Source organism: Actinoplanes rectilineatus, from assembly GCF_000962825.1.
Classification (GTDB): domain Bacteria; phylum Actinomycetota; class Actinomycetes; order Mycobacteriales; family Micromonosporaceae; genus Actinoplanes; species Actinoplanes rectilineatus.
Window position 1 is genome coordinate 1 of sequence record NZ_JZKF01000032.1, and the last position, 97,803, is coordinate 97,803.

76 protein-coding genes and 1 pseudogene are annotated in these 97,803 nt (G+C 71.9%); 39 read left to right on the forward strand and 38 right to left on the reverse strand.

The window, feature by feature from the left end:
* Window positions 1-574: 574 nt before the first annotated feature.
* A complete protein-coding gene (locus WH85_RS53775) occupies window positions 575-2,443 on the reverse strand; it encodes a phosphatase PAP2 family protein (RefSeq protein ID WP_045744142.1) in 1,869 nt (622 codons plus the stop codon).
* A gap of 166 nt (window positions 2,444-2,609) precedes the next feature.
* Between WH85_RS53775 and WH85_RS23520 the strand changes: the two genes are divergently transcribed.
* Both WH85_RS23520 and WH85_RS23525 read left to right on the forward strand, forming a co-directional pair.
* Complete coding sequence (locus tag WH85_RS23520; protein WP_045744143.1) at window positions 2,610-3,932, forward strand: jacalin-like lectin; 1,323 nt, start codon at window positions 2,610-2,612, stop codon at window positions 3,930-3,932.
* A gap of 177 nt (window positions 3,933-4,109) precedes the next feature.
* Window positions 4,110-5,453, forward strand: a complete 1,344-nt coding sequence (locus WH85_RS23525) for an alpha/beta hydrolase (RefSeq protein WP_052720741.1) — start codon at window positions 4,110-4,112, stop codon at window positions 5,451-5,453.
* Window positions 5,454-5,512: 59 nt separating this feature from the next.
* On the opposite strand, the gene WH85_RS23530 is transcribed toward WH85_RS23525, so the two are convergent.
* Window positions 5,513-6,406: a LysR family transcriptional regulator gene (locus WH85_RS23530; protein ID WP_045744204.1), complete on the reverse strand. Its 894-nt coding sequence runs from the start codon at window positions 6,404-6,406 to the stop codon at window positions 5,513-5,515.
* A 104-nt stretch (window positions 6,407-6,510) separates the two neighbouring features.
* Between WH85_RS23530 and WH85_RS23535 the strand changes: the two genes are divergently transcribed.
* Complete coding sequence (locus WH85_RS23535; protein ID WP_045744145.1) at window positions 6,511-9,954, forward strand: bifunctional proline dehydrogenase/L-glutamate gamma-semialdehyde dehydrogenase; 3,444 nt, start codon at window positions 6,511-6,513, stop codon at window positions 9,952-9,954.
* Window positions 9,955-9,961: 7 nt separating this feature from the next.
* On the opposite strand, the gene WH85_RS23540 is transcribed toward WH85_RS23535, so the two are convergent.
* Window positions 9,962-10,588: a maleylpyruvate isomerase N-terminal domain-containing protein gene (locus WH85_RS23540; protein ID WP_045744146.1), complete on the reverse strand. Its 627-nt coding sequence runs from the start codon at window positions 10,586-10,588 to the stop codon at window positions 9,962-9,964.
* 101 nt (window positions 10,589-10,689) lie between these two features.
* Between WH85_RS23540 and WH85_RS23545 the strand changes: the two genes are divergently transcribed.
* The 5 genes from WH85_RS23545 to WH85_RS23565 all read left to right on the forward strand — a co-directional run bounded on the left by WH85_RS23545 (window position 10,690) and on the right by WH85_RS23565 (window position 15,277).
* Window positions 10,690-11,145: a hypothetical protein gene (locus WH85_RS23545; protein ID WP_045744147.1), complete on the forward strand. Its 456-nt coding sequence runs from the start codon at window positions 10,690-10,692 to the stop codon at window positions 11,143-11,145.
* 252 nt (window positions 11,146-11,397) lie between these two features.
* Entirely contained in the window at window positions 11,398-12,858 is a 1,461-nt protein-coding gene (locus WH85_RS23550; protein ID WP_045744148.1) for an aldehyde dehydrogenase family protein, read from the forward strand.
* Between the two features lie 322 nt (window positions 12,859-13,180).
* Entirely contained in the window at window positions 13,181-13,456 is a 276-nt protein-coding gene (locus tag WH85_RS23555) for a hypothetical protein (protein WP_045744149.1), read from the forward strand.
* A 646-nt stretch (window positions 13,457-14,102) separates the two neighbouring features.
* Window positions 14,103-14,927 carry an aldo/keto reductase gene (locus WH85_RS23560; RefSeq protein ID WP_045744150.1) on the forward strand — a complete coding sequence of 275 codons (825 nt, stop codon included), beginning with the start codon at window positions 14,103-14,105 and terminating at the stop codon, window positions 14,925-14,927.
* 83 nt (window positions 14,928-15,010) lie between these two features.
* Entirely contained in the window at window positions 15,011-15,277 is a 267-nt protein-coding gene (locus WH85_RS23565) for a YggT family protein (RefSeq protein WP_045744151.1), read from the forward strand.
* A gap of 43 nt (window positions 15,278-15,320) precedes the next feature.
* Here the strand turns inward: WH85_RS23565 and WH85_RS23570 are convergent, their stop codons facing one another.
* A complete protein-coding gene (locus WH85_RS23570; protein WP_045744152.1) occupies window positions 15,321-16,295 on the reverse strand; it encodes an acetylxylan esterase in 975 nt (324 codons plus the stop codon).
* Window positions 16,296-16,354: 59 nt separating this feature from the next.
* Between WH85_RS23570 and recD2 the strand changes: the two genes are divergently transcribed.
* The 4 genes from recD2 (at window position 16,355) to bla (ending at window position 22,067) form a co-directional block, all read left to right on the forward strand.
* The gene (gene recD2, locus WH85_RS23575; protein ID WP_045744153.1) at window positions 16,355-18,535 is read left to right on the forward strand and encodes an SF1B family DNA helicase RecD2; all 2,181 of its coding nucleotides are present in this window, start codon (window positions 16,355-16,357) and stop codon (window positions 18,533-18,535) included.
* 165 nt (window positions 18,536-18,700) lie between these two features.
* Window positions 18,701-19,366 carry a cutinase family protein gene (locus WH85_RS47335; protein WP_052720742.1) on the forward strand — a complete coding sequence of 222 codons (666 nt, stop codon included), beginning with the start codon at window positions 18,701-18,703 and terminating at the stop codon, window positions 19,364-19,366.
* Between the two features lie 198 nt (window positions 19,367-19,564).
* Window positions 19,565-20,203, forward strand: coding sequence for a DUF4360 domain-containing protein (locus tag WH85_RS23585; protein ID WP_045744154.1), 639 nt, complete (start codon window positions 19,565-19,567; stop codon window positions 20,201-20,203).
* 895 nt (window positions 20,204-21,098) lie between these two features.
* Complete coding sequence (bla, locus tag WH85_RS23590) at window positions 21,099-22,067, forward strand: class A beta-lactamase (RefSeq protein ID WP_045744155.1); 969 nt, start codon at window positions 21,099-21,101, stop codon at window positions 22,065-22,067.
* 322 nt (window positions 22,068-22,389) lie between these two features.
* On the opposite strand, the gene WH85_RS23595 is transcribed toward bla, so the two are convergent.
* From WH85_RS23595 to dhaK, 5 genes are all read right to left on the reverse strand, one after another.
* Window positions 22,390-23,721, reverse strand: coding sequence for a YibE/F family protein (locus tag WH85_RS23595; protein WP_045744156.1), 1,332 nt, complete (start codon window positions 23,719-23,721; stop codon window positions 22,390-22,392).
* A gap of 61 nt (window positions 23,722-23,782) precedes the next feature.
* Window positions 23,783-24,445: an acetoacetate decarboxylase family protein gene (locus WH85_RS23600; protein ID WP_045744157.1), complete on the reverse strand. Its 663-nt coding sequence runs from the start codon at window positions 24,443-24,445 to the stop codon at window positions 23,783-23,785.
* 39 nt (window positions 24,446-24,484) lie between these two features.
* Window positions 24,485-26,053: a methyl-accepting chemotaxis protein gene (locus WH85_RS23605; RefSeq protein WP_045744158.1), complete on the reverse strand. Its 1,569-nt coding sequence runs from the start codon at window positions 26,051-26,053 to the stop codon at window positions 24,485-24,487.
* A 63-nt stretch (window positions 26,054-26,116) separates the two neighbouring features.
* Window positions 26,117-26,743 (reverse strand): dihydroxyacetone kinase subunit DhaL, encoded by a 627-nt coding sequence (gene dhaL, locus WH85_RS23610; protein WP_045744159.1) that lies wholly within the window; start codon window positions 26,741-26,743, stop codon window positions 26,117-26,119.
* Window positions 26,743-27,735 carry a dihydroxyacetone kinase subunit DhaK gene (gene dhaK, locus WH85_RS23615; protein WP_045744160.1) on the reverse strand — a complete coding sequence of 331 codons (993 nt, stop codon included), beginning with the start codon at window positions 27,733-27,735 and terminating at the stop codon, window positions 26,743-26,745. The genes dhaL and dhaK overlap by 1 nt, the downstream gene beginning before the upstream one ends.
* A gap of 83 nt (window positions 27,736-27,818) precedes the next feature.
* Between dhaK and dhaM the strand changes: the two genes are divergently transcribed.
* From dhaM to WH85_RS23630, 3 genes are all read left to right on the forward strand, one after another.
* Window positions 27,819-28,205, forward strand: a complete 387-nt coding sequence (gene dhaM / locus WH85_RS23620) for a dihydroxyacetone kinase phosphoryl donor subunit DhaM (protein ID WP_045744161.1) — start codon at window positions 27,819-27,821, stop codon at window positions 28,203-28,205.
* Window positions 28,189-28,449, forward strand: a complete 261-nt coding sequence (locus WH85_RS23625; RefSeq protein WP_045744162.1) for an HPr family phosphocarrier protein — start codon at window positions 28,189-28,191, stop codon at window positions 28,447-28,449. Before dhaM ends, WH85_RS23625 begins: the two co-directional genes overlap by 17 nt.
* Before the next feature lie 137 nt (window positions 28,450-28,586).
* Window positions 28,587-29,951, forward strand: a complete 1,365-nt coding sequence (locus WH85_RS23630; RefSeq protein ID WP_045744163.1) for a glycoside hydrolase family 10 protein — start codon at window positions 28,587-28,589, stop codon at window positions 29,949-29,951.
* Between the two features lie 215 nt (window positions 29,952-30,166).
* On the opposite strand, the gene WH85_RS23635 is transcribed toward WH85_RS23630, so the two are convergent.
* Window positions 30,167-30,541, reverse strand: coding sequence for a hypothetical protein (locus WH85_RS23635; protein WP_157411188.1), 375 nt, complete (start codon window positions 30,539-30,541; stop codon window positions 30,167-30,169).
* 142 nt (window positions 30,542-30,683) lie between these two features.
* On the opposite strand from WH85_RS23635, the gene WH85_RS23640 reads away from it, so the two are divergent.
* Genes WH85_RS23640 through WH85_RS48965 form a run of 6 tightly spaced genes read left to right on the forward strand, consistent with a single transcriptional unit; the run spans window position 30,684 to window position 36,746 of the window.
* Entirely contained in the window at window positions 30,684-31,391 is a 708-nt protein-coding gene (locus tag WH85_RS23640) for a vWA domain-containing protein (protein WP_045744165.1), read from the forward strand.
* On the forward strand, window positions 31,391-32,515 hold the full coding sequence (locus WH85_RS23645; protein ID WP_045744166.1) for a protein phosphatase 2C domain-containing protein: 1,125 nt from the start codon (window positions 31,391-31,393) through the stop codon (window positions 32,513-32,515). The genes WH85_RS23640 and WH85_RS23645 overlap by 1 nt, the downstream gene beginning before the upstream one ends.
* Window positions 32,512-33,486: a protein kinase family protein gene (locus tag WH85_RS23650; RefSeq protein ID WP_045744167.1), complete on the forward strand. Its 975-nt coding sequence runs from the start codon at window positions 32,512-32,514 to the stop codon at window positions 33,484-33,486. The genes WH85_RS23645 and WH85_RS23650 overlap by 4 nt, the downstream gene beginning before the upstream one ends.
* Complete coding sequence (locus WH85_RS53780; RefSeq protein ID WP_045744168.1) at window positions 33,467-33,988, forward strand: hypothetical protein; 522 nt, start codon at window positions 33,467-33,469, stop codon at window positions 33,986-33,988. The genes WH85_RS23650 and WH85_RS53780 overlap by 20 nt, the downstream gene beginning before the upstream one ends.
* Window positions 33,985-35,403: a hypothetical protein gene (locus WH85_RS51680; RefSeq protein ID WP_045744169.1), complete on the forward strand. Its 1,419-nt coding sequence runs from the start codon at window positions 33,985-33,987 to the stop codon at window positions 35,401-35,403. Before WH85_RS53780 ends, WH85_RS51680 begins: the two co-directional genes overlap by 4 nt.
* The gene (locus tag WH85_RS48965) at window positions 35,400-36,746 is read left to right on the forward strand and encodes a DUF4407 domain-containing protein (RefSeq protein ID WP_045744170.1); all 1,347 of its coding nucleotides are present in this window, start codon (window positions 35,400-35,402) and stop codon (window positions 36,744-36,746) included. Before WH85_RS51680 ends, WH85_RS48965 begins: the two co-directional genes overlap by 4 nt.
* On the opposite strand, the gene WH85_RS23670 is transcribed toward WH85_RS48965, so the two are convergent.
* Window positions 36,747-38,024 (reverse strand): acetyl-CoA C-acetyltransferase, encoded by a 1,278-nt coding sequence (locus WH85_RS23670; protein WP_045744206.1) that lies wholly within the window; start codon window positions 38,022-38,024, stop codon window positions 36,747-36,749. It abuts the gene before it with no gap.
* Window positions 38,025-38,089: 65 nt separating this feature from the next.
* Here WH85_RS23670 and WH85_RS23675 point away from each other — a divergent pair, with 65 nt between their 5' ends.
* The 6 genes from WH85_RS23675 to WH85_RS23700 all read left to right on the forward strand — a co-directional run bounded on the left by WH85_RS23675 (window position 38,090) and on the right by WH85_RS23700 (window position 43,607).
* A complete protein-coding gene (locus tag WH85_RS23675; RefSeq protein ID WP_045744171.1) occupies window positions 38,090-39,430 on the forward strand; it encodes a 3-oxoacyl-ACP reductase in 1,341 nt (446 codons plus the stop codon).
* Between the two features lies 1 nt (window position 39,431).
* Window positions 39,432-40,250 (forward strand): MaoC family dehydratase, encoded by an 819-nt coding sequence (locus WH85_RS23680; protein ID WP_045744172.1) that lies wholly within the window; start codon window positions 39,432-39,434, stop codon window positions 40,248-40,250.
* 65 nt (window positions 40,251-40,315) lie between these two features.
* Window positions 40,316-41,242, forward strand: coding sequence for a transporter substrate-binding domain-containing protein (locus WH85_RS47340; protein WP_052720743.1), 927 nt, complete (start codon window positions 40,316-40,318; stop codon window positions 41,240-41,242).
* A gap of 3 nt (window positions 41,243-41,245) precedes the next feature.
* Window positions 41,246-42,193, forward strand: coding sequence for a transporter substrate-binding domain-containing protein (locus WH85_RS23690; protein WP_045744173.1), 948 nt, complete (start codon window positions 41,246-41,248; stop codon window positions 42,191-42,193).
* 266 nt (window positions 42,194-42,459) lie between these two features.
* On the forward strand, window positions 42,460-43,350 hold the full coding sequence (locus tag WH85_RS23695) for a hypothetical protein (RefSeq protein WP_157411190.1): 891 nt from the start codon (window positions 42,460-42,462) through the stop codon (window positions 43,348-43,350).
* A gap of 59 nt (window positions 43,351-43,409) precedes the next feature.
* Window positions 43,410-43,607, forward strand: a complete 198-nt coding sequence (locus WH85_RS23700) for a hypothetical protein (RefSeq protein ID WP_045744175.1) — start codon at window positions 43,410-43,412, stop codon at window positions 43,605-43,607.
* A 1,028-nt stretch (window positions 43,608-44,635) separates the two neighbouring features.
* Here the strand turns inward: WH85_RS23700 and WH85_RS23705 are convergent.
* On the reverse strand, window positions 44,636-45,571 hold the full coding sequence (locus WH85_RS23705; RefSeq protein WP_045744176.1) for a hypothetical protein: 936 nt from the start codon (window positions 45,569-45,571) through the stop codon (window positions 44,636-44,638).
* A 92-nt stretch (window positions 45,572-45,663) separates the two neighbouring features.
* Here WH85_RS23705 and WH85_RS23710 point away from each other — a divergent pair.
* The 3 genes and pseudogenes from WH85_RS23710 (at window position 45,664) to WH85_RS23720 (ending at window position 49,045) form a co-directional block, all read left to right on the forward strand.
* A pseudogene (locus WH85_RS23710) lies at window positions 45,664-46,874 on the forward strand (acyl-CoA dehydrogenase family protein).
* A 32-nt stretch (window positions 46,875-46,906) separates the two neighbouring features.
* The gene (locus WH85_RS23715; protein WP_045744177.1) at window positions 46,907-48,451 is read left to right on the forward strand and encodes an AMP-binding protein; all 1,545 of its coding nucleotides are present in this window, start codon (window positions 46,907-46,909) and stop codon (window positions 48,449-48,451) included.
* 75 nt (window positions 48,452-48,526) lie between these two features.
* Entirely contained in the window at window positions 48,527-49,045 is a 519-nt protein-coding gene (locus WH85_RS23720) for a DUF6879 family protein (protein WP_045744178.1), read from the forward strand.
* Window positions 49,046-49,082: 37 nt separating this feature from the next.
* Here WH85_RS23720 and WH85_RS23725 read toward each other — a convergent pair whose 3' ends face one another.
* The gene (locus WH85_RS23725) at window positions 49,083-54,545 is read right to left on the reverse strand and encodes a DUF3320 domain-containing protein (RefSeq protein ID WP_045744179.1); all 5,463 of its coding nucleotides are present in this window, start codon (window positions 54,543-54,545) and stop codon (window positions 49,083-49,085) included.
* A 59-nt stretch (window positions 54,546-54,604) separates the two neighbouring features.
* Window positions 54,605-56,182 carry an FAD-dependent oxidoreductase gene (locus WH85_RS23730; RefSeq protein ID WP_045744180.1) on the reverse strand — a complete coding sequence of 526 codons (1,578 nt, stop codon included), beginning with the start codon at window positions 56,180-56,182 and terminating at the stop codon, window positions 54,605-54,607.
* A gap of 71 nt (window positions 56,183-56,253) precedes the next feature.
* Here WH85_RS23730 and WH85_RS23735 point away from each other — a divergent pair, with 71 nt between their 5' ends.
* Window positions 56,254-56,838 carry a helix-turn-helix domain-containing protein gene (locus WH85_RS23735; protein ID WP_045744181.1) on the forward strand — a complete coding sequence of 195 codons (585 nt, stop codon included), beginning with the start codon at window positions 56,254-56,256 and terminating at the stop codon, window positions 56,836-56,838.
* Between the two features lie 5 nt (window positions 56,839-56,843).
* Here WH85_RS23735 and WH85_RS23740 read toward each other — a convergent pair whose 3' ends face one another.
* The 3 genes from WH85_RS23740 to WH85_RS23755 all read right to left on the reverse strand — a co-directional run bounded on the left by WH85_RS23740 (window position 56,844) and on the right by WH85_RS23755 (window position 60,154).
* Window positions 56,844-57,785 carry an NAD(P)-dependent oxidoreductase gene (locus tag WH85_RS23740; protein ID WP_045744182.1) on the reverse strand — a complete coding sequence of 314 codons (942 nt, stop codon included), beginning with the start codon at window positions 57,783-57,785 and terminating at the stop codon, window positions 56,844-56,846.
* 15 nt (window positions 57,786-57,800) lie between these two features.
* Window positions 57,801-59,357, reverse strand: a complete 1,557-nt coding sequence (locus WH85_RS23745; RefSeq protein ID WP_157411191.1) for a glycosyltransferase family 39 protein — start codon at window positions 59,355-59,357, stop codon at window positions 57,801-57,803.
* A gap of 458 nt (window positions 59,358-59,815) precedes the next feature.
* Window positions 59,816-60,154, reverse strand: coding sequence for an L-rhamnose mutarotase (locus WH85_RS23755; RefSeq protein ID WP_045744185.1), 339 nt, complete (start codon window positions 60,152-60,154; stop codon window positions 59,816-59,818).
* Between the two features lie 81 nt (window positions 60,155-60,235).
* On the opposite strand from WH85_RS23755, the gene WH85_RS23760 reads away from it, so the two are divergent.
* Both WH85_RS23760 and WH85_RS23765 read left to right on the forward strand, forming a co-directional pair.
* Entirely contained in the window at window positions 60,236-61,108 is an 873-nt protein-coding gene (locus WH85_RS23760) for an alpha/beta hydrolase family protein (protein ID WP_045744186.1), read from the forward strand.
* The gene (locus tag WH85_RS23765) at window positions 61,105-61,524 is read left to right on the forward strand and encodes a MarR family winged helix-turn-helix transcriptional regulator (RefSeq protein WP_045744187.1); all 420 of its coding nucleotides are present in this window, start codon (window positions 61,105-61,107) and stop codon (window positions 61,522-61,524) included. Before WH85_RS23760 ends, WH85_RS23765 begins: the two co-directional genes overlap by 4 nt.
* On the opposite strand, the gene WH85_RS23770 is transcribed toward WH85_RS23765, so the two are convergent.
* From WH85_RS23770 to WH85_RS53785, 16 genes are all read right to left on the reverse strand, one after another.
* The gene (locus WH85_RS23770) at window positions 61,521-62,045 is read right to left on the reverse strand and encodes a GAF domain-containing protein (RefSeq protein WP_045744188.1); all 525 of its coding nucleotides are present in this window, start codon (window positions 62,043-62,045) and stop codon (window positions 61,521-61,523) included. The genes WH85_RS23765 and WH85_RS23770 overlap by 4 nt on opposite strands.
* Window positions 62,046-62,143: 98 nt before the next feature.
* Window positions 62,144-63,064 carry a sensor histidine kinase gene (locus WH85_RS23775; protein WP_169792481.1) on the reverse strand — a complete coding sequence of 307 codons (921 nt, stop codon included), beginning with the start codon at window positions 63,062-63,064 and terminating at the stop codon, window positions 62,144-62,146.
* Between the two features lie 13 nt (window positions 63,065-63,077).
* Window positions 63,078-65,363: an ATP-binding protein gene (locus tag WH85_RS23780; RefSeq protein ID WP_045744189.1), complete on the reverse strand. Its 2,286-nt coding sequence runs from the start codon at window positions 65,361-65,363 to the stop codon at window positions 63,078-63,080.
* Window positions 65,327-67,144 carry a hypothetical protein gene (locus WH85_RS23785; protein WP_045744190.1) on the reverse strand — a complete coding sequence of 606 codons (1,818 nt, stop codon included), beginning with the start codon at window positions 67,142-67,144 and terminating at the stop codon, window positions 65,327-65,329. The genes WH85_RS23780 and WH85_RS23785 overlap by 37 nt, the downstream gene beginning before the upstream one ends.
* Window positions 67,141-68,367 (reverse strand): hypothetical protein, encoded by a 1,227-nt coding sequence (locus tag WH85_RS23790; protein ID WP_157411192.1) that lies wholly within the window; start codon window positions 68,365-68,367, stop codon window positions 67,141-67,143. Before WH85_RS23790 ends, WH85_RS23785 begins: the two co-directional genes overlap by 4 nt.
* A 56-nt stretch (window positions 68,368-68,423) precedes the next feature.
* On the reverse strand, window positions 68,424-71,876 hold the full coding sequence (locus WH85_RS50680) for a hypothetical protein (protein ID WP_052720745.1): 3,453 nt from the start codon (window positions 71,874-71,876) through the stop codon (window positions 68,424-68,426).
* Window positions 71,873-72,817 carry an endonuclease/exonuclease/phosphatase family protein gene (locus WH85_RS23800; protein ID WP_045744192.1) on the reverse strand — a complete coding sequence of 315 codons (945 nt, stop codon included), beginning with the start codon at window positions 72,815-72,817 and terminating at the stop codon, window positions 71,873-71,875. The genes WH85_RS50680 and WH85_RS23800 overlap by 4 nt, the downstream gene beginning before the upstream one ends.
* Window positions 72,818-72,911: 94 nt before the next feature.
* Window positions 72,912-75,212: a fibronectin type III domain-containing protein gene (locus WH85_RS23805; RefSeq protein ID WP_045744193.1), complete on the reverse strand. Its 2,301-nt coding sequence runs from the start codon at window positions 75,210-75,212 to the stop codon at window positions 72,912-72,914.
* Between the two features lie 93 nt (window positions 75,213-75,305).
* On the reverse strand, window positions 75,306-75,677 hold the full coding sequence (locus tag WH85_RS47350) for a response regulator (RefSeq protein WP_245674062.1): 372 nt from the start codon (window positions 75,675-75,677) through the stop codon (window positions 75,306-75,308).
* Between the two features lie 14 nt (window positions 75,678-75,691).
* Window positions 75,692-76,021 carry an STAS domain-containing protein gene (locus WH85_RS23815; RefSeq protein WP_045744194.1) on the reverse strand — a complete coding sequence of 110 codons (330 nt, stop codon included), beginning with the start codon at window positions 76,019-76,021 and terminating at the stop codon, window positions 75,692-75,694.
* 10 nt (window positions 76,022-76,031) lie between these two features.
* Window positions 76,032-76,460 (reverse strand): ATP-binding protein, encoded by a 429-nt coding sequence (locus WH85_RS47355; RefSeq protein WP_052720747.1) that lies wholly within the window; start codon window positions 76,458-76,460, stop codon window positions 76,032-76,034.
* Window positions 76,460-77,848: a PP2C family protein-serine/threonine phosphatase gene (locus tag WH85_RS23825; RefSeq protein WP_045744195.1), complete on the reverse strand. Its 1,389-nt coding sequence runs from the start codon at window positions 77,846-77,848 to the stop codon at window positions 76,460-76,462. Before WH85_RS23825 ends, WH85_RS47355 begins: the two co-directional genes overlap by 1 nt.
* Window positions 77,848-78,186 carry an STAS domain-containing protein gene (locus tag WH85_RS23830; RefSeq protein ID WP_052720748.1) on the reverse strand — a complete coding sequence of 113 codons (339 nt, stop codon included), beginning with the start codon at window positions 78,184-78,186 and terminating at the stop codon, window positions 77,848-77,850. The genes WH85_RS23825 and WH85_RS23830 overlap by 1 nt, the downstream gene beginning before the upstream one ends.
* 19 nt (window positions 78,187-78,205) lie before the next feature.
* Window positions 78,206-79,021, reverse strand: a complete 816-nt coding sequence (locus WH85_RS23835; RefSeq protein WP_045744196.1) for a dolichyl-phosphate beta-glucosyltransferase — start codon at window positions 79,019-79,021, stop codon at window positions 78,206-78,208.
* Entirely contained in the window at window positions 79,018-80,307 is a 1,290-nt protein-coding gene (locus WH85_RS23840; RefSeq protein ID WP_045744197.1) for an oligosaccharide flippase family protein, read from the reverse strand. The genes WH85_RS23835 and WH85_RS23840 overlap by 4 nt, the downstream gene beginning before the upstream one ends.
* A complete protein-coding gene (locus WH85_RS53785) occupies window positions 80,304-81,563 on the reverse strand; it encodes a glycosyltransferase (RefSeq protein ID WP_052720749.1) in 1,260 nt (419 codons plus the stop codon). Before WH85_RS53785 ends, WH85_RS23840 begins: the two co-directional genes overlap by 4 nt.
* Before the next feature lie 177 nt (window positions 81,564-81,740).
* Between WH85_RS53785 and WH85_RS23850 the strand changes: the two genes are divergently transcribed.
* Complete coding sequence (locus tag WH85_RS23850) at window positions 81,741-83,069, forward strand: NAD(P)/FAD-dependent oxidoreductase (RefSeq protein WP_052720750.1); 1,329 nt, start codon at window positions 81,741-81,743, stop codon at window positions 83,067-83,069.
* 172 nt (window positions 83,070-83,241) lie between these two features.
* On the forward strand, window positions 83,242-83,847 hold the full coding sequence (locus WH85_RS23855; protein WP_045744199.1) for a thymidine kinase: 606 nt from the start codon (window positions 83,242-83,244) through the stop codon (window positions 83,845-83,847).
* Here the strand turns inward: WH85_RS23855 and WH85_RS23860 are convergent.
* Both WH85_RS23860 and WH85_RS23865 read right to left on the reverse strand, forming a co-directional pair.
* Complete coding sequence (locus tag WH85_RS23860; RefSeq protein WP_045744200.1) at window positions 83,844-84,809, reverse strand: lamin tail domain-containing protein; 966 nt, start codon at window positions 84,807-84,809, stop codon at window positions 83,844-83,846. The two genes, WH85_RS23855 and WH85_RS23860, sit on opposite strands and share 4 nt — an antisense overlap.
* Entirely contained in the window at window positions 84,779-86,425 is a 1,647-nt protein-coding gene (locus WH85_RS23865) for a GGDEF domain-containing protein (RefSeq protein ID WP_157411194.1), read from the reverse strand. The genes WH85_RS23860 and WH85_RS23865 overlap by 31 nt, the downstream gene beginning before the upstream one ends.
* A 160-nt stretch (window positions 86,426-86,585) precedes the next feature.
* On the opposite strand from WH85_RS23865, the gene WH85_RS23870 reads away from it, so the two are divergent.
* Both WH85_RS23870 and WH85_RS23875 read left to right on the forward strand, forming a co-directional pair.
* A complete protein-coding gene (locus tag WH85_RS23870) occupies window positions 86,586-88,352 on the forward strand; it encodes an ABC transporter ATP-binding protein (protein WP_052720753.1) in 1,767 nt (588 codons plus the stop codon).
* Between the two features lie 2 nt (window positions 88,353-88,354).
* The gene (locus WH85_RS23875) at window positions 88,355-90,286 is read left to right on the forward strand and encodes an ABC transporter ATP-binding protein (protein ID WP_245674065.1); all 1,932 of its coding nucleotides are present in this window, start codon (window positions 88,355-88,357) and stop codon (window positions 90,284-90,286) included.
* 139 nt (window positions 90,287-90,425) lie between these two features.
* Here the strand turns inward: WH85_RS23875 and WH85_RS23880 are convergent, their stop codons facing one another.
* On the reverse strand, window positions 90,426-92,954 hold the full coding sequence (locus WH85_RS23880; RefSeq protein WP_045744202.1) for a M14 family zinc carboxypeptidase: 2,529 nt from the start codon (window positions 92,952-92,954) through the stop codon (window positions 90,426-90,428).
* 203 nt (window positions 92,955-93,157) lie between these two features.
* Between WH85_RS23880 and WH85_RS23885 the strand changes: the two genes are divergently transcribed.
* Complete coding sequence (locus WH85_RS23885; RefSeq protein ID WP_045744216.1) at window positions 93,158-94,054, forward strand: isocitrate lyase/PEP mutase family protein; 897 nt, start codon at window positions 93,158-93,160, stop codon at window positions 94,052-94,054.
* Between the two features lie 32 nt (window positions 94,055-94,086).
* Here WH85_RS23885 and WH85_RS23890 read toward each other — a convergent pair whose 3' ends face one another.
* Window positions 94,087-96,030 carry an acyl-CoA dehydrogenase family protein gene (locus tag WH85_RS23890; RefSeq protein WP_045744203.1) on the reverse strand — a complete coding sequence of 648 codons (1,944 nt, stop codon included), beginning with the start codon at window positions 96,028-96,030 and terminating at the stop codon, window positions 94,087-94,089.
* 56 nt (window positions 96,031-96,086) lie between these two features.
* Window positions 96,087-96,359 carry a hypothetical protein gene (locus tag WH85_RS23895; protein ID WP_045744217.1) on the reverse strand — a complete coding sequence of 91 codons (273 nt, stop codon included), beginning with the start codon at window positions 96,357-96,359 and terminating at the stop codon, window positions 96,087-96,089.
* A 601-nt stretch (window positions 96,360-96,960) separates the two neighbouring features.
* On the opposite strand from WH85_RS23895, the gene WH85_RS23900 reads away from it, so the two are divergent.
* Window positions 96,961-97,803: glycosyltransferase family protein (locus WH85_RS23900; protein ID WP_045744218.1), on the forward strand; the 843-nt coding region annotated here is incomplete at its 3' end.

Here is a 97,803-nt window from a genome sequence, read left to right on the forward strand (position 1 = left end):
GCCCGAAATCACCACGCTGTTGTGGGTGTGGTGAATACGGGCGCGCTGGACGCCCGAAATCACCACGCTGTTGTGGGTGTGGTGAATACGGGCGCGCTGAGCGCCCGAAATCACCACAGAGGCAGACCCTGACTGCGAAGGTGTCTAGCGAATCTCCAGAGGCGCAGACCGCCGTGCATGGGCTGAGGCCTGGGAGCACGTAGGGCATAGGTTTGGGCTGGTCGCGGTGGCGCGGACCGCGGCCTTGCGGGTGCGGCCGCAGATGCCGCACTGTCGCATGGGGCTTCGGTAACACTTCCGCAGCTTCCGGCGCCGTCCTCGCGCCGGGAGATCACCATGGCTCTGGCGCCGCAGGCGGCGTTCCAGTTCTCGGCGTAGGTACAGCAACACGCGAGAGCCTCGGCCGATGGCGGCCGGGCGGTGACGCGAATCGGACCACTCGCGTCACCGCCCGGCGCGACAGCCTCGCGGCCGAGATCGACGCGGTCGGGACGGACGCGATCGCACAGGGTGTGCAGAAGGGCTCCGTCATCAACCGCTGAACGCCGGCCGGCCCGGCCCGGCCCGGAAAGGGTCAACCGGCGATGCGGGCGTACAGGGTGCCGCCGGACAGGAACAGGGACGCGCGGTAGCCCGGCGTCGTCACGGCCACCCGGGGCAGGCCGCCCTTGATCCGGCGGGCCTTGAGCAGCGGGACGGCCGCGCGGTAGCCCCGCTTCGACGGCTCCACCGTGAGCTCCACGGTCGCGCCCGCACCCAGCGTCGCCTCCTCGTCCACCGTAAGGGCGGCGGCGGACTCCGCGCGTACCCCCAGAGAGAGCCTGCCGGACGTCTGGCGGAACCGGCCGCCGACCCGGACCGCCGCGGACGCCAGGCGCAGCGTGCCGCCGGTGACCGTGACGTCGCCGTCGCCGAGCGCGTGCCGGCCGTCCGCGACCAGGGTGCCGGCCGCGACGGTGGTGCCGCCGCGGTACGTGTTGTCGCCGCTCAGGGTCAGCGTGCCGGTGCCCAGCTTGACCAGCCCGCCCCGGCCGTCGATGTCGTTGCGCCAGCTGTCCGCGGCGTGGAAACCGCCGGCGGCGCCGTCCATCGTCACCGCCACGGTCGCGTCGAACGTGCCGTAGCCGTCCGCCGCGGTGAACAGGTCGAGCCGCCCCCACTGCTCGGGGCCGTCCAGGAGCGGGTTGCCCGCGGCCAGGCCGGTGGTCCGGAGCACCTCACGGCGCTGGGCGGCGTCCAGATAGGGCAGACGGGTCTCGAGCAGCACCTCGGCACCCTTCGGCACGCTCACCTTCGCCGTCGACCGGCGACCGGGCAGGCCGTACGTCTGCTTCGCCCGGACGCTCGCGGCGTTGACCGTGCGGTCCGCGTACCCGTCGAGGGCTCTGCTCTGGGAGTGCGCGAAGGCGAAGACGTCGCCACCCACCTTGGCCTGGAAGTACGCGGCGGCCTGGGCGCGCGCCTCGGCCTTGAGGGTCGCGTTGTCCGCGTCGCCCAGGATGGCGGCGGCCAGTGCGGTGCCCAGGATCCGCCCGCCGATCACGTCGGCCGGTGAGTGCATGCCCGCGATGATCCGGGTCTCGGCCAGGTCGTAGGCGGCGGCGACCATCTCCTGGAAACGTTCCGGCACCGCGTACGCGAATGCCAGCGAGGCCAGGAACAGCGCGTTGGTGTGGCCGCTGACGTAGCCGCCGTCCTCGGCCGGGGTGTTGCTGCGCTGACGCAGCAGGGTGGGTACGACCACGGTGTCAGCGTCGTAGACCGGGTAGCCGAACGCGTCCACCGTGCCGGTGTCCACGACCCGGCTGTCCGCGGTCATCCGCCACGGGCGCGGGTACTGGAAGGAGAACTTGCTCGGGTTGCCGGACGACCAGTTGCCGCGCAGCGTGTTCACCAGGGTGACCACCTTGCCCAGCTCGGACGTGGCGGAGCCGGCGCCGAGCGCGGAACCGGCCGGGGCGTCGGCGGGCACCGCGTCGCTGACCGTGGTCGCCGGGGTGGTGGACGGCGCCGAGGTGATGCCGGTGACGGCGAGCGCGCCGGCCTTGTAGACGTCGGCGAGCGGGCCCAGGCCGGCGATCACCGAGTAGCTCTGGTGCTGGCGGTCCACGACGAACGCGCGGTCGGCCTGCGCGGCGGTCCGGTGCGTGGTGGTCTGCACGCAGTAGCGGACGTTGGCGCGCAGGAAGGCGCGGTCCAGGGCGGTGCCGGTGTTCCAGGCCGTGCCGGTGGTCCACACCTGCTGCATGCCGGAGAGGATCCGGACCGCGGCGTTGGTGTCCACGGTCAGGTTGGCCGTGGTGTTCGTCCGATAGGCATCGACGAAGGCCGTGGCCGTCGTCGACGTCGTCGCAGCGGACGCGGCGGCCGGGGCGCCACCGATGGCGATCAGGCCGGCGGATCCGGCGGAGACTTTCAGGAGGGACCGGCGGCTCAATGCCATCGTGAGAACTCTTTTCAGGGGGGTGAGATCGCGGCCCAGCTTCGGTGCGGCCTGCGACAACCCGGCCAACTGACCGTGCTGTGCACGTGAACACTCCTCGAACGGGCCTTCTCTTCGGACCGGCCGAGTCCTACTGTCCAGTAACCCCCGATGGAGGAGCACCCCCATGCTTCGATCTCTTGTCGCGGCCTCGGTCGCCGCGGTGGCCGTCCTGGCCGTCCCCACTCCCGCCTCGGCCGCCCCCAGCGGCACCTTCCGCCTGCTCACCTACAACGTCGCCGGGCTGCCGGACATCATCTCCAGCGCCGAGACCGACCGGCAGAGCGCGCACACCGCGATCGGCCAGCGGATCTCGTCCTACGACGTGGTCCAGGTGCAGGAGGACTTCAACTACCACGCCTATCTGTACGCGTCCGACACGAGTCATGCGTACCGCACCCCGACCAGCGGTGGCGCGGGCATCGGCGACGGGCTCAACACGCTGTCCAAACCGGCGTACGACACCGACGACTTCGAACGGGTCCGCTGGAACTCCTGCCAGTGGGACTCCGGCGACTGTCTCACCCCGAAAGGCTTCACGTTCGCCCGGCACCGGCTGGCCGACGGTGTCTACGTCGACTTCTACAACCTGCACACCAACGCGGGCACCAGCGACGGCGACCAGACCTCCCGCGCCGACAACCTCGCCCAGCTGACCACCTTCATCGCGTCCCACTCGCGGGGCAACGCGGTGATCGTGATGGGTGACACCAACACCCGCTACACCCGGGCGGCCGACACGATCCGCACCTTCGTCAGCGCCAACGGCCTCACCGACGCCTGGGTCGAGCTGGAACGCGGCGGCAGCGCCCCGGCGGCCGGCTCGGACGCGCTGCTCTGCGACGCGGCGGCGATCACCGACACCTGCGAGGTCGTCGACAAGATCCTGTACCGGAGCAGCCGGTTCGTCACCCTGACCGCCACCGACTACCACAACGAACACGCCGGGTTCATCACCAGCGACGGCCTGATGCTCTCCGACCACTTCCCGATCAGCACCGCGATGAGCTGGACGGCCAACTCGTCGTACCAGCTCAGCGAACAGTTCGGCGGCCCGCACGGCGACTACTTCACCGACATCGACGCGGTCCCGGCCGCCGGTCGGCTGACCGCGATCGGCCTGCGGGCCGGCTCACGGGTCGACCAGATCTCGGCGACGTCGGCCACCGGCACCCTCACCCACGGCGGCACCGGCGGCACGGCCCAGTCGCTCACGCTCTCCTCGTCGGAGTACGTGACCGCGGGCACCCTGTGCCGCGGACAGTACGACTCGCACACCCGGATCTTCTACACGAAGTTCACCACCAACCTGGGACGCAGCATCGCCGGCGGCACCACCACATCGGACTGTGTCACGCGGACGGCACCCAGCGGCTGGCAGATCGCCGGCTTCCATGGCCGCGCGGGTGACGAGGTGGACAAGGTCGGATTCATCTACACCAGTCGCTGAGTCCCGCTCCGGGGCGCACATGAGCGTGCGCCCGGCGACGGCCCGGTGTGGCAGCCGGGCCGTCCGCCGCGGGTCCGGGGACTCCCGGCTTGCTCGTACCCGATGAGGAAGAGCGACCCGCTGCCCGCCTTGACATGGACGTGGGTAAATCATTGGATGTTACCGGGAGGTAACGCCATGATCGTTCGTCGTGCCGCAGTGGTGGCGCTGATGGTCCTCGGCTCGCTGAGCCCGGTGGGTGCCGCGCAGGCCGCGCCCACCTGCGGCGCGCCGACGCCGAGCGTGTCCCAGCCCGGTTACCTGATCGGCGACCCGGACTGCGAGGCGGACGGCTCGGACTTCACCGCCCTGCCCGGCGCGACGGTCCGGACCGGCATCCTGCGCGACGCCGCCTACCGGGTCGAGATCCCTCGCCAATGGAACGGCAAGCTCGTGCTGTGGGCGCACGGCTACCGCGGCAGCGGCACGACGGTGCTGGTCGACTCCCCTGACCTGCGCGAACACTACGTCCGCAACGGCTTCGCGTGGGCCGCCTCCAGCTATGCGACGAACGGCTACGACGTCGGGCAGGGCGTCCGGGACTCGCACGCGCTGATCGGCCTGTTCCGCGACCTGACCGGGCGGGCGGCACGCCAGGTGTTCATGACCGGCGAGTCGATGGGCGGGCACATCACCGCGGTGGCGATCGAGGAGTTCCCCCGCTCGTTCGCCGGGGCGATGCCGACCTGCGGGGTGCTCGGCGACGTCGAGCTGTTCGACTACTTTCTGGACGCGAACGTGAGCGCCGCCACACTGGCCGATGTGGACATCGAGTTCCCGCTGCGGCCCGATGCGGACTATCCGGACCGGTGGGCGGCCCAGGTCCAGCAGATCATGACCGGTCTCGACGAGGGCACCTGGTCGGACGTGCTGGAACGCCGCACCGGTGGTGAACGTCCCGGCTTCGACGCCGCGTTCGCCTTCTGGAGCGCGGTGACCTCCGACGGGCTGCCGTTCCTGCAGAGCCTCTGGCCGGGGCTGAGCGGCGGCACCGCCGGGATCGCCCCCGGCAACCTGACCGACAACCGGCACACCGTCTACCGGATCGGCGACTCGCGCCGCCTCACCGCCGCCGAGAAGCGGCTCAACGCGGACGTCCTGCGCGTGGCCCGCACCGCGACGGCCGACCCGGGCCTCGGCGGCGTTCCGCGCGTCGACGGCCGGCCGTCGATCCCGGTCCTGTCCCTGCACGGCATCGGCGACCTGTTCGTCCCGTTCTCGATGGAACAGCAGTACGCCCGCGAGGCCCAGCACAACGGCCGCTCCCACCTGTTCGTCTCCCGAGCCGTCCGGGACGTGACCCACTGCGGTTTCACGCAGGCCGAACTGCAGCGCGGCTTCGACGACCTGGTCCGCTGGACGCAGACGGGCAGGCGCCCGGCCGGCGACGCGATCCTGGACCGCCGGGCCGTGGCCGCCCCCGGTTTCGGTTGCCGCTTCACCGTCGGCGCCCGATCGGAATTCCCCGCCTGCCCCGCTTGATCGTGGTCGCCCGGCGGGATGAGCCGCTCCCATGGTCAGCGCACCCTCCGAGCGGGCGGCTATGAGGCGGCCGCCCGGGACAGGATCTCGCGGAACGCCCGGGCGGCCGGTGACGCCGCCCCCGCCGTCCGCTGCGCCGTGAAGATCGTGCGGCGGGGCAGTTCGTCCAGGTCCAGGAGGCGGCAGGAGGTCGGGCGGCCCGCCCACACCAGGTCCGGGATCAGGGCGACCGCGTTGCCGGACTCGACCAGGCGCATGTGGGCCTGCAGGTCGGCCGTCTCGTAGCGGACGTCCGGTTCGAAACCGGCCCGGCGGCACGCCTGTTCGGCGAAGTGGCGGGAGGCGGCGCCGCGCGGCTCCATCACCCACGGCATGTGCCGGGCCGTGTCGAGGGAGTCGACGGGGTGCAGGGACAGCGACGTCGGGGGCAGGGCGAGCCGGATCGCGTCGGTGGTCAGGTCGCGGCGGTCGAGTCCGGGATGGTGTGGTGCGGCGTGTGCCGGGTACTGCTCGGCGATGACCATGTCGAAGTCGCGCGCCCAGGTCTCGCGGAGCGCTTCCTCGGGCTCGCGCTGCACCATCTCGACGCGTACGTCGGGGTGGGCCGAGGCCATGGATCGCAGGGTGGCCGGCATGAAGGCGAGCGCCGCCGACTGGAACACGGCCACCCGGACCCGGCCGGTGACGCGGGTGGCGGCCGCCTGCAGCCGGGCTTCGGCGCGTTCGAGGGTGTCGAGGACTTCGCCGACGGAGTCGACCAGGACCAGAGCCTGCGGGGTGAGCTGGACGCGGCGGCCGGACTTGCGCAGCAGCTGCGTGCCGGTCTCCTTCTCCAGCAGGCTGAGCTGCTGGCTGACCGCGGACGGGGTGAAGTTGAGGGCCTCGGCGACGGCGGCGAGTGTGCCCCGGACGGCGAGTTCGCGGAGCAGGATCAGACGGCGGATCTCCAGCACGCGCACACGTTAGCTGAACTGAAGATTACCGGTCACAAAGCATTGCTTTTCCTAACCGGATTCGGGACCACAGACTGTGGCCGTATACGGAAGGAGTACCCCTGATGTCCGAGATCGCTGACGAGACGATCGCCCTCGTCCGGAGGTGGCTGCACGAGGCGTCGACCGTCAAGGTCGGTGGTTCCGCCGCGCAGCTCGCCGGTGTGCTGCGCGACCCGAAGGGGCTCGCCTTCGCCGTCGGCTTCGTGGACGGCGTGGTCCGTCCCGAGGACCCGCGGGTCAGCGCCCGCGCCCTGAAGGACCTCTCCGCCGACGTGCCCGGCTTCCTGCCCGTGCACCTGCGCGCGGCTGTCAAGCTCGGTGGCACGCTCGCGCCGATGATGCCCGGTGTGGTCGTCCCGATCGCCCGCCGCGCCCTGCGCCAGATGGTCGGCCACCTGATCGTGGACGCCTCCGACGCCCGCCTGGGCCGGGCGATCACCCGGATCCGGCAGCGCGGCGTCCGCCTGAACGTCAACCTGCTCGGCGAGGCCGTCCTGGGCCGCGGCGAGGCCGCCAAGCGCCTGACCAGCACCGAGAAGCTGCTGGCCCGGCCGGACGTCGACTACGTGTCGATCAAGGTGTCGTCGACGGTCGCCCCGCACAACCCGTGGGCGTTCGACGAGGCCGTCGACGACATCGTCGCCGAGCTCACTCCCCTGTTCACGCTGGCCGCCGACACCGGCAAGTTCGTGAACCTGGACATGGAGGAGTACAAGGACCTCGACCTGACGATCGCGGTCTTCACCCGGCTGCTGGACCGGCCCGAGATGCTCAAGCTCGAGGCCGGCATCGTGCTGCAGGCGTACCTCCCGGACGCGCTGAGCGCCATGATGCGGCTGCAGATCTGGTCGGCGTCGCGGCGCGAACGCGGCGGCGCGGGCATCAAGGTGCGCCTGGTCAAGGGCGCGAACCTGCCGATGGAGCAGGTCGAGGCGGAGCTGCACGGCTGGCCGGTGGCCACCTGCGACAGCAAGCAGGCGACCGACACCAACTACAAGCGGGTGCTGGACTACGCGCTGCACCCGGACCGGATCGGCAACGTACGGCTGGGCGTCGCCGGGCACAACCTGTTCGACGTCGCGTACGCCTGGCTGCTGGCCGGCCGGCGCGGCGTCCGTGCGGGTGTCGAGTTCGAGATGCTGCTGGGCATGGCCGAGGGCCAGGCGGAGGCGGTCCGGCGCGAGGTCGGCGGCCTGTTGCTCTACACCCCGGTGGTACGCCCCGAGCAGTTCGACGTGGCGATCGCGTACCTGATCCGCCGCCTCGAGGAGGGTGCCAGCTCGGACAACTTCATGTCCGCCGTCTTCGAGCTGCACACGAGCGAGGCGCTGTTCGAGCGGGAGAAGGCGCGTTTCCTGGCGTCGCTGGCCGACCTGGACGACACCGTCCCGGGCACGCACCGGGTGGCCGACCGGTTCGCCGCCGTGGAGCGTCCCGAGCCCGGCCGGTTCGTCAACACCCCGGACACCGATCCGGCCGTGGCCGTCAACCGGGCCGCCCTGCGCGCCGTGATCGCCGAGGGGAGCGAGCTCGGCGTCGCCGCGATCGACGCGGCCCGGATCACCGAGCCGTCCGTGCTCGACGCGACCCTGTCCCGGGCCGCCGCGGCCGCCGCCGCCTGGCAGGCGCTGCCGGCCACCGAGCGGGGCCGGGTGCTGCACCGGGTCGGCGAGAGGCTGGAGTCGCACCGGACCACCCTGCTCGAGGTGATGGCGGCGGAGGCCGGCAAGACGCTGGACCAGGCCGACCCGGAGGTCTCCGAGGCGATCGACTTCGCCCACTACTACGGCGAGCTGGCCACCGAGGAGGTGGACGGCGCCATCCGGGTGCCGGCCACGCTGACCCTGGTCACGCCGCCGTGGAACTTCCCGGTGGCGATCCCGGCCGGTTCGATGCTGGCCGCCCTGGCCGCCGGTTCCGCCGTCGCGATCAAGCCGGCCGGTCCCGCGGAGCGCTGCGGTGCGGTGCTCGCCGGTGTCGTCCGGGACGCGCTGGCGGCCGAGGACGTGGACCCGGACCTGGTCACGCTGGTGCAGGTGGACGAGGCCGGCCTGGGCCGGGAACTGATCGCGCACCGGTCGGTGGACCGGGTGATCCTGACCGGCGCCTACGAGACGGCCGAGCTGTTCCGGTCGTTCCGCGCCGACCTGCCGCTGCTCGCCGAGACCAGCGGCAAGAACGCGATCATCGTGACCCCGAGCGCGGACCTGGACCTGGCCGTCAAGGACGTGGTGTCCTCGGCGTTCGGGCACGCCGGCCAGAAGTGCTCGGCGGCGTCGCTGGTGGTACTGGTCGGCAGCGTCGCCCGGTCGCAGCGGTTCCGTACCCAGCTGCTGGACGCGGTGTCGTCGCTCGAGGTCGGGTACCCGTCGGATCCGCGTACCCAGGTGGGCCCGCTGGTCGAGCCGGCGTCCGGCAAGCTGCTCGACGGCCTGACCACTCTCGGCCCCGGCGAGCGCTGGCTGCTGGAACCCTCGCAGCGTGACGAGTCCGGCAGATCGTGGACGCCGGGCATCCGGGACGGAGTGCGGCGCGGGTCGGCGTACCACCTCACCGAGTACTTCGGACCGATCCTCGGCATCATGACCGCGGACACCCTGGACGAGGCGATCGACCTGGTCGACGAGGTGGACTACGGCCTGACGTCGGGTCTGCACTCGCTCGACGCCGACGAGATCCGCACCTGGCTGGACCGGGTCCGGGCCGGCAACCTCTACGTCAACCGCGGCATCACCGGGGCGATCGTGCGGCGGCAGCCGTTCGGTGGCTGGAAGCGGTCGGCGGTCGGACCGGGCACCAAGGCCGGCGGACCGAACTACCTGATCGGCCTGAGCGACTGGGCGCCCCGCCCGGCCGAATCCGGCGCGGAGATCAGCCACCCCGGTGTGCGGGTGCTGCTGAACGCGGCCCGTCCGGTGCTGACCGACGAGGAATACGCGTCGGTGCAGCGCGCGGCCCGCAGCGACGCGGCGTTCGACATCGGAGCGTCGGACGTGTCCGCGCTGGCGGCGGAACGTAACGTGCTGCGGTACCTGCCGTGCCCGGTGACCGTGCGCCTGACCGCGGACGGCACCGTCGCCGACCTGGTGCGGGTGCTGGCCGCGGGCATGCTGGCCGGTGCGCCGGTCACGGTGTCCAGCGCGGAGCCGCTGCCGGAGGAACTCGCCGCCCGCTGCCCCGGCCTGGTGGTCGAGGACGACGCGGCGTTCGCCGCCGGGCTGACCGCGGGCCGGGTCCGCCTGATCGCCGGCCGGTCCGCATCGGACCAGGTCACGATCGGGGCGACGGGCGCGACCGCGGTCGTCTCCCCGGCGGGGCTCGCGACCAGGGCCGCGGCGCAGGCGGTGGCGCAGGCCACCGGCGGGCGTCCCGACCTGGCCGTCTGGGCCGGTCCGGTGACCGAGGCCGGGCGTGTGGAGATGCTGCCGTTCCTGCGCGAGCAGGCGATCAGCATCACCGCCCACCGGTTCGGGAACCCTCTGCCGCTGGTCCGGGAAGTGCTTTAGGGGTACGTCAGACCACCGAGAAGCCGTCGGGAAGTGTGCCGCGGCCTGTCAGCGCGCGCAGCGTGGGCAGGCCGTGGCCGATCGCGGCGGCCACCCGGGCGGCGATCGCCAGCGACTCGGCGATCGTCTCCGGGTCCAGCATGATCGGCAGACCGGTCGCCGCGGCCGCGTCGGAACCGTGCACGACGAGCTCGAACGTCCGGGTCGGCAGCCAGTCCGCCAGTCGCATGCCACCGGCCGGGGTGACCACCAGCTCGTCGTCGCCGACGCCGGCCAGCGCCGCGGTGGCCCGCCCGATGTGCCCGCTGACCGCGTCCGCGGGGTCGTCGCCCAGTTCCACGCCGGTGGCCCGCGCATCCTCGGCCGCCCCCGCCTGATGCGCCGCGACCAGCGCCGGCGGGGCGGTCCGGGCCATTCCGAAGTACGCCTCCGGGGCCGGCACCACCAGTGCCGGTGCCCGCGGTGCCCCGAGGGCCGCGGGCACCTGGCGCAGCCCGGAACCGACCGTGTGCCCGAGCAGGTCCCGCAGTGTCCAGTCGCCGAGGCCGGGACCGTCGAGCCGGTCGGGCGGGATCCGTGACACCAGGTCGGCGAAGGCGATGGCGGCGGAGCGGTAGGTACGGCGGTAGTCCATGACACCAACCTGCCATGCCGCACGCCGGTCCCGGCCCGGAGGGGCTCGACGTCCCCCTGCTCCGCTGAGCGGCGGTCGCCCGGGTTACCTAGGCTGGGGGCATGCTGACAGCGAAGCAGACCAGTGTCTGGCGAGGACGGTACGACCTGTCCCAGGACGGGACACCGATCGCGGTCTGGGATCCGTCCGTCTGGAAGTCCGGCGGCCGGTTCGAGCTGGCAGGACGCGCCTACCAGGTCCGGAGCAACGCCTGGGGCACCAGGTTCACCATGACCGACGAGCTCGACATCCGGGTCGCCGAGGCCGAACGGGTCGGCCGCAAGACCTGGACCGTGCTCGCCGACGGCCGCACCTATGCGTTCCGCCGCCCGTCGTTCTGGCGCCACGACCAGGAGCTGATGGACGGTGACACCCCGGTGGGCCTGATCAGGCGCACCAGCGCATGGCGCAACGAGGCCTCCGCCGAGCTGCCCGGTCTGCCGCTGCCGCTGCAGGTCTTCGTGATGACCGTGATCCTCACGATGTGGCGGGCCCAGGACTCCGCGGCGGCCGCCTGACCCGCGGGCCCGAGTCTCGGGCTGCCGCCCACTGTGTCAGGTGGACGGCAGCCCGATGGTGGGGCTCGGCGCGAAGTCAGCTTAAACCTACAAAGAGGACATATTGCGTAGGCGCGCGGTGCGATCCCCCCGTCGTCCGCACCCCCTTTCCGGAACATCCCGTTGATCTGCCGGTAACACCGGTCTACGGTCAGCCTCACCTGGCCGCCGTCGGCCCCCGGAGCGGGCCGGCCCGCCCCTACGGGAGGCACCATGCTGCTCGACGAGAAGTCCTGGACCGGCGCCGTCTTCATCGGCGGAGAATGGCGTCCCGGCCGGGGCGGCACCCGTGACGTCGTCGAACCGGCCACCGGGGCGGTGCTCGGCCGCGCCGGCCTGGCCGCACCGGAGGACGTGGCCGAGGCCGGGCGGATCGCGGCCGAGGCCGGGCGGGAGTGGGCCGCCACCCCACACCCGCGACGGTCCGCGGTGCTGCGGCGGGCGGCGCAACTCTGGGCGGAGCACGCCGAGGAGATCTCCGGATGGAACGTCCGGGAGGTCGGCGCGATCCCGCCGATGGCCGGGTTCGCACTGCACGTCGCGGAACAGGAGTGCTGGGAGGCCGCCGCGCTGCCCAGCCGGCCCTACGGCGAACTGCTCGCCAGCGAGGAACCGCGCCTCTCGATGGCCCGGCGGGTCCCGGCGGGCGTGGTCACCGTGATCGCCCCGTTCAACGTGCCGATCATCCTGGCCATCCGGTCGGTCGCCCCGGCACTCGCCCTGGGCAACGCCGTCCTGCTGAAGCCGGATCCGCGGACCGCCGTGACCGGCGGGGTGACGCTCGCCCGGATCTTCGAGGAGGCCGGACTGCCGCCCGGGGTGCTGCAGGTACTGCCCGGCGGCGTGGACGTCGGCGAGGCGATGATCACGGATCCGCACGTGCGGGTGGTCTCGTTCACCGGTTCGACCCGGGCCGGGCGCCGGGTCGGCGCGCTCGCCGGGGAACACCTCAAACGGGCCCACCTGGAACTGGGCGGCAACTCCGCGATGATCGTGCTGGACGACGCCGACGTGGCCGCGGCGGTCGACGCCGCCTCCTTCGGTTCCTGGTTCCACCAGGGGCAGATCTGCATGACCACCGGACGGCACCTGGTGCACACCTCCCGGTACGACGAGTTCGTGGACCGGCTGGCCGCCAAGGCCGCGGCGCTGGCGGTCGGCGACCCTGCCCGCGAGCAGGTGGCCCTCGGCCCGGTCATCGACGCCACACAACGGGACCGGATCCACGACGTGGTGACCCGCTCGTCCGGCGCGGGGGCACGGGTGGCGGCCGGCGGCACGTACCGGGACCTGTTCTACGCGCCGACGGTGCTCGCCGACGTCCGGGGCGACACTCCGGCGTTCGCCGAGGAGATCTTCGGGCCGGTCGCGCCGGTGGTGCGGTTCGCCGACGCCGAGGAGGCCGTGCGGCTCGCCGGGGCCGGCGAGTACGGCCTGTCGCTCGGCATCGTCACCCGCGACGTGATGCACGGTCTCGCCCTGGCCGACCGGATCCCGACCGGGATCGTGCACATCAACGACCAGACCGTCAGCGACGAGGCGAACAGCCCGTTCGGCGGGGTCGCGGCGTCCGGAACGGGTTCCCGGTTCGGTGGTGCGGCGGCCAACGTCGCGGCGTTCACCGAGACGCGCTGGGTCACCGTCCGCGACCGACTGCCGGGGTACCCCTTCTAGGGAAAAGTTGTTTCCGTGCGGTAAACGCCCGTCCGAGAGGCTTGCGTTAAATGCACGCTCATCAATAATGAGCGCCATGAATCGAGCCGAGGCGATACCGGTCGACGGATCCCGGAGCACGACCGAGCCCCCCGCCGACTCGCCACCGGCGCCACCCCCACCATCCCCTGATCCACCCCTTGGCCAGCACAGACCCGTCCCGCCGGCCGGCCCGCCACACTCCGGAGCCGGCCGGGCGGGCGGATCGCCCGGACCGGGCGGGCACGCGCTCCGGCTGCGGGCGCCGGCACCGGGTGGTTCCGGAGCCGAGCCGGGCGACCAGATGCTGAGAATCCGGCCACCGGCCCCGAATAGGCACAGTCACACCGCATCACGCATTCCGGGAGCGAACGCCGGACAAACGCCGGACCCGTTCACCGACCCGGAGCACCGGCCGGAGACGGCGACCGGCACCGGCCGCAGCGACGGCAACGGCGGCAGCAGCGACGGCAACGGCAACAACGACGGCAACAACGACGGGGAACCGTCCACCGCTGTGGTGCGCACACCACCGCTACGGCGCGGAGCCGCCACCACACGCAGGCTGGTGGGGCTGTGAGCGAGCGGCCGACCGCGACGGCCCTCCGCACGCCGGCGCGGACCACATGCGACAGCCCGCACCCCGGGAGAACCGTGGGACACACGCGGCGCAGGGCCCGCCCCCGGTTCGCGGCCCTCGGCCCGGCCGCCCTCGCCATCGTGCACGAGAAGGCCGCCGGGCGCGGGACGGTTCGCCGGACGGAAACAACCTCGCAACACCGGGACACCCGGCCGCACCGGGACACCTCGTCACGCCGGGACACCTCGTCACACCGAGATACCCCGGCACACCGGGACACCCCGCCACTTCGGGACACAGTGGCGGAGCGGAACGCGGAGAGCCGGTGTCACCACGGGCAGGCTCAGCCCCGTACCAGAGAAGAGAGCCGGCGGCGAACCGCGGACCGCAACCCCCTGATGTCCCCGGGACACCCGGCCCGCCCACCACCTGGCGCCCGGCCCCGGCCGGGCGCCACACGACGGAAGAATGACGGACAGTTCCGACCCGCCCACCCCGGAAGGGGTCGGAGTTCGCTGTGCGGGCTGGATTCATCACGTTCGGTGCTGATCCCCCATCTCTCGGGGTAGATGTAGATACGTCCGCACACCGACGCCCGGCCGGGTGGCCCGGTGTGCCCGCATCGCTCCGAGGAGACCGACACGCCATGGCCGAAACGCCACGTATCACTCTCAACAACGGCGTCACCATCCCGCAGATCGGCTTCGGCGTCTACCAGATCCCCGAGGCGGAGACCGCTGAGGCGGTGACCGCCGCACTCGAAGCCGGGTACCGCAGCATCGACACGGCAGCGATCTACCACAACGAGGCGGGGGTGGGCGCCGCCCTGAAGGCGGCCGGCATCCCCCGCGACGAGCTCTTCCTCACCACCAAGGTCTGGAACGCCGATCAGGGGTACGACGAGACCCTGCGCGCCTTCGACGCCAGCGTGGCCCGGCTCGGGGTGGACACCCTCGACCTGTACCTGATCCACTGGCCGACCCCGAAGCACGGCAGGTACCTGGACACCTGGCGGGCCCTGGAGGAGTTGCAGAACACCGGGCGGACCCGGGCGATCGGCGTCTCGAACTTCCTGCCCGAGCACCTGCGGGCGATCGCCGACCGGGGTGGCGTGATCCCGGCGGTGAACCAGATCGAGCTGCACCCGCACCTGCAGCAGCGGGCCGCCCAGGAGGCCAACGCCGAGTTGGGCGTGGTCACCGAGGCGTGGAGCCCGTTGGCGCAGGCGGCGGTGCTGAACGAGGACGTGGTGTCGTCGATCGCCGGGCAGCACGGCCGGTCGCCGGCACAGGTGGTGCTGCGCTGGCATGTGCAGCAGGGGCGGGTGGTGATTCCGAAATCGGTCACACCGGACCGGATCCGGGAGAACCTGAGGATCTTCGACTTCGAGCTGTCCGGGGACGAACTGGCAGCGATCGACGCGCTGGAGCGCGATGGGCGCACCGGTCCGCATCCGGACCACTTCAATTAGTAGTGATCGTCTCAGCAGGGCTACAGCAACCGCACAGGATGCGGCCCCATAGTTGAGACACGTCACCGCTCCAGGAGGATCCGATGTTCTACCTCATAGATCTGGCTTTGCTGCTCGTCCAGTTGCTGCTGGTCGCCCGCATGGTGCTGGACTGGAGCGTGACCCTGGCCGGGCCGGCCATGCCGGGTTCGTTCCGCTCCCGGGCGCTGAGCGGTGTCTACTCGGTCACCGAGCCGATGCTGGCACCGATCCGTAAGGTGCTGCCGCCGCTACGGGTCGGCGGCTTCGCGATCGACCTGGCGTTCATCGTCCTGTTCCTCGGCATCGGGATCATCCGGACGATCATCTGAGTCCTGTGACGGGCCGGCCTCGGCCGAGGCCGGCCCGATCTTTTCAGGACAACCGGTCCTCGACGAACTCCAGGGCCGCGATGTCGAAGAAGCCCCGGCCACCCTCGTGGCCGTCCCACTCGTAGACCTCGATCTGCTTCGGTGCGGCGACCGCGTTGTACGCCGCGAAGACCGTCGACGGCGGGCAGACCGCGTCCATCAGGGCCACCGAGACGATCGTCGGGGCGGTGATCCGCTTGGCGAAGTGGACGACGTCGATGTGATCGAGCGTTTCCAGGGTCTCCCGCGCCAGATGCGGATTGGCCCGCAGGAACTGGGTCACCTCACCGAACGGGTGGCTGTCGGTGATCGTGATCGCCCGGCGGATGTCACAGAGGAACGGGACCCCGGACACCACCGCGGACACCAGATCCGGCACCAGACCGGCGGCTGCCAGCGACAACCCGCCGCCCTGGCTCTTGCCGGTGACGACCAGACGCGAGGCGTCCACTCCCGGCAACTCCGCCGCGACCTCCACCGCCCGCGCCGCGTCGGTGAACAGCCGCCGGTAGTAGTACGTCTCCGGCGACCGCACACCGCGGGTCATGAACCCCGGCGAGGACGGTCCGCCGCCCGACTCGTCCGGGTCCGGGGTGTCCCCCGACCGCCACGAGCCGCCCTGTCCGCGGGTGTCCATCACCAGGTGGGCGTACCCGGCGCTGGCCCAGGTCAGCCAGTCGATCGGCAGGCCACGGCCACCGCCGTAACCGATGAACTCGACCACGACCGGCAGCGGGCCGGACGCCGAGGCCGGACGGTTCAGCCAGGCCTTGACCGGCTGGCCGGCGTACCCGCTGAAGGTCACGTCGTAGGTGGTGATGCCGCGCAACGGCGTGACCACCTCGGTCACCTTCGCCGCGGTGGCGGCCCGGCGTGCCGCGGCGAGGGTGCCGGTCCAGAAGTCGCCGAACCCGTCGGGCTCGACGCCGGCCGACCGGTACGTGCGCAGCTCGGGAAGCGGAAGGTCAAAGAGCGCCATACCCGATCACGCTAGGCCCTGCCGCGCCGTCATTCCAGACCTCGCGAGACGATGGCTGTGTGCCCGGACGACCACAGAAGGACCCGCACGTTCTGGAAGCGGTGCTGGAACGCCTGACCTATGTGAACGAGGAGACCGGGTACACCGTCGCCCGGGTCGCCACCGGCCGCGGCGACGACCTGCTCACCGTGGTCGGCGCGCTGCTCGGGGCCCAGCCCGGCGAGAGCCTGCGGCTGTCCGGCTGGTGGTCGTCGCATCCGCAGTACGGGCGGCAGTTCGAGGTGATCTCGTACACCACGATCCTGCCCGCGACGGTGCAGGGCATCCGGCGTTACCTGGGATCGGGACTGGTCAAGGGGATCGGCCCGGTCTTCGCCGAGAGGATCGTGGACCACTTCGGACTGGACACCCTGGACATCATCGAGGACGCCCCGGACCGGCTGATCGAGGTCGCCGGCCTGGGCCCGAAACGTACCGCGAAGATCACCGCGGCCTGGGCCGAGCAGAAGGCGATCAAGGAGGTGATGGTCTTCCTCCAGGGGGTGGGCGTGTCCACCTCGATCGCGGTCCGGATCTACAAGAAGTACGGCGACGCCAGCATCTCGGTGGTGCGCAACGAACCGTACAAGCTGGCCTCGGACGTCTGGGGAATCGGTTTCAAGACCGCGGACACCATCGCGCAGGCGGTCGGCATCCCGCACGACAGTCCCCAACGGGTGAAAGCCGGTCTGCAGTACACCCTGTCGCAGGCCACCGACAACGGGCACTGTTTCCTGCCGGCCGACGATCTGATCGCCGAGGCCGCCAAGATCCTCGATGTTCCCGGCGGACTGGTGCCGTCGTGCCTGGCTTCGCTGGTCGAGGAGGAGGGCGTGATCCGCGAGGACGACGCCGTCTACCTGGTGCCGTTCCACCGTGCTGAATTGTCGCTCTCCAGCAGCTTGTTGAAACTTCTGTCCGATGAATCGGACAGGATGCCGCACTTCCACGACGTCGACTGGGCCAAAGCCCTCGCCTGGCTCCACCAGCGAACCGGCAACTCGCTCGCCGAAGGTCAAGAAGAGGCCGTCAAACTCGCCCTCACCAGGAAGGTCGCCGTCCTGACCGGCGGCCCCGGCTGCGGCAAGAGCTTCACCGTCCGCTCGATCGTCGAACTCGCCGCCGCCAAGAAAGCGAAGATCCAGCTCGTCGCCCCGACCGGCCGTGCCGCCAAACGCCTCGCCGAACTCACCGGACACCCCGCCGCCACGGTGCACCGGCTGCTCAAACTCCAGCCCGGCGGCGACGCCACCTATGACCGGGACAATCCGCTCGACGCCGATCTGCTGGTCGTCGACGAGGCCAGCATGCTCGACCTGATCCTGGCGAACAAGCTGGTCAAGGCGATCCCGCCGGGCGCGCACCTGCTGCTGGTCGGCGACGTCGACCAGTTGCCGTCGGTGGGCGCCGGTGAGGTGCTGCGCGACCTGCTGGCCGCCGACGCGATCCCCCGGGTCCGGCTCACCCAGATCTTCCGGCAGGCCGCGGAGAGCGGCGTGGTCACCAACGCACACCGGGTCAACCGGGGCCGGCCGCCGCTGCTCGACGGCATGCAGGACTTCTTCCTGTTCGCCAGCGACGACACCGAGGCGACCGCCGGCCTCACCGTGGACGTCGCGTGCACCCGCATCCCCCGCAAGTTCGGTCTCGACCCACGCCGGGACGTGCAGATCCTCGCCCCGATGCACCGCGGGCCGGCCGGGGCCGGAGCGCTCAACACCCTGCTCCAGCAGCAGCTCACCCCCGGCCGGGAGGGCCTGCCGGAGAAACGGTTCGGCGGCCGGGTGTTCCGGGTCGGCGACAAGGTCACCCAGATCCGCAACAACTACGACAAGGGCGCCGCGGGGGTCTTCAACGGGACGGTGGGCGTGGTGACGGCGCTGTCGCCGGAGGAGCAGACGCTCACCGTGCGTACCGACGAAGACGAGATCATCGACTACGACTTCGACGAGCTCGACGAACTGGTACACGCCTATGCGATCACCATTCACCGGTCGCAGGGCTCGGAGTACCCCGCCGTGGTCATCCCGATCACCACCAGCGCGTGGATGATGCTGCAGCGCAACCTGCTCTACACCGCGATCACCCGGGCCAAACGATTGGTCGTGCTGGTGGGGTCGCGCCGGGCCCTCGCCGCCGCGGTGCGCACGGTCGGTGCGGGGAGACGCCACACCACGCTCACGCAGCGCCTTTCCCTCTAGGGGTACGCGGATAAGCGTCCACTTATGCACCATCGCTGCCCGCCTCGCCGGATCGGGACCGGCGTATCGATCGGGATACCCGTCCGGGTGAACCACCGATCCGTGGCGCCGAGTTTTTGCGTACCGAGTGCAAGAACTGTCGGTCATCCACGGAAGGACGTCCAGATGCGCAAGCGCAAGATGGCTACCCTGGTGGCGGCGGGTGCGGTGACGGTCGGCGGCCTCGCGGTCGCCCCGCTCACCTTCGCCGCCGAGGCACCCCGCAACGAATGTGCCGACGTACAACTCCTCGGCGCCCGGGGCACCACCGAACGCCCCGGCTTCGGGGTACTGATCGGGCCGCTCGCCGACCGGATCGTGGGCGACCTGCCGCAGACCGTGCGCGCCACCCCGGTCGACTACCCGGCGAACTTCAACTACAACGCCAGCGTCCGCCAGGGCGTCGCCGACCTGACCGAGAAGATGGAGGACACCGCGGCGGCCTGTCCACAGACGACGTTCGTCCTCGCCGGGTACTCCCAGGGCGCCGACGTGGTCGGTGACGCGATCACCGGCGAACTCTCCGACGAACTGGTCGGAAAGATCTCGTCGGTGATCCTGTTCGGCGACCCGACCTTCACCGCCGGCGAGGACTTCAACGTGACCGACGGCAACCGGTCGGGCATCTTCGCCCGGCGGGCCGGCAGCCTCGACGCGGTCGCCGACCGGACCCGGTCGTTCTGCAACCGCAACGACCGGTTCTGCCAGGGCGGCACCAGTCTCGCCGCGCACCTGGACTACAACAAGTTCATCCAGCAGGCGACCGACTTCGCCGCGGAGAACGCCGGATAGCACATATCCTCGTGAGCTGGGCGGCCATTCGGGAAATCAGACCGAATGGCCGCCTTTGCGCAACGGGAGTACGGCTGTTTCCGGCACCCGTCACACCGGTTGCCCGGATCGCTAGGGTGAGTCGTGGAAATGATTGTTCTTTTCGAAGAGTATTCACATCCACAAAAGCGATTCACGAGAAACACGGGGGTAATTCTCATGTTGCGTGCACTGACCACCGGCGCGGCCCTTCTGTCCACTCTGGCGATGTCCGCACCGGTCCAGGCGGCCCCGGCCGACCCGACACCGAACGAGATGATGATCATCGACGTGGTGTCCGCGAACGGCTCCGGCTGCCCGGACAACACCGCCCAGATCACGGTCTCGCCGGACAACCGGGCCTTCACCGTGACCTACTCGGAGTACACGGCCCAGGTCGGCCCGGGCGCCAAACCGCTCGACTTCCGCAAGAACTGCCAACTCGCCCTGGACATCAAGGTGCCGTCCGGATTCACGTTCGCCATCGCCAGCGCCGACTACCGTGGATTCGCCAGTCTGCAGCGCGGCTCATACGGGCAGTCGGCCGCCAACTACTACTTCCAGGGCCATTCCCAGAGCACCCGGATCGCGCACGACTTCCGCGGCCCGATGGAGCGGAACTGGCAGCACACCGACAGCGTCGGGATCACCAGCCTGAGTTACCTGAACTGCGGCGAACGCCGTTTCCTGAACATCAACACGGAATTGCGGGTCAACCGCGGTTCATCGGACACCCGCAGCGAGCTGAGCTTCCTTTCGATGGACGCCACCGACGCCGCCATCAACACCCTTTACCGGGTCGCCTGGAAGAAGTGCTGACCACTCGCGAAAAGGTGGCCGGCGCGGGCCGGCCACCGGCGGGCACCCTGTCGATGTCACTCCCCTTAGGTTGATCATGATTTTGACCGTCGACTCCGCTGCGGCAGCCATCACGTCTCTTCACGTCTGCCGAGCGCCGTCTCCGAGCGCCGTCTCCGAGCGCCGTCTCCGAGCGCCGTCTCCGAGCGCCGTCTCCGAGCGCCTCGCGCGTCGGCGCCGTTGAAGTCACTCGCGGCCTCCCCCGGGGCCGTCGCCGAGATCGGAAGAGGTCGAGTGGTGTTCCGGCCACCCCGGCCGTTGGCTGCCCCGGCCGTCGGTCATCCCAGCCGTTGGCCGCCCCGGCCGTCGGTCATCCCAGCCGTTGGCCACCCCCGGCCGTCGGTCATGGTCCGTCCGCGAGTCGAGAGCGACCGTGGTCGACGGCCGGGTCACCCGAGCCGTCACCCACGGCTGATTCCCACCCACCCGAACAGCCGCAGTCGACGGCCCGACCAGCACAGCCGTCGACAACGGTCCACCCGCGAACCGACAACGACCACGGTCGACGGCCGGGACACCCCGAGCCGTCACCCACGGCTGATTCCCGCCCACCCGAACAGCCGCAGTCGACGGCGCGAGACCACTCAGCTTACGTTGACCTTGGATGCGACCCCGCGCTGCGACAGACGGCTGAGCTGCCCTGATGTGACTGCCACTGTCAACGGCCGACGAGTCGGCGCGGCGAAGTGGATCGCATGGCTACTGGCGACGGCGTTGATCAAATTAAGCTAAGCGGCATCGGGCGCCCTGTTCCGGGGCCCTCCTTCTGTCGCGGTCGGTGGGCGCCCCTCGTTCAACGACGGCCGGTGATCGCCCTCGTTTTGACGACGGCCGGTGATCGTCAGATGCTCGGGGCATGCGCCACGCCGTCCTGCTCCCCGCTCTGGCCCTCGCCCTAGCCCTCCCACTCGCTGCGGCCGGATGTGCCACCCCGGATTCCCCGGCTGCACCGGCGCCGGTCGTGTCCGGTCGGGACTCCACGGCCCCGTCCGCCGGAGTCCCGGTCACGGCAAGCCCGGTCACGGCAAACCCGGTCACGGCAAGTCCGGTCACTGTCGATCTCGGTACGGTGGAGGAGCGCTACGGGGCCCGCCTCGGCGTCTACGCCGTGGACACCGGCACCGGCCGGGTCGTCACCCACCGGGCGGACGAGCGTTTCGCCCACGCCTCCACGTTCAAGGCGCTGCAGGCCGGGGTGGTGCTGCGAATCGCCTCGGACGCCGACCTGGACCGGGTGGTCACGTACCGGAAGCGTGATCTGCTGGCCCACGCTCCGATCACCGAGAAGCATGTGGCCACCGGCATGACGGTGCGGGACCTGCTCGACGCGTCCCTGCGGTACAGCGACAACACCGCCGCGAACCTGCTCTTCGCCACGATCGACGGCCCGGACGGCCTGGAACGGGAACTCCGCGCTCTCGGCGACACCACCACCAGCGTCGACCGGATCGAACCGGACCTGAACGAGGCCGCGCCCGGCGACACCCGGGACACCAGCACCGCCCGGGCCCTCGCCGCCGACCTGCAGAGCCTGCTGCTCGGCGACGCCCTGACCCCCGACCGCCGGCGGCTGCTGGACGGGTGGATGCGGGCCAACACGACCGGCGGGCCGTACATCCGGGCGGGCCTCCCGGACGGCTGGACGGCGGCCGACAAGACCGGGGCGGGCGGGTACGGGACCCGCAACGACATCGCCGTCCTCCACCCGCCGGCCGGCAGCCCGATCGTCCTGGCCGTCCTCTCCCGCCGTACCGCCGAGAACGCCGGCTCCGCCGACGCCCTGATCGCCGAAACCACTAAGTCGGTGCTGGCGGCTCTCGCCTGAGTGCCGTCTCTCAGATCATCGTTGAGGGGCCGTCGGCGGCACCCGGGCGACGACGAAAGCCCCCGCTCTTCACCCGGCCGCGGGCTCCGGGCCGACCTACGCCAGGAAGACGCGGGCCGGCTCTGCCGGGTAGAGGCGGACCGGGTAAAGGCGGGCCGGGTCGCGTCCGCTGAGCACTCAGAAGAACAGCGGCCCGATCAGCAGTGCGGTCGCGGTCGGCGTCCGGGGCGATCCGCTCCCACCTGGTCCGCGACCGGGGCTGGAACCGCCGCGACGTGCTCACCAAAGACCGGCATGGACTGAGGCATGTATCGAAGCAGCGTCAGCGGTCGCGGTCGACGAAGGCCGCCCACGGGTCCTCGGTGGGCGGTCTGCGACCGTTCCCCTCAGCGGCCGGTGTGACCTCGGCCGAGGAGGCGTCATCCGCCGCGATGCCACCGGTGGCGGGGGCGTCGGCGGCGGTGCTGGCGGCGGCCGGGAGGGGCTCGCGGGACGCCACGAAGGCGGCCAGGGCCGTGGTGATCGGGACCGCGGCGACCAGGCCGATCGTGCCGACCGCACTCCGGACCAGTTCCTGGGCGATCATCTGGGAGGTGAGGAGTTCGCCGACCGGGGTGTTGCCCGCCGCGAAGAGCAACATCAACGGCAGGGAGGCGCCCGCGTACGCCAGCACGATCGTATTGATCACCGAGGCGATGTGGGCGCGGCCGATCCGGGTCGCCGCACCGTAGAGGCGGCGGAAACCGTACGCCGGATTGGCGATGGCGAGTTCGGTGACCGTCGCCGACTGGGTGACCGTCACGTCGTCGAGCACCCCCAGTGAGCCGATCACGATGCCGGCCAGCAGCAGGCCGCGCATGTTCACCTCGGACTGGGTGATGGTCAGGTAGTTCGAGGTCTCGTCCGCCACCCCGGAGAGGGTCACCGCCCCGGTGGCCACCTCGGCCAGCACCGTCGTGATCGCCAGGCTGGCCAGGGTGCCGGCGACCGCGATGTGTGTGGTGGTGCTGAGGCCGTGTGTCAGGTACAGCACGATCAGCATGATCGCGGCGGAGCCGACCACCGCCACCATGATCGGCGACCGGCCGTCCAGGATCGCCGGGACGATGAAGAAGAGCAGGATGACGAAGGTTACCGCCAGCCCGGCCAGCGCGGTCAGCCCCCGCCATCGGCCGAACGCCACCACCGCCAGGGCGAACGCGGCGCCGAGCAGCCACAGTTCGCGGGACCGTTCGTGGTCGGAGATCGAGTACTGGTAGCCGCCGTCGTCGCTCTCCAGGGCCAGCATGGTCACCTCGTCGCCGGCCTCGACCTCCGGCGCGCCCGGGCCGCTCGGGACGTCGGTGGTGATCTCTTTGCCGTCGTCGACGCCGCTGGTGACCCGGACGGTGACCGTGCCGCAGTTCTCCTCCGGGGTGTCGCCTTCGGGCACCGGGGCGCACTCCTGCGCCACGACCCGGACGACCTCGCCGGTGACCCGCAGCGGACCGTCGCCCTCGGTGGCCTGCGGGGTGTCGTGCGGCCAGAGCAGCAGCATGCCCAGCGCGGTGAGCAGCACCGCCGGGATCAGCAGGAACAGTGTGAGCCGGCGGGCGTGTGGGAGGACCGGCGACCGGCCCGGGGCATGGTGATGGTGGTCGTGGCCGGCGGTCATGCTGCTCCTCGGTCGCGGTCGGCGGCGGTCTGTCCTGCCGAACCGTACCCGCGGGCCCTGTTCAGGGGGTGAAGCGCTCCCGGGCGGCGGCGCGCTCCCGGGCGGTCCGGCCGAACACCAGATAGAAGTCGGTGACCGCGAGGGTCAGTACGGGACGCCGTCCGGCCAGGTAGCCGAGGGGCCCGGCCGGATCGGGACGCCACGCCGCTTTCCCCGTACGCAATCCGGCGCGGCCTCGCACCGGTGTGCGCCGGACCTGACCGCCGAGCGCCTGGGCGACGGAGAAGGCCACCGGGACCCGGCCGGGCAGCTGCCGCCCGAGCCGGACCGTCGCGGAACCGATGGGCGCGGACGCGGCGGAGGCGAAGGCGGACACCGCCGCCGCCGAGGAGGAGATCTGCAGTTCGGCCAACTCCTTGGGGATGCCCCACAGTCGCCGGCCGCCCTCCCGGGAGGCCATGCTGTCCACCCAGATGTCGGTGATGCTGACCCGGGGCCGGCCGCGCTCGTGGACCAGCACGGCGCTGAGGAGTTCCCGGTAATGCAGAACGCCGCCGGGTTCGTAGTGAACCCAGGCGGCGCCGACGGCGGCCCGGCCCGCGACGGTCACCGGGGAGACCGTCGTGTTCAGGACCGCGGGCAGCGCGGGGAGCGCCGCCCGGGGGACCAGGAAGATCGAGAGGTACATCTGACCGCGCAGATGCCAAGGCTCAGGCGGGTACATGCCTTCACCTTGACATCCACAAGCGTCGTTACGCCAGGCTCAGTAGCGGAAGCGGGAGACCACCGCCTGCAGCTGGGCCGCCGTCGTGGTCAGCTCCTCGGCCGCGTGCCGGGTGTCGCCGACGGTGTCGGTGGTCCGGCGGGCCGCCTGGTTGAGGCCGGTGATCGTCTTCTGGATCTCGCCGGCGCCGACCGCGGCCGTGGAGAGGGTCCGGTTCATCTCCTGCGTGGTCGCGGTCTGCTCCTCCACCGCGGAGGCGATGGTCAGCTGCAGGCTGTTGATCCGCTCGATGATCGCCGAGATCTCGCCGATCGCGGTGACCGCGCCGGAGGTGTCCGCCTGGATGGTCTGCACCCGCTGCGAGATGTCCTCGGTCGCCTTCGCCGTCTCCTGGGCCAGGTCCTTGACCTCGCCGGCGACGACCGCGAAGCCCTTGCCCACCTCGCCGGCCCGGGCCGCCTCGATGGTCGCGTTGAGGGCGAGCAGGTTGGTCTGCTCGGCGATGCTGGTGATCACCTTGACCACCGTGGCGATCTCCTCGGACGAGGAGCCGAGCCGGGCCACGATCTCGTTGGTCGCCGAGGCCACCTGCACGGCCTGGGCGGCCACCTCGGTCGCCGCGGCGGTCGAGGCGCTGATGTCGCGGATCGCCGAGCCCATCTCCTGCGAGCCGGCCGAGACCACCTGCAGGTTGTTGTTGACCACCTCGGCCGCCTGCGCGACGTTGCCGGCCTGCTGCGACGAGTCGTTGGCGGCCGAGTCGACGGCCACCGCGACCGAGCTGAGCTGCCCGGCCGCCGACTGGACCGTGCTGACGTTGCCGGCGAGTCGCACGACGTCCTCGCGGAGCCGGGCGATGCCGCGGTCCAGGGAGGCGGCCATCCGGCCGATCTCGTCCTGGGTGCGGACCCCGGAGGTGCGGGTCAGGTCACCTTCGGCGAGCCCCTCGGCCAGCCGGGACACCCCGTGCACCGTGTCGCCGACGACCTTCGCCACCCGCCAGCTCAGCGCCAGGCTGAGCAGCACACCGGCCAGGAGCAGACCACCGATCAGGTACGCGGCCTGCCGTCCCGCCGCATCCGCGTCCTTGATGTTCTGGTCGGAGATCGCGGTGGCGCTCTCCTGCAGGGCGGTCTGGTCGGCGGTGAGCGCGTCGTGCAGCGCGACGTAGTCGGTCAGCGCCTGGGTCAGCTCCGCCGCGCTCGCGCCGGTCCGGTCGGTGGCCACCAGCTCGGTGAAGCTCGCCCAGTGCTTCTTCGCCCCGGCCACCGTCGCGTCGCCCGGCAGGGTGGTGCCCAGCGAGGCGAGGGCCGCGTCGACGGCCTTCTCGTTCTGCGTCATCAGCTTCTTGAGGTCGGATGCCAGGTCCGGGTACAGCTTGATCGAGTTCGAGTTGCCGACGTACGACTCGATGTTCTTGCTGAACGAGCCCACCGCCTGTTCGATCGCCATCGTCTGGCGCTGGGCCTGAGCCGCATCGCTGTTCAGGCGGAAGACCGTGGAGATCGCCACCGTGCCGACGATCGCTCCGCTGACGGCCGCCGTGAGCGCCGCAGCACCGATCTTCGTCCGCAGAGAGCGGTTGTCGAACAACCCACCCAGACCCATATGTTCGCCCCTCAGATCATCCGTACGACTCGGCGGGATGAATCGGCACCGGGGTGGCGTGGTTTAGCCCTCGGCGACCCCGGCCAGAGCCCGGAAGATCAACGCGGTCGAGGTGGCGCCCGGATCCTGGTGTCCGACGCTGCGTTCGCCCAGATAGGATGCGCGTCCCTTGCGTGCCGTCATCGCGGTGGTGGCCGCCGCGCCCTCCTCCGCGGCCCGGGCCGCGGCCGCGGTCGCCTGCGCCAGACCGGATCCGGCGGCCACCGCGGCGGCGAAGGCCTCCAGCGCCGGGGCGTACGCGTCCACGATGGTCTTGTCCCCCGGCGCGGCCCCGCCCAGTGCGCGCACCGCGTCGAGTCCCGCGTGCAGGCCGGTCAGGAGTTCTTCGGGTGTCACCGTGGTGCCGGACGGGAGCGCCTTGCCGAGGGCCCGCAGGGCGGAGCCGTACAGCGGGCCGGACGCGCCGCCCACCTTCGAGATCAGCGTCGAGCCGGCCTTGACCAGCACCTCGGCGACGGTTGCCGGTGGGGTGCCGTCCAGTCCGGAGATGACCGCGGCGAAACCCCGGGTCAGGTTCACCCCGTGGTCGCCGTCGCCGATCGCGGCGTCCAGGCGGGTCAGGCGGTCGGCTTCGGCGGTGACGGCACCGGCCGTGGCGCGCAGCCAGGCGCAGGCGAGGGCGACGTCCATCAGGCACCCCACCGCAGGCCGGGGGTGTTCACCGGGGCGTCCCAGAGCCGCAGCATCTCGTCGTCCACGGCGGTCAGGGTGATCGACAGGCCGGCCATGTCCAGGCTGGTCACGTAGTTGCCGACCAGCCGGCGGGCAATCGTCACGCCCCGGTCGGCCAGGACCGCGGCGACCTCGCCGTAGACCAGGTAAAGCTCGATCAGCGGGGTCGCCCCGAGGCCGTTGACCAGCACGATCACCCGGTCCGGGAACTCCTTCGCGTCCAGGATGGCGTCCAGGGCGTCGTGCACCAGTGCCCGTGCGGGCCGCAGCTTCTCCCGGCGGCGCCCCGGTTCGCCGTGGATGCCGACCCCGGCCTCGATCTCGTCGTCCGGCAGGTCGAATCCGGGACGGCCGGCGGCGGGGGTGGTTCCGGCGCTCAGCGCGTACGCGAAAGAGGCCGAAGCGGCATTGACCGCGCGTCCGACCGCCGCCACCGCGGCCAGGTCCGCGCCCTCGGCGGCACGGGCGCCGGCGATCTTCTCCACCAGCAGGGTGGCGCCGGTGCCGCGGCGCCCGGCCGTCCAGGTCGAGTCCCGCACCGCCACGTCGTCGTCGACCAGCACGGTCTCGACGGCGATCCCCTCGTCGGCGGCGAGTTCCGCGGCGAGTTGGAAGTTCATCACGTCGCCGGTGTAGTTCTTGACCACGTGCACCACGCCCGCGCCGCCGTCGACCGCCCGGGTGGCCGCGATGATCTGGTCCGGCACCGGCGAGGTGAAGATCTCGCCGGGGCAGGCCGCGTCGAGCATGCCGGGGCCGACGAATCCGCCGTGCAGGGGCTCGTGCCCGGAGCCGCCGCCGGAGACCAGCGCGACCCGTCCCGCCCGCGGCGCGCCGGCCCGGGTGATGAACCGTTCGGTCAGGTCGACGCGCAGTTCGGGATGGGCGGCGGCGAGCCCGGTCAGCGCCTCGGCGACCACGTCGGCGGGGTCATTGATGAACTTCTTCACAGTCGGCGCCTCTCCTTCTCGTGGAGCATGCTTTCCCTGCAGCATGGTCGCGCCGGGCGATCAGGCCAATACCATTGCGTGGCATGGCGCTCGTTGGGATCGTTCTGGTGTCGCACAGCCCCCGTCTCGCGGAGGGTGTCGGTGATCTGCTCGCGCAGGTCGCGACCGATGAGGTGCGCGTGGAGCCGGCCGGAGGCACCGACGACGGTGGTCTCGGGACCAGTTCGTCGTTGATCGCCGCCGCGGTCCGGCGTGCGGAGACCGGGGCCGGGGTGGTGATCCTCGCCGATCTGGGCAGTGCGGTGCTGACCACCCGCACGGTTCTGGAGGATCTGCCGCCCGGCCCGGTGCTGGTGGACGCGCCGTTCGTGGAGGGCGCGGTCGCCGCGGCGGTGCTGGCCTCCACCGGCGCGGATCTCGAGACGGTCGCCGCGGCCGCGAGGGAGGCCCGCGATGTCGGCAAGTTCTGAGATCCCGGTGGTGCTGCCGGCCGCGTTGCACGCCCGTCCGGCCGGGGAGGTGGTCCGGGCCGCGGCCCGCTTCCAGGCTCTTCTGGAGGTACGCCACGGTGAGCGTTCCGCCGACGCCCGCAGCGCTCTGCGGCTGATGGCGCTGGGCGCGCTCGCCGGGACGACGGTCGTCGTGCACGCCACCGGCGACGACGCGGCCGCTGCCGCCGCGGCGGTGGCCGCCGTGCTGTCCGCCGCCTCCTGATCCGGGTCCGAAACTTTCGGTGCCGCTGAGCTGGGACGATCATGACTGAACCGGTTGAGGTTTCCGGAACATGTCGGTAGCGTTTCGACAAACGTCGATGGCCTGTCGGCGCTTCCAGACCCCCGCTGGAGAACCTCATGACCCGTCCCCGCACCGTGTTCGCCGCGCTGGCCTCCGGGCTGGTCGCGGCGGGCACGTTCGCCGCCCTCACCCCCACCGCCGACGCGGCCACCACCCTCGGCGCGGCCGCCGCCGCACAGGGCCGCTACTTCGGCACCGCGGTCGCCGCCTACAAACTGTCCGACACGGTCTACGCCGGGATCCTCGACCGCGAGTTCACCTCGGTCACACCGGAGAACGAGATGAAGTGGGACGCCACCGAGCCGTCCCAGGGCACGTTCAACTACACCTCGGCCGACACGATCGTGAACCGGGCGATCGCCAACGGCCAGAAGATCCGTGGACACGCTCTGGCCTGGCACTCGCAGCAGCCGGCCTGGGCGCAGAACCTGAGCGGCACCGCGCTGCGCAACGCCATGGTCAACCACGTCACCCAGGTCGCCACCCACTACCGCGGCAAGATCGACTCGTGGGACGTGGTCAACGAGGCGTTCGCCGACGGCTCGACCGGCGCCCGCCGCGACTCCAACCTGCAACGGACCGGCAACGACTGGATCGAGGTGGCGTTCCGCACCGCGCGGGCCGCCGACCCGGCCGCGAAACTCTGCTACAACGACTACAACACCGACGGCCAGAACGCGAAGAGCAACGCGGTGTACGCGCTGGTCCAGGACTTCAAGGCCCGCGGCGTGCCGATCGACTGCGTCGGCTTCCAGTCGCACTTCAACGCGGCGTCCCCGCTGCCCGCGGACTACCAGGCCAACCTGCAGCGCTTCGCGAACCTGGGCGTCGACGTGCAGATCACCGAACTCGACATCGAGGGCTCCGGCACCGCACAGGCGGACAGCTTCGCGGCGGTGACCCGCGCCTGCCTCGCGGTGACCCGCTGCAACGGCATCACCGTCTGGGGCATCCGGGACACCGACTCGTGGCGGGCCAGCGGCACCCCCCTGCTCTTCGACGGCAACGGGAACCCGAAGGCGGCGTACACCGCGGTCCTGAACGCCCTGGGCGGCACGGTCACCCCGTCGTCGCCGCCGGTCTCGTCGCCGCCGGTCACATCACCGACCCCGTCCACCTCGGTGCCGGCCGGCGCCTGCTCGGCGACGGTCTCGGTGAACGCCTGGACCGGCGGTTTCGTCGCCACGGTGAAGGTGACCGCGGGCACCGCCGCGATCACCGGCTGGCGGGTCGCGGCGACGCTGCCCGGCGGGAGCGCCGTGACGAGCACCTGGAACGCGACGGCCGCCGGCACGAGCGGCACGGTGACGTTCACGAACGCCTCCTACAACGGGCGGCTCACGGCGGGCGGCAGCACCGAGTTCGGCTTCCAGGGCACCGGCACCGCACCCGGCACCACCCCCACCTGCACCCCCGCCTGACCCCTCACGTGGTGGAGTCTCCGGGCACCGGCGCACCCTGCCCGGTGCCCGGAGTTCCCTGGTGAAGCCGGTGACGTGCACCGGCACCCAGGCCCGGCAGCGGACCTGCGACGCCGCAGCGGCAGATCGTGTCGGGAACCTGAGGTCACCGCAGCGGCAGATCGCGTCGGGAACCTGAGGTCACCGCAGCGGCAGATCGCGTCGGGAACCTGAGATCACCGCACCCGGGCCTGTTCGGGGGCCGGGCGCGGGGCGGGGATCTCGGCCGGGCCGCCCAGCAGCAGCTGCCAGAGCCGGGCCGCCTCCGGACCGCGGATGCCGAACCCGCGGATGAACAGGTCCAGCGTGGACGCGCTGAGCCGGTCCTGGGCGAGCGCCCGCCGCACCCGGTCGCGCAGTCCACGATGGTGAGCGCCGTCGGGACTGTCCCGCTCCGCGGTCCGGGCCAGCACCTTCGCCACCGCGCTGAAATGGATCTCCGCGGGCCCCTCCCGGTCGACCATCCGCAGCCAGACATGCCGGTACGGACCCGTCAGCAGGTCACGCAGATGGGACGCACAGATCGACTGCCGTCCCGGTTCGTCGGTCACCGCCACCCGTTCCCCTGATGCGTGTGCGCCATAGCTGCGCCAGACCGTTTCTACGGTTGACGTTCAATCAACGAGCGCATCCACGAAGGGTTTCGTGCCCGTCCATGACCATCACGACCTCGCCCGCCGAGGAGCTTCCGCCGTGCCCGACAAGGGAATACTTCTGCCGTTCTACCTGGTCGTCGATGTCTCGTACTCGATGTCCGGCCACCGGATCGACCAGGCGAACCTGATACTTCCGGCGGTCGCCGACGCCCTCGCCCAGGCCCCGATCCTGTCGGACAAGGTCCGTTTCGGCGTGCTCGACTTCTCCGACGACGCGCAGGTGGTGCTGCCGCTCTCCGACATGGCCGGCGAGGACGTGCTGCCGAAACTGACCGTGCGCGGCGGCACCGACTTCGGCGCCGCGTTCCGGACCCTGCGCGAGCGGATCCAGCAGGACGTGGGCCAGTTGCGCGCGGACGGTTTCAAGGTGCACCGGCCGGCCGTGTTCTTCCTCAGCGACGGCGAGCCGCGCCACGGCTGGGAGGCCGACTTCACCGCGCTGACCGCGTACGACCGGACCACCCGCACCGGTTTCCAGTGGTATCCGGTGGTGGTGCCGTGCGGGGTCGGCGACGCCGGGCGGGACACGATGCGCCGGCTGGTGCACCCGTACGGCAAGAGCAAGCTGTACATGATGAGCAACGGCGCCGACGCGGCCGAGGCGATCAAGGCGATGGCCGAGGTGCTGATCTCGTCGGTGCTGGCCTCCGGGCAGAGCGCGGTCGACGGCGAGTCCGGGTTCGTCCTGCCCGACGCGAGCCGGCTGCCGTCCGGCATCGACGTCGACGACGACTGGCTGGACTGATGGCCGACCTCAGCGTGTCACGGCCCGGCCCGTGGGACTCCCCGCCCCGCCACGCGGCATCCGAGCCGCCCCGGCATGCGGCACCCGATCCCGGCGAGACGGGCGAGAAGGCCGGGCAGAGCGTCGAGGCGGCCGAGACGGCCGAGATCTGGCCGGTGCTGCTCCCCGACAAGCACCGGCCCGCCGACCCGGACGCGTCACGCCCGCCCTCGACGATCGGCGACCCCGGACGGGCACACGCCGAGGTGCGCCCCCGCCTGCGCGCCGACCCGTCGCAGCCACCGGACACGGTGAGCGACCACGGCACGGCCGGCGCGCTGGACGTGCGGGCGGCGAGCGTCCGCGGCCTGTCGCACCGCGAATCCGGTGCACCCCGGCAGGACGCGTACGGCCTGGCCGTCACCGCCGACGAGCGGTTCCTGATCGTGGCCGTCGCCGACGGCGTCTCGGCCGGACCGCTGTCGCACGTGGCCGCCTCGTTCGTGGCCCGGCGCGGCCCCCGCGACGTCGCCCGGCGGCTGGACTCCGGTGTCGCGCCGGGGAGCCTGCCCTGGCCGGAGATCTTCACCGCGCTGGCCGGGACCATCATCGCCGAGGGCGCCCGCAGCCTGTGCCGTGCCGAACCCGCCCGGTACGCCGCGACCGCCCCGTCCGAGGAGGAGGTAGCCGCGGCGATGGCCACCACGGCGACGTTCCTCGTGTGCCCGGTCGGACCGGCGCTCGGTGCGGTCCGGGAGGTGCAGGTCGCGTGGCTCGGCGACTCGCCGGTCTGGGCGCTGGACCCGGCCGGTGGCTGGCACAACCTGTCCGCGATCAAGGGGTTCGGTGAGGAGGTCGGTTCGTCCGGTGTGGTCGCGCTCCCGCAGGTCCCCCGGGACCCGGCCGACCTGCCGCACGCCTGCTGCCCGGTGCCGGACGACTGGACGCTGCTGGTGATGACCGACGGCACCGGCGACCCGCTCGGCCCGGGGCAGGGTGAGGTGGCGGCCCGGCTGGCCGGCTGGTGGCGGCGCCCGCCCCCGCCGCTGCTCTTCACCGAGCAGGTCGGTTTCGGCAGGCGCAGTTACGACGACGACCGGACGGTGGTCGCGGTCTGGCCGTCCGGCGCGCGGGACCCCGGGTGAACACGGTCGTCGACGCCTCGGTACTCGGACCGATGAGCACGCTGAGTTCCGGGGCGAACGGGGTGATCCGCCGGCTCGAGGCGTTCCGGCTTCCGGGCGTACCCGGAGATCTGGTCTTCAAGGAGTACCGGCCGGCCGGACCGGCCGTGTCGCTCGGTGGCCTGGTGAAGCTGGTCGGTGTCCGGCAGCGGATGGTGGCGCAGCGCCGGGCCGCCCTGGACGAGCTGGCGGCGTGGCCACTGCACGTGGTGACCGGCACGGCCGGGCAGGCGGCCGGGGTGCTGATGCGGCTGATCCCGGACGACTACTTCGAGGAGATGACGCTGCCGTCCGGCGCCCGCAAACGGGTGGCCCGGGAGGTGCAGCACCTGATCGCCGACCCGGCGCGGGCCCGCCGGCACCGGGTGGACGTACCGGCCGACGGCGACCTGACGACCCGGCTGCGGATCTGCGAGCGGTTCGCGTTCGCCTTGTCGCTGCTGCACGGCGCGCAGATCGTCTACGGGGACGTCTCCACCCGCAACGTGCTGTACCGGCTGCGGCCGTACCCGTCGGTGTTCCTGGTGGACTGCGACGCGACCCGGATGAGCGGCAGTTCCGCGGTGAACCGGCAGCTGCACAGCCCGGACTGGAACCCGCCGGAGACCGGTGGGCAGAGCGCCGCCACCGACCGCTACAAGCTCGGCCTCTTCGTGCTGCGCTGTCTGCTCCCCGGCCCCGGCGCGTCGCTGAACCGGGACTGGCAGACCGCCGCGGGGGTGCTCGACCCGGGTGGCCTCGCGCTGCTGCGGCTGTCCCTGGACGGCGCGCCGCAGGGCCGTCCCGCGGCCCGGACCTGGCTGTTCCACCTGCGCGGCCTGCTCGGCTACCGGCCGATGCCGGCGCTGCCCGGCACCGTCCCGGGGCCGCCCGGCGACGGGTCACGCGAGACGGGATGGAGGCGCGGCCCGGATGGCTGGATTCCCGCCTGACCCGCGGGCCCGTCCGGTTCCGGCGTCCGCGTTCCGCCTGGTCGTGTTCGCGTTCGACGGCACGCTGACGGCCGTCCCGGCGATCCGGCGGCAGGCGTCCGACGCGGCCGGCGCCGTGATGGCCCGGCTCGCCGCCGGTCCGGGTGGCACCGACCACCGGTACGCCGCCGTCGTCGCCGGCGAGCACGAGATCCGGCTGATCCCGGTCGGCACACCCGTCCCGTGGGACCTGCGCGCGGCCGGCCCGGGACGGCCGGACCCGGAGGGTGTCACCGTCGCGCTGGCCGGGCTGTCCGCCGAGTTCCTGGCCACGGTCCCGGCCGGCCTGCCCGGCAGCGTCGACGTGCTGGCCCTGGTCGCGCCGGGCGGGCGACCGGAGTGCCCGGACGACCTGCGGATCGGGTTGGCCGCCGCGGAACCCGGCGACGACCTGGCCGAATGCTGGTGGACGGGGCTCGCCGGGCTGCGTGCCGGGCGACGGCGGATCGAGCTGCTGGGGTGAACGCACTCACCACCCGGTACGCCCGGGTCCGGTCCGTGCGCACCAGCCGGGGTGTGGGACTGCCCGGACCGGGCGCGACGCTCGGTTTCCGGTTCCGGCCGGCCGGTCTCGGCACCTACCAGTACGAGCTGGAGACCGTGGACGGCGCGACGGCCCCGCCGCTGCTGGTCGGCTTCCCGGTGCCCGGTGACCGGTCCGGCGACCACGTCGAGGACCTGCACCGGGCGCTGGACGGCCGGACCGGGCCGCTGCCGGCGGGGTTCGCGGCCGCCGCGGTCTGGCACGGTGAGGTGGACCTGCCGGACGGGCGGACCCGCTCGGTGATGCTGGCGCCCGACCCGTACGCGGACGGCTTCCGCACCCTGCACGACACGCTGCTCGACGGGATGCCGCCGCGGATCCGGCTCGAACTGGCGTACGCGGTGGCCGGCGCCGTCCGGGACCTGCACGACGCGGGCGCGGCGTTCGGCGGGCTGAACGCGTCCACCGTGCTGCTGCGGGTCACCGACCGTGGGGTGCGGATCGCCGAGACCGAATCGGTGACGGTGCGGCCCGGCCGGTCCCCGCTGGCCGCCGGGGTGGCCGCCGGTCATCTGGCGCCCGAGGCGTACGACGGTCTCGGCGAGCACCCGGAGGCGATCACCGCGTACGCCGACCGGTGGTCGCTCGCCGTGACGGTCCATCTGCTGCTGACGGGCTTTCACCCGTACCATTTCCTCGCCGATCTGAGCCCGCGCACCATCGACGAGTATCTCGCCGCGCACACCTGGCCCCGGCACCGCCTGGCGGCTTTCGCCCCGTTCGCCGTCGCCTACTCGGCGGCGCTGCAGGCCCTGCCCGGCGACCTGGTCACCCTGTTCGCCCGGGCCTTCCAGCAGGGCCGCGACGATCCACGGGCCCGGCCGGCGGCGGCCGAGTGGCTCGCCGTGCTGGCCTCCTGGATCGGGCAGCCGGCGATCGTCGCCCTGCACGCCGACCGGGGCTGTGTGCTCGCCGGCGACACCGTCACGGTCTCCTGGCAGACCCGGTTCGCCCACCGGATCCTGATCGACGGCCGGGAGTCCGGCGCCGCCGCGGGAAGTGTCGAGGTGGTCGTGGACCGGCCCCGCCGGGTGCTGCTGCGCGCGATCGGCCCGTGCGGCGCGATCGAGGCCGCGACCGGCCGCATCGAGGTGGTCCGGGTGGCGCCGATGCCGATGCCCGACGTGCGGTTCCCGCTCGCGTTCACCCCCGGCGGCGGCGAGCCGGGCGACAGCCGTCTGCGGGCCGCCGCACCGCCGGTGATGCGGCACCACGCGCCGCCGCCGATGCCCGGCCGCCACGTCCCACCGGCCCGGCCCCCGTCCACCGCCCCGCCGCGCCCCACCTGCCCGGCCTTCCCCCGCCGCAGCGACCTCGAAAGGCACGATCCTTGACGTCACAACCTCTGATCTGGCTGTCCGGCGCGGACCCGGAGCTCCTCCGGGCCTGTCCGCACGGGGAGCGGGTCAAGTACGCCGGCCTCGGTGGCGCGGTGCTCACCACCTCGATGCTGAGCGCGCTCTCCTGCGGCTTCGCCCTGAACATGGCGATGGACCTGCCGATCCCGCTCTGTGTACTGCTCGCGCTGGCCTGGGGTGCGGCGATCATGAACCTGGACCGCTGGCTGATCTCCGGGACGCAGCGGCACGCGACGCTGCGGCAGAACATGCTGCTCGCCGCGCCCCGGGTGCTGCTCGGCGTGCTGATCGGGCTGGTGGTGTCCACGCCGCTGACGCTGCGCGTGTTCCAGGACGAGATCAACGCCGAGCTGCGGGTGATGCAGCGGGAGGCGCAGGACTCGTTCGCGCGGCTGCTCGCCTCCGACGCCCGGTTCACCCGGATACCGGCGCTCAGCGAGACCGTGCAGACCATGCAGGCCGACCTGGACCGGGGGCCGGACGTGAGCGGCGACCCGGCGGTGGCGCAGGCCCGGACCGCCTACCAGGCGGCGAGCAAGGCCCACCAGGAGGCGGCCGACGCCGTGCTCTGCGAACAGGACGGCCGGTGCGGCAGCAAGCAGCGCGGCACCGGGCCGTCGTACCAGGCGAAGGTCCGGGAGCGGAACCGTCTCGCGCAGGAGAAGACCGAGAGCCGGGAGGTGCTGGCGGCGGCCGAGAAGACCGCGCACGGCACCCGGGCCGGCACCCTCACCCGGATGCGCGCCGACCTGGCCGCCACCCGGGAGACGCTGGCCGCGGCGGTCGCCGCCAAGGAGGCCGCACAGCAGGAGTTCGGCGCCTCCGAACAGGAGAACAGCGGCCTGCTCGCCCGGATGAACGCGCTGGGCCGGCTCGGCGACAAGGACCTCACCATGGGCCTCGCGCACCTGGTGCTGATCCTGTTCCTGGCCGCGTTCGAGGTACTCCCGGTGGTCTTCAAGATTCTTCTGGGGGCGGGGGTGCCGAGCGTCTACGACCGGCTGCGTGACCGCAAGGACGAACTGGTGCACGACCGGGTGGCCGGGGAGATGGGTGCGGAGGAGGACCTGGCCGCCTACGAACGGCAGGCGCGGCAGGCAGCGGAACGGGCGTCGGTCGACGCGTACGTGCAGGAGGTGGTCGAGGTGCAGCGGCAGGTGGCGTCCACGGTGATGCAGCGCTGGCGGCAGCAGCAGTTGTCCGCCGCCCGGCACGACCCGTCCCGGTTCATGGTGCCGCCCGGGGACGACGACGACACGCTGGTGCTGGGCTCGGCGCTGCCGCACGTCCCGGCCCAGCACAACCCGAACCTGCCCTGATCAGCGCTCCAGGATGGCGACCACGCCCTGGCCGCCGGCCGCGCAGATGGAGATCAGGCCGCGGCCCGAGCCCTTCTCCGCCAGCAGCTTGGCCAGGGTGGCGACGATCCGGCCGCCGGTCGCGGCGAACGGGTGGCCCGCCGCCAGCGAGGAGCCGTTGACGTTCAGCCTGGACCGGTCGATCGCGCCGAGCGGGCCGTCCAGACCGAGCCGCGTCTTGCAGAACTCGGTGGACTCCCAGGCCGCCAGGGTCGACAGCACCTGCGACGCGAACGCCTCGTGGATCTCGTAGAAGTCGAAGTCCTGCAGGGTCAGGCCGTTGCGCGCGAGCAGCCGGGGCACCGCGTAGGCGGGCGCCATCAGCAGGCCCTCGTCGCCGTGCACGTAGTCGACGGCGGCGGTCTGCGAATCGGTGAGGAACGCGAGCGGGGTGAGCGAACGCGACGCCGCCCACTCCTCGGAGGCCAGCAGGACCGTGGCGGCGCCGTCGGTCAGCGGGGTGGAGTTGCCCGCCGTCATCGTCGGCTCGTCGCTGCCGTAGACCGTCTTCAGCGACGCCAGCTTCTCCAGCGTGGTGTCGGGACGCAGGTTCTGGTCCCGGGTCAGCCCCAGGAACGGCGTCAGAAGATCGTCGAAGAAGCCTCTCTCGTACGCCGCCGCGAGCCGCTGATGTGACGTGTGGGCGAGTTCGTCCTGCTCGCCCCGGCCGATGTCCCACTTCAGCGCGGTCAGGGCCGCGTGCTCACCCATCGACAGGCCGGTCCGCGGCTCGGAGTTGCGCGGCAGCTCCGGCTGGAACGCGTGCTGGGGGCGCAGCTTGCCGGCCGCCTTGGCCCGGGCGCCGAACGAGCGGGCCCGGCCGAGTTCCAGCAGGGTGCGGCGCATCTGCTCGTTGAGCTGCAGGGGCGCGTCCGACGTGGTGTCCACGCCGCCGGCCACCCCGGCGTCGATCTGCCCGAGCGCGATCTTGTTGCCGACCAGGATCGCGGTCTCCAGCCCGGTGCCGCAGGCCTGCTGCACGTCGTAGGCCGGGGTGCGCGGGTCGAGGCGGGACCCGAGCACCACCTCACGGGTCAGGTTGAAGTCCCGCGAGTGTTTGAGGACCGCGCCCGCGGCCACCTCGCCGAGCTGCTCGCCGGCCAGGCCGAACCGCGCGACCAGGCCGTCCAGTGCCGCGGTCAGCATGTCCTGGTTCGACGCGTCGGCATAACGGCTGTTGGACCGGGCGAACGGGATCCGGTTTCCGCCGAGGATCGCCACACGGCGTGCGTCAGGCACGTTGTCCTCCAGATAGTTCAGCACGCAGGCATCGACCGAAAGCTACTCACCGGTAGGCTACCCGTATGGCTGACAGGTACGCGAACTTCGCCAACTCCGGTCTCGGCCGGACCGTGGTCAAGCGGCTCGGTCTGCCTGATCCGCCCCGGCTGCGGCGGCACCGGCCCGGCGACCCGCTCACCACCGGACCGGTCCTGCTCGGCGCGGCCCCCGGCGGCCGTCTCGCCGAACCGGTCCGCAAACTCCTGGACGCCGCCGGTGTCACGGTCGTCGACCCGGAGGGCGAGGTCACCGGCGCCGGGGCGCTGATCTTCGACGCGACCGGGATCACCCGGACCTCCGGCCTGCGGGCTCTTTTCGACTTCTTCCATCCGTACGCGAGAGCACTGCAGTCCTCCGGCCGCGTGATCGTGCTGGGCACCCCACCGCAAGCCACCGCCGGGCCGCAGGAGGCGACCGCGCAGCGGAGCCTGGAGGGCCTGACCCGCAGCATCGGCAAGGAGTTCGGGCGTGGGGTGACCGCCCAGCTGGTCTACGTCGAAGCGGGCGGCGAGACGGCCGTCGAGTCGACGCTGCGGTTCCTGCTGAGCGGGCGGTCCGCCTACGTCTCCGGCCAGGTGATCCGGATCGGCTCGGGCACCGCACCCGTCCCGGCCGACTGGGAACGCCCGCTGGACGGCAAACTCGCCCTGGTCACCGGGGCGGCCCGGGGCATCGGCGCGGCCATCGCCCGGACCCTGGCCCGCGACGGCGCCGACGTGATCGCGCTGGACGTGCCGGCCGCCGGCGACGCCCTGGCCGGGGTGGCCAACGAGACCCGGGGCCGGGCCCTGCAACTCGACCTGACCGCCGCGGATGCCGCCGGACGCCTCGCCGGATACCTGGCGGCCGGCCCGCGCGCCGGGATCGACATCCTGGTCCACAACGCCGGCATCACCCGCGACAAGACCATCGCCCGGATGTCCGAGGACCGCTGGGACGCGGTGCTCGGCGTCAACCTGACCGCACCGGAACGCGTCAACGAACTCCTCCTGGAACGCGGGCTGATCCCGCCGGGCGGGCGGATCGTCGGCGTCGCGTCGATCGCGGGTATCGCCGGCAACCGGGGCCAGACCAACTACGCCACCAGCAAGGCCGGGGTCATCGGCCTGGTCCAGTCGCACGCCCCGCTGCTCACCGGCCGCGGCGTCACGATCAACGCGGTGGCGCCCGGCTTCATCGAGACGGCGATGACCGCGAGGATGCCGGCCGGGCTCCGCGAGGCCGGCCGCCGCCTCAACAGCCTGTCCCAGGGCGGGCTGCCGATCGACGTGGCGGAGACGATCGCCTGGCTGGCCTCACCGGGCTCCGCGGCGATCACCGGCAACGTGGTCCGGGTGTGCGGACAGAGCCTGCTGGGGGCCTGACATGACCACCGGTTCGTCCTACGTACGGGCGGCGCTCGGATCGCTGCCGGGCCGGGCGCGCGGGGCGGCGCTGCCCGACGGCGCGGCTACCCGGCAGGCGGTCGTGGTGGACCGGGAGCACCTGGCCGCGTACGACCGGGTGTGCGGGTTCCGCCTCGGCGACGTGCTGCCGGCTACCTATCCGCATGTGCTGGCGTTCCCGCTGGCCATGCGCCTGATGACCACACCCGGGTTCCCGCTGCCGCTGGTCGGTCTGGTGCACGTGGCCAACCGGATCACCGTGCGGCGCCCGGTCGGCGCGGCGTCACCGCTCGATCTCGCGGTCCGGACGGTGGACCTGCGGGATCATCCACGCGGACGGCAGTTCGACCTGGTGGCGAGCGCCTCGGTGGACGGGGTTCCGGTCTGGGAGAGCGTCTCCACCTACCTGCGGATCACCCGGCCGTCGCCGGGCACGACCACGCCGCCGCCCGTCGCGGACGCGTCGTTCCCGTCGAACGCGGTGTGGCGGGTGCCCGCCGGCGTCGGCGGTGCCTACGCGGCCGTCTCCGGCGACCGCAACCCGATCCACACGTCGGCGCTGGGCGCCCGGCTGTTCGGGTTCCCGCGACCGATCGCCCACGGCATGTGGACGAAGGCGCGAGCCCTGGCCGCGCTGGAGGGCCGGCTGCCGGAGGCGTACACCGTGGAGGTCGCCTTCAAACAGCCGGTGCCGCTGCCGGCCCGGGTCCGTTTCCAGGCCGCCCGCGAGGGCGACGGCTGGCGCTTCGCCCTGACCTCCCGGCGCCCCCACCTGACCGGTTCCGTCACCGTCGGCTGATTTCGACACTCGTCACTGGCTGATACCCTGTGCATCACGCTTCCCGGGACATTCGGGGGTCACCGGTGCGCCTAGACTTTCGCCGTCACCTCGTCCTTCTTCTCATCCTCGGCCTCGCCGCCGGCGGCTGCTCCAGCGGGCCGCCGGACGATCCGACACCACCCACCGTCGACGAGCTCAGGCAGCAGGCCGGGCTGATCGGCCTCGGCAAGCTGCGCATCGCCGTGCCGGACAACCAGCCCGGCATGAGTTTCATCGAGAACGGGCGACGGGCCGGATTCGACGTCGAGATCGCCCGCATGATCGCCGGGAACCTCGGCTTCGAGAGCGAGGAGAAGATCGAATGGCACACGATCACCCGTAACAGCGAGCGGATCGCGTTTCTCAAGAACGACGCGGTCGACCTGGTCCTCGGCAGCTTCTCGATCACCGACGAGCGCAAGAAGGACGTCGCGTTCGCCGGCCCCTACCTGATCACCGAGCAGGGCATCCTCACCGCGGCCGACGCCGGCATCGGTGAGATGGAGGACCTCCGCAAACCCGGCAACCGGGTGTGCACCGTCGCCTCCTCCACCTCCGAAGGCCTGCTCCGGGCCCGGGACATCCCGTTCCAGCCGCAGAACACCGTCGAGGCGTGCTTCGCCAAACTCGACAAGGGCGAGGTCCGCGCGGTGAGCAGCGACCGGACCCTGCTGGCCGGGTTCCGGGAGACCAGCCGCACCGACACCGGCGACTACCGCTTCACGCTGCCGGACATCGCCCTCGGCCTGGAGGGGATGAACGGCATCGAGTCGCTCGGCATCGGCATGAACAAGGACCGGACCGCCCTGCACCAACTGGTCCGGCACTTCCTGCAGAAGAGCTACGACCGGCAGAGCACCGGAGTCCCCGACCCGTGGAACGCCGCCTTCCAGAAATATCTCAAGCCCCTCGAAGGCGGGCTGGAGAGCAACCACCCGAAGCCGGAGGACGTCACCGAGGTCGGGGGCTGAACGATGCGGCGGATCTTCCACTGGCTGCCCCGGATCGCCGCCGCGACAGTGTTCCTGCTGATGGCGAGCTTGACCGTCGTCGCCGTCGTGCAGCAGCGCCGCGGCACGGCGGCCAGCGTCTCCGTCGACCAGCTGATCCGGGCGGCCGGCCTGCGCCCCGACCGGATCCGGATCGCCGTCTTCGAGGACCAGCCCGGCCTGGGATACCTCGAGAACGGCCGGCACGCCGGCTTCGACGTGGACATCGCCCGGATGGTCGCCCGCGGACTCGGGTACGCCGACGACGACCGGATCGAGTGGCACCGGATGCGCAACAACATCGACCGGATCCTGATGCTCAAGAACGACCAGGCCGACCTGGTGATCGGCAGCTTCTCGATCACCGACGAGCGCAAACGCGACGTCGCCTTCGCCGGCCCCTACCTGATCACCGAGCAGGGCGTCCTGGCCTCCGCCGAAGCCGGGCTCACCGGCGTCGACGACCTTCGCAGACCGGAGAACCGCATGTGTACGGTCGCCGGCTCCACGTCGGAACGCCTCCTCATGACACTCGGCTTCCCGGTGACCGGCCTGAACGGGATCAACGAATGCTTCGACCGTCTGGCGGCCGGTGACTTCGTGGCGATCAGCACCGACAAGACGCTGCTGGCGGGCTTCGACGCCCGGGACCCGAGCCGGTACCAGCTCCTCGACCTTCCGCCGGGCGAGGACGGGCAGCCGGCGGTCCAGGAACGGATCGGCATCGGGATCCGCAAGGACAACATCGCTCTGCGTACGCTCGTCGACCACCTCCTGGACCGGATCTACCGTCAGCAACAGCGCGGGCTGACCACGGATTGGCAGCGGGCCTACAACGCGCATCTGGCGGCGGCGACCGCGACGTCACATCAGCCCCCGCCGGACGAGCGGCCGGAGTTGCTGGACTACGACTCGAAGGGGCCGACGCGGTGAACGGGCCGGCCGCGCCTTCCACTCCCCCGCAGCCTTCTCCCCCGCCGCCGTCCTCGTCCTCATCCACGCCACCGTCCTCATCCCCAGCGCCGCCGCCCTCATCCTCATCGCCGCCGCCCTCATCGCCGCCGCCCTCATCCCCGGCGCCGCCGCCCTCACCCCCATCACCGCCCCCGTCACCGCCGTCGTCCTCGTCGCCGGAGTCGAATGGCAGCAGTCAGGCGTTCTGGAGCCTGATCGTCGCGATCCCGACCGTCGCCGCTCTGATGCGCCTCTGGGTAGAGGCCGGCGGCCAGCTCCAGACAATGCTGCTGATCGTGGCGGACGCCGGCGCCAGCGCCCTGCTCTCCGCCACGCTGGTGACCGGCCTTCCGGTGATCAGCGGTGTCCTGGTGGCCGTCATGGTGACCGGCTGTTTCGTGGCCGCCCCGCCGGAGCAGCGCGCGCCGCTGTTCACCCGCTGGGCCCGGACCGCCCCGCTCTGGCTGGTCGCGATGATCCTGGTCGCCGCCCTCGCCACCTGGCGGATCATGTATCTCCCGCTGCTGCTCTTCGCCGTCGCGGTGCTGCTCGACCTGCCGGTGGCCGCCCGGGTACCGCGCCTGACCGGCCTGCGCGGGGTGGTCCTGCTGGCCCTGGCATCGCTCGGCGTCACCTGGCCGGTCATCGTCGAGGCGCTGGGCCGCGGCGAACTCCTGCCCGCCGCGCTCTTCGCCCTGCCGCCGGTGTGCACCATCGTGGTGGTGCTACTGCACCGGAGCGTCGGCCTCCGCGGCCCGGCCCGGACGATCGCCCCACTGGTCCAGGCCGCGGTGATCCTGATCGGACTCTGGGCGGTGCTGCCGGTCACCTCCGCGCCGGTCCTCCCGTTCACCGTGACGATGACCGAGGGCCTCCCCGAGTACGACACGACAGGCGTCCGCGGCTCGGTGATCGGCTCCGACGACGTGCTGACCGCCATCCTGCGGGAGAGCGGCGGGGTGGCGTACATCCGCAACGAGCAGATCACCGGCCGGATCTCCTGCCCGTCGCCGGAGGAACTGCCCCGCTACCGCCTGCGGGTCCGGGACCTGCACATCGAGGACTCACTGCTGGAGGCGGTGGGCCGGCGGGTGCGGCCGGCCGCCCCGATCGACGCGGCCTGCCGCCAGCGCTGACCGCACGCTCCGGGCCGGGGTCAGCAGTCTTCTGGGCGAGGAACAGTCAGCAGCTCTTCTTGAGTCAGCAGCTCTTCTTGAGTCAGCAGCTCTTCTTGACGACGAGCCGTCAGCAGCTCTTCTTGACGACGAGCGGAAGGTTGCGGGTGGCCTTCTTCGCCGACCCGACCTCGGTCTCGGTGACCCGGCTGAACACCCGACGGCAGGCCGAGAGCTTGACCTTCGTGAACTACAGCTTCACCGAGGTGCGCTGGTAGTCGGCGTCCGCACAGGACGGCTTGCAGGTATCGACGTTACGCGTCGCGGTCGCGTACCCCGTGGGCGTGCTCAGCGACGTCACGTCGGCCGGGCGCCGCCTCCGGTCGGCCCGGGCGCCGCCTCCGGTCGGCCCGCGCGCCTGCGCCGGTCGGCCCGTGCGCCGGCGCCGTTCAGCCGCTCGCGGCCACCCCGGGGCCGTCGCCGAGATCGGAAGAGGTCGAGTGGCGTTCCGGCCACCCCTGCCGTCGACTGCGGTCCGTCCGGGGGGCGGAAACGACCGTGGGCAGCGGAACGACCGTAGGCGGGGGAATCGACCGTAGGCGACGGAAACGACCGTGGGCGACGGCTGGGCGGCCCTGAGCCGTCGTCGATGGCTGATTGCCGTCCCGAAAACAGCCGTGGTCGACGGCTCGACCGACTCAGCCGTCGGCTGCGGTCCATCCGCGGGCCGAAAACAACCGCCGACGACGGCCGGGCGACCCCGAGCCGTCGCTCACGGATGATTCCCACCCTCCCGAACAGCCGCGACCGACGGCTCAACCGACCCGGCCGTCGACCACGGCCCACCCACGAACCGAAAACAACCGTGGGCGACGGCCAGCAGTCGCACCATGCCACCCAACTCAAGTTGACCTTGGACGTGGCCACGCGCTGCGACAAACGGCTGCGCTGATGCGACCGCCACCGCCGACCTCCGACCGCCACGTCCGAACGCCACCGCCGACCTCCGACCTCCGACCTCCGACCTCCGACCTCCGACCTCCGACCTCCGACCTCCGAGGATCGTCGGGCAGCTCGAGGACGCCTTCCATCGGCTGCACCGGCAACGAAACCTGTTTCTGCACGCCGCTGACCTGACGTCGATAGCACTCTCGGGGACTCTTCGGACCGTCGCACCTCTGGTCGGCGCCGGCATCGACCGGATCGTCCACGCCAACGCCCAGGCCGGGAGGTCGCCCCCGGAGGGGCGGCGACGGAGGGGGCGGCGACGGAGGGGGCGGTCCACGGCGACACCCGGTTCGCCAGGTCAACGCAGGCGGCGGGCGAGCCAGGCGGCGCAGGCCCGCCCCTGGTCGTGCTGGAGGCGGCGCAGGCCGGGGGCGTGCGGGATCTCCGGCCGGTGGGCCGCGTTGAACCAGTGGCCGGTCCAGCCGGCGAGGAGGACGTTCACCTCGTGGGCGGGGGCCGCCGCCCACACCGACGCGGCCAGGATCCGTTCCGCGTCCAGGCCGCCGCGGGTCAGGTCGACGCCGAGCAGGATCAGGTCGGCCCAGCCGGGGGCGGTCCAGCGGTGGGTCCAGTCGACGATCCGCAGCCGGCCGTCCGGGCCGCGGACCAGGTTGTCGCGGCGCAGGTCGCCGTGGTGCAGGTGGTCGCCGCCGGAGAGGGCCGGGACCCAGTCCTCCTCGAGGGTGGCGAGCCGGTGGAGGTCGAGGCCGGACCAGAGCGGGATGCCCGTCAGGTGGGCGACGTGCGGCGGGTCGGGCATGTCGCGGCCGGCCAGGGCTCGGGCGGTGCCCACCATCTCGCCCTGGAAATCGTGGGCGAACGGGACCGCACCGGCCAGGCGGCACGGGCGGGTGCCGGCGGCCAGGCGGGCGGTCAGGTCGAGGATCGCCGGCACGTCACCCGGTGCCCATGCCTCGACGTGGCCGGCCGGCAGGTGGTCCCAGGCCACCGCGCACCAGTCGGCCAGCGTCACGGTGGCCAGTACCGGCGGGGCCAGGGTGCGGTCGGTGAGTGCGGCGTCGCAGGCGACCGCGGTGTGCAGGCCCTGGTGGCGGTCCGGGTCGCCGCTGGCTTTGACGAAGGTCCGCCGGCCGTCGGCCAGTGTGAGGGTGGAGGCGACGGTGGGGGTGAAACCGGCCGGTGCGGCGGTCTCCGCGACCACGGGGGATCCGAGCGCGTCACCCAGGGCGGTGACGACCTCGGGGGGAGCCTGCCGGAACAGCGGACGTGGCACACCGCCAACATATCGATGAACCTTGTGTGTTCCGGGTCACGTCCCTAAAGTTACCGCCGAGTTCAACCCGTCGCCGGAAAGGCTGATCGGACGTGGAGTTCTGGCTCGACCTCAACGAGGAGCAACAAGACCTGCGCGAGTGGGTGCACGGCTTCGCCTCGTCCGTGATCCGGCCCGCCGCCGCCGAGTGGGACGAGCGGGAGGAGACCCCGTGGCCGGTCCTGCAGGAGGCGGCGAAGATCGGGCTCTACGGCTTCGAGTTCCTGGTGAACACCTGGGCGGACACGGCGGGGCTGAGCCTGCCGGTGGCCAACGAGGAGCTGTTCTGGGGTGACGGCGGGATCGGCATGGCGATCTCCGGCACGTCGCTGGCGGTGGCCGCGATCTACGGGTCGGGCACGCCGGATCAGCTGGTCGAGTGGGTGCCGCAGTGCTTCGGTGACGCGGCCGACCCGAAGGTGGCGGCGTTCTGCAGCACCGAGCCGGAGGCCGGGTCGGACGTGGCGTCGATGCGCACCCGGGCGGTCTACCACGAGGCGACCGACGAGTGGGTGCTCAGCGGCCAGAAGGCGTATGCGACCAACGGCGGCATCGCGAACGTGCACGTGGTGACGGCGAGCGTCGATCCGTCGCTGGGTCGCGTGGGCAGGCCGCGTTCGTCGTGCCGCCCGGCACGAGGGGCCTGGCCGGCACGAGGAAGCTGAAGAAGCTGGGCCTGCGGGCCTCGCACACCGCGGACGTGTTCCTCGACGACGTTCGGGTCCCCGGCAGCTGTCTGCTCGGCGACAAGGAGTCGCTGGACCGCCGCCTGGCCCGGGCCCGGGAGGGTCAGCGGGCCACCAAGCAGGCCGCGATGCGAACCTTCGAGCTGTCGCGGCCCGCGGTGGGCGCGCAGGCGATCGGCATCGCGCGGGCCGCCTACGAGTACGCCTTGGAGTACGCGAAGAACCGCGTGCAGTTCGGCCGTCCCATCATCGAGAACCAGGCGGTGGCGTTCGCGCTCGCCGACATGCGTACCGAGATCGACGCGGCGCGGCTGCTGGTGTGGCGGGCGGCGTGGATGGGCCGTAACGAGCGGCCGTTCGGCGCCGGTGAGGGCTCGATGTCGAAGCTGAAGGCCGGCGAGGTGGCGGTGTCCGTCACCGAGAAGGCGGTGCAGATCCTCGGTGGCGCCGGTTACCTGCGGGAGCATCCGGTGGAACGGATGTTCCGGGACGCCAAGATCTACACGATCTTCGAGGGCACGTCGGAGATCCAGCGGCTGGTCATCGCCCGCGCCATCTCCGGAGTCCAGATCCGCTAGGGCTTGTCCTATTATGCCGGGAGGCTGACAGAGTGGACGCCGCCTTCATCGCCTCGACCATGGCCCGCCGTGGCCTGCTGACGCCGGGGCGTCCGGGCCGTGTCGTGCGCCAGTTCGCCGCGCTCGGCCGGTGGGGTTTCGGTCTCGCCGGTGAGTTGCGGCAGGCCGCGGCCCGCAGTCCGGAACGGATCGCGGTGGTCGACGACGAGCGCCGCCTGACGTACGCCCAGCTGCTCGGTCGCGCCGAGCGGCTGGCCGGGGCGTTGCCGGCCGGTCCGGGTGACCGGGTCGGGCTGCTCTGCCGCAACTCGGTCCGGATGGTGGAGTCGCTGATCGGGACGACCATCCGCGGCGCCGACCCGGTGCTGATCAATACCGGGCTCTCCGCGCACCAGCTGGCCGAAGTGACGAAAAACCAGGGCCTGCGGGTGCTGATCCACGACGACGAGTTCACCGACCAGGTCGCGTTGCTGACCGGCGTCGAGCGGCTCAACGAGCGGCGGATCGCCGACATGATCGCGGAGACGTCGCCGGAGGCCGCGCTGTCGCCGCCCGCGCGTCCGGGACGGACCGTCGTGCTCACCTCGGGGACGACCGGCGTGCCCAAGGGTGCCCGGCGGCCCACGCCCGGTGGTTTCCGCCCGCTCTGCTCGGTGATCGACCGGATCCCGCTGCGGGCCGGCGACACTGTGATGATCTCCGCGCCGCTCTTCCACACCTGGGGTTTCGCCGGGCTGCAGATCGCGTTGGCGCTGCGCGCGACGATCGTGCTGCAACGGCGGTTCGACGCGGCGGCCGCGCAGGCCACCATGGCCGGACGGTCGGTGGACGCGCTCATCGGCGTACCCGTCATGCTGCAGCAGCTGATGGATCTCCCGGCGTCGGCGAAACGGCCGAGCCTGAGGGTGGCCGCGGTCAGCGGTTCCGCGCTTCCGGGCGGGCTGGCCGGCCGGTTCATGGACCGGTTCGGCGACGTCCTCTACAACCTGTACGGCTCGACCGAGGCGTCCTGGGTCTCCATCGCCACGCCGGCCGACCTGCGGGCCGCGCCGAACACCGCCGGGCGTCCGCCGTACGGCACCCGGGTAGCGGTGCTCGGCGACGACGGCCGGCCGGTGCCGGACGGCACGGTGGGCCGCCTGTTCGTGGTCAACGAGATGCTGTTCGAGGGCTACACCGACGACGCGGACACCCGGATGTGCGAGGGCATGCTGGGCACCGGCGATCTGGGGCACCGGGACGCCGACGGCCGGGTGTTCGTGGACGGCCGGGAGGACGACATGATCGTCTCCGGGGGTGAGAACGTCCATCCCGGCGAGGTGGCCGACCTGCTCGCCGGCCTGCCGCAGGTCCGGGACGTGGCGGTGATCGGGGTGCCGGACGACGAGTTCGGTCAGCGGCTGGCGGCCTATCTGGTGCTGCGCGACGGCGAGACGCTCGATCACGAGGCGGTCCGCGCGCACGTCCGCCGGCACCGGGCCCGGTTCTGCGTGCCGCGGGACGTCGTCTTCCTGGACGAGCTGCCCCGCAACGCCACCGGCAAGGTCCTCGCCCGGGAGCTGCCCCGCAACGGCTGAACGCGAACTCTTCTCCCCTTGCGTCTTTCCGCATCCCGGGTGGACCGCGCCGGAACGCTCCGACCATCGTGACGTATGCGGCTGATGCAGGTCGACGCGTTCCGGCACCTGTTCCGCGACGTCCGGCGGTCCGCGTTCCATCTGGAGGTCTCGGACGTCTACGACACCCCGGAGGAGAACGAGCCGTTCCGGCGTTTCCTGGCCGGCGAGCCGGACGACTTCGGTTGGCAGCGGTCCTGGCTCGATCTGATCCGGCGGACCACCGCGGCCGGCTGCGTGGTGGAACGTCTGCGGGTGGTCACGGTGCCGCACGGCGACTACACCCGCTGGCTGCTCAGCCTGTCCGGGCTGAACGTGGCGGCCGGCGAGCGGATCCGCTGGCTGCCCCGGGACGAGGTGGGCGGGCTGCCGGTCAGTACCGACGACTTCTGGGTCTTCGACGACCGCCGGGTCGTGTACACCCTGGTCGACCAGGACGGCACGTTCGCCGGCGGCGCGGAGACCGACGACCCGGCGACGGTCGCCCGCTGCCTGCTGATCCGCGACATGCTCTGGCCGGTCGCGATCCCGCACGACGTCTACACCAAGTCCTGACCGGTCCTGACCGCCCTACGTCGAGTCCTGACCCGCCCTACGTCGAGTCCTGCCGCGCCTTGACGTTGCGGCGCGAATCCTCCCGGCGCGGCAGGGTCGCCGGGTCCGGCAGGTCGAGCAGGTCGCCCTCGGGCGCGGCGATCAGCCCGTTCGGGTGCGCGATCAGCCGGCCCACCGACACCAGTTCGTCGAGCATCGCGGCCAGCCGCGGACCGCCCGGCCGGGTCCCGCTCCAGCCGAACAGGCGGGCCGCCGCCGCCAGCAGGTCGTCGCCCTCCACCAGGCCGGCGTCCAGGACGAGGTACTCCAGGGCGAGCAGCAGCTCCGGGTCGGCGATCTCCTCCGGCTTGCGGGTGACCTCGTCGCCCGGCACCCGGACCGCCGGGATCAGCGCGTCCGGCCAGGTCACGAAGGTGCCGTCGAACCCGGCCCGGGAGGAACGGACCGCCTGCTCGATGGCCGCCCGCACCGGCTGGGTGAGCCGCCCGATGCCCCAGCCGTCCCGGATCCGCCGGATCAGCGTGGTCAGGTGCACCGGGCCCTCCACCTCGGCGATCCGTTCGACGGCGCCGACCAGCAGCGGAGCGGTCGCCGGATCGTTCACCCGGGCACCGGCCGGCAGCGGGGCGACGGCGGCACGCACGTACGGCAGGGCCCACTCCGGGCGCTGCGCCGCGCGGACGGTCAGCACCTCACCGTCGACCTCGGCGAACACGTCCGGGGTGGACAGCGCGTTCTCGATCGCCACGCGCAGCCGGTTCTCCTCCTCGGCGCGGTCGGCGTACCAGGACACGCTCCAGATCCGGTGCAGGTGCCAGCCCAGGCCGTGCAGGACCTGGTCGTGCAGGCGGTCCCGGTCCCGGGCCGCGGTGGCGTGCGTGTACCCGGGGCCGTCGCACCGGACGCCGAGGACGTAGGCGGCGCCCTCGCTGTGGCGTACCCCGATCTCGATCCGGCACGGACCGGTCCCCACCTGGACGTCGGTCGCGTAGCCCCAGCCCGCGATGGTCTCGAGGACGGAGGTCTCGAGCGCGGTCAGCGCGACCTCCTCGGCCGGTGCCGTCCCGTTCTCGGCCGCGTCCAGATAGCCGGCCAGCCGCCGTTCGCCCTCGCCGGACGCGTCCTCCCGGGCCGATGGTGGGATCGCCGAGATCACCTCGACCCGCTGCCGGGCCCGGGTGATCGCCACGTCCAGCCGCCGCGTGCCCGCGGGACCGCCCGCCGCGCCCAGATCGGTTCCGGTCACCAGGATGACCACGTCGCGTTCGTCGCCCTGCGCCGCGTCGGCGCTCTTGACGAAGAAACCGCCGAGGTGCTGCTCCAGGTCCTCGCGGCCGGCCAGGGCCGCCTCGACCGCGGCGGCGACCCCGTCGGTCTGCTCCGGACTCAGGGTGATCACTCCGAGGGAGAGCGCCGGCCGGGTGCTGAAATGGTGCACCACCCGCTGGGTCACCAGGGCCGCCTCGGCCGCCGCGCCGTCCGCGGGGAAGAGCTGCACCCCCAGATCCGGGCCCATCGGGTACGGGCTGGGAAACGTCACCAGCCGTCCCTGATAGAACGTCCGCGCCGCGAAGTCGATCAGGCTCTCGTGCCGGCTCCGGTAGTGCCAGGTCAGGCCGAGCCGGGCGAAGCCGCCGCAGTCGTTGGCCACCACCAGCACCGACGGCCGGCCGTCCGGGGGCGGTAGTTGCGCGTCGTCCCCCACGATCACCAGTGAGGTCCCCCGGTACGCACACGCCACCGCCGCCGCCGGGGTCATCCGGGACGCCTCGTCGATGATCACCACGTCGAACCGGGCCTCGTCGGGCAGCAGCCGGCTGACCGTCGACGGCGGCGCGAGCAGGCAGGGTTTGAGTGCCGCCACCGCCTCCCACGCCCCGCCGAGCAGGTCCCGGACCGGCAGGTGCCCGTCCTTCTTCGCCCCCTCGGCGCGGATCAGCGTGGTGGCCTCGCCGGACGGCCGGCGGGTGCCGAGCGCCGCGAGGATCCGGGCGGCCGCGTCGTGCGTCTGTTCGGCGTCCAGCCGCCGGAACTCGTCGACCAGTTCGTTGCGGTCCACGGCGGCCAGCGGTTGGAGGCGTTCGTCCTCGGCGAGCACCGAGAAGATCCACGACCGGTACGCCGTCCGTTCCAGCACGTCCCCCAGCCGCTGCGGGTCGATGCCCCGGTCGGCGCACACCTCGATCGCGCCGTCCAGGCCGAACTCGGTGAGCACCTCGCGGCCGGCCAGGTACTCGAACCACTCGGCCTGCCCGGTGTCGTCCTCGAGCAGGTCACGCAGCAGGTCCCGGGCGGTCTCGTAGCGGTCCAGCGCGGTGCCCAGCCGGACCTGGCGGGCCGGCCCGAACGCGGCGAGCACCCGCCCGCGCGCCTCCAGCCAGGCCTCCTCGATGGCCGGCAGGTCCGGGACGGCCTGCCCGGTGCCGAGCGCCTGGGCCTGCTCGTTGTTGAGCGCGGCGTCCGCCCCGGTCCGCAGCGTCCGGGCCCGTGCCGTCCACTCGACGGCGTCGGCCACCGCGTCCAGGTCGGTCTCCCGTCCCCGGTACGCCTCACCCAGCGCCGACCGGTAGTGGAACTCGGTGGAGGTCAGCGCCGCCTCGGCGTCCAGCACACCCTGCCGGACCGCCAGGACGGTGCGCGCCTCGGCCACGTTGAGGTCCCGCCCGGTCCGTTCGCTGAGCTGTTCCAGCAGAGCGGCGGTCTCCCGCAGCGGGCCGACCTGCGCCCGCAGCCAGTGCACCGCGGTCTGCACCGATCCGTGCCCCAGTTCAGGGCGGGCGGCCGGTTCGGGTTCCGCACGCAGGGTGCCCCGCCAGTGCCGGAAGACCTCGCGGGCCTCGCCGACCACGGCGTCCAGCTGCTCGTGGGCGGAGCGCGAGCTGACATAGTCGACCACCGCCTGCAGACCCTCGGCCGGGGTGACGCGCAGCGCCTCGTCCACGGTCCGCAGCGCCCGGCCGATCGCCGGGAAGTCGGTCTCCAGCCGCTTCCAGTACCCGCCGAGCGCCGCCGCGTTGTGCCGTTCCGCCGACAGCAGGCCCTCCCAGGCCCGCCGCCAGGCCACCGCCAGGTGCAGGTTGGCGACCGCCTCCTCGACGGTGACGTCCTGGGCGGCCAGCTGGGCGACCGCGTCCTTGTCCCGCCGGTGCGGGGCGAGCAGCTTACGGGCACCGCGGTGCACGGTGGCGAACCGTTCGGCGAGGTCCTCGACCGGCGCCCTCAGCACCGCCTCGGTGAAGTACCGGCGGGCCTGCGCCCGGGCGGCGACGACCGCCTCGACGTGCCGGCGCAGTGCCGCGGCCGCGCCGTGCACCGCGCCCTGCGCGCCCGGCACGAACCAGGCCGGCTCCGGCTTCTCCGTGCGACCGCCCAGTTCGGAGACGAGGCCGACGAGTTCCACGTCGGAGAAGGTGATCACTTCGGGCAGGCGCAGCCGATGCGTGATCCGGTCCAGGTTGCGCTGCTGGTGCTCGAGTTCGTCGGCGTCCGCGGCGAACCGGCCGGCGAGCGCCTTGGCGTCGGCGGCGGTCAGCGGGTCGAGCCGGACCGCGGGTGGACTCAGCCGCGGCGGTTCCGGGAACGCGGCGGCGGACAGCGGCGGGGACAGTCGTTCCCACGGCGCGGCGATCCGGGTCCGGACCTGCTCGTACGCCGCGATGATCGCGTCCAGCCGCAGGGCCAGGTCGTCGGCGGCCTCCCGGACCGGCCGCAGGCTCATCCCGGTCAGCCACGCGTCGGCGGCGGCCGGCGGGCGTTCCACGGAGTGTTCGGCGAGTTCGGCGAGCCCCGACACCTCGGCCGGCAGCCGCAGGTGGAACGCGGCGATCAGGCTCGCGTTCGGTTCGGCGGCCGCCGCCACCTGTTCCAGGGCGACCTGCGCGTCGATCAGGGCCTCGGCCAGCGGTTCCTTCTCGACCACCTCACGCCAGCGGAACCCGCTGCGTTCCGCGGCCGGCCGCCAGGCCCGGGAGAGCCGGCCGGCGGCGGCCCGGATCCGTTCCAGGCCGGTGTCGGTCAGCGCGTGCGGTTGCAGCGCGGGGGCGGGCGCCTCCGGCACGTCGGCCAGCCGGGCGAACCGGCCGATCACCTCGTGCAGGCTGCACCCCAGCGGGTCACGTTCCTCGGCGACCGCGGCGGCGTAGGCGTCGAGTTGCTCGCGCCGGTCCCGCAGTCGTTCCCGGTCCTCCTCGGACAGGGCGGCGTCCGGCAGCGGCGCGGCGTCCAGAGCTGCGGCCAGCCCGGACGCCACCTGCCGGCGGGCCACCCGGGCGCCGCGCAGGTCGAGCAGGTGGTTGCCGAGGCCGGCGGCGGCGAGACGTTCCTGCACGGTGTCCAGCGCGGTGGCCTCCTCGGAGACCACCAGGACGCGTTTCCCGGCGTACGCCAGCGCACCCACCATGGCCGCGACGGTCTGCGACTTGCCGGTCCCGGGCGGGCCGTCGACCACGAAACTGCGTCCGCGGACGGCGGCCTCGACGCACGCCCGCTGGTCCGCGTCCACGTCCAGGACCAGCGGAACCGGGCCGTCCGGGTCGGTGTCCGTGGCGGTGAACGCGCCGTCGCCGCCGATCCCGGCCAGGGCCCGGACCATCGGGTGCGCGGTGATCTCGTCCTCGTGCGCGGTCAGGTCCCGGTGCACCGTCTCGCCGGACGGGTCGAGGCGGGCCAGGACGATCGTCTCGGTGGTGCGCCAGCCGCTGCGCCCGGTGATCGCCGCGTCGACCATGGCGCGGACCGCGGCGGCGTCGGCCGGGGCGGTCTCCGGCAGGTCGATCTCGAGGGCCCGCAGCCGGGCCACCAGCGCCGGGTTGATCATCGGATCGCCGGCGCCGAGCCGCAGCCGCGGCACGTCGCCGGGGCCGAGGGCGACCAGCTCCACCGGGAGCAGCGTCAGCGGGCTGGCGTGCCCGGCGCCGTCGCGGTCCTGCCAGTGCAGGAGCCCGACGGCCAGATGCAGCACGTCCACGCCGCGGTCGGTCTGTTCCTGCCGGGTGTGCCGGCGCAGCCGCCGCAGCAGTGGGCGCAGGACGTCCTCGGGCAGGTCCGTGCGCAGGACGGTGTCACGCCGGTGCCGGCCGGACGACTTGTGCTCGTCCCCCGAGCGCCGCCTCCCCCGCCGGGGGCCGGCCGGCGGGAGGTCCTCGCCGACAGGTTCGGGCCGGTCGCCGACCAGGCCGGCGAGTTCGGAGGCCGGGCCGGCGAACTTCTCGGCAGCCGGGTCGGCGAACTCCTCCCCGGCCGGGTCGGCGAAGTCGTTGCCGCCCGGGCCGGCGAACTCGTCGGAGGCCGGGCCGGCGAACGAGCAGTCACGCCCGGCTCGCAGGGCCTGCAGGACGACGGCCGACGACGGCGCGGTGATCTCGATCAGGTCGGCACCGCCCCGGGGCAGGTTGACGAGGCGCTCCGCGGCGACGGCGTCGACGATCCCGTCCCGCCAGGCCGCGAGCGCGGCCCGGGCGTCGTCGCCCGGGCCCGACTGTCGTTCAGGATCCGGCCGCATAGCCTCATTCCAGCAAGGTAGCCGGAGCCACGCTGGCAATTCGCCGCCTTTATCGTCTTTTACCGGCGCTTTGCCACCAATACCGCGTCGTGGACGGTCAAGTCCTGCCCCTCCGGGCCACGAGCGGCCCGTGCCCGGGTCTCCACCGCCACCGTCTCCCACGCCGCCGGATCCAGGTCCGCCGCGAGCTCCTCGGCCGTGAACAGCATCTCCGGGAAGTGCATCCGCCCCACCCCGGCCGCCAGATCCTTCGGGTGGTGCCCCACGATCAGCAGCGTCCCGCCCGGCGCCACCGCACCGGCCAGCTGGGCGTACAACTTCTGCCGTGCCTGCGCCGGGAGGTGCATGAAGTGCGAGGACACCATGTCGTACGCGGCCGGCGCGACCGTCTCCCGCAAGAGGTCCATCGCCCGGAACGACACCCGGTCGGCCACCCCGGCCTCCGCGGCGTGCCCGGCCGCCCGCTCCAGCGCCACCGCCGAGATGTCGACGGCGGTCACCCGCCACCCGCGCCGGGCCAGCCACACCGCGTCGGCGCCCTCACCGCAGCCCACGTCCAGGACCCGCCCCGGGGCCAGCCCCTCCGCCTCGGCGACCAGCTGCGGGTTCGGGTTGCCGCTCCAGATCGCCGGCTTGCCGCGGTAGCGTTCCTCCCAGGCGTCCCGGGTGAACATAGTGGCGATCCGCTCCCGATACCCGGCCACCGCCTCCCGGGTGTCCTCGGCGATCAGATCCATGTTGATCGCGCCCGCCGCGGTCTGGCCGCCGGCCGCCGCGACCGCCACCGTCGCCGCCAGGTTGGTGACGTTGCCGGCCACCCAGACACCGGGCACGGTCGTCGCGCCGGCCTCGTCCGACGGGATCCGGCTGCCCATCACGTGCCCGTGCATCTCCATGTCGACCGGCTTGAGACCCAACGACTCCAGCACCCGGGACCGGGCCGTGAACCGGGGGCCCGCTACCAGCGCGTCGAGGGCCACCACGTCACCTGACGCCAGGCGTACCCCGGTCATCCGGTCGTCGGTGACCTCGACGCCGGCGACGGCCCCGGCCACGACGGGGATCTCCCGTGCCGCCAGTTCCTCGGCCTGCTCCGCCGACGGCGCCGGCTGGTCGCCCAGCAGCAGGAGCAGGTTCGGGGTGATCTGCCGCCACATCTGTGCCTGCAGCGGGCTGAGCGGGCTGGTCGCGAGCACGCCGATCCGCTTGTCCCGCAGTTCCCAGCCGTGGCAGTACGGGCAGTGCGCGACGTCCCGGCCCCAGCGCTCGGCGAGTCCCGGGATGTCCGGCAGCTCGTCGACCAGTCCGGTGGTGACCAGCAGCCGCCGCGCGGACAGTTCACGCCCGTCCGCGGTCCGCACCCGGAACCCGCCCGGCTCGCGGACCGCCGACTCGGCCTTCGCGGTGATGACCTCCGCGCCGTACCGGGCGATCTCGGCCCGGCCGATCGCCAGCATCTCGGCCGGCGGGGTGCCGTCGCGTCCCAGGTAGTTCTGCATGTGCGCGGCGGGGGCGTTACGCGGCTCACCGCTGTCGACGACGAGCACCGAGCGCCGCGACCGGGCCAGGGCCATCGCGCCGCTCAGGCCGGCCGCTCCGCCGCCGATGACCACCACGTCGTACCGGGTCTGCTCCATCGTTGTTTCCTCTCTCGCGTTGCCCTCACGGTGCATGACCCTTGCGCGAGACGGCAACTATCCTTGCCGTTATGGCAAAAGACCTGGAGAACGCGCTCGCGGCGGTCGGGCCCCGGCTACGGGACCTGCGCCGGAAGCGGGAGATCACCCTCACGCAGCTGGCCGAGACCACCGGCATCTCGGTGAGCACGCTGTCCCGCCTCGAGTCCGGCACCCGCAAACCGACCCTGGAACTGCTGCTGCCGCTGGCCGCCGCCTATCAGGTCGGCCTGGACGAGCTGGTCGACGCCCCGGAGACCGGCGACCCGCGGGTGCGGGCCAAACCCATCGTGCGGGGCGGCCGGACCTTCATCCCGCTGACCCGTCAGCCGGGCGGCCTGCAGGCCTTCAAGCAGATCCTGCCGCCGGACGGCCCGGCGTGCGACCTGGAACAGAAGACCCATGAGGGGTACGAGTGGCTGTACGTCCTGTCCGGGCGGATCCGGCTCATCCTCGGCACCCACGACCTGGAGCTGGAACCGGGCGAGGCGGCCGAGTTCGACACCCGGCTCCCGCACCTGGTCCTGAATCCGGGCACCGGGCCCGCCGAGATCCTCAACATCTTCGGACCACAGGGCGAGCGTCTGCACGTCCGGGCCCGCTCCACCCCGCACTGACCGCGTCAGCGGGCGACGACGTTACGCAGAGGCCGACCCGTCCGGAAGAGGGCGAGGTTCTCGGAGAGCAGCGCGTCGGCACCCTCGGGACGACCGCCCGCCGCATGCGGCGAGATGATCACATTCGGCTCGTCCCACAGGGGCGACGACGCCGGGAGCGGCTCCACCGCGAACACGTCCAGCGCCGCTCCCCCGAGCCGCCCCGCCCGCAACGCCGCCACCAGCGCCTCCTCGTCGAGCACACTGCCGCGCCCCACGTTCAGAACCCACGCGTGCTCGGGCAGCCCGGCGAACACCGCGGCGTCGAGCACCCGATCCGTTTCGGGCGTACCCGGCAGGATCGAGATCAGCAGGTCGGTGTCCGGCAGCAGCGTGGGCAGCGACGCGGCGGTCACCACCGGGAACCCGTGACGCTCCCCCGCGGTCCGCGCCACCCCGGTGACCCGGGCACCCAGCGCCGCCAGCAACGGCGCCAGCGTCCCCGCGATCCCGCCGAATCCCCAGATCACCACGTTCGCGTCGCGCAGCGTCCGGAACGTGCCCGGCGCGTCCACCGGCTGCAAGCCGCCCAGCTCCCCCGCCCACCGGCCGCCGATCTGGGCCCGGACCAGCAGGTTCACCCGGCGGGCGGCGGCCAGCGTCAGCGCCAGCGCGTGTTCCGCCACGGTCCGGTCGTGCAGCCCGAGCCCGGCCGTCACCACCACCGACGGCGCGAACCCGGCCCGCAGCACCGCGTCCGGTCCGGCCGCCAGCGTCTGCACCCACCGCAGCCGGGGAAGCCGCTGAGCGCAATCGGTCAGGTTCGCGGCGCTGTTGCCCCACACCACGAGCACCTCGGCGTCCCGGCACGAGTCCGGCAGCGGCGCCTGCGTGTCATAGACGGAAACGGTCACGCCGTCGGGCAGCGTGGGGGACAACGGCATCGTGTCGGGAAGCAGAACCAGCATCTCGCCAGCCTGCCATCAACCGACGTGTTCGTAGAGCGCCACCGTCGCCCGCTTCGGCTGCCAGAAGCCGACCCGCCGGTACTCCGCGTCGAGCAGCGGCCGCAGACCGGGCCGGGCGGTGACCGGGTCGTCGCGGCGGTCACCGACGATCAGCCAGATCCGGCGGGCGCCGTCCACGTGCACGGCCACGTCCGGGTACTCCTCGGCGATCAGCAGGCCGGTCCGCGCGGACGGCACCCGGACCAGCGGGTCGGCCGGCTGGGTGGGCAGCCGGTCCAGGTAGTAGTCCATGCCGGCACGCACTTGACGGTTCTTCGGCGGGTACACGACGATGTCGCCGGGCTGCTGGTTGCGGGCCACCACCTGGGCGGCGGTGCGGTAGTCCGGGCCCTTCTTGGCCGCCGGCCCGCGGATCTGCCGCTGGGCGGGCACGGACACCACCGCGAGCAGCAGGAGCACCGAGACGATCCGCAGCGCGCCGAAACGAGACCAGCCCTCCCGCCCGCCGGCCAGGGCGACGGCGGCCAGCATCGCCATCGGGGCGAGCACCACGAGCAGGTATCGGGCCACCCACATCGGCGAGATCAGCGCCGACACCAGGGCGAGCGCGCACAACGGCCCGAGGGCCAGCGCGGCGATCGGGGCGATCCGCAGCAACGGCCGCCAGGAGGCGAGCACGAGCAGGCCGATCAGCAGCCAGGCCACCTCGGCGGAACCGGTGATCTCGGCGGGCATGTCCTGCAGACGTCCGAGAGTGATCGGTTCGACCCAGTGCAGCTGGGTGTCCTCCTGGTGCGCGCCGAGCCAGGCGAGCGGCAGCAGCGGCACGAGCGCCGCGATCACCGTGCCGGCCCAGACGGCGACCGGCCGCCACCGCCGGCGGCGCCACAGGTGGGCGGCGATCAGCACGGCGTGCGCCGCGAGGGTGGTCAGGGCGACCAGGTGGGCGAGACCCAGGAACGTCACGCTCAGGCCGTAGCCGATCCAGGTGTACGCGCGACCGCGCCGTACCGCCACCACCAGCATCAGCAGCGCCAGCACCGAGAAGAAGCAGGCGAACGCGTACGGCCGTGCCTCGGCGGCGTACCGGGAGGTGTTCGGCACCACGCACAGGATGAGCCCGGTGATCAGCCCGATCATCGGGGTGAACAGGCGGCGCCCGAGTTCGGCGGCGAGCGCGACCCCGCCGGCCATCGCGATGATCGACGGCAGGCGCAGATCGGTCTCCGAGGAGCCCACCGCGGCGCTCCAGAAGTGCAGGAACGCGTAGTAGAACCCGAACACCGCGTCGATGTTCTGGATCATGTCCCAGATCTGCGGCAGGCTCCGGGCGGCCACCTCGGCGGAGGTGACCTCGTCCCAGCTCAGGGTGGGCCGGCCGGCCTGGATCGAGCCGATGCCGGCCATCAGCGCGCCGGGCACCACGCTGGGCAGCAGGCGGCCGAGGACGTCACCGGCCCGGGTGGTGCGCCGTGGTGGCCCGGCCGGCGTGACCGCCCGGCCGGGCGGTGGTGTCCGCGTTCTGGTGGCTCGCTCCGGCCGTGTGCTGGTCGGCGAATCGGTCACTGTCACCCCCGTCGGTGTCCGGCCCGAAAGCCTTGACGTCAGGTAACACGTCCGCCCGGGCCGCACGGATCACTCGCGGCAGAGTCCATCAGACCAGGGGCGCGCAAGTCCGGCGTTCCGCGGACATCGACGGCGGAACCTCCCCGGCCAGAGACGTCTCGTGGTCAGCGCGCAAAGCCCGTCCGCGTGATGACTGCAGGCGCCCAGCGCGCCCGAATTCACCACGCCCACAACAGCGTGGTGATTTCGGGCGTCCAGCGCGCCCGAAGTCAACACACCACAACCGGTGTGGTGAATTGGGGCGTCCAGCACGCCCGAAATCAACACACCACAACCGGTGTGGTGAATTGGGGCGTCCAGCACGCCCGAAATCAACACACCACAACCGGTGTGGTGAATTGGGGCGTCCAGCGCGCCCGAAATCACCACGCGGACGGGCTTCGCACCCTGACCACGAAACACGGCTAGAGCGCCTCGAGCTGCGCCTCCAGGTGGAAGATCTCGTCGAGTACGAACATGCCCTCGTCCGGCCGGGCCTCGCCGAGTGACGGGAAGAACTCGGCCATGGCCGCCTGCCAGCGCGGGTTCACCTCGGTACGCGCCATCGCGTCCTGCGCCGCGGCGAAGTCCTCGGTCTCCAGGACGCCGACGAGCAGCCCGTCCGGGCGCAGGTAGAGCCGGTAGTCGTGCCAGCCGGTGTCCTTGAGTGCCCGCAGCATGTCCGGCCAGACCGCGGCGTGCGCGGCCCGGTAGGCGTCCAGCTTCTCCGGGGCGACCTGGAGGGTGAAGCACACGCGGGTCATCGCGACTCCTGTTCGTGATCGTGGGATCCGCCCGTCATCATGCCTTCCCCGGCCGTGCGCGGCACCGCTAGTTTGTTTCGCATGCGAAATAACCAGACGATCACCGTCCCGGCCGGTGACGGCGTCATCACCGGGACGCTGTGGGAGCCCGACGGCGAGCCCGAGGCCGCGCTGGTGATCCACGCGGCGACCGCGACCCCGCAGGGCTTCTACCGCAACCTCGCCGCCTATCTCGCGGAGAACGGCATCGCCACGATCACCTACGACTACCGGGGCACCGGCCGGTCCGGTTCGCCGCGCGCCCACCGGCACCTGGCCATGCGCGACTGGATGGAGACCGACGTGCCGGCCGTGGCCGCATGGGCGCACGAGCGGTTCCCCGGCCTGCCGCAGTTCGCGATCGGGCACAGCCTCGGCGGGCACGCCCTGACGCTGGGCCACGGCACCGGGCGGCTGACCGCGTTCGCCCTGGTCGCCTCGCACGTGGTGTCGATCCGGGAGATCCCGGACCGTGCCGAGCGCCTCCGGGTGTCGCTGGTGATGAAGGTGCTCGGGCCGGCCCTGGGGCGCATGCTCGGTTACGTCCCGGCCCGCCGTCTCGGGCTGGGCGAGGACATCCCCGCCGCCGCCATGGCGCAGTGGGCGGCCTGGTCACAGCAGGAGGGATACCTGTTCACCGATCCGGCCATGCGCGGCCCGGAGCGCGCCGCCACGGTCACCCTCCCGGTGCTGATCATCGGCCTCACCGACGACAAGTGGGCGACGGCGTCGCAGATCGACGGCCTGGCCGCCCACCTGGCCAACGCCACCGTCGAGCGGCGCACCTACTCACCCGCCGACGCCGGTGTCACCGAGATCGGCCATCATGGGTTCATGCGCCGCCACGTGAAGGACGCCCTCTGGCCCGACCTGCTCGGCTGGCTGCGCCGGCATGCCGGGAGCAGCGTGCGATGAGCCGGCGGCTGGTGTTCGACCTGATGCGCGCCGAGCGTTCGCTGCGGCGGCTGATCGACGCGCATTCCGGGGACACCGGCATCGGCGCCGCCGGGGCGGGCGTGCTGTTCCACCTCGCCCGGCACGACGACTCCCTGGTGGGCGACGTGACGGCGGCACTGTGCGCGTCACCGTCCGGGATGAGCGGACTCGTCAGCCGCCTGGAGAAGGGCGGATTCGTCACCAAGACACCGGACCCGGCGGACGCCCGCGCGGTCCGGCTCGCGCTGACCCCGCTCGGGCGTGAGGCCGTGACCACCGCGAAATCGGTGGTGCACGACCTCAACGCCCGGCTCACCGAGGGTTTCAGCGAGGACGAGGTCGACGTGATCGGACGCTTCCTGGCGCACACCGCGGCCTTGCGGCCCCAGCCCTAGTCCCCGATCCGCAACTGGGTGGCGGCATATCGGGCCAGGTGTTCCAGGACCGTCCGGTGCGCCTCGGTGAAGACGTTGGGCTCGCGGTCCAGCAGGCAGACCGTGCCGACGACGTAGCGCCGGATGGTCAGCAGCGGTGCGCCCACGTACGACCGGATCCCGCCGTTGCTGGCCAGCGGGCACTGGGAGTACAGCGTCTCCTGGAGGAGATCCGGGATGAGCAGGGTGCGCCCGGTCCGGACCACCGTCGAGCAGGGTGTGCGGTCCGTCTCGTACGTGCTGGTCTCGAGCAGCCAGCCGTCCATTCCGTGCGACCCGGTCACCAGGACCTCGTCGCCCAGGACAAGGTTCACAGCAGCGATCTTGCTGCCGGTCACCTTGGTGAGCCCGAGGGTGAACTGCTCCAGATCCGCTGCACTCAGCCTGTCGGCGTCGAGGATCTCGGCCACGGCCATCAGCCGGTCGGGATCGGTCAGTGAGTCGTCGATCGTGGAGTTACTGATCTGTTGCGCAGTCATCATGGTTGGCCCCGTCCCAATAACATTCCAGACAAATAGCCTAGCCATCGGCGGCTTTGGCCTGTGGTGCTTCACGGGAGCAGTTCGGTTGTCGTGCCCGGTCACCCGGCGACCGCGGGCAGCGTGAGCCAGAATCTCGTTCCGCCCGTCTCCGCGGGCTCCGCTCCGATCAGGCCGCCGTGCTCCTCCACGATGCGGCGGCAGATGTTGAGGCCCAGACCGGTGCCGGGATACCCGGCGTCAGCGTGGGCGCGGTACCGCCCGGCGAAGACCATCTCGTGCTGGCCGTCCGGGATGCCGATGCCGTTGTCGGTCACGTCGATGCGTACCCACCCCCGGGTGTCCGGCCGGCCGGACACCCGTACCCGGGCCACGTCGCCGTGCCCGACGTACTTGATCGCGTTGCCGAGCAGGTTGTCGAAGACCCGGCGCACCATCACCGCGTCGATCGTCACCGGCGGCAGCTCGTCCACGATGATCTCCGGTGGCGGGCCCTCGTGTGCGGCCCGGAACCGGTCCAGGCACTCCTGGGCCACCTCCCCGACCAGCGCGGCCAGGTCGGTCGGCTCGGCGCTGATCTCGTCGTCGCGGGCCGAGAGCGACTCCAGCACGTCGTCGATGAGCTGCTGCATCCGCTCGGCACTGGTGGTGATCTGCTTCAGGAAGCCGTGGTACTCCCCCGCGCCCATCTGGTTCGCGTCCAGGTGGTTGAGCAGGTCCGCGTACGCCACGATGGTGATCAGCGGGGCCTTGAGGTCGTGGCTGAGCTCGCCGGCGAACTCCTGGACCCGGTTCAGCGACGAGGTCAGGGTGCGGTTCTCGGCCCGCAGCGCGGCGTTCGCCGCCACCAGCTTGTCGGCGCCGATGACCGGCTGGCGCAGCACCGACCGGGAGGGGCGCCGCGCGTCGGCGATCGCGAGCCTGCGGCGTACGCTGCGGGAGGGCCCGGCCGGGACGGGCAGAGTCCGGTCCTGGGGCGTCACGGTGGCTATCCCGCCGCGCTCGGCGGCCGTGGAATTCATCGGGTGTCCCATCTCAGCTGATCCGCTCCCCATCGGCAAGGTAACCGGAGAGAGCCGCGGCCGTGCCGTCGACCGTGCTATCCAATTCCTCGAACAGACCGCGTAACTCGTCGCCGGGCGCGCCGGCCACCGCCCGTTCCTCGAGCTTGGCGCAGGCCGCGGCGAGCGCGTCGGCGCCGAGCAGCGCGCTCGACGACTTCCAGGTGTGCGCGGCCAGCGACACCGAGGAGTGGTCGCCGGAGCGGACCGCCTCGGCCAGTTCGGTCCGGCGCGGCACCACCTGCTCCAGGTACGCGCGCACCGTCGCCATCATCAGCGGCCGGTCGCACAGCTGCTCCTCGAGGTCGTACAACCGGGTGGCGTCGACCAGCGCCATCGCCGCGGCCGGTACGGCCGACGCCGGCGAGTCCGGCGGTGAGGAGACCGGTGGCGGGGAGGCCGGGGCCGGTGGGGAGGACACCGGCGACGGCGGGATCACCGGTTCGGGCACCGGCGCGACCAGGTACGGCTCGAGCCCCTGCCGCAACCGGGGCAGCGTGATCGGCTTGGTGAGCACGCCGTCCATCCCGGCCTCCCGGCATCGTTCGGTCACGCTGTTCATGGCGGTGGCGGTCAGCGCCAGGATCGGGGTCCGGAACCCGGCCGCCCGGATCCGCCGGGTCGCCTCCATCCCGTCCACGTTCGGCATCTGCAGGTCCATCAGGACCGCGTCGTAGCGCGGACCGGTCAGCACCGCGTCGGCCGCCGCGGCCCCGTCGGCCACCGCGTCGCACTCCACACCCAGCAGGGTGATCATCCGGGCCAGGACCGAACGGTTCACGTCGTTGTCCTCGGCGAGCAGCACCCGGCTGCCCGGCGGCAGCGCCGGCGGGGTCACCGGCGCGCCCCGCACCCCGGTGCGCTCCTTGTTGAGCGTGGCCACCAGACGGTGCCGCAGCAGCGGGGCGGTCAGGATGTTGCCGCCGCGGAACAGTCCACGGCGCGGGTCGGTCGTACTGATCATGACAGCGCGGCCGTCCGGGCCGGCTGCCTTCTCCACCGCCTCCACCCGCTTGCCCACCTCGGGGTCGTGGGTGTCGTCGCACCAGAGCACCACCTCGCTGTCCGGGATGCCACGGAGCACCTCCGGCATGCCGGAGATGGTGACGATCGCGCCGGCCGAGGTGAGCAGCCAGTTCAGCGCCTGGGTGGAGTGCGGCGACGGCGCGACCACGGTGATCCGGCGGCCGGCCAGCGGCGCCGCGCCGTGGTCCTCGTCGGCCGATGCGGCCCGCAACGGGATCCGGACCCGGAACTCCGAGCCCTCGCCCGGCGACGAGTCGACCTCGAGGATGCCGTCCATGCTCTCCACGATGCGGGCCGCGATGGCCAGTCCGACGCCGGCGCCCTCGTGCCGGCGCGCGGCGGACGAGTCGACCTGCACGAACGGTTCGAAGATCCGGCGCTGATCCTCGTCGGCCAGTCCCGGACCGGTGTCGCGGACGGTGAGCACCAGCCGGCCCTCGCCGTCGCGGCGGGCGGTGACCACGACCTCGCCGCTCTCGGTGAACTTGACCGCGTTGCCGACCAGGTTGGTCAGCACCTGGCGGATCCGGTTGGGGTCGCTCCAGACCGCGTCCGGCATGCCCGGCTCGACCGCGGCGAGCAGCAGCAGCGCCTTCTGCCGGGCCAGGTCCTGCAGCGGCTCGATGACACCCTCGAGCAGGTGGCGCAGCGGCACCGGTCGCGAGTCCAGCTCCAGCTGGCCGGTCTGCAGCCGGGCCAGGTCGATCAGGTCGCTGGTGATCGACTGGAGGGCGTGGGTGGACCGGTGCACGCCGTCGACTACCTCGCGGATCTCGTGCGGCAGGGTCATCGCCCGGAGCACCTCGACCAGGCCGACGACCGCGGTCACCGGGGTACGCACCTCGTGGCTGAGCAGCGCCAGGAACTCGGCCTTCTCCCGGGCCACCTCGTCGGCGCTGCCGGCGGCCGGCTCGGTGGTGACCAGGCGCCGGCGGTTGCCCCGCTCGGTGGTGATGTCGGCGATCCGGACGGCCCGCTCGGCGCCGTCGCACCCGCAGCGCACCGTCACCGGTTCACCCAGCGGGGTGCCGGCCCGGACGGTCTGCGTCATCCGCGCGTGCGCCTCGCAGCCCGTGTTCTCCGGTGGGAAGGACTCCCCCGCACCGGCGTGCACGCTGCCCGGACCGCCGAGCGCCGACCACCGCGCGTTCGTGGTCAGGACCCGCCCGGAGCAGTCCACCAGTGCGGCCGGCGAGGCTATCGCCTCCACCAGCGCACGTGCCGCGTAACCCATGTCTTCCCTCCCGCGCGGCTCCCCTTCGCCGGCCCTGCTGCCATGGTTTCCCGGTGACGGTGCTCGTCGGCGTGCGGTTCGGTTGCCATCCGGATGTCTCCGGCTCCCGCCGCCGCCCGGCGCCGCCGCCTGCGCACCAGCAGGACGACGACCGCAGGAATCGCGGTACCGAAACTCATCGTCACCCACCAGAAGGGCTTGCGGAGGGCGTTCGTGACGAACGGGGGCGCGGCCACGGTGTCCAGCCCGCTGCTCGCACCGGCCAGGCCGGCCGCGACCTTGCGCGTACCGTCGTCGCGGAGGAGGCCTCCGGCGCGTGCCGCACCGGACCGCCAGGGCAGCAGACCCGTCTCCTGATCGGTGTCGCCGTCGCGCAGCGCGGCGAAGATCGCGCCGCGCAGGTTGTTGCGGCCGGCGATCAACCGGGTCTGCGCCAGGTCGTAGGCCTGCTCACGCTCGGTGTGCCCGCCGGGGAAAACGCTGTTGTACGTGTCGATGCCGTACCGGGAGAGCATCACCGGCCGTCCCGCGGCGGCTCGGGCGACCGCGGACAGCGCCGCCGGCAGCTGCGCGCGGTCGCCGCTCCAGGTCAGTGACACCACGTCCAGCAGCGAGTTCATCGTCGCGTTGCCGGCCCACTCGGCGTCCGGCCAGGTGACCGTGATCGGCGCGGCCGGGGCGATCTCGCGCATCAGCGTGACGGTGTGCAGCACCCAGGCGCGGGCCTGCACGTCGGCCGAGGTGCCCGGCTCGTCCGCGGTGAGCCGGTCGGCGAGGTCCCAGAGCACGATCGACGCGTGGTCGCCGAGCGCCGCGACCACGGCCCGCAGGTGCATGTCGGTGGCCACCCAGAGGTCCGGGGTGGGAGTGTCCAGCCCGGCGAACAGGGCCGGCACCACCCGCAGCCGCTGGGCAGCGGCCAGGTCGAGGAAGCGCCGTACCCGCTTGAGCACGTCCTCGTCCGGGGTGTCGGCGCCCAGGTCCGGGTACGACAACGGCAGCCGCACCGTGTCCAGGCCGAGGTCGCGGGCCGCCGTCAGCTGGGCGTTCACCGCGGTCTCGTCGAGGTTCGCGGTCACGTCCAGGAACAGGCTCGCCCCGGTCAGCTGCGGCACCGCGAGCGCCGTGCCCGGTTTCGCCGACCCGGGCAGCACCGAGATGCCGCCCTCGCCCCCGGCACCGACCACCGCGGGGTCGCCGGTCCCGGTCCGCCGGAACTGCTGGACCAGCCAGGTGCCCTCCTGCTTGACCAGCACCACCTGGTAGGTCTCCCGGGCGTCGGTGACGGTGGCCGACCCGCCGCTGACCGCGGACCGGACGATGTCGGCGGCGGTGTCACGGATCCCGACCGTGCCGCCGTCCAGCGCGTAGAAGATCAGCTCCAGCCGGTGGCCGACGCCCCAGGTGGCCGCCGAGCCGCGGGGCAGGGCGAGCACCGCGTCCCGGGCCGAGCCGGTGAACGAGCTGATCACCGGGCTGGTGTCCCCGGTCGACTGGTAGCGCCCGAGCGCCGCCCAGGCCCGCACGTACGCCGCCTCGATCAGCACCCGGGTGGCCGGCTCGAAGTCCCGCAGCCCGTCCCAGCGGTCGGCGCCCCAGGTGACCAGCCGGTCCGCGTCGTCGGGCAGGTCGGCGACCGCGGGCACCACGGTCGTGGTGCTGCTCGGGGTGTCCCAGATCGCCAGCCGGCCGACCAGGGCGAGGGTGCCGACCGCGCCGGCCACGCTGCCCACCACCAGGGCCCGCGCGAAGATCCGCTTGAGCCGGTTGCGCTGGATCATGCCAGGTCCCGGGTCGTGGCGGCCCCGAGCACCGTGGCCCGGACCCGCAGTGGACCGGTGAGACCGTCGGTGACCAGGGTCAGCGTCAGGCTGCCGCCGATCAGCTGCCCGCTCGCGTCGTTGTGCTTCCCGGTCGCGTCCGTGATCGTGACCGCGGCGGGCGTCCCGTCGACCATCAGCGCGCCCATCTCCCCGGTGACCGGGCCGACGGTGACGGTGACCTCGTTGACGCCGCGGGCCGCGGTCACCGGGATGCGCGGATCCACCGTCGGGAACGCGACCTGCAACACCCGGGCGGTCGTCGTGCCGCGGCACTCGGCGCGCAGCCGCATCCGGCCCGCCCTGTCCGGCGCCTCCAGGGTGAAGTCGGCCAGCCCGCCGACGGTGTAGCTCGCCGCCTCGCCCTCCCCGGCCACCCCGTCGTAGAGGAGCCGGACCGCGGTGCCGTCCGGCTCCACGTTGCCGTGCGCGTCGCGCAGCGTGGAGGTGCGCACGGTGAGCAGCGAACGGCCGTCGGCCACCGGCACGAACCCGACGGTCCGCAGGGTGAACGGCAGCGGCGGGGCGGCCACCTCGGCCAGGTCCACCGCCGAGCCGCTGGCGTCCCCGACCGAGACACCGACCAGCCCGTTGCCCGCACTCTTCCCGGAGGGCAGCATCGCGTACGCGAAAAGCCCCGCCATCGTCAGTCTCCGGCGCTCCACGCCCCCCGTGGGCCGTTTGCGCACCATGGTCACCGGTGTGCCGTCCGGCTGCGCGTTGCCCCACGCGTCCACCGGGACGGTGACCATCATCGAGACGTCGGCGCCGTCCGCGACGATCGTCTTCGGCCCGACCTCGGCCACGGTCGGCTCGACCACGGCGCCCGGCACCACGCGCATGGTCCGCGACGCGATGGCCTCGCCGCTGCGGGCCACGAAGGTCAGCGCCCCGGCCCAGCGGGTGGTGGCCGACGGGATCCGGAACAGCGCCCCGTTGGCCCCGGCGATCGAGTCGGCCGTGCTGGTGCCGAGCCCGCCGATGCTGACCAGTGACACGGTGGCACCGATCGGGGCGCCGCCGACCCGCACGCTCATCGTCTCGGCGGCGGCCACCCGGTCCGGCAGTTCCAGGGTCAGGGCGTACGCCGAGGCGGTCCCGCCGCCGGTCCCGGAGGTGCCGGTGTCCTGCGCCGGGCGCGTGGCGAACCATCCGGCCGCGGCGGCGAGCAGCAGCACGGACACGACGGCCAGCATCCGGCGGCCCGGGTCGGGTGGCCGCCGGTGACGTCCCGGACCTTTCACTTCCCTCCCCGCACGTAGGTGGTCGCATAGACCTGGATCATCGCGAAACCGTTGCCGGCCGGGGTGGCCACCATCGCCTCCCGTTTCGGCGCCGGGCTCTTCCCGGTCCCGGCGTACCCGCGGGTGGGCAGCCCGGACGCGGTCATCCCGGCGCCGTCGGTGATCGCCACCCGGAAGGTGGTCTGCCGCTGCGGGGCGATGCTGTTCGGCAGGTACACGTGGTCCACCCAGCCCACCTCGCCCTCCTTCGTCAGGTAGGCCAGCAGCAGGTGCGGAATCGCCGCCTCGATCGTCATGTCGTTGCGCATCTCGCCGGTCAGGAAGTACGTGCCCTCCACCGCCCGTTCCACCGCCAGCTGCGACACCTGCAGGCCTCGGGTGGTGCCGCGGGAGGTGACCGAGCCGCGGGCGTACAGGTCGACCCGGGCCGGCACCGACCCCTCGGAGAGCACCAGTGGGGTGATCTGGCTCGGGTCGAACTCGACCGGGGTGCTGGTGCTCGCCGTCGACGAGGCGGTCCCGGTGTCGGCGGCGGCCGCGCTGGTCTCGCCGTCGGTGGTGCTCTGGTCGCGTTGCACGCCGCCGTCCGCCTCGGTGCCGTACTGCCCGGTCCCGGCGATCAGCTGGAACTCGATGCGGAACGGCGAGCTCTCCCCGGGCAGCAACTTGTGGATCAGCACCTGGGCGGCGTCCCAGGAGGCGAGCAGCTGGTCGCCGGCGTCGCGGATCTGGGCGGTGACGGTGACGTCGACCGGGTCGACGTCCATGTTGACGACCTCGCCGACGGCCACCCAGCGGCCGTCGAGGCGCAGCGAGCGGACCGACCGGAAGGCCAGCTCCGGGACGTCGGCCACGTCGGTGGTGTCGCTGCGCTGGATGGCGTTGGTCTGCCGGGTCTGTTCCAGGAACGACACCGTCGGGCGGTCGGTGAACTTGTCGGCGGGTTCGTAGACCGCGGCCAGCGGCAGGTCGATCCGCCAGACCCCGCCGACCCGGCGCAGGGTCATCTCGCGGGTCATGTGGAACTCCTCCAGCGAGGTGAGGAAGGTCAGGTCGGCACTGACCGTGACGCCCGCCGAGGTGGTCCGGGACACGTGGGTGGTGATGTCGTCGAGCTTGCCGAACGAGGCGACCAGGCCGCCGTCACGCGACAGGTCCGCCTGGTACGCCGCGAACGTCGGCCGGGTCGGCGGGTACAGCAGGTCGTACGCCTTCTCCCGCCGGTTGAAGTCCAGGTGGTCGAAGTAGGTCTGCACCACCTTCTCCGGTGTCGGCGTCCGTGGCCGGTACTTCCAGCCCACCCAGCCGGCGGTGGTCAGCAGGAGCAGCACTATCGCGCTCGCCTGGATCCGCCGCCGCCGGGGCGAGATCCGCATCCGGGCCTCCGCCCGGACGCGTTCCAGCAGCGGCTGGAAGGTCTGCCAGCGTTCCTCCTCGGCCCGCCGTTTCGGTCCCATCCGCTGCGACGAGCGTTCCAGCCGCCGGTCGATCCAGCCGATCAGAGCGGCGAACGGGTGCGGCAGCGGGAACCGCCGTTTGCGCCGGACCAGGCGTTTGAACCAGTGCGGGACGCGGGCGCCGAACGCCGCCCAGATCAGGAGCAGGCTGGCCGAGCACAGCGCGGTGACCGGGATGGTGCCCCACATCAGCCGCTGCCAGGTCGCCACCTCCTTGGCCTCCCGGTCACTGGCCAGGGGTGAGATGTCGGCGCGTTCCCACACCATGATGCCGTTCTCCAGGGAGCCCAGCTCGTGCCAGCCGCTGAAGTTGAGCAGCGGGGCGTAGAACGCGTCGTTGTTGAAGACGTACTTGAGGTTGTAGCGCTCGGGGACCGCCAGGAACTGCTGGAGGCTGCCGATGCCGGGCAGGCCGGAGTACTTCGCGCCCTCCAGCCGCTCGACCGGGCGGGAGGTGAGTTCGGGCAGCCGCCGGGCCGAGTGGTAGTTGCCGTCCACCGTCTCGGCGGTGGTGTTCGCGCCGACCCAGGCCATCTGGTCGCCGAAGCCCAGGAACAGGTATCGCCAGCGGGAGTGCTGGTCCTTGTCCAGGAACGCGACGATCGGGTCCGGGTCGATGGCCTTGGGCTGGAACGGCCGGTAGTGGGTCAGATTGGCGGAGAACAGCGTGAACGCCAGGTGCGTGATGGCGAACAGCACCGGCAGCAGGCCGGCGAGTCTTCGGCCGATGTTCTGGATCAGCCAGGCCCGGATGCTGCCGTCGGTGACGCTGGAGACCAGGGCCCCGGCCAGCGGCAGGATCGAGATGGTGGCCCAGAACGTGAACCGGTCCAGGGTGAGGATGTAGAAGGATCCACCGAGGATCAGCCGCGGGAACGGGGTCGTGCCGCCGGTGCCGAAGAAGGCCAGCACCGCCAGCGACAGCCCCAGGGGCCAGGCTGTCGAGGTCAGGGCGCGGATCATCGCGTACGGGAAGGTCAGCACCGTGGTCCCCCACGGGATCACCCAGAAGACCAGTCCGGCGGCGGTGTTCTCCAGGAAGTTGTCCCGGCTCGCGTGCGGGATGCTGACCTGGGTGATCGGGTCGCTGTGGGAATACAGCCAGTACGGCAGCACCACGATCAGCAGTGCACTGACCAGCAGTGTTCCGTAGACCGCGGTGCGGACGAACGGCCGCAGCACCCGGCGCAGGCGGCGGGCCGCGACCGGCCAGAGCGACCGTCTGCCGATGTCGCTCAGGTGACCCCCGGGCTCCTCCGGCAGGGGCACGTGCATCTGCGCCACGAGGGCCGCGACGAGCACCGGGCCGACGAAGAACACCGCGCCGAACAGCGTCGTCACGTGGTGCCCGGCGGTGGTGGCCGCGGTGCAGACGATGCCGAGCAGCAGGTGTTTGCGGTTGCCGCCGCGCACCCACCGGTACGCGTACGGCAGCGAGTTGAGCAGGAAGCCCAACGAGAACGTGGTGGGCAGCTGGCCGAAGACGTGCACCGTCTCGGAGATCGACGAGGAGACGACCAGCAGGATCGCCGCCCAGCCGGCGGCCCGGTCGTCGACCCAGATCCGCGACCAGCGGTACACCCCGACGGTCAGGTTCATCAGCGCGCAGATCTGCACCACCACGAACGCGCCGCGCAGGCCGGCGAACTGGCTGAGAGCGGCTATCGCGTAGTGGCTGCCGGGTGGGTAGCTGACCGTGGTGAACCCGGTGTACCAGCGCGGCTCCCAGGTGGTGAACCAGCCGCGCCGGTAGTGGTCGGCCATGAAGATGTGCACGTACGCGTCGTACGTGCGCTGGTAGCTGCCGCTGAGCAGCAGGGATCCGTGGTAGAGCGCCAGGATGCAGATCGCGATCAGCAGCAGGTGGTGGCGCCGGACGAAGCCGGGCCCGGGTTCCGGCGGGGTCTGCCGCGTCTCGGCCGGCTCCGGCGGGGCGGGCCGGTCCGGCACCGCGGCCGGGCTGCGGGCGGTGCGGTGGCCGGTAAGGATCATGAGGCCGCGGGGACGGAGAGGACGACGTCGAGCATCCGGTGGTCGCTGCCCGGGTTGTCGCGGGTCCGGGCGCTGACCACGGTGAGCGGTTCGGACACCATGGCGTGGTCGATCCGCAGCAGCGGTGTCCCGGGGAAGCCCTTCGCCGGGTAGGTCAGGGCGAACCCGTTGCCGGCCTCGGTCGCCGCGTCCCGCCACCCGGCCGCGGTCATCGCCTGCAGTGCCGCGTGGTCCGGGGTGGCGTTGTAGTCGCCGATCAGCACGGCCGCCCGGTTCGCGCCGTCGGGTCGCATGCCGGCCAGATCGGCCAGCTGGTTGCGCCACCGGTCGACGCTCTCCACCGACAGCGGCGCGACCACGTGCACGTCGACCACCCGGACCGCGGTGCCGGCCACCGTGACGGTGGCCGTGGTCATCGGGAAACCGCTGACGTCGAAGGCCCGCGCATCGGCGAGCGGCCGTTTGGAGAAGATCGCCGAGCCGTGGAAGCCGGGCAGCGGGTCCGCGACGCTGTACGGATAGACCGACGGCAGTCCCCCGTCCATCAGCACGGCGAGGTGCTCCGGGGTCACCTCCTGGAGGCTGAGCAGATCGGCGCCGGACTCCCGGAACACGCCGATCTGCTCGGCGATCCGGGTGTTGTCCAGCAGCAGGTTCGCCGACAGGATCCGGATCGTCGTCGCCCCGGCGGGCACCGGCTGCTCGCCGGCCCGCAGGTACGACCCGGCCAGCCAGAGGACCTGCACCGCGCAGAGCACCAGTGCCGCCCCTGCCAGCCAATACGCCCGCAGCAGCGCGGCGGCCAGCAGGACCGCCGCGGCGCCGCCGAGGATCAGCAGGCCGGTGATCGCGGTGAGCATGATCGTGACGAGCGAGCCCTCGTACTGCCACCGGCCGGCGATCAGGACCACGACCAGCAGGACGAGGAGAACGGCGAGCACCCGGCGAAGCACGGAAGACCCGACCGTTCCCATATCCCCCCTGTCGGACGACATCGGCGGCATCTGAGAACGGCCGGGTCAGCGGCCGGGTGGATCAGCCCTTGTTCAGGACCGTCCCGGTGAACTCCACGGTGGCGTCGCCGGCCTTGCTCAGGCCGACCGCGGTGCCGGTGGGCGCCGCGCCGCACTTCTTGGCGGTGACCACGTCCGACAGGCTGCTGACGGTCAGCACCTGCTTGCCGGCCAGCGAGACGCCGAGGCCGTTGCCGGCCGCCCGGACGGTCACCTTGTGCGCGGTGGCCGGGTTGAACGACGACGCCAGGGTCGCGCTCGCCAGGGTGGACGCGCAGACCTTGCCGGCGACCATCTGCAGCAGCTGCACGGTGCCGGCGCTGCCGGCCTTCTTGCTGACCTGCACCAGGTATCCGGTCGTCCCGGTGCTGGTCTTGGTGCCGCGGACCTCGACGCCGTACGCGCCGGTGCCCGAGGTGAGCTGGGCCTGCGTGTTGACGCTGATGTCGGTGCCCGGGGTGTCGCTGTCGAGCACCTCGCTGTCACCGGCCGTCGTCATCGAGACCGTGCCGCCGGAGAGCTGGGCCTGGCCGCGGACCACGTTCCAGTCGCCGGCCGTGGAGACCTGCTGCGAGGGGACGTAGCTGCGCAGCGCGATGTCGTCGATGTAGAAGGTCTGTCCGCGCAGCAGCTCGCCGACCTCGACGAAGGCGCTGGCCGCCACCGCGTTCTTGGGCGCGGTGAAGGTGCCGCCGGAGGACTTCCAGTTGCCGAGCACCTTGGCCAGGCGGTTGGTGCGGGACACCGCGATCTGGTTGTTGTTCGCGTCCCACCAGGAGATGCCGAGGTTCCACTGGGTGGGCAGGGTGGTGGTGTAGCCCTGGGCCGAGACCACCAGCTGCTTGCCGCCGCTGACCGGTACCGCGCGGGCCGGGCCGGCGCCGGCGGTGATGTTCTGGCCGACGCTGTTGGCGGTCGCGGTCACCGACATGCTGGTCGCGCCGTCGTAGGACATCTTGTCGGTCATCGCGACGTTGGGCAGCTTGGCCGGCGGGTAGATGCCGTGCCAGGTGGAGCTGCCGGCGCTGAACGCGGCCTCGGTGGCGTTCACCGTCTCGGACAGGTCGTTGACGATGATCTCCTCGTTGAACAGGGTGACGCCGTTGATGGCGAACAGGCTGCTGTTCAGGCCGAGGATGTAGACCTTGTAGCGGCCGCTGGGCACGTCGCTGAACGAGATCGCCTTCTGCAGGCCGTTGCGCACGATGCGCATGTCCCGGTACGACCAGCCGTCGGCCGGCAGCAGCCAGGCCCACAGCCACTCCTGGCTGACCGCCAGGTTGGAGGCGAAGCTGACCGTGACGTCACTGCCGGTGGAGCTGGCGGCGATCGGGTACGCGTCGTTGACCTGCTGCGTCTTGACCGCGGTGTCGACCGAGTTCGGGTCGGCCAGGGCCGAGGCGCCGCCCGCGGTGAGCGCCCGCACCGAGTAGACGGCGGACTTCGCGGACGCCAGGGGGACGGTGGTGGTGAGGGTGTCGCCGACCGCGGACCAGCTGGTCACCGTGCCGGTGCCGGAGCCGATCTCGTACCCGGTGACGACGTCGTCCGAGCCGGCCCAGGCCGGGGTGGACCAGTTGAGCACGACCTGCTCGGGCGAGTCGGAGTCGCGGATCGCGGTGAAGTACCGCGGGGTGGAGGCCTTGGCGCCGCCGAGCTCGGCGGTCTCGGTGATGCTGGTGCCGTCCTTGGTGACCGCGGAGACCCCGACCTCGTACACGCGGTCGGCGTCCACCGGGGCGTCCAGGCGGGTGTTGGTGGTGGCGTAGGTGCGCTTGATCCGGGTCAGCGAGTCGGTGAAGGTCACCTGGTAGCGCAGGACCGGGTTGAGGCCGGCGCGCTGCGGCGGGGACCACCGGGCCGTGATCCCCGAGCCGTCGATGCTGACCGAGCCGTTGACGTCCACCGGCGGGCCGGAGAGCACCGGGTTGACGGTGATCTCGTCGGAGACCGAACCCTGCTTCTCCGAGTTCAGCGAGGCCACGTGCACCTGGTACACGCTCTGCAGCGAGTTGCCCTCGACGAGCAGGCTGGTGGTGGTGGCGGAGACGTTCTTCTGGGTCCGCTTGCCGTCGGCGAAGACGACCACCGCGTACTGGCTGACCGGGCCGGTGCCCTTCTGCCACGAGACGGTGAAGTCACGGACGTCCTTGCTGGAGCGCTCGGCGGTCACGCTGGTGGGCGCGGTCGGGACCGCCACGGCGGCCATCGCCGCCGTGGGCGGTATCGCGACGAGACCACCGCCGAGCAGGGTGGCGACTCCGGCGACCCGCGCAAGCGGCGAGGCCAGGTGCCTTCGGAGGATCTGGGGGGTGAGGGCCATCTGGGTTCCGTCCGTTGCCGGGGATGAGTTCAGTGGGAGCTGGCTCTGCGCGTAACCTTCGGCGGGAAGGTCACCGCCATGAGGAGAATCGCCTCACGACTCGTCCCCGCAGACCTTCTTGACGATGGCCCGCAGCTCCCGGGAGTGCATCGGCTTGGTGAGGTAACCGTCGACCTTGTGCTGGCCGCCGTCGTTCTCCATCACGGCGGTGCCCACGCTGGTCACCAGGATGAAGGGCGCGCTCTGCCGGCCCAGGGCCGGCAGCTTCTCGAGCAGTTCCAGGCCGGTGCCGTCGGGCAGCATGAAGTCCGAGATGACCAGGCGGAAGTCGCCCTTGCCGGCGACCTCGAGCGCCTCCTGGACGCTGGAGGCGGCCACCGGGTTCAGGTCCATCTGTTGCAGCATCCGGCACAGGATCATGCGGGAGACGACGTCGTCCTCGACCACGAGGACGTCACCGTTCATCTTCTCCACCCGGGTCACCGCTCGATCGCGGCGTCGCGCATCGTGAGCATCTTGTCGAACTGGGTGAGCTCGAAGACGCGGTTCGCGTTCTCCTCGGCCGGGCGTACCACGACCAGCTCACCGCCGGAGAACTGCAGGCGCCGGTGCGCCTGCACCACCGCCGCCAGGCCGGCACTGTCCATGAAGACGATCTTGGTGAGGTCGATGGTGAGCGAGGTGCAGCCGTTGTCGATCAACAGGTCGATCGCCCGGCGCAGATTGCCCGCCTCCAGCGAGTCGAGCCGGCCGCTGACGCTCAGCGTGGCGACACCGGACGCCTCGTCACTGGTCTCCGAGATCTTCATATCTCTCCGTTCAGGGGGTTTCCGGGCGGGTACGCCGGAAACGCAGCTCGCAGATGTTCAGGTCACCGTCGCGCTCGAACGCCACACCATCGGCGAGCTGGTCGACGATCATCAGGCCGTAACCGCGGATCTGCGGCACCCCGGGCTGGGGCGCGACGACCGAGGAACGCTCGAAGGGCACGCCCAGGTCGGTGATGCGCAGCACGACGTAGTCGCCGTCGGCCCGGCCGGTGATCGTCACCGTCCCGGGGGCGCCGTTGTACGCGTGATCCACCACGTTCACGCAGACCTCGTGCAGGGCCAGCTCGATGCGGCTGACCAGTTTCGGCACGTCGTCCGGGCGTACCGGGCCCATCAGGTCGGCGAGCCAGGGTCCGAGGCGGCGCAGGCTCGCGTGGTCGGCGGGGAGCACCAGCTCCCACAACTGCGGGGCGGCCATCAGGAGGTCATCTCCGTCGCACGCAGCACCACGACCGTGCGGTCGTCGTCCGGCTGGGTGCCCTGGGCGTGCAGCGCGACCTCCGCGAACAGTCGCTGGGCGACCTGCTGCGGGGCGTCGTCGGCACGGCGGCCGTAGGAGAGCGACTGGTGTGCCCGGCCGACCGCGTCGAGGAAGCGGTCGTACCCGAAGAGCTGGCCGTCACGGTTCTGCTGTTCGGCGAGCCCGTCCGAGCCGAGGACGAGCAGATCGCCGGGGGAGAACGGCACCCGGACCGACTTGGCCCCGGCATGCTGCAGCGCGCCGAGCGGGAGGGTGTTCGGTTTGATCACCGTAACGCCGTCGCCGTCCGCGCGGGCCACCGGACTGTGCCCGGCATTGCAGATGTCGATGTAGCCGTCGCCGGTCCGATACCGGCCGACCGCCATGGTGATGAAGCGGCCGGCGCTGAAGAGATATTCGTACAACTCGTCATTGACTCTGTTGACGATGGCTCCCGGATCGCTGTCGTCGCCGGAAGCGCACGCGTTCCGGATCGACGTCACGGCACGAGTCATGATCATGGCAGCAGGAAGTCCCTTTCCGGCCACGTCCCCGACGGCGAACCACAGGGTGCCGGGCCGGGGGACGAAAGCGAAGAAGTCACCACCGGCGAGGTGCGCCGGCACACATCGGGCGTACACATCGGTGCCCGTGACATGCGGCGGTTCCGCCGAGAGCACCGCCTGCGCGAGCTCGGAGGCCGCCTTGTGCTCCTGTTCCAGTTGCGCCCGCTCGACCTCGCGCTGGTGCATCCGGGTCAGGTTGACCAGCCCGCCGATCACCGAGGTGACCGCGCCGAGCAGCTTGACGTCGCCGGTGTCGAAGGCCGGGCCCTCGCTCCGGCTCAGGGCCACCACCAGGGCCGGTATGGTCCGCGGCACCGGCGCCACCATGGTCGGCAGCGGCGCGTCCGCGACGATCTCCGCATCGGTCACGCCTTTGCGCAGGGCCGCCTTGCAGAGGCCGAACAGGCGGGACCGGTGGGTGGAGTCACCGACGGTGTACCGGACGCCGGAGCCCAGAAGAACCCCGGCGTCGCAATCGGTACTGCGCAGGATGGCGGCGGCCGTCCGGCCGTACGCCTCCGCGTGGTCCCGGCTGTCCGCCTGCGCGCTGGTCAGGTCGTACACCGCGAGCAGACGGTCGTGCGCGGCGACCAGAGCATCGGTGAGCTCGGTCTGTGCGTCCTCGTACAGCTCCGCCATCCTGAGCAGATGGGCGGCCGCCGACGCAGCCGAGTCGGGCTCCGGCGACGCGGACGCGTCGCCCGGGACGGCGCCGGGCGCCGTTCCCGTGGCGAGCAGCAACGCGTCCACCGCTTCGGCGACCGACGTCGGCCGTGTCATCATGCGAGCTGACCGACCGGGCCGGACGTGGCTGCACCCTCGATCGTGAAGGCCTGGTCGAGTGCGGTGAGCTCGAAGATCACTCGCACCGGGTCGGAGAGGTCCGCCAGCACGAACTCGACACCGGCGTTGGCCGCGGCACGTGAGGCGTGCAGCAGCGCGGCCAGGGCGCTCGAGTCGATGAAGTTGACCTTGGACAGGTCGATCCGGATCCGCCGGCTGCCCTGCGCCAGCAGGTCCTCGATGTAGCCCCGGAACTCGGTGGTCTCGTGGGCGTCGAACCGGCCGGTGACGGCAATCCGGTGACCGTTGTCGTGACGTTCGCCGTTGATCTGCATCGGTTGTTTCTCCCCTTGGTTATCGGATGGTTTGCGCCGGGATCCCGGCGCCGGAACGGTGGTGCGCGTAACGCCCCCGGAGGTCGTTCAGGCGAACCCGGATCAGTTCCTGGAGGAACTGCAGCGTCACCTTCAGCGGGCGGACCGTGGAGCCGGGAGCGTCGATCCACTCGACCGGCACCTCGGCCACCCTCATCTGGGTCTTGTTCGCCAGGTAGAGCACTTCCAGGTCGAACGAGAAACCGTCGATGATCTGCCGGGTGAACAGGCTGCGGGCCGCCGGCGCGGTGAACAGCTTGAAACCGCACTGCGTGTCGGTGATGGTCAGGCCACCGAGGGTGCGGACCACGAACCGCAGGCCGCCGCTGAGCATCTTGCGCACCATGCTCTTGTTCGCCACCGAGGCGCCGGCCGCGTGCCGGGAGCCGATGACTATGTCGTACCCCTCGTGCGTGATCCGGTTGAGGAGGTGGTCGAACTGCTCGATCGGCGTCGACTGGTCCGCGTCGGCGAACAGCACGATCTCGCCCCGGGCGGCCAGCACGCCGCGGCGTACCGCGCTGCCCTTGCCGCCGTTGCGCTCGGCGACCAGCACCCGCATGTTCGCCAGGTTCATGGTCTGCAGCAGCGAGACGGTGGTGTCCGTCGAGCCGTCGTCGGCGACGATCAGCTCCCAGGGCTCACCCCGGGCCGACATGTGGGTGGCGATCGCACCGATGGTCGGGATGATCCGCTCTTCCTCGTTGTAGGCCGGGATCACCACCGACACCCGCGGCGGGTGACTGATCTCCTCGGCGGCCCAGGTCCGGTAGGCCGTGTAGGCATCGAGACTCATCGCGCAGTAGTACCTTCCACCAGTAGTTTCCGGGATGAGAGGGTGACGAGCGGGCAGGCCGCCACTATCAGCAGCAGGCCGGCCTTCGCCGCCGTCTGCGCGTTCACCAGTTCGGCCGGACCGTGGTGCCACATGAGCATCAGCACGGTTTGAATCAGGGCGCCGGCCAGGAGCGCCCAGGATTCGACCGACCGGCCGGCCGCCAGATGATGGCTGGCGATCAGGTTCGCGACCGCGAAGAACGTGGTCCCCAGGACGTATCCGGTCAGCAGGGTGGTGAGATCCGGGTAGCCGTCCCCGAGGAACAGGTGCAACACCTGTCCCCCGAACAAGGCGCTGCCCAGCGTGCAGAGCGCACCGATCGCGAACACCACCGCCACGCCGCCGCGCAGCAACCCGGAGGAACCCTCACCGGCGGCGTGCCGGCGGGCCACCGCCGGGAACACCACGGTCGCCACCGACCACGTCAGGAAGAAGACCGACCGGCCGAGGAGCGACACCGCCGAGTAGGACCCCGCGGTGACCGGGTCGAGGAAGTGCTTGGCGATCAGCACGTCGCCGTTGGTGATCAGGGTCTGGCCGGCCAGGAAGACCGCGACCAGGGCGGCGTGCCGGCGCACCTCGGCGGCCTCGGCCGCCTGCGCGTCCGGGGCCTCGGAGACCGCGACGGTACGCCGTACCAGCCACCAGGTGACGACGAACGAGGCGGTCAGTCCCGCCGAGGCCGCGGTCGCGCCGCCGCCCAGCTGGAGCAGGCCGACCGTGACCACGATCCGGGCCAGCACCTCGACCAGCAGCGACGCCCCCAGCCGGCGGAACGCCAGCCGGCCCTGCAGGACACCGCGCCCGACCGACATGGCCAGGTAGAACGGCATGCCCGCGCCGAGGATCACGAACGGCCAGGCCGACTCGGTCCGCAACAGGTGCTGCCAGTACGGCGCGCCCAGGATCAGCAGGGCGGCCACCGTCAGGCCGGCGCCCCACGACCACCGGTGCAGGCGGCGGGTGAGCCAGGCGGCGTGCGCCTCGTCGCCGGCCACCTCGTACCGGCCGACCGCCCGGGCCACCACCAGTTGCAGGCCCAGTGCCAGCGCCGTGGTCAGCGCCATCAGCGTGACCATCAGGTTGGCGTCGGCGAACGCGGCCGGTGACAGCCACCGGGCCAGCGCCAGGTTCAGCACGTAGTTGCCCGCGTGGGCGCACATGGTGACCAGCGCCAGCACGACGCCGTCCCGGGCCAGGCGGGAGCCCTGCGCCGACGCGGCGTTCCTGGTGGCCGTGCTCACCGGCGCGACCGTTGCTGCTGCAGGATGCGGTTGATGTGCATGACGTGCCACTGCACGACCTCGGACATCGGGATGCCGGTCGCGGCGGCGAAGTTGCGCCGTCCCAGGTCCTCCCGCAGCTCGTCGTCGTCGAGCACCTCGGCCATCGCACCGGCCAGGCTGACCGGGTCACCGGGCTCGAAGTACGTGCCGCGGAAACCCTCCTCCTCGATGATCTCGACGAAGTCGCCGATCCGGGGCAGCGCCACCGCCCGGCCGTACTCGCCGGCCTGGTGCAGCACCCCGGAGCTGCCGGTGGTCGAGGTGTACGGGAACGCCACCACACTCGCCGACCGGAACAGCGCCGGCACGTCGTCCTCCGCGACGTACCCGGTGTAGACGATCCCGGGCACGTCGGCGTACCGCTTCGCCACGCTGTCCAGGTAACCGGGCGAGTTCGGGCTGTCCGACCCGCCGATCACCAGCTCCAGGTCGTCGTGCCCGGTCCGCAACAGCTCCTGGTACGCCTCGACGAGCGTGTCCACCGTCTTGTAGGTGCCCCACTTGCCGAACGCCAGGATGCGCCGTTTGCCGGGCGGCACGTCGAACGACGGCATCGCCAGCTCCTCGAAGCTGCCGTGCGGCGCCAGGACCGCGTTGCGGGCGCCGTACCGGGTGTTCAGCAGCTCGACGTAGCGCGGGATGGTGACCGCGACCAGGTTGGCCCGCAGCAGCGCCCGGGTCAGCGCCTTGCCGGCGGTCCGCATCAGCCACGCGGTCGCCCGGTTGCCGGCGAAGCCCGCGTCGCGCATGTCGACGTTGTCGGAGAGGTTGTGCAGGATGACCACCGACGGGACGCCGAGCATCCGCAGCACCGCCGGGGTCAGCAGGCCGAGACCACCGGCCACCCGCTGGTCGCCGAAAGTGGCGAACTGCAGGTTGAAGATCACCGCGTCGGGCTTGGTGGCCCGGACCGCGCCGACGATGCGCCACAGGTTCCCGACGTCGTTGAACTTCCAGCAGGCGACGTTACGGGCACCGGCCAGCGTCGCCGGGGGCCCGGCGTCGGTCTCGTCGGCGTACACCACGACCTCGGCCGTCTCGTGCACGGTGGCGAGGTGCTTCACCAGGTGGAAGCCGAACTCGTTCAGGCTGTTGCGACCCGGCGGCAGAGCGGTGACGACCCCGATGCGCAGAGCGGAACGCCCCGGAACGGCGGACGTACGGCGACCGGCCGGACCGGTGCGCTCCGTCGAAGCGAGCGGATGAGGTGGCATGTCAGCCGAATCGGCATTTCCCGCCCCGGCTTGAACACGTGGCCGGTTGCCATTTGAGGGCAGGTCGAGTACGAGCCGGGATCAAGGTCGTTTTTTCGGCCCGTTCGAGGAGTACTTCCCCTCCCGGGAGGGGCATACCACTCTGGTGGACGGTGCCCTTGAGTGCGAGGAGTGAGCATGCGTCATCGTGTGGTAGTCGTCGGGGCCGGTTTCGGCGGGCTCTTCGCCGTCAAGGCGCTGCGCCGGGCCGACGTCGACATCACCCTGATCAACGGTACGGCGTACCACCTCTTCCAGCCGCTGCTGTACCAGGTGGCGACCGGCATCCTGTCCGAGGGCGAGGTGGCCCCGCCGATCCGGGAGATCCTCAAGCGCCAGGACAACGTCGACGTCCGCCTCGGCTGGGTGCGGGACGTCGACGTGGCGGCGAAGACGGTCGAGGTGTCCGGTCCGGGCATCGACTACACCGTGCCGTACGACACCCTGATCGTCGCGGCCGGCGCCTCCCAGTCCTACTTCGGCAACGACGAGTTCGCCGAGTACGCCCCCGGCATGAAGAGCATCGACGACGCCCTCGAACTGCGCGCCCGGATCTTCGGCGCGTTCGAGGTGGCCGACCTGCACGTCGACGACCCGGAGGCGGTGGAGCGCTGGCTGAGTTTCGTGGTCGTCGGGGCCGGCCCGACCGGCACCGAGATGGCCGGCCAGATCGCCGAACTGGCCCACCGCAACCTGGCCGGGCAGTACCGTCACATCGACTCCCGCAAGGCGCGGATCATCCTGGTCGACGCGGTCGGGGCGGTCCTCAACACCTTCGGCGACCACCTCTCCAGCCGGGCCCAGCACGAGCTGGAGAAGCTCGGCGTCGAGGTGATGCTGAACACCAAGGTGGTCGGGGTCGACGCCGAGGGCATCGAGGTCGAGTCGGACCGCGGCCGGGAGCGCATCCCGTCGATGACCAAGGTGTGGGCGGCCGGCGTCGCCGCGCCCTCGCTGGCCGGCAAGATCGCCGCGGCGACCGGTGCCGGCACCGACCGGGCCGGCCGGGTACAGGTCGAACCGGACACCACGGTCCCCGGCCACCCGGAGATCTTCGTGCTCGGCGACATGATGAACCTGCCCGGACCGGACGGCCGCCCGCTGCCCGGGGTCGCCCAGGTCGCCATCCAGAGCGGCCGGCACGCCGCCGACCAGATCGAACGCCGTCTCGCCGGCAAGCCCACCGGACAGCCGTTCCAGTACTTCGACAAGGGCAGTCTGGCCACCATCTCGCGCTCGTCGGCGGTGGCCAGCATCGGCAAGGTCCGTCTCTCCGGCTTTCCGGCCTGGGTGGTCTGGGTGGCCGTCCACCTCTTCTACCTGGTCGGCTTCAAGAACCGGGTGACCGCCGTCCTGCACTGGTTCGTCAGTTTCCTGGGCCGCGGGCGCTCCGAGCGTGTCGCCACGCAGCAGCAGGCGTTCGCCCGGCGGGCCCTGCGGGAGTACGGCGACCCGTTCCGGCGGTGAAGAACGGACAAGTGATATCGGAGTGGCCCGGACATGGCCTTCACACGGCCGCGTCCGGGCCAGGTAGCGTGTAGCGGCCCCTGTTGAATCCGAGGAAGGCTCGCCATTGCTTCCGGCTGCGTCCGCGAACGGCACGACTCCGACGCGAGAGCTCATTCCCCGGCAGCCGGTCATGGCGCCCGTCTTCGGGACGCTGACCCTGTTCACCGGCAGGATGGGTTCGGGCAAGAGCACCCTGGCCCTGCAGAACGCCTTCAACCGCCGGCAGGCCGGGCGCCCCGGCGTCCTGCTCACCAGCCAGGACCGTGCCGGTGAGGGCATCATGTCCTCCCGTCTCGGGGTGACCGCCGACGCCATCGAGGTCGCCCACGGGATGGATCTGGCCCGCCTGGTCACCGACTACGTACCCGGCGGCGGTTTCGTGATCGTCGACGAGGCCCAGTTCCTCAGCCTCGACCAGGTCGAACAGCTGGCCTGGGCGGTCGACGAGCTGAGCGTCGACATCGACTGCTACGCGATCACCACGGACTTCCTGTCCCACCTGTTCCCGGGCGCGCAGCGCCTGATCGAGCTGGCCGACACGATCGTCCCGCTGCAGGTCGAGGTGACCTGCTGGTGCGGGCGGCCGGGCCGGCAGAACGCGCGGATCGTGGGTGGTGAGGTGGCCCGGGCCGGCGAGCAGGTGGCCGTCGGCGACACGACCGCCACGGGCGCCGTCGCCTACCGGGTGCTCTGCCGCCGCCACTGGCGCAACGGAGACCCCGGGCCGTCGTTCTAGGACTTCCCCTGGCAGGCGACGACGCAGGGGTAGACGTCCCAGGCCCGCAGGTCGCCCTGCGGGTCGAACAGGTAACCGCCGTCGCCGTACCCGTGGTTGGCCGGGTCCACGTTCGTGAAGATCGGCTGGCTCAGTCCCCAGTACTTGTGGGTGGCGGTGTTCGTCCCCCGGCCGACGTGCACGACGAACTCGCCGCCCGCCGGGACCACGTTGCCCGGCGGGATCGTGTAGCGGCGCAGTGCCGAGTCGCGGACCCACCAGCCGCCCACCGGCACCGCCCGCGACGACGGGTTGACGATCCGGAAGTACTCGCCGTTCAGGTTGTCGGCGTCGACACCGTCGGGGTCGCCGTTCACCGTCATCCGGATCCCGCTGTCCTGGGACGGTCCCGAGCCGCAGAAGTCCGTGTCGAACAGGCCCACCCGGTCGGCCGCCGCCTGCTGGGTGGCCTTGCGGTACTGCTCGTCCCAGGCCCACTCGCCGCTGAACGGCAGCCACAGGGCGAGACCACGGCGGACCAGGTCCAGGCCGACGTCGTGCCACTGATCGTCGATCCTCACGGCCACCGAGCGCAGCGGACGTCTGCCGCTGGAACTGGACGCCTGCAACGCGGTGATCCGGATCTTGCCGCCGCCCGCCTTGACCAGTTGCTCGAACCGGGCGGTCGCCTGCAGCGCGTGACAGTCGCCGCGGCGTTTCGCCGGCTGCGGGGAGTAGACGCTCTGCTCCATCGCCTGAATGCCCACCAGCCGGATCGACACCAGTTCCCGGGTGCCGTCGCCGTCGAGGTCGACGCGCGGGGTGTCACCGTCGGCGACCCACGAGACCGTCCCGGTCCACACCAGGCAGCGCGGCCCGGATGCCACGTGACGGCAGGCGACCATCGCCGCCTGGGCGGGCACCGCCGCTCCCAGCAGGGCGAGCGTCGCGGTCAGGGTGAGGGCGGCGAGACGGCGGAGCATGCTGCCTCCATCGGCCCGTCGCCGGACCGGGTTGAGGAATCCGGCTCACCCACCGTATCGGGCGGCATCTCCCGGCACACCCGGTTACGACCGCCCCGTTTGGCCCGGTAGAGCTGCGCGTCCGCCCGGGCCAGCAGGTCCGCCTGGTCGCTGCCGAACCGCGCCCCGGCCACCCCGGCACTGATCGTCACCGCCAGGTCCCCGGTGACCGGCGACCACGGGTACGCCGCCACCGCCTGCCGGACCCGGTCGAGGTGGGCCGTCACCGTCGCGCCGTCCATCCCGCTCACCACCAGCAGGAACTCCTCGCCGCCCAGCCGCGCGGCGAACCCCGGCTCGGTCGCCGCGTCGCTGAGCAGCCGGGCCACCGCGGTCAGCACCCGGTCGCCGGCCTCGTGCGTACACACGTCGTTGACCTGTTTGAAGTGGTCGAGGTCGAACAGTGCCACCCACAGCGGCACGCCGGTCCGGGTGCCCTGCTCGATCAGCCCCGGCAGGTTCTCGTCGACGAACCGCCGGTTGCGCAGACCGGTCAGCGGGTCGCGCCGGGCCTGCTCGCGGAACCGTTCGGCCTCCTGCCGTGCCTCGTTGACCTCGAACAGCGCCTGCCGGTTGCGGGCCTGCGCCTCGCGGGCCTCCGACTGCACCTCCTTCTCGGCGGCGTGGAAGCGTTTGTGTTCCTCGAACGCGCGGGCGTGGTCGCCGCGGGCCGCGTACAACTCGGCCTGTTCCTGCATCACCCGGACCAGGATCTCCTGGTGGCCGTGCGCCTCGCACTGGGCGCGGCATTCGTCCAGGGTGGCCTGTGCGGCGGCCGGGTCACCGCCCAGCCGCCGGGTGACCGCCAGGGTGAGCAGGAACTCCGGGAGCGCGTCCGCCTCCTGCGGGCCGTCCGGGTACGCGGCGATGGCCGCGAGCACCGTCTGCTCGGCCTCGGCGTGCCGGCCGAGCGCGATCTGCACACTCGCGACGGTGTCCAGGTCGTTGGGGTCGAGCGCGTGCCCGTGGGCGGCGGCGAGCACCCGCATCCGCCGGACCACCGCCCACGCCCGCTGCGGATCGCCGGCGAGGTACTCCGCGTACGCGTGGTTGTTCAGCACCATGATCCGGTCCCGGATGTCGGCGCTGTACCGGGCGAGCACCTCGGCCTGCCGGTACCGTTCCCGGGCCGCCGCGATCGAGCCGGTCTCGGTGAGCGCGTCGGCGTACTTGACCACGTACGGCAGGCGGCGCCGGGGCGGGACCTCGTCGGGCAGCGCCTCGACCGCGGCGACCGCGTGGTCCAGCAGCGCGGCCACGTCACCCAGGTTGCGGTAGGTCCGGCCGAGCAGCAGATGGCTGCGGGCGATCAGGTAGCGGTGCCCCTCGGCGTGCGCCCACTCGTTGATCCGCCACATCGCCTCGGCGGCCGGGCGCAGCTCACCGGTGCGTTCCGCGATGTCGGCCCGGATCAGGCGCGCCCGCATCCGGGCAGCGACGTCACCGGCCTCGGTGGCCTCGCGTTCGGCCCGTTCCGCCTCGGCGGCACGGCCGTGCAGGTCGCGTCCGGTCCAGTCCTCGAGACGGTCCAGGCGCGCGGAGCGGTCCGCTGCGGACCCGAAGCTATCGGCGAGCACCCGCGTCACGCCGTCTGATCGGCGCGAACGGGCGGCGCCGTAGGAATACGGTGCTCACCCGGATCATCGTTCACCCGCCTCGCACGATTGGCAAACCCGGAACGCCGGTCGGCACGCCGTTGTTAGCTAGGCTAAGGAGATCCGAGGCGAGGAGTGCCGTTTGACCTCCGTCCCGCGCCGGGCCCCCAAGGCCGGCATCGATCCCGATCCCTCGAAGAGCTGGCTCCGGCGCGCCTGGCCGATCGTCCGGGCCCACCGCCTCCTGTTGATCACCTCGTTGACGCTCTCCTTCCTCGGCCTGGTCGCCCAGGTGCAGATCCCCGACCTGCTCCGGATCGGCATCGACCGCGCGCTGGTGGACCGCACCGAGAGCCTGACGCGGTACGTGTGGCTGATCGCCGCGCTCGCCGTCACCCAGGGGTTCATCAACTTCCTGGCCCGGCTCTACCTGCTGCGCACGGCCTTCGAGATGGAGTACGACCTGCGTTGCGTCGTCTTCGATCATCTGATGCGGATGTCCTACGGCTTCTACGACCGGGCCCAGTCCGGCGAGTTGCTGTCCCGGGCCACCAGCGACATCCGGGCCGTGCAGATGTACCTGGCGTTCGGCCCGTCGATCCTGGTCCAGTGCACGATCGCGCTGATCGCCTTCGCCCTGATGCTGTCGATCAACGCCCCGCTCGCGGTGGTCGCCATGGTGACGATGCCGGCGATCGCGGTGCTGGGTGTCCGGATGCGCAAGGCCATCTTCCCGGTCTCCTGGCTGATCCAGTCCCGGCTGGCCCAGGTCGCCACCGTCGTCGACGAGAACGTCCAGGGCGTCCGGGTGGTCAAGGCGTTCGCGGCCGAGAAGCGTCAGCTCGACCTGCTGGCGGAGGCGGCCGGCGGGGTGCGGTGGGCGTACATGGTGGAGTCCCGGACGCGGAGCCGCTGGCTGCCGGTGATGGACAACCTGCCCCGGCTCGGGCTGGCGCTGGTCCTGCTGCTCGGCGGGCTGATGGTGCTGGACGGGCAGGCCACGGTCGGCACGATCGTCGCGTTCAACTCGTACGTGCTGATGCTCCTGCCCCCGTTCCGGATGCTGGGGATGATCATCATGATGGGCCAGCGGGCCGCCGCGTCCGCCCAGCGCATCTACGACATCCTGGACACTCCCGCCGCACTGACCGATCCGGCCGTCCCGACCGTCCCGGAACCCCGGGGCGGGCTGGCCTTCGTGGGAGTGCGTTTCGCGTACCCCGACGGCACGCCCGCACTGCACGGCCTGGACCTGCGGATCCGGCCCGGGGAGACGGTGGCCCTGGTCGGGGCCACCGGCAGCGGCAAGTCGACGGTCGCGAAACTGGCCGCCCGCTTCTACGACGCCGACGCCGGCCGGGTGCTGCTCGACGACGTGGACGTCCGCGACCATCCACTGGCGACGCTGCGGTCCCGGGTGGGCATCGTCCCGGACGAGCCGTTCCTGTTCTCGATGTCCCTGCACGACAACATCGCTTTCGGACACCCCGCCGCGACCCGCGAGGAGGTGGTGGCCGCGGCGAGTGCCGCGGGTGCGGCCGGATTCATCGACGACCTCCCGCAGGGGTACGACACGGTGGTCGGCGAACGCGGCTACACGCTCTCCGGCGGCCAGCGCCAACGCGTGGCGATAGCCCGGGCACTGCTGCTCAACCCGCCCGTGCTGATTCTGGACGACGCCACCAGCGCCGTGGACGTCCGCGTGGAGCACGAGATCCACGAGGCCCTGAGCCGCCTGATGCGCTCCCGCACCACCCTCGTCGTGGCCCACCGCCTGGCCACCATCAACCTGGCCGACCGCGTGGTCCTGATCGAGAACGGCCGGGTGGTGGCCGACGGCACCCACGCCCGGCTGCTGGCCACCGAGCCCCGCTACGCGCGGGTCCTGGCCACGGAGGTGCCCGCGTGAGCATGTTCGGCGGCGGTTTCGGCGGGCCGGGCGGCGGCGCCGGCGCGGGCGGGGTCCGGGGCATGGGCGGCGGTTCCGGTGCGGGCGACCGGCGGGGACCGTTCGCCGGGATCCCGCCGGAGCTGGCGGCGGGCGTGGACCGTCTGGAGGCGACCGAACCCGATCACCCGGCGCCCGACGAGACCTTCACCCAGCAGCCGGACCGGGGACGCCTCACCCTCTGGTCCCTGCTCTCCGGCCGCCCGGCGCTGCTGGTGACGGCCGCGGTGGCGGTGCTCGTGGAGGCGCTGCTGCTGCAGTCCGGACCGTACCTGGTGCAGGTCGGCATCGACCACGGCATCGTCGCCGCGGACGTCACCGTGCTGGTGGCCGCCGCCGTCGCGTTCCTGGTGTCGGTCGCGCTGACCGCCGCCGCCTCGGCGGTGCGCATCAGGCAGAGCGGACGGCTCGCCGCGTACGCGATGCGGGACCTGCGCGTCCGGGTCTTCGCCCAGTTGCAGCGCCTGAGCCTGGACTTCTACACGAAGGAGAAGGCCGGCGTCACGATGACGAGGATGACCTCGGACGTCGAGGCCCTGCAGCACCTCCTGCAGGAGGGATTCGCCCAGTTCCTGATCCACGGCCTGACCATGGTCGTCGTCACCGCCGTCCTGGTCCACTACGACCCGGCGCTGGCCGCCGTCACACTGATCCTGGTGGTGCCGCCGCTGCTCCTGCTCTCCCTCTGGTTCCGCCGGGCCGCCGACACCGGGTACCTCCGCCAGCGCGACGCCATCGCGACCCTCTTCTCCCACCTGTCGGAGAGCCTCTACGGCGTCCGGGTGATCACCGCCCACAACCAGCAGGACCGCAGCATCGTCGAGCATCGTGAGGTGGTCGGGGCGTACCGCGACGCCAACGACCACACCGGCCGCATCAACGCCGTCTACGGTCCCGGCACCTCGGTGATCGGTCTGCTGGGCCTGGCGGCGCTGCTGCTGATCGGCGGCCGGATGGTGCTGCGGGGCACGCTGACCATCGGCGAGCTGACCGCCTTCGTCCTCTACCTCAACGCGTTCTTCCAGCCCGTTCAGCAGCTGGTCCAGCTCTACACGAACCACCAGCAGGCCCGCGCCGCCCTGACCAAACTCCGGGGCCTGCTGGCCACCCGGCCGGACGTGCCCGAACGCCCGGACGCCGTCGTCCTGCCCCCGGTGACCGGCGGCATCGAGATGCGCGACGTCACCTTCGGCTATCTGCCGGGCCGCCCGGTCCTCACCGGCGTCTCCCTGTCGATCCGCCCCGGCGAGAAGATCGCCTGCGTGGGCCCGACCGGCGCCGGCAAGTCCACCCTGGCCAAACTGGTGGCCCGCCTGTACGACCCGGCCACCGGCACCATCGAGATCGACGGCCACGACCTGCGCGACGTCACGCTGGAGTCGCTGCACCGCCAGATCGGTGTGGTCCCCCAGGAGCCGTTCCTGTTCGCGGGCACCCTGCGCGACAACATCACCTTCGCCCGGCCGGACGCCCCGGCGGCGCGGGTCGAGGCCGCCGTCGACGCCGTGGGCCTGCGTGACCTGGTCGACCGGTCCCCCGACGGCCTGGACACCGTCCTGCACGAACGCGGGCAGTCCGTCTCGTCCGGCGAACGTCAGCTGATCGCCCTGGCCCGGGTCTTCGTGGCGGAGCCGCGGGTGGTGGTCCTGGACGAGGCCACCTCGAGCCTCGACCTCCGTTCCGAGCTGCGTGTGGAGGCCGCGATCCAGCGCCTGCTCGACGGCCGGACCGCGATCCTGGTGGCCCATCGCCTCTCCACCGCCGAGCGGGCGGACCGGATCATCGTGGTGGACGGGGGCGGCATCGTCGAGTCCGGCACGCACGCCGCACTGCTGGCCCTGGACGGCCGCTACGCGGCGATGCACACGAGGTGGGCCTCGCACGCGGCCCCCTGACGCTCCGCGAGCGTACTCACGGGACGCGCCGACTACCGCTTCCGCGGTTGCCCCGCCACCCCCGATCACGGGCGTGGCGGGATCGATCGTGGTCAGGGAAGCCTGGCGAGGACCATAGGACCTCCGGGCCGCGGTAGGTTCAGCCTCTCCCGACGCCGGCGGTCCAGAAGAGGGCCCGGGCGTACGAGGCGTACAGGCCCTTGGGGTGGGCGCGGAACAACGGTTCGGTGCCGAACAGCACCGCCCGCCCGCCCCGGGCCGTCGTCCCGGACACCACCGACGCCTGGCCGGCCGCCTGCCCGGGACCGTTCGCACCGGCCGCGGAGGGCAGCCAGTGGCCGGCCACCAGGGGATCCGGCCCGTACCGCTGCTCGACGGTGAAGCCGGTGCCGGTGAACCAGAGCGGCGAGTAGACGAACGCGTGGTCGGGTGATCCCCGTCCGACCACGGCACCGGTGTTGACCACGGAGACCACCCCGTTGGCGTCACCACGTCCGGCCACCGCGGTCGCGGGGAGCAGACCGGCGGCGGCGTTGAAGGCGGCACCGGTGCCGCCCCGGGTCACCACCCCGCCGCGGGCCAGGAACGTGTCCATCTCGGCGCGGGCGGCGGCGTTCAGCGCGGTGTACGAGAGACCGGCCGAGACGATCAGCGTGTCCACGCCGGACAGTGTGGCCCCGGCGTTCAGGGTGGCGGTCGAGACGGTCCGGACCGCGAAACCCATCTCGGCGAGGGCGAACAGTTCGTCGGCCGAGGCGGCTGCCGCGATCACCGGACGGGCGAGGGGCGTCCCCGGGGAGTCGGGGGACGCCGCGGTGAAACGTACGCCGAAGGTCTTCGCGAGCGCGGCGGCCTGTTCTCGCGCCCCGGCCGGGACCACGACGGTGTCCGCGCCGGTCTGCCGCACCGCGACACCGGCGGCGAGCAGTTCGTTGACCGCCCGCACGTCGGTGCCGTCGCGCAGGGTCAGGGCCAGGTCGCGGCCGCGCGGGACGTCCGGGACCACCGCGGCACCGGTCACCGGCCGGGTGGCGACCCGCGGTGCCGCCGTGCGGCTGATGTCGACCCGGGCGCCCCAGAGCAGGCCGTGGCTCCAGCCCGAGATGTCGTACATCTGCGGGACCAGTCCGGAGATGTCCCGGCCGGCTTCGAGGAGCACGTTGGCGAGCCCTCGTTTGGGCTGGTGCATGTCGACGATGAAGTCACCGCGCCGGTAGCGCCGGCCGTCGAGCGTGAAGTCGCCGGTGGCGGCGGTGACCCGCACGTCGTGGGCGATCAGATGGTCGGCCAGGCGGGCGGCGGCCGCGGTCCCGGCCGGGATCACGTAGGCGCGGGGGAACTCGGTGGCGTAGCGGTCCTCGGGCCCGAACCCGGGCACGAAGCCGTCCGGGACGACCGGTGACGGTTCGCCCGCCCAGCCGCGCCGGAACTGTTCGATCTGCCCGGCGAGCAGTTCCGCCCGGTGCTCGCCGGCATAGGTGAGGGTGGCCTCGATCGTCGCCGCCGCCACGTCCGTGTTGATCGCCGAGCGGCGGCGCAGCTCGGCCACCGGCAGGTTCGTGTACTCGGCGTTGTTGACCGCCAGCGGCACCTCGACGGTGTGGCCGACCGCGCCCTGGTAGATCGCGTACATCGGGGTGAAGATCGGCGGCCAGTCGTCCCAGTCGCCGGGCGCGTAGTCGCGGAACGGGATGTCGGCGCGCGCGGTCTCCGGGTGGCCCAGCCGCTGGATCGCCGCCTCCATCCCGAGGGCGTTGGGGAGCGCCTGCTTGATGTAGAGGTCGTACTCGTAGTTCTGCCCGTGCGGCGGCGTCGCCGGTTCGATCAGTGTCGTGCCGGTGTACCCGTGTTCGTCGAGCATGACGAGCGGCTGCGTGGCGATCACGACGTCGCGGACCGCGCGGGACTCCGGCTGCGAACTGGTGGCGTGGTCCCGGTTGATGTCGAAGCCGGCGCCGTTCGCCCGGGTCCCGGCGACCCGGCCGTCCGGGTTGTTGGTGACCGTCACGTGGACCCGGCTGCGCCGCAGGAACTCCCCGGTCGCGGCGTCACCCGCGGTGGCCAGGCGTTCGATCACCCGGAGCGCGCCGTCGGTGCCCTCCCACTCGTTGCCGTGGATGTTCGCGTTGATCCAGATCGGGGTCTTGTAGTCCCTGCTCAGATCCCGGTCGCGGCGGGCGGCCGCCGGGTCGTTCTCGATCAGGGCACGCCAGCGGTCCTGCCGGGCGGCCTGGGCGGCGGTCTCGGGCGCGGTCACCGTGACGAGATAGAGGTCGCGGCCGCCGGCCGATTTCCCGATGACCTCCGCGGAGACCCGGTCGGAGATCTGCTGCAGCGCGTTCAGCTTCGGGGCGATCTGATGGTACGCGAAAAGCCCCAGCTTCAGCGATTTGTCCGACAGGTCTTCGGGCGGCAGCGGCAGTGTCACCCTCCGCGGATAGCCGTGCGGTCGCGGGACCCACCGGTCACCGCTCCCGGCCGGTGCCGCCGCCGCGATCCGCAGCGCCGTGGCGAGGGCGGCGACGTCGTTGCGCTCCGGCCCGTTCCCGAACTCCCGGCTCGACGGACCGCCGGGATCAGTGGGTGCGGCGGCCACCGGGGCGCCGATCAGGGCGGCCGCGGCCAGCAGGCCGGCACCGATCCCGGCCAGAGTTCGTGACAGGTCCACCGAGCACCTCCGTTGCGACTCCCCACACCCTGCCCGGACCGGATCAGATGCACAATCGTCGATACGTAAAACCTCGATGAATCCGCCCGCGGTGCCCTCCCCTCCCCGATCGGCCGATTCCCACCGGAATGAAGCCCGTCCCCGGCCGTCGCTCCACCCCCTCCCGAGGTGACCGGAATCGATCCGCGGTGCAGACTTCGATCATGACCGCATCCGCACTGCGCGCCCTCCTCTCCTCCGAAAAGGTCACTCACGTGCCCGGCGTCTGGGATCCGGTCACCGCCGCGCTCGCCGCCCGGGCCGGGCACCCGGCCGTCCACCTCTCCACGACCGCCGTCTCGGCCGTCCTGCTCGGCCGCCCCGACCTCGACTTCGTCGGTGCCACACAGGTCGCCGACCGGGCGTCCACCCTGGTCGCCGCCCTGGAAGGGGTGCCGCTGCTGGCCGACGCGGACGCCGGCTACGACAGTCCGTCGCATGCGGTCTGGACCGGCCAGGCGTACCTGCGTGCCGGGATCTCCGGCCTGCACCTGACCGACCGGTCCACCGGCGACCGCAGGGAGATCTTCGGGCTCGCACCGGCCACGGCCACCATCCGGTCACTGGCCGAGCAGGTGCCGGACCTCGCGCTTCTCGCGCGGACCGACGCGTACGCGACCGAAGGCCTCCCCGGTGTCGTACGGCGGACCCGCGCGTACGCCGAAGCCGGGGCCGACGCGGTCCTGCCGGAGGGGGTGACCGACCCGGACGAGCTGATGGCGATCCACCGGGCGGCTCCGGGCGTACCCCTGGTGATCGAGCGCAGCGAGGCCGCACCCCGCCGGATCCCGCAGCTCTACGCCAGCCCGAAGGTGACCGGCACGGACCCGGAGACGACCGACGCCGTACTGGCGGCGGCCGGTGTCCGGCTGGTGCTGCATCCGCTGGCCGCCCTGCTGGCCGCGGTCCGCGGTGCGTCGCTGGCCTACCGCGCGCTGGCCGAGGCGGGCAGCGCCGAGGAGACCGACCGGATGCCGTGGGCCGCGCTCACCGCCCTCGCCGAACGCCCCGAGACCCGCGAGCCGGACTCCCGTCACGTCCCCCGCGGCCTGCACACCTGACCCGCGCCGTCATCACGCCCGCCCGGTTCCGCTCAGGGAGTGGCCTGCGCCCTGAGCGCCTCCTGGCGCTGCTCCTCTTCACGCAGGATGGCACTGTTGAGCCAGACGTCGGGGATCGCGAACCCGTCGACCAGGGTGCGCATGTGCGGGCGCAGCTCCTTGAGCAGGTCGTTGACCACCGCCGTGACCGCTTTCGACCGGCCCGGGGTGAGGCGTCCGTGTTCCAGGAGCCAGCCCTTGTCGGCCTCGATGACCGAGAGGGCGTACAGGTCGCAGACCCGGGAGAGCAGGTCCTTGACCGACGGGTCGGCACGTTCGATGCCGGCGACGAACGCCTCGAGGGTGACCCGGTCGATGTGGGCGGCCGCGGTGCGCAGCACGTGGTCCTGCACGTCGTTGAAGATCGCGAACGGGTCGTCCTTCTTCGTCGCGGCGCCCTTGCGCAGGCGGCGGATCGCGCCTTCGAGCAGGTGCCTCTCCCGGTCCTCGAAGGTCTTGAGCTGCCAGCCGCGGTCGGTGACGGCGACGTCGTCCTCGCGTCCGGGCACCGCACCGATGAGGCGCTGGATCACGCTGCGGGCGGCGGTGCGTTCCAGGACCATCTCGCGGACCTGCTCGGCGACGAACGTGGCGCGTCCCCAGCCGTCCAGCGATCCGAAGGCATCCCGGTATCCGGTGAGCAGGCCCTTCGCGACGAGTTGGAGCAGCACCGTGTTGTCGCCCTCGAACGTGGTGAAGACGTCGGTGTCCGCCTTCAGGCCGGGCAGCCGGTTCTCGGCGAGGTAGCCGGCACCACCGCAGGCCTCCCGGCACATCTGGATGGTGCGGGTGGCGTGCCAGGTCTGCGCGGCTTTCAGGCCCGCGGCCCGGGACTCGAGTTCCCGCTGCCGGAGTTCGTCGGTGGTCCCGCCGGTCTGCACGTCGGAGAGCGCGACCAGCAACTCCTCCTGGGCGAACGCGTACGCATAGGTGGTCGCCAACGCCGGCAGGAGTTTGCGCTGGTGGGCGAGGTAGTCGTTGAGCACCACCTCGTCGGGGGCGCCGGGCCGGGAGAACTGGCGGCGGACGTCGCCGTACCGGACCGCGATGGCCAGCGCGTTCTTGGTCGCCGACGAGGACGCGCCGCCGACGGTGACCCGGCCGCGGACCAGGGTGCCGAGCATGGTGAAGAAGCGCCGGGTGTCGTTCTCGATCGGGCTGGTGTAGGTGCCGTCCGCGGCGACCTGGCCGTACCGGTCCAGCAGCATGTCGCGCGGCACCGTCACGTGGTCGAACGAGATCCGCCCGTTGTCCACCCCGAGCAGTCCCGCCTTGGCGCCGGCGTCGCCGAGGGTGACGCCGGGCATCGGGTCGCCGTTCTCGTCGCGGATCGGGACCATCCAGGCATGGACGCCGCGCCGCTCGCCACCGGTGATCAGCTGGGCGAAGACGACCGCCATCCGCCCGTCCTTCGCGGCGTTGCCGATGTAGTCCTTGCGGGCCGCCTCGTGCGGGGTGTGCAGGTCGAACGTCTGCGTCGCGGGGTCGTACACGCAGCTGGTCCGCAGTTGCTGGACGTCCGAGCCGTGTCCGGTCTCGGTCATGGCGAAGCAGCCCATCAGGTCGGCCGAGATGATGTCCCGCAGGTACGCCTCGTAGTGCCGTTCCGTGCCGAGTGCCACGACCGCGCCGCCGAACAGTCCCCACTGCACGCCGGCCTTCACCATCAGCGACAGGTCGACGTGCGCGAGCATCTCCGCGGCGACCGCCGAGCCGGCCGGGTCGCCGTTGCCGCCGTACTCCACCGGGAACGCGTCGGCGATCCCGGCGTCACCGGGGATCTTGCGGATCAGGGTGCTGATCCGGTCGCGGGCCTCCGGCCCGGTCTCGCCGTGCACCGTCACGAAGTCCGCGCCGAGGCGGTCCCGGACGGCCTGGCGGATGTGCGCCCACCGGCCGTCCAGGACGTCCCGCAGGTGGTTGTGCTGATCGCTCATACACCATTATTACCCACCGGTAACCTCGGGCACGCCAGGACGCGGGAAGATGACGTTCAGCCCTCGGCGCCGCCCGCCCACGGCACCACCAGCGGGTGGCGGACCTCGTCACGTGCCGCGATGCCGGCCATCGACCGCCGGTACTGACCTCGGGTGATCTCGCCTTCGATCAGCTGGGCACAGAGGACGCCTTCGAGGCTCTCGGGGGCGAAGAACGACTCCGGGATGCTCAGCGGCTCCGCCTCGGCCCTCGCATCCGCACGCACCCCACGCACCGCGAGCACGCAAGCGGCAGCCAGAACCAGGATGAGCAGGGACAGGATCAGCATCGCCACCGCCTATGTCGTCATCACGGGGCGCTCGTGCCCCGCATGACAGAGAGAACGGATCACGGCGCGTGTCGGTTCGACGGTTTCGGTAACTGACCGCGACGAAATTCCGCGACCCCCGCGGAACCCGGCGACACATCGACCGAACCGGTCATCACGAAAGACCCCCAAATCAAGATCAACATTTGGGTACGCCCTGCGTGAGGCCACTTTTCCGACCCGCGGCACGGCGCGTTCACCGGACACGATCCGTGACGTCGGCCACTGATCAACGGGGCTGGATGTAAGGCGCGCCGACACGAACGCGTGCACGGTATGTCCGATCTTAGTGGAATATAGCTATTGTTCCACTGTGCCCGGTAAGCGAATAAGATACCCTGCGCCGACATCCTGCCTCAATGGGTGAGCCCCGTGACCGTGCGTGACAGATTCACACCCCCGGGGCCGTGACCTTGCCCACGGGTGATGCCGTATTCAATCGTCAATACCTACTCTGACGTGCTGTCTTGCAAGGGCGCAAACGAGTGGTACGACCCTCGTCGATCAGGAGTCGGCGACCGTCCAAATTACTCAGAGCGACGTCGAGTCGCGGGGGAGACCGATGACAGGCCAGCAATTGGCGACTGAACCGGCCGTGGTCGCGCCGGTTACTAAGCGTGATTACGACTACCAGGGCTTCAGCCTCCTGGCCGGCTCACCCGAGACGGCGCCCGCATCGGACACCGAGTACCGGGTCCGACTGCGCCCACTTTCCCGGAACCGTCCGATCAGTTCGGTTCTCATCGCGATGTTCGCCTTCGCCTTCGAGGCCACCTTCTTCGGCTGGCTGCTCTCGTCGGTGCAGATCCCCGACCGGCAGATGCAGGCCGGGCTGTTCGCCGCCACCATCCTGATGATCGTGGCGACCGCGCTGATCGAACTGTTCCGCCTGATCAACGTGGTCACGCTCTGCCTCGCCACGCTCTGGGCCCGCGACCCGGTGCCGGTGGAGGCCGACGGCGGCCTGCGCGTCGCGTTCCTCACCACGATCGTGCCCGGCAAGGAGCCGATCGAGATGGTGGAACAGACCCTGGTCGCCGCCACGAAGATCCGGCACCCCGGTGACTACGACGTCTGGCTGCTCGACGAGGGCGACGACGACGAGGTCAAGGCCATGTGCGAGCGCAACGGGATCCGCCACTTCAGCCGCAAAGGCGTGGCCGCGTGGAACACCGAGGCCGGCGCGTACAAGGCGAAGACCAAACACGGCAACTACAACTCGTGGGTGGACGCCAACGGCGACGACTACGACGTCTTCGTCTCGGTCGACCCCGACCACGTGCCGCTGCCCAACTTCGCCGAACGACTGCTCGGCTACTTCCGCGACCCGGACGTGGCGTTCGTGATCGGCCCGCAGATCTACGGCAACTACGACAACGTGGTCACCCGCTGGGCCGAGTCGCAG

Excerpts from the sequence above, each read along its gene's own strand:
- WH85_RS53775 (WP_045744142.1), bottom strand. The coding sequence starts at position 2,443 with ATGGCATTGAGCCGCCGGTCCCTCCTGAAAGTCTCCGCCGGATCCGCC.
- WH85_RS23520 (WP_045744143.1), top strand. The coding sequence starts at position 2,610 with ATGCTTCGATCTCTTGTCGCGGCCTCGGTCGCCGCGGTGGCCGTCCTG.
- WH85_RS23525 (WP_052720741.1), top strand. The coding sequence starts at position 4,110 with ATGATCGTTCGTCGTGCCGCAGTGGTGGCGCTGATGGTCCTCGGCTCG.
- WH85_RS23535 (WP_045744145.1), top strand. The coding sequence starts at position 6,511 with ATGTCCGAGATCGCTGACGAGACGATCGCCCTCGTCCGGAGGTGGCTG.
- WH85_RS23540 (WP_045744146.1), bottom strand. The coding sequence starts at position 10,588 with ATGGACTACCGCCGTACCTACCGCTCCGCCGCCATCGCCTTCGCCGAC.
- WH85_RS23545 (WP_045744147.1), top strand. The coding sequence starts at position 10,690 with ATGCTGACAGCGAAGCAGACCAGTGTCTGGCGAGGACGGTACGACCTG.
- WH85_RS23550 (WP_045744148.1), top strand. The coding sequence starts at position 11,398 with ATGCTGCTCGACGAGAAGTCCTGGACCGGCGCCGTCTTCATCGGCGGA.
- WH85_RS23555 (WP_045744149.1), top strand. The coding sequence starts at position 13,181 with ATGCTGAGAATCCGGCCACCGGCCCCGAATAGGCACAGTCACACCGCA.
- WH85_RS23560 (WP_045744150.1), top strand. The coding sequence starts at position 14,103 with ATGGCCGAAACGCCACGTATCACTCTCAACAACGGCGTCACCATCCCG.
- WH85_RS23565 (WP_045744151.1), top strand. The coding sequence starts at position 15,011 with ATGTTCTACCTCATAGATCTGGCTTTGCTGCTCGTCCAGTTGCTGCTG.
- WH85_RS23570 (WP_045744152.1), bottom strand. The coding sequence starts at position 16,295 with ATGGCGCTCTTTGACCTTCCGCTTCCCGAGCTGCGCACGTACCGGTCG.
- WH85_RS47335 (WP_052720742.1), top strand. The coding sequence starts at position 18,701 with ATGCGCAAGCGCAAGATGGCTACCCTGGTGGCGGCGGGTGCGGTGACG.
- WH85_RS23585 (WP_045744154.1), top strand. The coding sequence starts at position 19,565 with ATGTTGCGTGCACTGACCACCGGCGCGGCCCTTCTGTCCACTCTGGCG.
- bla (WP_045744155.1), top strand. The coding sequence starts at position 21,099 with ATGCGCCACGCCGTCCTGCTCCCCGCTCTGGCCCTCGCCCTAGCCCTC.
- WH85_RS23595 (WP_045744156.1), bottom strand. The coding sequence starts at position 23,721 with ATGACCGCCGGCCACGACCACCATCACCATGCCCCGGGCCGGTCGCCG.
- WH85_RS23600 (WP_045744157.1), bottom strand. The coding sequence starts at position 24,445 with ATGTACCCGCCTGAGCCTTGGCATCTGCGCGGTCAGATGTACCTCTCG.
- WH85_RS23605 (WP_045744158.1), bottom strand. The coding sequence starts at position 26,053 with ATGGGTCTGGGTGGGTTGTTCGACAACCGCTCTCTGCGGACGAAGATC.
- dhaL (WP_045744159.1), bottom strand. The coding sequence starts at position 26,743 with ATGGACGTCGCCCTCGCCTGCGCCTGGCTGCGCGCCACGGCCGGTGCC.
- dhaM (WP_045744161.1), top strand. The coding sequence starts at position 27,819 with ATGGCGCTCGTTGGGATCGTTCTGGTGTCGCACAGCCCCCGTCTCGCG.
- WH85_RS23625 (WP_045744162.1), top strand. The coding sequence starts at position 28,189 with ATGTCGGCAAGTTCTGAGATCCCGGTGGTGCTGCCGGCCGCGTTGCAC.
- WH85_RS23630 (WP_045744163.1), top strand. The coding sequence starts at position 28,587 with ATGACCCGTCCCCGCACCGTGTTCGCCGCGCTGGCCTCCGGGCTGGTC.
- WH85_RS23645 (WP_045744166.1), top strand. The coding sequence starts at position 31,391 with ATGGCCGACCTCAGCGTGTCACGGCCCGGCCCGTGGGACTCCCCGCCC.
- WH85_RS53780 (WP_045744168.1), top strand. The coding sequence starts at position 33,467 with ATGGCTGGATTCCCGCCTGACCCGCGGGCCCGTCCGGTTCCGGCGTCC.
- WH85_RS23675 (WP_045744171.1), top strand. The coding sequence starts at position 38,090 with ATGGCTGACAGGTACGCGAACTTCGCCAACTCCGGTCTCGGCCGGACC.
- WH85_RS23680 (WP_045744172.1), top strand. The coding sequence starts at position 39,432 with ATGACCACCGGTTCGTCCTACGTACGGGCGGCGCTCGGATCGCTGCCG.
- WH85_RS23690 (WP_045744173.1), top strand. The coding sequence starts at position 41,246 with ATGCGGCGGATCTTCCACTGGCTGCCCCGGATCGCCGCCGCGACAGTG.
- WH85_RS23695 (WP_157411190.1), top strand. The coding sequence starts at position 42,460 with ATGCGCCTCTGGGTAGAGGCCGGCGGCCAGCTCCAGACAATGCTGCTG.
- WH85_RS23720 (WP_045744178.1), top strand. The coding sequence starts at position 48,527 with ATGCGGCTGATGCAGGTCGACGCGTTCCGGCACCTGTTCCGCGACGTC.
- WH85_RS23725 (WP_045744179.1), bottom strand. The coding sequence starts at position 54,545 with ATGCGGCCGGATCCTGAACGACAGTCGGGCCCGGGCGACGACGCCCGG.
- WH85_RS23730 (WP_045744180.1), bottom strand. The coding sequence starts at position 56,182 with ATGGAGCAGACCCGGTACGACGTGGTGGTCATCGGCGGCGGAGCGGCC.
- WH85_RS23735 (WP_045744181.1), top strand. The coding sequence starts at position 56,254 with ATGGCAAAAGACCTGGAGAACGCGCTCGCGGCGGTCGGGCCCCGGCTA.
- WH85_RS23740 (WP_045744182.1), bottom strand. The coding sequence starts at position 57,785 with ATGCTGGTTCTGCTTCCCGACACGATGCCGTTGTCCCCCACGCTGCCC.
- WH85_RS23755 (WP_045744185.1), bottom strand. The coding sequence starts at position 60,154 with ATGACCCGCGTGTGCTTCACCCTCCAGGTCGCCCCGGAGAAGCTGGAC.
- WH85_RS23760 (WP_045744186.1), top strand. The coding sequence starts at position 60,236 with ATGCGAAATAACCAGACGATCACCGTCCCGGCCGGTGACGGCGTCATC.
- WH85_RS23765 (WP_045744187.1), top strand. The coding sequence starts at position 61,105 with ATGAGCCGGCGGCTGGTGTTCGACCTGATGCGCGCCGAGCGTTCGCTG.
- WH85_RS23770 (WP_045744188.1), bottom strand. The coding sequence starts at position 62,045 with ATGATGACTGCGCAACAGATCAGTAACTCCACGATCGACGACTCACTG.
- WH85_RS23775 (WP_169792481.1), bottom strand. The coding sequence starts at position 63,064 with ATGAATTCCACGGCCGCCGAGCGCGGCGGGATAGCCACCGTGACGCCC.
- WH85_RS23780 (WP_045744189.1), bottom strand. The coding sequence starts at position 65,363 with ATGGGTTACGCGGCACGTGCGCTGGTGGAGGCGATAGCCTCGCCGGCC.
- WH85_RS23785 (WP_045744190.1), bottom strand. The coding sequence starts at position 67,144 with ATGATCCAGCGCAACCGGCTCAAGCGGATCTTCGCGCGGGCCCTGGTG.
- WH85_RS50680 (WP_052720745.1), bottom strand. The coding sequence starts at position 71,876 with ATGATCCTTACCGGCCACCGCACCGCCCGCAGCCCGGCCGCGGTGCCG.
- WH85_RS23805 (WP_045744193.1), bottom strand. The coding sequence starts at position 75,212 with ATGGCCCTCACCCCCCAGATCCTCCGAAGGCACCTGGCCTCGCCGCTT.
- WH85_RS47350 (WP_245674062.1), bottom strand. The coding sequence starts at position 75,677 with ATGAACGGTGACGTCCTCGTGGTCGAGGACGACGTCGTCTCCCGCATG.
- WH85_RS23815 (WP_045744194.1), bottom strand. The coding sequence starts at position 76,021 with ATGAAGATCTCGGAGACCAGTGACGAGGCGTCCGGTGTCGCCACGCTG.
- WH85_RS47355 (WP_052720747.1), bottom strand. The coding sequence starts at position 76,460 with ATGGCCGCCCCGCAGTTGTGGGAGCTGGTGCTCCCCGCCGACCACGCG.
- WH85_RS23825 (WP_045744195.1), bottom strand. The coding sequence starts at position 77,848 with ATGACACGGCCGACGTCGGTCGCCGAAGCGGTGGACGCGTTGCTGCTC.
- WH85_RS23830 (WP_052720748.1), bottom strand. The coding sequence starts at position 78,186 with ATGCAGATCAACGGCGAACGTCACGACAACGGTCACCGGATTGCCGTC.
- WH85_RS23835 (WP_045744196.1), bottom strand. The coding sequence starts at position 79,021 with ATGAGTCTCGATGCCTACACGGCCTACCGGACCTGGGCCGCCGAGGAG.
- WH85_RS53785 (WP_052720749.1), bottom strand. The coding sequence starts at position 81,563 with ATGCCACCTCATCCGCTCGCTTCGACGGAGCGCACCGGTCCGGCCGGT.
- WH85_RS23850 (WP_052720750.1), top strand. The coding sequence starts at position 81,741 with ATGCGTCATCGTGTGGTAGTCGTCGGGGCCGGTTTCGGCGGGCTCTTC.
- WH85_RS23855 (WP_045744199.1), top strand. The coding sequence starts at position 83,242 with ATGGCGCCCGTCTTCGGGACGCTGACCCTGTTCACCGGCAGGATGGGT.
- WH85_RS23860 (WP_045744200.1), bottom strand. The coding sequence starts at position 84,809 with ATGCTCCGCCGTCTCGCCGCCCTCACCCTGACCGCGACGCTCGCCCTG.
- WH85_RS23875 (WP_245674065.1), top strand. The coding sequence starts at position 88,355 with ATGTTCGGCGGCGGTTTCGGCGGGCCGGGCGGCGGCGCCGGCGCGGGC.
- WH85_RS23885 (WP_045744216.1), top strand. The coding sequence starts at position 93,158 with ATGACCGCATCCGCACTGCGCGCCCTCCTCTCCTCCGAAAAGGTCACT.
- WH85_RS23890 (WP_045744203.1), bottom strand. The coding sequence starts at position 96,030 with ATGAGCGATCAGCACAACCACCTGCGGGACGTCCTGGACGGCCGGTGG.
- WH85_RS23895 (WP_045744217.1), bottom strand. The coding sequence starts at position 96,359 with ATGCTGATCCTGTCCCTGCTCATCCTGGTTCTGGCTGCCGCTTGCGTG.